Here is a 113,977-nt window from a genome sequence, read left to right as displayed (position 1 = left end):
GCATCAGATAGTCCCGGCTGGCTGCCGGATCGGCCACCGTCTGCTGCAAGGCGCGCAGCATGTCGCGCCGCTTGCCGTGATCGCGCTCCTGCATGCGAGCCCGGTTGCGATCCGCCTGGATGAGAATATCGGCCTCGGCGACCGGCCGGCGCCGCCTGGTGTAGCGGTCGAGCAGCGCGAGCGGCGCGCCGTTCCACACCTGCGCCAAGGTCGCGGTCAGTTCCAGCGCATCGTGGATGCCGCCATTCATCCCCATGCCGCCGGAGGGCGAGTTGAGGTGGGCGGCGTCGCCGGCCAGAAGCACGCGCCCGGCGCGGAAATCGTCGGCGATACGCATATGGATGCGATAGGCGCGGATCTCCAGCACCTCATAGCCGGCGGGATTGGGCACAACGACCTGCAGCTTGCGTTCGATGCTGTCGCGCTCCATTCCCTGCTCGACGGTTTCGCCGGGATCGGGATAGAGGCTGCAGCGCCAGATCGCCGGCAGCCGCAGCAGGCTGAAAGTGCCGGTCTCCTTCCACACATAATTGACGTTGGACAGATGCGGCAGGTGGTCCTGGAATGGGAACGGCGTGGTCGCCAGCACCGTCACCTCGGGATAGGTCTTTCCCTCCAGCGTCATCCCGGCCTGTTCGCGCACCGCGCTGCGCGCGCCGTCGGCGCCGATCAGGAAACGGCCGGTCAGCGTCACCGGCTCTCCCGTGGCGGCGCGGGCGGTGATGCGCACGCCGTCGTCGTCCTGCGCGACGGTTTCGAGCCGCGTGCCCATGCGGATGTCGGCGCCCAGGCCGATCAGGCGATCCATCGCCAGCCGGCACAGTTTCGACTGCTCGCATTGCAGGCGGTAAGGATGGCGTGTCAGATCGGCGATCGCGGCAAGATCGAACTCCGCGCGCTCATGGGTTTCGTGCAGCCGGATCTGCCAGGTCGGCGTCTTCAGGCCCATGGCGATCAGCGGCGCCGCCAGGTCGAAGTCGTCGAGCATGTCGAGCGTCGGCGGATGGAAGGTCGAGGCGCGCAGATCCTCGGCCAGCGCCGTCTCGGCTTCGAGCAGCACGAACGGAATGCCGCGGCGATGCAGCGAAAGCGCCGCCATCAAGCCGACCGGTCCGGCACCGACGATGATGACTTGATTTTCCGGTGCCAAAGATCGCTTCCCTCGTCCGCGCATTTGTATTAGATATAGGTCTATTGGAATGCGCAAACGGATTCTGGCGTGCCATGGCGGCTGACAATGACCGTGGAAATGCAGAGCGCGCGGAGCAGAGGGCGACGCAACGCTTTGTCACATGGAGCGTCGTTCCGAATGCTGGAACGGTTGGAATGCCTTCGCGGCGGGAGTGATCGATGTCGAATGCACTGCGCATGACCATGGGTGGCCGCAACGACGCCATCCCCGATATCGAAAGCCTGGCGCATCCGACGTTTGACGAGTTCGCGCGCCAGCGTTTCTGCAGCGCGCTGCGCCGCCACGCCATTCGCGACATGGCCGATGCGACCGAGACGGACTACGCGGAGAATGTGAAGCCGGCGCTGGAAGCGAAGGACGCTGTGCCCAAGACAGCGCGCGAGATCGATGCGGCGATGACCGGGCGCGATTCCTACCGCTTCTACAGCACGGTCCGCTACAACGCGCAGGAGATGTGCTATCTGTCGGTCCAGGCGCCGATCGAGCGCGCTCTGCCGCAGATGATCGATGTGGCGCGCGCGGCCCAGGCGCGCAATCCGGCCGGCGGGTCGGTGCGCCTCGCGCCCGATCTTGAGATTCCGCGCTATGTCAGCGCGCTGGATGTCCATCTGACCCCGGGCTGCTTCCACACCGAATATGTCGAGGACGATGTCGCCCAGGGTGCGGTCGTCAGCCTGGGCTCGCGCGTCTTCACCGCCAATATGAACCACCGCGCCTGGGGAGGCGTGGCGCGGGTGATCAGCCGCTGGATCAAGGCGACCTATCCCGATTTCAAGCCGCGGCGGATGCTCGATATCGGCACCAGCTCGGGCAAGAATCTGATCCCCTATCTGGAGGCCTTTCCTGGTGTCGAGGCCCATGGCGTCGATGTCGGCGCGCCGCTGCTGCGCTATGGCCACGCGGTCGCCGAACATGAAGGCGTGCCGATCCATTTCAGCCAGCAGAACGCCGAGGCGATGGATTTCCCGGACGGCCATTTCGACCTGATCGTCTCGAGCTTTTTCTTCCACGAGATCTCGGTGAAGGCGACGCGCAAGGTGCTGGCGGAATGCAACCGGCTGCTCGCGCCCGGCGGCCTCATGGTCCACCAGGAACTTCCGGCCACCGGCCTCGTCGATCCGTGGGAGGACTATTTCTGGAATTGGGACACGCAGAACAACAACGAGCCCTATTACGCGGCCTTCCGCGCCGAGGATCCGGTCGCGCTGTGCGCGGCGGCGGGGTTCGATCCGAAGAATTCCTTCGCCATGATCCTGCCCGACATCGGCGCCTATCCCGACCGCGCCCAGGCCTTCGCCTGGGACGAGCCGGGCCGGCCGATGCACGGCAAGGGCGGCTGGTACGTGTTCGGCAGCCGCAAGCCCGCTTGACCGCTCCAGGCATGTGATTTCGCGAAACCGGGTCGGGCCGATCCGGAATGAGGGGTGTGGCTTTGCGTCCGGATTCGAGCAGTTCTCTTTACAAGTGGTACGTCGTCTCTCTGCTGCTGCTTGTCTACATCCTCTCCTATTTCGACCGGTACATCCTCTCGCTCGTCATCGAGCCGATCAAGCACGCGATGCATCTGTCCGACTTCCAGGTCGGATTGCTGCTCGGCCCGGCCTTCTCGCTCTTCAACATGATCGTGGTGATCCCGCTCGGCTGGTACGCCGACCGCGCCAGCCGCAAATGGCTGTTGATCGCGGGCATCGTGTGCTGGTGCGGCATGACGAGCGCGGCGGCCTTCGTGGCGACTTTCGTGCCGCTGCTCCTGCTGCGCCTGGGGTTGGGCCTCGGCGAAGCGGTGGTGACGCCGGGCTCGCTGTCGCTGATCAGCGATTATTTCGACCGCAAGAGCCGCGCGCGTCCGATCAGCATCTACATGGCCGGCACCTATCTCGGCGCGGGCCTGGCGTTTCTCATCGGCGGCCATCTGGTCGGCTGGCTCCAGGGCTTGAGCACGTTCCACCTCTGGGGGATCGGTCCCTTCCAGTCCTGGCAGGCGGCGTTCCTGCTGGTCGGCCTGCCGGGCATCGTGTTCGCCGCGGCGATGTTGACCGTCCGCGAGCCGCCGCGCACCGAAACCTCGAACCGCGGGGCAGGGGGCGCCACGCCGCTCGCCGTCCTGCGCTACATGAAAACGCAATGGCGCGGTTTCGCCGTGCTGTTCCTGGGGTCGAGTTGCAATTTCGCGCTCAGCACGCTGACGCTGTGGAACGTGCCGCTGTTCGAACGGGTCTGGGGCTGGCATATCGCCGCCATCGGCACCGCGACGGGTGTGTTCTATTTCATCGCCGGTCCGATCGGAACGGTCGCGGCGGTGTGGTGCTCGCGCGCCCTCGGCAAGAACGGCCATGACGGCGCGATGCGCACGCTGCTGCTCGGCCTGTTGATCGCGATCCCGACCAGCGCGCTCTATCCCGTCATGTCGAACGCCATGGTGGCGGTCGCGATCATGTTCTTGGCCTTCGTCGGCAAGGCGATCGCCACCGCGGCCGGCCCGGCGGCGCTGACGCTGATCACGCCCGGCGAAATGCGCGGCCAGTCGGTCGCGCTGTTCACCACGGTGATCACCGTCGTCGGCCCCCTGCTGGCGCCGCCGCTGATCGGTCTCGCGATCGACGCGACGGGCGATCCGCGCTCGATCGGCGTCGTGTTGTCCTGCTTCGTGCTGATCGTCGGCATCCCGTCGATCGCTCTCGTGGCGCTCGGACTGCGCCACTACCAGCAGGCGGTCACAGCAATGGACGCGGTGGCCGCCGGGGCGGGTTGAAGCCGGTGTCGGCGCGCACCTATAGTGATTCCATCAGCCGTTTCGCCCATCTCGATTCCTGCCCGCCGTCCCGCCCAGCCGAAGTGAGACACAATGGATCAGACGCTCGCCAGGGGGATGGCGCTCCTCGAAATCCTGTCCGCGGCGGACCGTCCGCTCGGCGTCTCCGATCTGGCGCGCCAGGCGCGCACGACCAAGAGCAGCACGCACCGCTATCTGCAGACCCTCGTGCAGCTCGGCTATGCCGCCAATCGCGAGGGTCAGTACGCTGCCACGCTCAGGGTCTGGCATCTGGGCAGCCGCGTTATCGAGCGTCTTGATTTGCGCCGCGTGGTGCGCCCGATCATGGACCGGCTGGCGCAATCCACGCTGGAGACGGTGCATCTGGCGATCTTCGATGGCCTGGAGATCTGCTACATCGACAAGGCCGAGGGCGTGCATTCGATCCGCGCCTATGCGGAGATCGGCGGGCGCGCCCCGGCCCATTGTGTGTCCGCCGGCAAGATCTTCATGGCCTTCCATCCGCCGGCGCTGGCGGCGGTGCTGGAGGCGCCGCGCCGCCGCTTCACGCAGCGCACGATGACGGACAAGGCGGCGATCCGCCGCGAAGCCACCGCCGTGCGCCAGCGCGGCATCGCCGTCAATCGCGGCGAATGGGAGCCGGATGTCTGCGGCATCTCCGCGCCGATCTGGAATGCCGACGGTCAGCTCGCCGCGGCCATCGGCCTGACCTTGCCGTCGCTCCGCTTCACCGCGGCCAGCCGGCAAAGGCTGAGCGACAGCGTCCGCCACGCGGCGCGGGAGGCCTCCCATGCGCTGGGCGCCCCGTCCGAACAGCAAGCCGACGTCGCCTGACGGCCTATCGTTTGACGCTCGCCATGAAGTCCGCCGCCATGGCGGCCCACAGATCGGGGTGGCCCATCATCATATGCGCCGTGCCGTCCGAGAACTGACGATAGCGGAAAGCCGGATAGAGCTTGGCCGCGCGCAGGTCCATCGCGTGCAGCGAATCCAGCGCATCCGACAGGACGAGCACCGGCACGCGGATCGCCGCGAGGTCGCGCGCCATGTCGTTGCGGAAGACGGCGATGTGGGCGATGTCGTTGACGCCCGCCTGATAACGGTTGAGCACCGACCAATTGGTCGAGACAAACGCATGCGGCTCGCCGCCCGCATAAGGCTTGATGTAGCGGAAGTAATCCGAGAGATGGCTGCCATCGGGTTTAAGCTCGAAGGATTGTTCCGGCGCGGACAGCCGCTGGGCACGCTCGGCGTCGGTGTAAAGCGGCGTGCCATGCAGGATGACGCCCGCCACGCGGTCGGGATGGCGCGCCGCCAGCGCGGCGGCGATCGCCGCGCCGGTGTGATGGCCGGCGACGACGACGCGCTCGAATTTGAGGGCATCGAGCACGGGAATGAGGTTGTCGGCATAGTCCGCGATCGTCGGCGCTCCGGCCGGCGGATCGGACATGCCGTAGCCCGGCGTATCGACCGCCAGCGAGCGGATATTTCGCGCGGCGAGGCATTCCTGCACCCCGGCGAACTCGATCAGCGACCACGGCGTCTGGTGCAGCAGCAGGATGACCGGCGCGCCGGAGGGGCCGATCAGGCGGTAATGCACCTGGCCCATCGGCGTCGCGACATAACCCTTGCCGCCCGCCAGCACGCCATTGCCGATCCAGGCCGTGCTCTGCGCGGCAGCCGGATCGCAGGACGGAACCGCGGCCGCCGGCGCGATGCTCGAGAGCGCGATAAGAAGGGCGGCGATACCGCCCGTGGCCGGCAAATTCCTGGCAAATCCCAGCCGCATCGCAATCCCTTCCGTTCGCTCCCGGCCCTGCGCCGATTCGCGCGGCGGGAATTGATATAATACTAGAACATTTTGCGGCATCATCGCTTGACGGCGCGAATTTCGCAAACCTAGTGTTGTTGTCATGGAACGCTGTTCCGATATTCGGAACGGCAGCGGCTGAGTGGAGTTCATGGCCGGACAGCAACACAATGCCGGCGGCGCGGCGCCCAACGGCGCGCCCTTCGATCTGATCGTCGTCGGCGCCGGCTCGGCCGGCATGCCGACGGCCCTGTTCGCGGCGGAGCGGGGCGCGCGCGTGCTTCTGCTCGACCACGCGCCGGCGATCGGCGGCTCGCTGTGGGTGGCGACCGGACAGATGAGCGCCGCCGGAACGCGCCTGCAAGCCGAGCGCGGGATCGCGGATTCGCCGCAGCTCCATTTCGACGACGTGATGCGGATCAGCCGCGGCACCGCAAATCCCGATCTCGTGCGCCTGGCGGTGACCAACGCGGCGCAGACCTTCGACTGGCTGCTCGATCAGGGCTTCGCGCCGCTGCCGGAGCATCCGGTGAAGGGTTTCGGCCACGAGCCCTACAGCGTGCCGCGCTACTATTGGGGCGAAAAGGGCGCGCTCAGCATCAAGGACGTGCTGGTGCCGCTGGTGGAGCGCGCGGTCGCCGCCGGAAAGATCACGCTGCGGCTCGAACACGAGGCCACCGGACTTCTCACCTCGCCGGATGGCGCCGTGACAGGCGTCCGCGCGCGCGATCGCGACGGCGACGAACACGAATTTTCGGGCCGCTTCGTCGTACTGGCCTGCGGCGGCTACGCGGCCAATCCGGCGCTGTTCGAAGAGCTGAACGGCTATCCGCAATTCAATGCCGGACCTTATCCCTATGGGCGCGGTGCCGGGCTCGGTCTCGGCCAGTCGGTCGGCGGCTATGTCCGCGGCGCGGAAAACATCTTCATCAATTTCGGCACCCTGTTCGATACCGACGAATTTCCCGCCAAGGCCATCGGCCGCGTCGAGCATTTCCCGGAGCGGCGCCAGCCCTGGGAAATCTACGTCAACGTGAACGGCGCACGCTTTATCCGCGAGGATATCGAAAGCGTCGATGCCCGCGAGATGTCGCTGCTGCAGCAGCCGGGCTACCGCTACTGGATCGTCTTCGACCAGGCGATCCTGGACCGCGCGCCGCCGATCGTCGTGGGCTGGACGCGCGAGCAGATGCGCGAGGCCTTCGCGCGCGGCGGCCCGGCATTCCTGAGCGCCGGCTCGCTCGACGCGCTTGCGGTGTGCGCCGGCATCGGCGCGCAAGACCTTGCCGCGGCGGTGGAAGGCTACAATTACGGCGTTCGGACGGGGAACGATTTCCTCGGCCGCGTCCATCGCCCCGCGCCGATTTCGACGCCGCCCTTCTATGCAATCCGCATGCAGGCGAGCTCGATCTCGAGCGCGCTCGGTCTCGCGGTCGATGCGGGCCTGCGGGTGATCCGTCGCGACGGCAGCCCTGTTCCAAATCTTTATGCGGCGGGCGAATTGCTCGGTTCGAGCCAGACCATGGGCAAGGCGGCGTGTGGGGGCATGATGGTGACCCCGGCGCTGACCTTCGGCCGGCTGCTCGGCCAGCATCTCATTCCGCTGGAGACCCGCGCATGACCCTGCCCATCTTCGGCGCCTTGCCCGGCGAAACGCGCGGCTATGTCGCGACGCGCCACGGCCAGATTCACTACCGCAAGCATGGCGAGGGAACGCCGGTGCTTCTCATCCACCAGGCGCCCTGGTCGTCGATCCAGTATCGCCACGCCCTGCCGCTACTGGCCGCGGCGGGCTATTGCGCGATCGCGCCGGACCTGCCGAGCCATGGCATGTCGGACCCGACCGAGGCGCCGAGCATCGAGCTCTATGCCGATGCCATGGCGGCATTCTTGGACGGCCTGGGGATCGGCCAGGCCGCGGTCGTCGGCCATCACGGCGGCGCACTGGTCGCCGGGCGCCTGGCGGCGCGGCATGGCGGCAAGGTCCGCGGCATCGTCCTCGACAACGCGCCGCTCTATACGGCCGAGCAGCGCGCGGAGCGGCTGAAGCGTTTCAGCGATCCGCAGATTCTCGAGCGCGACGGCCATCACTTCACCGACCGCTGGGCGCTGGTCCGCCGCATCGGCGACCCGCAATGGAGCGACGAGACCGTGCATCTGTCCCTTGTCGCCTATTTCGCCAATGGCCCATGGAAGGAACAGTCTCACTGGGCCGCGGCGAACTACGACTTCGCGCCCGACGTGGCGAAAATCGCCTGTCCGGCGCTGGTGATCGCCAGCCGCACCGACCCCGTCTATCCGTCCGGCGTCGCGCTTCTCGCGCTTCAGCCCGCCTGGTCCTACGCCGAGCTGCCGGGCGGCGCCGGCATGGTGTTCGACCGCGTCGGCGAGTGGTGCGTGCCGGTTCTTGAATTTCTGGCGTCCCTGCCGGGGAAGGGCTGAATCGATGACAGTGGAGATATTCGGCAAACCGTCATCGCGCGCGCGCCGTCCGCTCTGGGTGGCCCGCGAACTCGGTATTCCGGTCGAGAACATCGTGCCCGAGCCGGCCGAGCTCAAGGGCCCGGCTTACCGGGCCATCAATCCGAACGGTCGCGTGCCGGCGCTGCGCGACGGCGAATTCAAGCTGTTCGAATCGTTCGCGATCGGTCTTTACCTGGCGAAGAAATACGGCCTCGGCACGCTCTATCCCGAAGGGGCCGAGGACGAAGCGCTGGTCTGGCAATGGACGCTGTGGGCGTTGAACGAGGTCGAGCGGCTTCTCGTGACCTGCCTGATGGAGCGCGTCGTCAAGCCGGCCGACGCGCGGGACGCGGCGGCGGCGGACGCCGCGGAGCAGGCGCTCGCCGCGCCGCTGACGGTTCTGCAAGGCGCGCTCGATAGGGCGGAATGGCTGGTCGGGAGCGGCTTTTCGATCGCCGATCTCAATGTCGCGGCGATCATGGCGCTAGCCCGGCCGGCCCGCGTCGATCTCGCACCCTATCCGTCGGTGGCGCGCTGGCTGGAGCGTTGCCTGTCGCGGCCGACTTACCCCGTGTGAACAGAGTCGCAAAGAAGACACGCTTTACGAAAAACATTCGACGCCGATGACAGATCGATGATGACAGATTTGTTCTTTTGATATATCATTAGTACAAATCGAATGTTGATCCGGCGGATTGAAGGACAGCCAGGCGACAGAGCGCGGTTTTGCTCCCGCGCGCGACGCGGGCCGCGATCGAAGGGCGCGACATTCGACATCGCTGTGGCAGGGCGACCGCCTTGTCCCGGCACAAAGATTGGGCCGTCGGGGGCTCGCAGGGACAACGAAGTTATTTCTTGAGGGAAAAGGGGTTTGCGTATGAGTTCTGCGTATCGGTCAAGGAAGATCGGCCTCGCCGCCGGTCTGGGGTTCTTGCTCTCTTCCACATCGGTCCTGGCCCAGGCGGCGCCGGTCAGTACCGTGGCGCCGTCCGACTCCACGGCCGCCGGCGGCCTTGAGCAGGTCATCGTCACCGCGCAACGCCATGCGGAGGATCTCCAGAAGGTCCCGCTCGCGGTCAGCGCCTTCACCTCGCACGATCTGGCGGATCGCCAGATCACCAACGCGCTGGATTTGGTGCAGTACGTGCCGAACCTGATCGGCCACAACAACACCGCGCTCGGCACCGCGAATACCTATTCGATGCGCGGACTGAACAACACCGAGTCGATCTCGACCTTCGACGTTCCGGTCGGCACCTATATCGACGACATCTATCTGTCCCGCCAGGGCGCGAACAATTTCTCGATGTTCGACGTGGACCAGATCGAGGTCCTGCGCGGTCCGCAGGGCACGCTGTTCGGGCGCAACACCACCGGCGGCGCGATCAATGTCATCCTGAAGAAGCCGGGCGACCAGCTGACCGGCTTCCTCGAGGCTGGCTACGGCGCCTATAATCGTACCCAGGTGCGCGGCTCGGTCGACGTGCCGCTCGCCGATGGCGACATCTTGACCAAGGTATCGGGCTACTACACCAACGCCGACGGCTATGTGCACAATCAGACCACCGGTCAGCTCGAAAACGGCGACCGGGAATGGGGCGGGCGTGTTGCCGTCCGCCTGCCGCTCGACGCCAACTCGACCTGGGACCTGGCGGCGAACTACACCTACGCCAACAATTCCAATCTGGTGAACTTCTACGACCCGAAGAAGGGCGAACGCGTCGACTACACGCCGTTCTTCACCAACAAGGCGATCGGCGCGGCCCTCGTTTCCGCCGGCCTGGCCGACAACACGCTCGGCGACACCACCAAGACCTACACGATCAGCTCGAACTTCGAGACGGTCGTCGCCGGCGCGACGGTGAATTTCATCACCGGCTATCTCAGCACCGATCTGGACTATATGACCGACAGCTTCGACGGCCTGTCGAGCGCCTCGGTCGTGCTCAACGGCGTCGACTTCGTGTCGGGCTCGCGCGGCTATTCGACGCCGCTCGTCAACGACAGCTGGAGCCACCAGTTCACGCAGGAGATCAAGGTCACCGGTAGCGGCTTCCACGACTTCCTCACCTACGTGGCCGGCGTCTATTACCTGAACGAGCGCAACTGGACGAACTTCGCCAACATCACGGTCCCCTTGACCGGCCCATCGCTGGTCAGCGCCGACCGCGTCATGACCAACGGTACGGAGTCGTATGCCGCCTATTTCCAGGGCGACTTCCACATCACCAGCGACCTGACCTTCACCGCCGGCGCCCGCTGGACGCATGAAGCGAAGGATGTCGAGTATCAGCCCAATCCCAACCCGCTCGCGCGCTCCTCGGCGGCCAATCAGCCGTTCTCGACGCAGGACGTGGTCAATCTGGGCATTCCGGTGAAGATGAACGCCGATGTGCTGACGCCGCGCTTCGCGCTCAACTACCAGATCACGCCCGATGTCATGGCGTTCGCCTCGGCGACGCGCGGCTTCAAGTCCGGCGGCTGGAACGCCCGCGCCTACGATGCGGGCAACGTTCTTCCCTTCAACAAGGAGACGATCTGGTCCTATGAAGGCGGCGTCCGTTCGGAATGGTGGGACAATCGCGTCCGCGCCAACCTGACAGGCTTCTACTACGTAGACGCCGACAACCAGTTGCCGGCCGGCTATGTCGATCCCAAGACCGGGCTGATCAGCTATCTGATCCGCAACTACGCCGATCTCGCGGATTACGGCGTGGAAGGCGACTTCACGGTCGAGCCGATCGACGGCTTCAACATCTTCTGGGACGTCGGCACGCAAAGCGCCCGGTTCCAGAACATCGCCGCCTCGGTCGTCACCCAGATCGCCAACTGCAAGAAGGGCATCACGGCCAACAACTGCAACGCCGGCATCGTGACGCCCGCCGGCACGATCGCCGATCCGACGCGCGCCCCGTCGTTCACCTCCACCCTGGGCACGAACTACACCTTCCTGCTCGGGTCGGACTACAGCCTCACGCCGAACGTCGCCTGGAACTATGTCGCGGGAACGTGGGTCTCGACCTCCAACGATCCGAAGGGCTATCAGCCGGGTCACAGCCTCTTCAACGCGGGGCTCACGCTGCGCGACGAGGTGAACCACTGGTCGCTCACCGGCGAATGCAACAATTGCTTCGACGACACCTACAAGACCTCGTTCCTGATCTATCCCTACCTCAACGATCCGGGGACGTGGATGATCCGGGCGCGCTACGACTACTGATAACCGCACTCCAGCATGGGGAAGCCGCTTCGGGCTTCCCCATTCGGGCCGCGATGGCATAGGCTCTGACGATGAAGCGGCTTAATCCTGATGAAGTGAAACTGCCGCGGGTGGCCAAGGGAAAACGGCCACGGTTTTTCGACGATCCTGCGGTCGACCAGATGATGACGTTCGTCCTGGAACTGATGACCGAAGTCTCCGTGCTGCGCGACCGGCTGGATACGGTCGAGAGATTGCTGGCGGAAAAGGGCACGGTCCGGCGCGGCGATGTCGAGGCCTATCGCGCCGACGACGCGGTCGAGGCCGAACGGGCCGCCTGGCGCCAGGCTTTCATCAAGCGTGTCCTGCGCATGCACGCGCCCGACTGAATGTGACGAGCTATCCGCATCTTTTCTCTCCGGTGCGGGTCGGTGCGCATGTGCTGCGCAACCGCATCGTCCATGCCTCGATGTCGACGCATTACGCCGATCGCGGCGCGGTCACCGACAGGTTGGTCTCCTATTACGTGAACCGCGCGAAAGGCGGCGCCGCGCTGCTGGTGACCGAGCCGATGGGCATGCTGCGCTCGCAGCGCCTGCCGACAAGGCCGCAGGTGCTCTCCGGCGAGAATGCCGCCGCATTGGCGCGCTGGGCCGATGCGGTGCGCGAAGCGGGCGGCCTGATGCTGGGCCAGATCCAGGACAATGGCCGCGGCGTGCGGTCCGGCTTCCGCAATCCCGATGCGATCGGCGCGTCGGCCTTGCCCGATGATTTGAGCTGGACGGTGCCCCACGCGCTCGAGACCGACGCCGTGCGCCGGATGATCGACGAGTTCGTCTATTCCGCGGCGCAGCTCAGGACCGCGGGCTTCGCGGGCGTCGAGATCTCGGCCGGCCATGGCCACATCTTCCATCAATTTCTTTCGGCGCGCTCGAACCGGCGCGAGGACCGCTATGGCGGCGACCTCGAAGGCCGCGCGCGGCTCCTGACCGAATTGATCCTCGGCCTTCGCCAGCACTGCGGTCCCGATTTCATGATCGGCGTGAAGCTGCCGGCCGAGGACGGTTTGCGCGACGGCATCGATCTGGAGCAGGCCGCGCGGATCACGGCGCTGATCCATCGTCTGCGGGCGGTGGACTATCTCACCTATTGCTGGGGCGCGCATGCCGACACGCTGTATGAGCATCTGCCCGACCTGCACGGGCCCCGCATGCCCTATGTCGGAAAGATACACGCGCTCGGCCGCCACGCGCCCGGCATTCCGCTGGGCGCGCTGGGGCTGATCACCGATCCCAACGAGGGCGAGCGCATCGTGCGCGACGGCCTCGCCGACCTGGTGATGCTGGGGCGGCCGCTGGTGACCGATCCGGCCTGGGGCGTGAAGGCCTATGAGGGTCGCGAGGCGCAAATCCGCTACTGCGTCTCGTGCAACACCTGCTGGCACATGATCACCGTGGGCCGCGGGCTCCTGTGCGACAACAATCCGCGCGTCGGCGCGCCGGATGAGGCGGACTGGACACCGGCGCCCGCGCCGGTACGGCGCCGCGTCGTAATCGTGGGCGCCGGCATCGCCGGCATGGAGGCGGCGTGGGTCGCCGCCGCGCGCGGTCATGACGTCACCGTGTTCGGCGCCTCGCAAGAGCCCGGCGGCAAGGCGCGGCTGCATGCGCTCCTGCCCGGCGGCGAAGCGCTGAGCAGCATCTACGACTATCAGGCGCTTGCGGCGTGGCGCCATGGCGTGCGCTTTCGCGCCGGCGAATTCGCGGATGCCGACGCCGTGCTGGCGCTCGCGCCCGATGTCGTGGTCCTTGCCACCGGCTCGCATGGCGTCTGGCCTGATTTTCTGCCCGTCGAGTATCGCGGCGAGGGCCTCTTCCCCGATATACGCGAGGTGGCCACGCTGTTCACGCGCACCGCCGCCCGCCAGTCGGGCACGGCGGTGATCTACGATCACGATCAAACCGCTTTCACCTATGCGACCGCCGAATTGTTGGCCGCGCGCTTCGAACGCGCCGTGCTGCTGACGCCGCGCGAGCGACTGGCGGCGGAAGAATCGATCGTGCTGCGCCAGGGCGTCTACGCCCGGCTCTATCGCAAGAACATCGAGATCGTGACTTCGGTCGAGCCGCTCGCCGCGTCGCGCTTCGACGAGGGCGAGGTCGCCTATGCGAATATCTTCAACGGCCGCGAAGCCGTGGTCCAGGACGTATCCCTGTTCACTTATGCGACGGCGCGCATGCCGGACGACGCATTAGCCGCGCCTTTGCGCGCCGCTGGTATCGATGTCCGGCTGATCGGCGATTGCCGCGCGCCGCGCACCGTGCTCAGCGCGACTGCCGAGGGTTACCGCACAGCCATGGAAATCTAAGGAGCCAAGCGATGTATTCCGATCTCGAAGGAAAAGTGGCGGTCGTGACCGGCGCCGGCCGGCACAAGGGCCTTGGCGAGGCGATCGCCCGCCGGCTGGCGGAGGAGGGCGTGCGCGTCGTCATCCACGACATCGGCAAATCGGTGGGCGACATGGCGCCCGCCCATGGCGTAGGCGCGACGGCGGAGATGGAGGAGGTCGCCGCCGAGATAAGGCGCGTCTCGCCGCATGTCTCGACCTTCCAGGCCGACATGCGCGCGGAAAGCGAAGTCGCGGCGCTGATCGGCCATGCCGTCGCGCATTTCGGCCGGCTCGACATCCTCGTGAACAATGCCGGCGTCGGCTATCTGTTCGGGCCGCTGATCGAGGCGACGCAGGAGCGCTGGGACACCGTGCTCAACGTCAATCTGCGCGGCGCCTTCTTCGCGATGAAATACGCGGCGCGGCAGATGATCGCCCAGGGCGTGCAGGATCGCTGGGGCGCGGGGCGCATCGTGTCGGTCGCCAGCCGCGCGGCGAAGTCCGGCTCGGCGCTCACCTCGTCCTATGTCGCATCCAAGCACGGTCTGGTCGGGCTGACGCGCTCGGCGGCGATCGAGCTCGGCGTCCACCAGATCACCGTCAATGCGGTCTGCCCCAACCACGTCACCACCGGCCTGGGCGCCTGGCAGAACGAGTTCATGGCCAAGGCGCGCGGCCTGTCGGTCGACGACTATCTGAAGGCCATGCGCGAGCGCATCCCGCTCGGCCGGGTGGGCGAGGTCGACGACGCCGCCAATGCCTGCGCCTTCCTGTGCTCGGGCCAGGCCCGCTACATCACCGGCGAGGCGATGAATGTATCCGGCGGCGAAGAGATGCATTGATCGGCCAGCGGCCTCAGCCGAGCGCCGCGAGGCCCGCGCGCGCGATCTCCTCGTCCTGTTCCGGCCGGCCGCCCGATATGCCGACGCCGCCGGCGCAATGGCCCTGCACGAGGATCGGCAGCCCGCCGGGCATCGGCAGATATTCGGTCAGGCGCAGGATCTCCGGCTCGTTGCGGACCCGATCGGCCAGGACCTTGCTCGGCGCGCGCATCAGGGCGGCGGTGCGCGCCTTGGCGCTCGCCACGGCGGGCGTCATCAGCCCCGCGCCGTCCATGCGCTCGAGCCGGAGCGCATAGCCGCCGTCATCGACCACCGCGATCGAGACCGACAGTCCGGCGGCGGTCGCCGCGGCCCGGCATGCGTCGAGAATCGCTCCGGCATCGTTCGATTCGAGCATGGGCTTGGTTTTCATCGGCCAATTCTCCTTTCCGCTTGCGGAGGTCGAGGAATAGAGTGCAAAAACCGCCGGTTGGCGGGGAAAGCATGATTCATCGCAAGAAGCGTATCGAGAGGCCGGCGTTGCAGAAGCCGAAGGGGGACAACAACGCCGACGCGGTCGACCGGATGCAGGCGGTCCCGCTCTACCACCAGATTTTCATGCAGCTGCGCGAGGAAATCACCAGCGGGGAGCGCGCCCACGGCTCGCGCATGCCGACGGAGCAGGAACTGGCGGCGAGCTATGGCGTTTCGCGCATCACCGCGCGGCGGGCGCTGGCCGAGCTTGCGGACGCCAACCTCGTCGCCCGCCAGCGCCGCGTCGGCACGACCGTGATCTTCGAGACGCCGGTGCGCCCGTTCCAGGGCAATCTGGACACCGCGCTGGAGTCGCTGCTGAATTTCGGCCGCAGCACCCAGGTCAGGCTGCTGGAGCTGGAAACCGTCCCCGCCAGGCCGCCGATCTCCGACGCCCTGCAGGTGGCACCGGAAACGCCCGTGGTCCGGGTGGTGCGCGTGCGCTGGCTCGAGGACAAGCCGCTCGGCTATTTCATCAGCTTCATTCCGGCGTCCCTGGGCGTGTCGCTGACGCGCACCGCGCTCAAGACCACGCCCATGCTGCAACTGATCGAGGAGGCGGGCGTGCGCATCGGCGCGGCGACGCAGACGATCTCCGCCACGCTGGCCGATTCGGTGCTGTCCGCGGCGCTGGGCGTCGATATCGGCTCGCCGATCCTGCGCGTCAGTCGCACGGTGTTCGACAAGGACGGCCGCCCGGTCCAGCACATCCTCGCGCAGTTCCGCCACGACCGCTACCAGATCAAGCTCGATCTCAATTCGGCGCGCATGGAGCCGCAGATCATCTAGGCGGGCCGGATCGAAAATCGCGCTGTTCCTTGCGTCGCTCCATTTGTTATAATTATAATATCATTCCTTGCCTAGGCCGAATGTTCGCGCCGCGGCGCCCAACTTGCGGCGGAGCCCTCGTGGCCGACTGGACGACGCATACCGATCCGCAGCTTCTGCGCTTCTGCTTCGCGACCGTCGGCGCGCCCGATCTCGCGGCGTTCGAGCGCTGCTATGCGGAATGGATGGGCTATCGCGTGGCGGAGCGCGGCCTTGTCGCGGCGGAGCTGGCGCGGAGCTGGGGCACGCCGGCCGCCGCCGGCCAGCCCTATGTCCTGCTGCATTCGTCCGGCGACAGTCAGGTGTTCATCCGCGCCGTGCGGACGCCGCCGGCGCCGGCCTATCGCGCGCTCACGACCTTCGGGTGGAACGCGATCGAGATCATCGTCGACGATCTCGACGCCCTCAACGCCCGGCTGGCCGTTTCGCCCTTCCGCGTCATCGGCGCGCCGCGCCCGCTGGCCGCGATGCCGTCGATCCATGCCATGCAGGTGATCGGCCCGGCGCAGGAGTGCCTCTATTTCACGACCGAGACCGGCGACCGTGACGCCTCCATCCTGCCGAAGCCATCGGCGCCGGTGGACCGGCCTTTCATCCTGGTGGTCGCCGGCCCCGATTTCGCCGCGATGCACCGCTGGTATGTCGAACGTTTCGACATGAAGCAGCGTCCGATCCGCGCCAGCCGCGCCGGCGTCGTCGTCGCCGCGCAGGGACTTGGTCCCGACGATACGTTTCCGCTCACGACCGTGGGCTTGCGCGAGCATGGCTATCTGATCGAGATCGATGGCTATCTGACGGGCGAAGGACGCATCGCCGGCCCGCGCGCGGTGGCGCCGGGCCATTTGCCGCCGGGCAACGCCATGGCGAGCTTTCTCGTCACCGACCTCGATCGCGTGCGCGACATCGCCATCGCGCCGCCCGCGCGGCGCGATGGGCCGGGCTATGACGGGCGGCTCGCCTGCACCGTGCGCGGCGCCGCCGGCGAGCTCGTCGAGCTCATCCAGGCCTGAGGTTTATTTGTCCTATTAATAAAGCAAAACGATTGCGGCGCCCCGGCCGATCTGCTTTGCTTGATGCGTAAAGCGAGGTGTCTCCATGAAGGTCCGCGATCTCCAGCACGAGCTTCTTCCCGCGACCAGCGCCGACCAGAAGGCGCGGCAGGAGGCGGTGGTGTCGATGCGCCGCTTCCTCAACACGCGTGTGCGGCCCGGCAATGTCGATCTTTTCGCGCGCGAAGGCGCGCCGGCCTTCGCCGAGAAGCATGGCCGCCAGCCGCAATCGCCCGACGATGTCGAGGAGGCGCTGTTCCTGTCGCCCGGCTACCGGCTGTGGAGCGCGGCCAACCGCGCGGCGCAGGAGATGATCTGGGTTTCGGTGGGCGAGCCGCTTTATGCCGACATCGATCGCATCTCGGCGGCCACCCTCCGCCTGATCAACGCGCCGGACAAGAAGGGCTCGCTGGATCTCGATCCGGCCTACCGTCCGTCGCCCGAAGTCGCGGATGTCGATATCCATCTGCAGCCCGGCGGCTACGCGCTGGATCGCGGCGCCGACGATGTCGTGGCCGGCGCGCTCTATGAGACCGGCGGCAACGTCTTCGCCTTCGGCCAGGGCATCGGCCGCAGCGACAGCAAGGCCGCCGTCGTCGTGCGCCTGCTCGACGAAAAATTTCCCGACGTCGCGCCGCCGCGCCGCATCCTCGACATCGGCTGCTCCGCCGGCTCGGCGTCCGCCGCCTATGCCGCGCAATATCCGGACGCGGAGGTTCACGCCGTCGACATCGGCGCGGGCATGTTGCGCTACGCCCATGCGCGCGCCGAGTCGCTGGGCGTCGCCGTGCACTTTCACCAGATGGATGCCTCGGCGCTGAAATTCGAAGACGGCACGTTCGATCTGGTCGTATCGCACAATCTGCTGCACGAGATCGGCGCCGAGAAACGCCAGGCGATGATGAAGGAGGCATTCCGCGTCGTCCGTCCCGGCGGCGTCGTGGTGCACCAGGATGTCGCCATTCGCAAACTGCCGACGCTGGTCCACCAGGTCGAACGCAACTGGGACACCGGGTTCAACGGCGAGGTGCACTGGCACACCTATCAGACGGCGGATCTGACGGCCGACATGCTGGCGGCCGGTTTCACGCCGGCGGACATCGTCGAGCACGATCTCGCCGGCATCCACGGCGCCAATCGCTGGTATGCGATCAGCGCGCGCAAGGAAGGCTGACATGGCGAGCCCCGCTGACGCGATCGTGGCGCTGATCTCCTCGGCCCGGGGCGCGCGGCCCCACAGCCTGGACAACCTCGAAGTGGAGGAAGCGCTCAACATCTCGCTGGCGCTGCTGGTCGAGCTCGCCGTCTCGAACGAGCGGATCGACCGGCTGGAGCGTCTCCTGGCGGAACGGGTCGGCCTGCCGCTCGACGAGCTGCGCCAGCTTCGCTTCGACGGCACGGCGGCGGAGGAGCGTCAGGCGTCGCTCGATGCGCTGATGGCGCGCGTGCTGCGCATCCTCATCGATCCGCGCGAGCCGAAAGACCGCGCCGCCTGATCGTCAGCCGGCCTCGCTTTTCAGCCACGCATCGACGATCGCGCCACCCGGCGCGAACCATGCCCCCGGGCGCGCCGCCAAGGCGCCGAGCAGCGTCTCGAACGCGCCGATGCGATAGGGCAGGGCCATGATATAGGGCGTGACGTTCAGCGGCAGCATCCGCCCGCCATAGGTCTTCGCCTCGCCCGCCAGCCAGTCGAAGGCGTCGAGCATCTGCTCTCCATAGCTGTCGGCCGATTGCTGCTGCACCGTGATGATCTGCCGGTCGGACAGCTCGTGGTTGAGCGGCAGGTTGATGAGCCCGTTGTTGAAGCGATAGGGCAGCTCGTCGTTCACCCAGTCGCAGCAATAGGTGAAGCCGGCTTCCTTCAGCAGGTTCGGCGTGTTCCAGCTCTGGGAACGCGCGATGGACAGCCAGCCGCGCGGACGAACGCCCGTCGCTTTCTCCAGCGTCTGCGCTGTCTTGGCGATCAGCGCGCGCTCGTCGGCTTCGGCGAGGCCGCTGGCGATGGTGCCGTTCATGTCGGTGGAATGGGCGATGATCTCGTGGCCGGCCGCGCCGATATCGGCGATGATCTGCGGATAGCGTTCCGCGATCGCGCCGTTTGCCGCGACGGAGACCGTGACGCCGGCCTTCGCGAAGGCGTCGAGCAGCCGGTAGAAGCCGACCCGCGTGCCGTATTCCCGCGCCGTGTAGTGGCGATAGTCGGGATAGGGCGTCTGCATATGGCCCGGCGCGCGGAACGGCTTGTCCGCCGGATCGAGCGGAAACCATTCCAGGTCGACGCAGACCCAAATCGCGACCGTCTTGCCGTCCGGCCAGCGCACCGGTTTGCGGTCGCGTAGCGCCGACCACGGATAAAGATCGTGGTCGTAGCCGCGGCGGCGCTTGGGATATTCGAGATAGGTGGGATCCAGACTCATCCGGCATCTCCGGTTTGCAAGCGCCAGGCATCGACGATCTCGCCGGCCCGCGCGATCCAGGCGCGTCCGTCGCGCGCGATGTGCTCCAGTACGCGCTCGAACGGCCCGACGCGGTGCGGCTGTCCGATCAGATAGGCATGCAGCGGAATGCACATCACCGTGCCGGAGGCGGCGCCCTCGGCGGCCAGCCGGTCGAACTGGCGCAGCAGCGTATCGGCATAGGCGCGCGGGCTCATATTGTAGATGAAGAAGCCATAGTGATCGTTGACTTCCAGGCTGTAGGGGATCGAGGCGAGCTTGCCGCTCTTCACCTTCACCGCCTGCACCTGGTCGTCGTGATAGAGGTCGCAGGTGTAGTCGAGCCCGTATTCGGCGATCAGGTCGAGCGTGCGCGGCGTGTGGGTGAGGGCGGGCGCCAGCCAGCCGCGGATCTTCTGGCCGGTGGCGGCGGCGACGGTGCGGATCGAATCCTCGATGATGGCGCGCTCCTGCGCCTCGTCCATGCCGTAGGTGTAGCGCGTGTTGTAGATGCCGTGGCTGAAGAACTCCCAGCCGCGCTTGGCGCCGTCCTCGACGACCTCGGGATGATGCTGGCACAGCGCGACCGACAGGCTCACCGAGCCGGGAAAGCCGTGTTTGCTCATCGCCTCGGCCATGCGCCAATGCGACACGCGGTTGGAATGGTCGCGATGCGAATAGCCCACCACGTCGGGATGCGGCTTGGTCCAGCTCTTGCGGAACGGATTGGCCGGCGGATCGATCTCGTAATATTCCAGGTTCGGCGCCACCCACACCGCCACCGTCTTGCCGCCCGGCCACACGATCTTCGGCCGGCCCCGATAGGCCTGGAAGTCGTACAGTTCCGGATCGGCCTTGCGCGCGCCGTCCATCAGCGCGTCTCCAGCCAGTCGATCACGGCCTGCACCGGCTCGACATCGGCGTATTTGAGCTGCAGATCGGTCAGGTTGGCGAAGTGATAGCTCTCGTGCTTGTCGGCGCAGGTCTCGATCGGAACGATCGTGCGATAGCCGCGGCTGAGCGATTCGACGGCGGTGGCGCGCACGCAGCCCGAGGTCGATCCGCCCGTCACCACCACGGTGTCGACCTGATGCCACACGAGATAGCTCGCCAGCTGCGTCTCGAAGAAGGCCGAGGGCATGCGCTTGGTGAACTGCAGGTCGTTCGGATCGATCTCGCAGCGCGAATCGAATTTGTGCCGCTCGCTGTCGTATTTGATGTTCTGCAGCGAATCCGGCGTGTCGGTGCGGGTGCCCCACACGCCGGCGTCGCCGGCATCGTCCTTGTAGGCGACCCGGCTCCAGATCACCGGCATGCCCTTTTGCCGCGCCAGCCGCGAGATCGTGTTCACATATTCGATCTGGCGCGGATCGGTCTCATAGGCGGTCTTGAACAGGTCGATCCGCGTATAGGCCTGCTGGAAATCGACGTTGACGATCGCCAGCTTGCGCCCGAAGCCGAACTTCTTGCGCGCCGAATTGGCCATCACCTCTTCGAACAGCTGCCGCGCCGTCTTGTCTTCGCGGATCATCTTCGTGCCCAACACCATTACGCGGTCTCCTGAATAGCGATTTTCTCGGGCGTGAAGCCCAGCGGCAGGCCGGCGTCCGGCGTGAAGCCGTAAAGCGGCTCGCCCGGCAGGGCCTCGGCCAGGATGGCGCGCACCTTGAGCAGCGCCTCCAGGTCGATGCCGGTGTGCAGGCCCATCGCCTGCAGCATGAACACCAGGTCCTCGGTGACGATATTGCCGCTCGCGCCGGGCGCGAACGGACAGCCGCCGAGGCCGCCGAGCGAACTGTCCACCGTCGTCAAGCCGCACTCCAGCGCGGCGAGGACATTGGCGAGGCCGAGCCCTCTTGTGTTGTGCAGGTGGATGCCCGTCAGCGCCTTGTCGCCCACCACGCCGCGCACCAGTGCGACGAGATGTTTCACCGCGGCAGGGTCGGCATAGCCGGTGGTGTCGGCAAGCCCCACTTCGTCGCAGCCGGCCTGCATTAACCCTTCGGCGAGCCGCGCGATCTGCGCGTCGGGGATCGCCCCTTCGATCGTGCAGCCGAAGACGGTGGACAGGGAGCCCTCGAAATGCGGCCGCCGCATCGGCGGCAGCGCACGGATCAAGGCCGCGATCTCGCGTGCCTCCGCGAGGACCTGCGCATGGGTGCGCCTGAGATTGGCCAGGCTGTGGCTCTGCGATACCGACAGCGGCAGCGTGATCTTGTCGGCGCCCGCCGCGATCGCCGCCTCGGCGCCCTTCGCATTGGGCACCAGGACGGCCACCGTCAGGCCCGGCACGGTCTTGGCGAAGGCGACGACCTCGGCGGTATCGGCGAGCTGCGGCAGGAGTTTCGCCGGCACGAAGCTGCCGACCTCGATCTCGCGCACGCCGGCGGCGGCCTCGGCCGCGATCCACGCCTTCTTTGCCGCGAGCGGCATGACCGGCTTGATGCTTTGAAGGCCGTCCCGGGGACCGACCTCGCTGACCAAAATGTCCATGCCGCGCGCGAACCGTAGCTTGCTTATTGTCATAAGAGTATATCAAATCAGTTCGCGCTGTCGAGGGCAGCCGCGGGAGAAACCGGGAAGCAGATTCAGCATGGATGCGTTGCCGCTTGCAGGGCTCAAAGTCGTCGAATTCACGCACATGGTCATGGGCCCGTCGATCGGCATGATCCTGGGCGACCTCGGCGCCGACGTCGTGAAGGTCGAGCCGGTCGGCGGCGATCACACGCGGCGGCTGCTCGGCTCGGGCGCCGGGTATTTCCTGATGTTCAACCGCAACAAGCGCAGCATCTGCCTCGATCTCAAGACCTCCGAGGGCCTCGCCACGGCGCGCCGCCTGATCGAGAAGGCCGACGTGCTGGTGGAGAATTTCCGCCCCGGCGCGCTCGAAAAGCTCGGCCTCGGCGCCGACAGTTTCGCGCAATCCAACCCGGGCCTCGTCTATTGTTCGGCCAAGGGCTTTCTTACCGGGCCCTACCAGGATCGAACGGCGCTCGACGAGGTGGCCCAGATGATGGGCGGCCTCGCCTATATGACCGGCCCGCCCGGCCGGCCGCTGCGCGCCGGCGCTTCGGTGATCGACATCGCGGGCGGCATGTTCGGCGTGATCGGCATCCTGGCGGCGCTGCGCCAGCGCGAGTGCACCGGCAAGGGCGGCACGGTCAAGTGCTCGCTGTTCGAGACCACGGCGTTCTTCGTGGGTCAGCACATGGCACAGAAGGCCGTCACCGGCGAGGCGGCCCGGCCCATGCCGGTCCGCATTTCGGCGTGGTGCATATACGACGTGTTCGAGACACGGCGCGAGAACGAGCAATTGTTCGTGGGCGTGGTGAGCGACAGCCAGTGGGTTTCGTTCTGCAAGGCGATGGCGCTCGACGATTTCGCCGCCGATCCGAGCCTCGCCACCAACAACCAGCGCGTGCTGGCGCGCGACCGGATCCTGCCGAGCGTGCGCGATGCCTTCGCGCGCATCGCCCGCGCCGACCTGGTGCGGCTGCTGGAGACCATCGGCCTTCCCTTCGCGCCGGTGGCGCGGCCCGAAGAGCTGTTCGACGATCCGCATCTGCGCGCGGATGGCGGGTTGGTGGAGGTGACCGTTCCCGACAACGGCAAGACGCGGCTTCCCGCGCTGCCGATCGAGTTCGACGGCGCCCGCGCGGGTCTTCGACACGACATTCCCCTGGCCGGCGCCGACGGCTCCGCGATCCTGCGTGATTTCGGGCTGGTCTAGCGATGCGCGGGATGGGACATTGCGCTGCGCCGTGCGCGGGGGCCGGGTCGTGAGCGGCACGCTGTTCGAGAAGATCTGGAACGCGCATCTGGTGTCGGAGATCGGCCCGGGCACGGGCCTCATTCTCGTCGACCGCACGCTGCTGCACGAGCGCACCGGCGGCGTCGCGCTGAAAAGCCTGCTGGCGGCCGGCCGCAAGGTCTATGCGCCGCGCCAGGCTTTCGCGGTGATGGACCACATCGTCGATACGCTTCCGGGCCGCGGCGACAAGACGATGATGCCGACCGGCACCGAGTTCATCCGGGCGACACGCGAGGGCGCGCGCGCCGCCGGCATCCGGCTATTCGATCTCAATGACCCCAACCAGGGCATCGTCCATGTGATGTCGCCGGAGCTCGGCATCGTGCTGCCCGGCACGACGCTGGTCTGTCCCGACAGCCACACCTGCACCCAGGGCGCGCTCGGCGCGCTCGCCTGGGGCATTGGCTCGACCGAGGCCGAGCACGCCCTCGCGACCTCCACCCTGCGCGTCAAGCGTCCGCGCACCATGCGCGTGACGATCGACGGCACGCTGGCGCCCGGTGTCACGGCCAAGGATCTGGCGCTCTATCTTCTGGGCAAGTTCGGCGTCGCCGGCGGCAAGGGCCATATCGTCGAATATGCGGGCAGCGCCGTGCGCGCGCTCGATGTCGAAGGCCGGATGACGCTGTGCAACATGGCGACGGAGTTCGCCGCCTTCTCCGCCATCATCGCGCCGGACGACGCGGTCTTCGCCTATCTCGAGGGCCGCCCCTTCGCGCCGACCGGCGCGATGTGGGCCCGCGCGGTCGAAAGCTGGTCGGCGCTGCGCAGCGACGACGACGCGCGCTTCGATACGGAGCTTGCGGCCGACGCGCGCGATGTCGCGCCGATGATCACCTGGGGCACCAGCCCGCAGCAGGTCGTCGCGCTGGACGGCGAGGTCCCCGCCTTCGCCGCCGGCCACTCCGCGCGGGAGGCCTATGACCGCGCCCTTTCCTACATGGCGCTCGAACCGGGCCAGCGCCTGGCCGGGCTGCCGATCGACGCGGCCTTCATCGGCTCCTGCACGAACAGCCGGTTGTCCGATCTGCGCCGCGCGGCGGCGATCCTGCGGGGGCGGACGGTCAAGCCGGGCGTGCGGGCGATCTGCGTGCCGGGATCGACCGAAGTCCGCCGCCAGGCCGAAAGCGAGGGGATCGACAAGGTGTTCCTGTCCGCCGGTTTCGAATGGCGCGAATCGGGCTGCTCGATGTGCTTCTTCGCCGGCGGCGAAAGTTTCGGCCCGCGCCAGCGCGTCGTGTCGTCCACCAACCGCAATTTCGAAAGCCGCCAGGGGCCGCAGACGCGCTCGCACCTCGCCTCGCCCGAGACCGTTGCCGCCTCCGCCATCGCCGGCGCGATCGCCGATCCCAGAAAGCTCGGGCGTTGATGGAACCGTTCACCGTGCTCACCGCCATCGCCATGCCGCTCCTGCGCGACAATATCGACACCGACATCATCATCCCGTCGCGCGAGATGCGTTCGGTATCGAAGAAGGGGCTGGCCGATGGCCTGTTCGCCGGCTGGCGCTACCGCGCGATCGGCGGGCGCGAGCCCGATCCGGACTTCGTCCTGAACGATCCGGCCTATGCCCAGGCCCGCATCCTCTTGACCGGCGCCAATTTCGGCTGCGGTTCGAGCCGCGAGCATGCCGCCTGGGCGCTGGGCGAATACGGCTTCCGCGCGATCGTGGCGCCGTCCTTCAATCCGATCTTCCGCGCCAATTGCGTCGCCAACGGGATCGTGCCGGTGGTGCTGGCGGCGGATGTGGTGTCCGCGATCGCGCAATCGATCCTGCCGCGGCCGGCCGCCGCGCCGGTCACCGTCGACCTGGTGCAGCAGCTCGTGCGCACCGCGCAAGGCGCGCTCTACTCGTTCCAGATCGATGCGGAGGCTCGCCAGATGTTGCTGGAGGGGCTCGATGCCGTCGAGTTGACGCTGAAGCAGGAAGACCGCATCGCCGCCGCGCGCAAGGCCGACGCCGAGGTTAGGCCCTGGGTCTATCTTTAGGCCGGGCGCTCGAAAGCGGGTGCCTGGGGTCGATGCCGCGGCGTGTCTTTCGTGTCTGCCGCGCGATCAGTAGTCGATCACGCCCGGCGTGCCGCCGCCGGCCGCGATCGTTTCGCCGTTGATGGCGACGCTTTTGGGAGAGGCGAGGAATGCCACCAGCCAGGCGATCTCGGTCGCGTCCACGATCCGCCCGATGGTCGCGTTGGCCGCGTATTTCGCCGCCGCTTCGGCGTCGGTGCGTTCGGTCCGCGTCGCGCCCGGATGGATCGCGTTGACGTTGACGCCACGGCCGCCGAACTCGTCGGCGAGGTTCTTGGTGATCGCGCTGACCGCCGAATTGCGCACCGAAGCGACATAGTGGCCCGAACGGCGCGCCGCCAGTCCCCCGATATTGATGATGCGTCCCCAGCCGGCCGCCAGCATGAGCGGCGCCGCCGCGCGCGCGGTTCGCAGATAGCCCGCGACCTTGACGTTCACGTCGCCGAGCAGATCGTCCGCGGTGAACTGGTCGAGACGCGCCGCCGGCGCCGCGCCGCCCGGCTGCGCCGCGTTGTTCACCAGGATGTCGATGCCGCCGAGCGTCCTGGCCGCCGCGTCGATGAAGGCCGCGACCGACGCGTCGCTCGCCGTGTCGACCGCGATCGGAACGAAGCGTGCATCGCCGGCAGCGCCGAGCTCGCGCGCGGTCGCCGCGAGCCGTTCTTCGTTCCGCGCCCCGATGACGACATCGACGCCCTCGCCGGCCAGTTCGCGTGCGATGACCTTGCCGATCCCGCGGCTTCCACCGGTGACGACGGCGCGCCGGCCCCGAAGCTGAAGATCCATGCGATGCTCCCGTGTTCGCGTTCCGGCCGCCCGGTCGCAATGTCGTTCCGCCCAGCCACCCGGCCAATTGAGTTTAACTCGACGCCATGTTGAGAAAAGCTGTCTGGCGGAGCCCCCGGCCATCCCGCACCGTTGCGTTCGGCAATAGCATGGGAGGCCGGCATGGCACTGGAAAAGACGGAATCGGTGCGCGATCTGCTCGCGCAGCTCCACGCGGAACGGGTCGCGACCTGGAAGCCGGAAGATCTCCAGGTGAACATCGATCAGCGGGCGCTGCTGGAACGGACCGCCGACCGGGACGGCTTCGTCAAGCCGGGCGATGCGGTGGCGCCGTTTACCTTGCGCGAGGTTGGCGGCGCCGATCTGTCGCTCGACGCGGTTCTGGCTCGGGGGCCGGCCGTTCTCGTCTTCTTCCGCTTCGCCGGATGTCCCGCCTGCAACATCGCGCTGCCCTATTACCAGCGCAAACTTCATCCGGAACTTGAGCGGCTGGGCGCCACGCTGATCGCCGTCAGCCCACAGCGCGGCGACCGGCTGGTCGAGATCAAGACGCGCCACGATTTCCCGTTCCCCGTCGTGACCGATGCCGACAACGCGCTGGGACGCGCCTTCGGCATCCTCTACAGCTTCGACGAGCCGTCGCGCCGCGCCGCGCTCAAGAAGGGCACGCCGATCGGCGATGTCACCGGGACGGGAACCTGGGAGTTGCCGATGCCGGCGGTGATCGTGATCGGACAGGACCGGGTCGTCGCCTTCGCCGATGTGAGCCCCGACTGGCTGGCGCGGACCGAGGCGGAGCCGGTCGTGGAAGCGGTCCGAAAGCTGGCGGCATCGTCGCAGTCGATCGCCGCCGAATAGCGGGCAATGGAGCGCGATGCCCTCATCTATGAGGCCGATGTCCTGGTGATCGGCGGCGGGCTGGCGGGCACCTGGGCCGCCGTCGCGGCGGCGCGGGCCGGCGCAACCGTGATCCTCGCCGAAAAGGGCTATTGCGGCACGAGCGGCGTGACGGCCTCCGCCGGTCCCGGCCATTGGTGGGTCCCGCCGGGCAAGCGGGCCGAGGCGGTCGCGGCACGCAATGCCCGTGCCTTCGGCCTGGCCGATACGAGCTGGATGGCGCGCATCGTCGAGACGACATGGGAGAGCATCCCACGGCTCGCCGGCTACTACCGCTTCTCGTTGGACGACGGCGGCGCGCCGCGCCATCGCGCTCTGCGCGGGCCGGAATATATGCGCGCCATGCGCCGCTATGCCGAAGACAGCGGCGTTGCCATCCTGGACCAGTCGCCGGCCCTCGAGCTTCTCCGGCACGCCGATGGCTCGGTGGCGGGCGCCGCCGGCTATGCGCGTCAGCGCAGGAGGCCGTGGCAGGTTCGTGCCGCGGCGGTGGTCCTTGCGAGCGGCGGCTGCGCCTTTGCCTCGCATCTCCTCGGATCGCGCACCAACACCGGCGACGGCCTGTTGATGGCGGCGGAGGCGGGCGCGCGCCTCTCCGGCATGGAATTCACCAGCTATTACACGGTGGCGCCGGCCTGGTCGTCGATGACGCGCTCGATGTCCTTCGCCTTCGCGCGCTATTTCGACGCCGCCGGCCGCGAGCTTCCGATTCCGCCGGGACAGGACGCGACCCGCACGCTGGCGCGCGCTTTGCTGGACGGACCGGTGTTCGCGACGCTGGAGCGCATGCCGGCGGAGATCCGCGCCGTCCTGTCCCGGATTTCGCCGAATTTCCTCCTGGCGTTCGATCGCGCCGGCGTCGATCCGTTCACGCAGCGCTTCGAGATCGCCTTGCGGGGCGAAGGCACGGTGCGCGGGATCGGCGGCCTTCGGATCGCCGACCGCGCCTGCCAGACCGACGTGCCGGGCCTCTTCGCGGCGGGCGACGCGGCGACGCGCGAACTGATCGCCGGCGCGACCTCGGGCGGCGGCGCGCAGAATTCGTCCTGGGCGCTGTCGTCCGGCCAATGGGCCGGAGAGGGCGCCGCGCAGAGGGCGCGTATGCTCGGCCGCCGCGCGAACCGGCGGGTCGAGCGCATCGGCGGCGCGGGCCTGCGCTCCGGCGCGGCGCGCGCCGCCAGCGAGCAGGAGACGGCCGCGCTCATCGACCTCATCCGCGACGAGAACCTCGCTTACGACAAGAACCTTTTCCGCAGCGAGGAAAAGCTCACCCGCTCGCTGGCAAAGCTCGACGGCGCCTGGAGCGAGATCCGCTCGCGGAGCGCACCGTCCGGTGCCGCATCGCTGCGCCTGCGCGAGATCGCGGCGATGCTCGCCGCGTCGCGCTGGAGCGGCCGCGCGGCGCTGGCGCGCGGCGAAAGCCGCGGCATGCACCAGCGAACGGACCGGCCGGCGACGGAGCCCGCGCTGGCGCACCGGCTGATCGCGTCCGGCCTCGATCGCGTCGAGATCGCGGCGGACGTCGCGCCTCAGACCAAGGTGGCGTGAGATGATCGAGCTGATCGTGGCGGCGCGGTGCACCGGCTGCAATGTCTGCGTCAAGGTCTGTCCGACCGATGTCTTCGACGTGTCCGACAACGGCCCGCCGCGGATCGCGCGCCCTTCCGCGTGCCAGACCTGCTTCATGTGCGAGCTTTATTGCGACGCCGACGCGCTCTATGTCGGGCCCGATTGCGCGGCGTCGGGCGCCGTCGAAGAACAGGCCCTGTTGGCGCAGGGCGCCCTGGGCCGCTATCGGCGCGATTCCGGCTGGGGCGCGTGGTCTTCCGACCCCGATCACAGCAACGAGCATTGGCGCATGGAACTGGTCTTCGCTCTGGCCCGCGCTCTCGACAGCGCGGATACCCCGCCGCGATGAGGGACTTGCCGCGCCCACCTATTATATAGTAATTCTATAGACTTTGGAGGGTCTATGGCCACGCTTGTCGTTCCTCGCCCCCTGTCGGAGAAGGCGGGGCAGATCGCGCAGATTGCCGCGCGCGGCCTTAGCCCGGCGCTCATTCTCCTCGCCTGGCAGGCGGCCTCGTCGGTCGGGCTGATCCCCGAGCGCACGCTGGCGTCGCCGCTGCATGTGCTGGGCACATTCTGGACGCTCATCGCCGATGGCGAACTGACGGACAATCTTCTGGTCTCGCTGCGCCGCGCGATGGAGGGCCTGGCGATTGGCGTGAGCCTGGGAACGGTTTTCGCGCTGATCTCCGGTCTGTCGCGCCGTGGCGAGACCGCGATCGACGCGCCGCTGCAGATTCTGCGCGCCGTCCCGTTTCTCGCGCTCGTCCCGCTGTTCATCCTGTGGTTCGGCATCGGCGAGACCCCGAAGATCGCCCTTGTGGCGCTCGGCACCGTCTATCCGATCTACCTCAACCTCTATTCCGGCATCCGCGGCATCGACAAAAAGCTCCTGGAGGCCGGCCGGACCTTCGGCCTCAACCAGTGGCAGCTTTTGCGCCACGTCGTCCTGCCCGGCGCCTTGCCGTCCTTCCTCATCGGCCTGCGCTACGCGATGGGCATCTCCTGGCTGAGCCTGGTGGTCGCCGAACAGATCAACGCGTCGAGCGGGATCGGCTATCTCATCATGTCGGCGCGAGATTTCATGCGCACCGACATCATCGTGGTCGGCCTGATGGTCTACGGGCTTCTCGGGCTTCTGACCGACGTCATCATCCGCACGCTGGAGCACCGGGCGCTTGCCTGGCGTCCCTCGATCCTGAAAGGCTGACCATGTCGCTCGACCAAACGCCGCTGGCGGCAAGACAGACGGGCGTGGCGGTCCGCGGCCTGAGCCGCCGCTTCGGCGCCGTGACCGTGCTCGACCATCTCGACTTCGACATCGCGCCGGGCGAGTTCGTGGCGCTCCTGGGCCGTAGCGGCTCCGGCAAGACGACGTTCCTGCGCACGCTGGCGGGCCTGGATCCCGTCACCGAAGGGCAGGTCGCCGTTCCCGCAACGCGGGCGGTCGTGTTCCAGGAACCGCGGCTGATGCCGTGGAAGAAAGTCTGGCAGAACGTCACCCTCGGCTTGAACGGCCGCGACGTGCGGGCGCGGGCGGTGCAGGCGCTGACCGAGGTCGGGCTGGCGCACCGGCTGGACGCCTGGCCGGCCACGCTGTCCGGCGGCGAAGCGCAGCGCGCGGCGCTGGCCCGCGCGCTGGTCCGCGAACCGAAGCTCCTTCTGCTCGACGAGCCCTTCGCGGCGCTGGACGCGCTCACGCGCATCAAGATGCACCAGCTCGTCTCCGCCCTCTGGGCGGCGCACAAGCCGAGCGTTCTTCTGGTCACGCATGACGTGGACGAGGCGCTGCTCCTGGCCGATCGCGTGCTGGTGCTCGGCGAGGGACGCATCCAGAAGGAGATCGCGATTGCCGAGCCGCATCCGCGCGATCGCGCCATGGTCGGCTTCTCGCTGATGCGGGCCGAGCTTCTCGCTGCTTTGGGCGTCGAAGTGCATCCGCCCGCGCCGCAGGACGTTCAGCCCAAGGCGCCGCAGCAGCGCCGCGGCGGCACGCCCGTCCTCGTTTCGGCGACCGGCTGACGCGCCGCCGCTCAGCGGGCCAGGATGCTGTTGAACGACGCGTCGAACGCCGTGGCCACGTCCGGCGCGCTGCTGATCGCTCCCGCCGCGCGATAGACTGCGATGCCGCTGGCGAGCGAGCCGATCACCGCCCGGTCGATCGGCACGGTCACATAGTTCTGCCGGGCGATCACGGCCTGCGCGACGGCGAGCGGCAGGCCCGTTTCCTTCGACCAGACGGCGGCGAATTCGGCCTTGTGCGCCACCACCCATTGCCGCGCCTTCGCCAGCCGCTTCAGGAAATCCGCAAGCTGGGCGCGCTTTGTCGTAATCGCGTTCACGCTCGCGGCCTGGAAGCCATAGCCCGGCAGCAGGCCGTTGCCGTTCGCCACGACATGGGCCTTGTCCTGGTTGATCGCGAGCGCGACATAGGGATCCCAGATCGCCCAGGCTTCGATGGAACCGCTTTCCAGCGCCGCTTTCGCGCTGCCGGGATCGAGGAACACCAGCGTGACGTCCTGCGGCTTCAGCTTGGCCTGCGCCAGGGCCTTCAGGAGCAGGTAATGCCCGATCGAGCCGCGCGTCGTGCCGACGATATGGCCTTTCAGATCGGCGGCGCGGCGGATCGGCGAATTGGGCAGCGCGACGATGGCGACGCTGTCATGCACGTCGGCGTGATAGACGGAGACGACCTTGATCGGCGCGCCGGCCGCGAAGGCGAACAGGAACGGGCCGTCGCCGACGCCGCCGGTGTCGATGGCGCCCGCGTTCAGGGCTTCGAGCAGCGGCTGGGCCGCGGCGAACACGTCCCATTCGATGTGGTAGGGCACGTCCTTCAGGACTCCGGCCGCCACCATAACCGCCTGTGTGCTTCCTTTTTGATCACCGACCTTGAGCACGCTTTCGGCATGGGCCAGCGCGGGCAGGGCAGCCAATAAAGCCCATGCCAGGAACGTTGCGCGACGAAGCGTGTTCATTGTCGATCACCATACACTATCAAACTAGTAGAGATTAAGGTACAAGTCGTTCTCTCGCAAGCGATGCAGGCGCCATGGTCACCAATCTGCCGACAGAACTTCTGCGAAGCTTCGCCGCGATCGTCGACACCGGCTCGATGGCGAAGGCGACGGAGCGCGTCTTCGTCACGCAGTCCGCGCTCAGCCTGCAGATCAAGCGCCTCGAGGAACTCCTGCAGCGTCCGCTGTTTCTGCGCGAAGGCGCGCGCAAGCTCGTCCTGACGCCGGCGGGAACCGAGCTGCTCGCCTATGCCAGGCAGATGCTCGACATCAACGACCAGGCCGTGGTGTCCTTGCGCGGCGAAGCCGTGCACGGGCCGGTCCGCGTCGGCATGGTGCAGGATTTCGCGGAAGTGCTGCTGTCCGGCGTCCTTCGGCAGTTCACGCTGCTTCATCCCGAAGCCCAGCTCGAAGTGCGCGCGGCGGGCACCGCCGAGCTGCAGGAACATCTGCGCGAAGGACGGCTCGACGTCGCGCTGTGTGTTTCGCCAATCGAAGAGCGCGAAGTCATCCGGCGCGCCCAGACGCTGTGGATCGGCGATGCCGCGCTCGCCGAACGGGAGGTTCTGCCGTTGGCCGTGCTCACCGAACCCTGCGCCTTTCGCAACATCGCCCTGAAGGCGCTTGAAAAGGCGGACATCGCCTATCGCGTCGTGGTGCAGACGCCGCATCTGACCGGCCTGCGCGCCGCCGTCGCCGGCGGCCTCGGCGTCACCTGCCGCACGCCGCTCTTCATCGGCGGCGCCGGGCTGGGCGCCATCGAATCCAACCGGCTGCCCTATCTCCCCGAGATCGCCTACGCGCTCTATGCCCGCAACGCGGAGAGCCCGTCGGTGGCGCGGCTCGGCGCGCTGGTGCGCAAGGCGGTCGAAGACCTGCCTTAGCCGGCCTTCTTCAGCGCCTCGCGCTCGCGCACCAGCTTGCGGACCACCGGGACGAGATTGGTGCCGTAGTCGACCGCATCGTCATAGGGATCGAAGCCGCGGATGAGGAAGGTCGTGACGCCCAGCTCGTAATATTCGAGCAGCGCCTCGGCCACCTGCTCGGGCGTGCCGACGAGGGAGGTCGAATTGCCCTGCGCGCCGGTGAGCGCCGCGACGCCGGTCCACAGCCGCTTGTCGAGGCGGCTGCCCTGCGAGGCGGCGGCCAGAAGCCGCTTGGAGCCTTCGTTCGGCGGGCGATGGCCAGAGATCGGCAGGCCGCGCGTCGCGCGGATCTCCTTCACCTGTTCGAGGATGCGGTCCGCGCGCGCCCAGGCCGCCTCTTCCGTGGCGGCGAGGATCGGGCGCAGCGACAGGCTGAACCGCGGATTGCGGCCATGCGGCGCCGCCGCGGCGCGCACCCGCGCGATGGTCTCGCGCACCTGGGCCTGCGTCTCGCCCCACAGCGCATAGACGTCGGCATGCTTGCCGGCGACCGGGATCGCGGCTTCCGACGAGCCGCCGAAATAGACCGGAATGTGCGGCGCCTGCACGCTCTTGACGGAGGAGAAGCCCTGTTCGACCTGGTAGAACTTGCCGCGATAGTCGAACGGCTTCTCGGCCGTCCATTCGAGCTTCACGATATCGAGATATTCCGAGGTCCTGGCATAGCGCTCGTCCTTGGTCGTGTGGTCGCCGTCGCGCGCCATTTCCGCGTCGTCGCCGCCGGTGATGATGTGCACCGCGGCGCGGCCCTTGCTGAGCTGGTCGAGCGTCGCGAACTGCCGCGCGGCGATGGTCGGCGCGGTGAAGCCGGGGCGGTGCGCGATCATCAGGCCGAGGCGCGTCGTGACCGACGCGGCATGGGCGCCGATCAGGATGCTTTCCGGCGACGACGATCCGAACGCGATCAGGACGCGGTCGAAGCCGCCATCCTCGTGCGCCCGCGCCACCTTCTCGATGTAGTCGAGCTGGATCGTCGGGCCGGCCGCCGGCCGGGTCTCGGAGACTTCATGCGTGTTCACGAAACCGATGAATTCGACGCTCACGGGCCACCTATCTCTAGCTATCGAGTAGAGATTAGCCGGCGGGCCGGCCGCTGCAAACCGAGTTCGGGAAATGTCGCCGTTGAGAAAAAGTCAAAGGACGCGGAAACCGTGGGTTCCATCGCGCGCGAGCTGCTCCACGAGGCCGAATTCCCAGTCGAGATAGGCCTGCATGGCGCTTGCCGGGTTGTCGGTTCCCTCGTAGGGGCGGCGGTAGCGGTCGGTCGGCGCCGATGCCGCCCGCGCGATTCCGCCTTCGACCGGCAGGCCGGCGGAGCGCCAAGCGGCATTGCCGCCGTCCAGCACGTGGACCGCGACCCCTTCCGCCGCGAGATCGCCGGCGGCGTAGCGGGCGAGCGCCCCGTCGGGCGAGGTGAGCACGGTGATCGCGCTGCGCGGCGCGGCGTTGAGCGCGTCGCGCAATTCGGCGCGGATCGCGAACCAGGCGCCGGAAATATGCGCCTTGGCGAAGGCGGCGCTGGGCGACAGGTCGAACACCGTCGCATGCGCGCTGCGCACAAGGTCGTCCAGCTCGGCCGGCGCCAGCGTCTCGACCTGCGGCAGCGGCGGGCGCCGCGGCTTCCACGGCCCGGTCTCGGTCGCGGACGTCTTTGCGTCCGCGTCCAGCACGAAGACCTGCCAGTTCATCTGCGCCAGCCACGAACCCGTCATGTCGGCGCGGATTCCGGTGTCGTCGCCGAGCACGATGCGCGCCCCGCGCACCGGCGCGAAGACGTCGGTCTCCTGCACCAATTGCCCGCCCGGTGCGCTGCGAAAGCCCGGCAGATGTCCGGCGGCGTATTCCTCCGGCGTGCGCACGTCGAAGCGATAGGTCGTCCGCGCCTGGTCGTAGAGCAGGGTGGGCAGTTCGTTCAGGGCGATGCGCTTCACGCCGGCGCGGTCGGCCAGCGCCCGCGCCTGGACGGCGGTGTCCGCGTCCTGCGGCGCCTGTGGTGCCCGCCGCGCCGCGCCGTGTTCGAGGGTCTGCCCGGCCAGCGTCCATCCGATCGTGCCGTTGCGCAGCGCGTACACCTTGTTGGCGATCCCGGCGTTGACCAGCGATTGCGTTCCGATCAGGCTGCGCGTCCGCCCGGCGCAGTTGACGATCACCGTCGTGTCGCGGCGAGGCGCGAGGGCGCCGACGCGATAGACGAGTTCGCCGCCCGGCACGCTGATGCTGCCGGGGATGTTCATCGTCTCGTACTCGTCGAAGCGGCGAGCATCCAGGACGACGACATCGGCTCGCGTATCGAGCAGAGACTTCAGCTCTTGCGCCGACAAGGACGGGGTGTGCCGCACGGATTCGACCAGCTCGCCGAAGGCTTTGCTCGGCGTGTTCACGTCGCGGAAGATCTCGCCGCCGGCGGCGCGCCAGCCGTCGAGCCCACCCTCCAAGGCGGACACCTTGCTGTAGCCGAGTGCATCCAGCGCCTTGGTGGCGCGGGCGACGAGGCCCTCGCCATTATCGTAGAGAACGATCGCGACGTCCTTGCGCGGGATGCGGTCGAGGATCTCGAGTTCGAGCGTGCTCAGCGGCAGCGAGGCGGCGAACAGCGGGTGGGCTTCGGCGAAGACGCCTTCCTCGCGCAGATCGACCAGCGCGATCTCGCGACCGGCCGTCAACTGCTCGCGGACCCACGCGGTCGTGCGCACGCTCAACGCAGATCCCTTTCCTTCGACCGGTCCCAGATATTCGGGAGCGAGGCGTTGGAATATCCCGAGATGAACGGCTTTTCCGCGCCGTCGGCCTGGAACGTGGCGCGCCGCACCGCGCCGATATTGGCGCCATAGACATGGATGCTGATCGAGACGCGATCGTCATAGGCGTTCCGCACCCGGTGGATGTCGCCGGTCTGCGGCGAAACGGAATCGATGGCGCCGGGCTTCAGCACCGCTTCGTCGCCCTCGCTATGCAGGCCGGCGCGGTCGCGCATATAGCGTTGCGCCAATTCGGCGCCGCGCAGCACGCCGACCAGGCCCCAGACCGTGTGATTGTGGATCGGCGTGGCCTGTCCGGGTCCCCACACGAAGCTCACCAGCGAGAAGCGCTCCTCGGAATCGCAGTGCAGGAGATATTGCCGGTAGCGTTCTGGATCGGGCTGCGCGAACGCGTCCGGCAGCCAGTCGTCCTTCGCCACCAGATGGGCCAGGATGGCCGATCCCTCGGCGAGCGTCTCCGTCACCGATTTCGACAGGCGGGAAAGCCGCGAGAATTCGCCCGCCGCCTGGCGCAGCCGCGCGGCACCGATGGATTGCGCTGGCACTAGAGTGCTCCGAGCTTGATGCCCACCCTTGTATAATAGAATCCGCCGCTGATGCCGAACGGGGAGAAGTTGCCGTACTCCCCCATGCCGGAATTGGCGTCGACCGGCCCGATCTTGTCCGGATAGATGTCGAACAGATCGTCGGCGCCGACCGTGAGCGAGAACGTATCGGTCAGGTCGTAGGTGAGCGCCAGGTTCGTGATCCATTTGGGACTATAGGTCCTGTCGCTGGCCAAAGCGGGACTGACCGCCGGATCGACCGTGCCGCGCTCGGTATAGGAACCGTAGCGCGTGACCTGCAGATGGACGTCGAACGGTTCGAGCGCCCAGTCGCCGGTCAGGATCAGCTTGCTCTTCGGCGTGGCCACGGTCAGGTCGCCTTCGCGCTGGTATCCGACCAGCGCGATGCCGTGGCCCTGCAGCACCGCCGGCGTGGCATTGACGCGCGTGATGTCGGTCTCGACCCAGGAATAGGCCGCGCTCAGATTGAGCGCTCCGGCTTCGTCCAGGTCCCATCCGTAATCGCCCACGAAGTCGATGCCGTGGGTGCGCGTCGACACCGCATTGGTGAAATACTGCACGATCGTGTTGGTCGGATAGCCCAGCGGCGTCAGCACCGAATTGACGAAGGTCTCCTGCGCGCTGCCGGGCAGGCCGCCGATATTGCCGCTCAGCAGGATGCGGTTGTGGACGTTGATCTGGTAGGCGTCGACGGACAGGTTGAGGTTGTCGACCGGCTGCGCGGTGAAACCGACGCTGTAGTCCTGCGAGGTCTCCGGCGTCAGCGGCTGGGCGCCGAGGGCGAGCGCGCCGGTCTTGAACACCGGCAGGACCTGCACGCGGTAGATGTCGTTGATCTTGGTGATCGGGTTGTACTGGCCGCTGAAGGTCGGCGTCGAGAATATCTCCTGCGCGAGCGACGGCGCGCGGAAGCCGTTGCTGATCGTCCCGCGGACGGCATAGCCGGGAAGAAACTCGTAACGGGTGGTGACCTTGCCGCTGGTCGAATCGCCGACGGTGCCGGTGAAGTGCTCGAAGCGGCCCGCCAGGCCGACATACCAGTTGTCGGTGATGCTGGTGTCGAGATCGACATAGGCCGCGTAATTGTCGCGGTTGATCGAGCCCGCGTCGGCCGGCGTCGCGGCGGCATAGGACGACAGGCCGGGGATCGGGTTCAGCCCGGCATGCGGCTGGCCGGCCGGAATGATGTAGTTCCCGATGGCATAGGAGAGCGGATCGCCGGCGCCGATCGAGAACCATTCGAAGCGGTGCTCCAGCCCGAACGAGACATCGAGCGGCTTGGCGAGCCCGATCTCGAACGGGCGGGTGACGTCGAGCGTGTTGGTCCACTGTTCGAAATCGTGCCGGCTCAGGTGGAAGGATGTCGGGCTCGCCGGGCCGAGCGTCGCGTTGATGGTGTGCCGGCCGTCGAGGTTCGCGTAATCCTGCGCGAAGCTCGAACTCAGATCCCAGAGCCAGTTGTCGACCTCGCCCTTGGCGCCCCAGGTCGTCTGGTAGTCCCACTCGTTGATGATGCGATAGGCCTGGAAGCCGTTCGGAAAGATCTCCGGCAGCGAATTCAGGTTGGACGGCAGGAAGCTGCCGGTGTTCTTTTGCGTATAGCGATGGCTCACCGTCGTATCGGAATAAAGAGTCACATCCGACCCAAGCGGCACGCCGGCATTGTAGGAGAGGCTGTAGAGCTTGTCGTCCGCGCCGCCATAGGGGTGGCCGAACGCCTTGCGATCGATCGTCGCCTCGCGCGGATCGGGAACGCCGCCGGCCAGCAGGTTATAGAGATAGGGCGTCGTCGCCGCCTCGTTGCGATACCACGGCGCGGAGCTGCGGGCATCGGCGGCGAAATGGATGTAGCCGTCGCCGAACAGCGGCAGGCCGTAATCGGCCGCCTCGTGCAGGCTCAGCCCGTCGCCCTGGTAGTTGAGGCCGGCGGTGGTGTCGGAGGCGCCGCCGTCGGTTCCGTCCTTCAGGATGATGTTGATGACGCCGGCGATGGCGTCCGAGCCGTATTGCGCCGCCGCGCCGTCGCGCAGCACCTCGACATGGTCGATGGCCGCGACCGGGATCAGGTCCAGGTCCACCGGCACGCCGCCATTGCCGACGCGGGCGAGGTTGTTGATGAGCGCCGTGGTGTGGCGCCGCTTGCCGTTGATCAGATAAAGCACCTGGTCGCCGTTGAGGCCGCGCAGGGTCGTCGCGCGCACCGCCCAGGACGTCCCGCCGCCATTGACGCCCGGCAGATTGAACGACGGGATCAGGGTCTGGAAGACTTCCTTGAGCGCGCCGCGGCCGTTCTCCTGCAATTGCCTGCCGCCGATGACGTCGATCGGAACCGGGCTGTCCGCCACCGTGCGGTGCTGCGTGCCGCGCACGCCGGTCACCACCACCGTCTCCACGGACGATACGGCGTCGGCGGTCGCGTTGCTCGCGATGACCTGCGCCTGGGCCTGTGCCAGGCCGGCGAGCGATCCGCCGAGAAGCAACGCCGTTCGAAACGCAACGCATTTGGCCGACATGAGGAACCCCGCCCATTCAAGGACGCCGCGTTCGCGGCGATCCTTAATCTCTATCAAATTACTATAGTTTGATACCGGCGGGTTCCGAAGCCGTAAATCGAGAGTTTCTCATATCCAGATTGAGCCGGCCGAAACGGCGCACGGCGCGGCATCTTGGGCGAAACTCACGCCCGCGATGAGAACTTCTGATTGGCGCCGGTTTGGCGTCGCACGCTTAATCGCGCGGCATCGCTGCCCGAAAAAGGAGAACTCCCATGAGCTCGGCCGCCCGCAAGATCGACACGGCGCACAATCCGCTCGCCGTCACCAAACTCAGTCCCGTGATCGGCGCGGAGGTCGGCGGCATCGATCTGCGCGATCCGCTGTCGCCGGAATTGCGCGACGAACTGCATCGCCTGCTTCTCGAACACAAGGTCCTGTTCTTCCGCGACCAGGACATCGACAACGAACAGCATCTCGCCTTCGCGCGGAATTTCGGCAAGCTCTACGACCATCCGTCGGGCGGGCTCGAAAAGCACCGCACCATCCAGCCCATCGACTCGCGCGAATTCGCCAAGCGCGGCTACAGCGTGCGCGAGACGCATTGGCACACCGATACGAGCTGGCGCATCGATCCGTCCTTCGGCGCCGTTCTGCGCGCGGTGAACATCCCCGATGTCGGCGGCGACACGATCTGGGCGAATGGCGGCGCCATCCTGCGCGGCCTGCCGGACGATCTGCGGGAGAAGATCGACAGCCTTTATGTCATCCACGACTTCCAGTCGGCGCTCAAGGCGGCCGGCGTGCGCTATCCTCTGGTGGCCCATCCGATCGTCCGCACCCATCCGGAAACCGCAGAGGACATCTTCTGGGTGAACTGGAGCCTCAAGCCGCGCATCGTCGATCTCGACCGTGCCGAGAGCGATGCGTTGCTGGCGCGGCTCTATGACGAGGTGAAGCGGCCCGAATACCAGGTCCGTTTCCGCTGGCGCAAAGGCTCGATCGCGTTCTGGGACAATCGCGCCACGCTCCACTACGCGGTGCGCGACTATGGCGATTTCCCGCGCGTGATGGAGCGCGTGCTGATCGCCAGCGACGACATCCCCTATCGCGTCCGCAAGGAATAGCCGTCCGGCGCGGGCAGCCCGGCCGGGCCGCCCGCGCCGCCGCCGGCCGAGAGGTGCGGCCGCGATGCCTCCGGTGGACGCCGTGGTTCCGCCGCCGCCTGTCGACCGCGCGTTGTCGCTCTTCGCGCCGCCCCGTCCATCCGCCACGATACCTGCGCGTCCGACGGAGCCCGCTTCCGACGGCTCGCGGAGCGCTCTGAAAAGCTATTGATTTAACTGATAAAACTGGTGCCGGAGGAGAGAATTGAACTCTCGACCTACCCCTTACCAAGGGGTTGCGCTACCACTACGCTACTCCGGCATCCGTGGCCCCGAAGGGCCCAAGGGACGGCTGCTATAGCCAACCCCAAGGCAAAGGGAAAGGCCCGCGCCGCCGCCATGGTCAAGAAGCCCCAGACCCGCGAAGAACGCCTCGCCGCCGCCCTTCGCGAGAACCTGAAGCGGCGCAAGGCGGCGTTGCGCGACCGCCCGCCCAAGGCCGAAGCCCCGCCCGCCGCGGACCCGGCGAAGCGCCCGAATGCGGACATGAAGGCGGATTAACTTCACGTCCCGGCGCGCCTGTTCGACGGCACGGGGCCGCGCTACAAGGATCGCCGCGGGCGGCCACGCCGCTTCAAGAGGGACAATGGACAGGATACGCGTCAGGGGCGGCAACCGCCTCAAGGGTGAAATTCCGATCGGTGGCGCCAAGAATTCGGCGCTCAAGCTCATGGCGGCGGCGATCCTGACCGATCAGCCGGTGACCATCCGCAACGTGCCGCGCCTGGCCGATGTCGACGCCATGGCCGACCTCGTGATGCAGTTCGGCGTGAACCTCAACATCCGGCGCGGCAACGGGCTGGGCACCAGCGACACCATCCGACTGCACGCCGCGAGCATCGAATCGGCGCTCGCGCCCTACGACATCGTGCGCAAGATGCGCGCCAGCTTCCAGGTCACCGGCCCGCTCCTCGCGCGCCACGGCGCGGCGAAGGTCTCGCTGCCCGGCGGCTGCGCCATCGGCGCCCGCCCGGTCGATTTCCATATTCAGGGCTTGAAGGCGCTGGGTGCGCGGATCGATCTGGAAGACGGCTATGTCGTCGCCGATGCCGGAAGCGGCCTCGTCGGCACAACCTTCACCGTGCCGCGCGCCTCGGTCGGCGCCACCGAGACGATGATGATGGCCGCGACCCTGGCCAGGGGCCGCACCGTCCTCAAGAACGCGGCGCGCGAGCCGGAGATCGTCGATCTCGGCCGCTTCCTCCGGGCGATCGGGGCGCAGATCGCCGGGCTGGGTACGCCCGAGATCGTGATCGACGGCGTCGAACGCCTGCACGGCGCCGAATATTCCGTGATGCCGGACCGCATCGAGACCGGCACCTATGCCATCGCCACCGCCATCGCCGGCGGCGAGGTCGAGCTCGTCGGCGCCCGCGCCGACACCAATGTGGTGCTGTTCGATCTGTTGCGCCGGATCGGCACCGAGGTGACGGAGACCAATCGCGGCATAGCCATCCACCGCAACGGCGTGCGCCCCACCGCGACGGACCTCGCGACCGATGTCTATCCCGCCTTCCCGACCGACCTGCAGGCGCAGTTCATGGCGCTGATGGCGGTCGCCGGCGGCGTCAGCCATATCCGCGAGACCGTGTTCGAGAACCGCTTCATGCATGTGCCGGAACTCCTGCGCATGGGCGCCGACATCAGGATCGAGGGCGACACCGCCACCGTCACCGGCGTCGACCGCCTCAAGGGCGCGCCCGTGATGGCGACCGATCTGCGCGCCTCGGTCAGCCTGGTTCTGGCGGGCCTGGTCGCGGAGGGCGACACGATCGTCAACCGCGTCTATCATCTCGACCGTGGTTTCGAGCGCCTGGAGGAAAAGCTCTCCGGCGTCGGCGCGGATATCGAGCGGCAATCGGCATGAATGCGGGTTTGACACTGGCGGCGGAAGATGCCGCCGACTTGGAGGTGATCTCGGCGCGGCTGCAGGATGCGGTGGCGCAGATGCAGGATCTCGTCTATCTGCCCAGGAAGCGGCGCTTCGCGGCGCTGTTCAACCGCTTCCAGTGGGAGGCGGACCAGAAGAAGGGCGATCTGCGCGTCCGTTCCGGCCTGCATTTCGACGGCGTGCTGTCGGTCAAGTCGCAGAACCTCAAGCGCGGCGCGCGCGAGGCGGTGGTCTCGCTGCTGGCCATCCGCTACACGCCCAAGGGCGGCGAGGATCCGGGCGGCACGGTCGAACTCGTCTTCGCCGGCGGCGGCGGGCTGAAGCTCGAAGTGGAGTGCATCGACGCCGGCCTTTCCGACGTCAGCGGCGTGTGGGCGGCGCGCGGCCGGCCCGAGCACGAAGAGACCTGACATGGCTCGCCGTCTCGATTCGAGCGCGCCCGATTTCGTCGGCGCCTTCGACGCGCTGTTGAACGCCAAGCGCGAGGAAGAGGAAGACGTCGCGCTGGCCGTGCGCGGGATCATCGCCGACGTGCGCAAGCGCGGCGACGAAGCGGTCATCGAACTGACGAACAAATTCGATCATGCCGGCGTCACTGCCGCGACCCTGCGCCTGACGCAGGACGAGATCGACGCCGCGGAGGCGAAATGCGCCAGGCCGGCGTTGGATGCGCTCGGCGTCGCCGCACTGCGGATCGAGGACTATCACCGCCGCCAGATCCCCAGGGACGAATGGTTCGAGGACGCGACGGGCGCCCGGCTCGGCTGGCGCTGGACGTCGCTCGACAGCGTCGGGCTCTACGTTCCGGGCGGCACCGCCGCCTATCCGAGTTCGGTCTTGATGAACGCCGTGCCGGCGCGGGTCGCGGGCGTCGCGCGCATCGTCATGGTCACGCCGGCGAGCGGCGGCGCGATCAATCCGCTGGTGCTCGCCGCCGCCAAGCGGGCAGGGGTCAGCGAGATCTACCGCGTCGGCGGCGCCCAGGCCGTCGCCGCGCTGGCCTTCGGCACGAAGACCATCGCGCCGGTCGACAAGATCGTCGGTCCCGGCAACGCCTATGTCGCCGCCGCCAAGCGCGAGGTGTTCGGCAAGGTCGGCATCGATTCCGTCGCCGGCCCGTCGGAAATCCTCGTCGTCGCCGACGGCGCGAACAACCCGGACTGGATCGCCGCCGACCTGCTCAGCCAGGCCGAGCACGACGCCTCGTCGCAGAGCATCCTCATCACCGACGACGCGGCCTTCGCGTCGCAAGTCGAAGCCGCGGTCGAACGCGCTCTGGCCCTTCTTCCCCGAGAGAAAATCGCGCGCGCGAGCTGGAACGACTACGGCGCGGTGATCGTCGTGGCGAGGCTCGACGATGCCGCCGCCCTGGTCGACCGCCTCGCGCCCGAGCATCTGGAGATCGCCACCGCCGATCCCGACCGCCTGCTGCAACGCGTCCGTCATGCCGGCGCGATCTTCCTCGGCCGCCACACGCCCGAGGCGATGGGCGATTACATCGCCGGTCCCAACCATGTGCTGCCGACCTCGCGCACCGCGCGGTTCTCTTCCGGCCTTTCGGTGCTCGATTTCCTCAAGCGCACCACGCTGCTCGCCTGCGAGCCCGGCACCATCGCCGAGATCGGGCCGGCCGCCATCGCGCTGGCCGAGGCCGAGGGCCTCGACGCCCATGCCCGCTCCATCGCGGCGCGCCTGAACGCGGTGCGCTGAGGCATGGCCGACGGCTCCGCGTTCCGCCTCGCCGCCATCACGCTGGACGAGCGCAGCATCCTGCGCCGCACCCGCGAGATCGAGCAGGAACGCGACATCGCGATCTACGATCTTCTGGAGGCCAACCACTTCCGCCCCGAAGGCTCGCATGGCGGGCCCTACAACCTCGTCCTCGGCGTCGAGGAGAACCGGCTGACCTTCGACATCAGCCTGGACGGCGGCGCCACGCCGCACGGCAAGGTGATGCTGTCGCTGACGCCGTTCCGCCGCGTGATCAAGGACTACTTCCTGATCTGCGAGAGCTACTTCAAGGCCATCCGCCACGCGCCGCCCTCGCAGATCGAGGCGCTCGACATGGGCCGCCGCAGCCTGCACGACGAAGGCTCCAAGCTCCTGCAGGAACGGCTCAAGGGCAAGATCGAGATCGACCACGACACGGCGCGCCGCATCTTCACGCTGATCTGCGTCCTGCATCTGAAGGGCTGAAGCGATGCGGGGGCCGCATGGCGAGGAGCTGCCGGGCGCCATCCTGTTCGCCTGCACGATGAATTCGGTGCGCAGCGTGATGGCCTTCGCCATCATGCGGCACCTGTTCGGCAAGTTCGTCTATGTCGACGCCGCCGGCGTGAAGGCCGGCGAGCTCGATCCCATGACCGTGGAGGTGATGGAGGAAATGGGCATCGAGATCGGCCGGTACCATCCCAAGACCTTCGAGGACATGGAGGACTCATCCATGTTCGACCTCTGCGTCACGTTCTCGCCGGAGGCGCAGCACCGCGCCGTCGACCTGGCGCACACCAGCGCCATCGAGATCGAATACTGGCCGACCTTCGATCCGACCATGGTGGAGGGCACCCGCGACCAGCGCCTGGACGCCTACCGCACCGTCCGCGACGGGATCCTGAAGCGGATCAAGGACCGTTTCGCCGAGAAACAGGCGTCCGATACCTGACCTGCCCCATGGAGGGCGTGGAAATCCTTGCTTTTCACAGGTTTCGGTGGCATTTCCCGCACCCAGCCAGCCACCCAGAGGACGAATGGCGAAAGAAGAACTGCTCGAATTCGAAGGTACCGTGTCGGAACGCCTGCCCAACGCGACGTTCCGCGTCATGCTGCAGAACGGCCACGAGATCATCGCCCACACCGCGGGCAAGATGCGCAAGAACCGGATCAGCGTGCTGACCGGCGACAAAGTCATGGTGGAGATGACGCCCTATGATCTCACCAAGGGGCGCATTACCTATCGCTTCAAGTAAGCCGCTCCTCGTCCTCGCCAGCGAAAGCCCGCGCCGCCTGGCGCTGCTCGCCCAGGCGGGACTTGCGCCGGACGCCGTCCGCCCCGCCGCCATCGACGAATCCATCCACAGGCAGGAACTGCCCGCGCCCTATGCCCGCCGGCTGGCCGAGGCGAAAGCCCGCGCGGTCGCCGCCGCCTGGGACGGATCGCCGGCCATCTTCCTCGCCGCCGACACCGCGGTCTCCGTTGGCCGGCGCATCCTGCCCAAGGCCGAGACCGACGACGAGGTGCGGGCCTGCCTCGCTTTGCTGTCCGGCCGGGCCCATCGGGTGACGACCGCCATCGCCGTCCTGCCCACCGTGGGAAAAATCCGCACACGGACTGTCGAAACGCGGCTGCTCTTCGACCGGCTCGACGGCCCGGCGATCGAATCTTATGTGCGCTGCGGCGAAGGGTTGGGCAAGGCCGGCGGCTACGCGGTGCAGGGCCGCGCCGAGATCTTCGTCCGCCGCCTCGGCGGCTCCTACTCCAATGTCGTGGGATTGCCCTTGCGCGAGACAATCTCCCTGCTTCGAAGCGGCGGTTATCCGTGTTAGCGTTCGCGGTCGCTATTGCCTGAGTACAGCATGCAGAAGGACGTCCTGATCAACGCAGGAGCCGGAGAAATACGCGTGGCGGTCGTCGAGGACGGCCGGCTGCAGGATCTCATGCTGGAGCGGACCATCGGCCTCGAAGACGGCCCGCGCCGGAAAAGCGACGGCCGCACCGGCCACAGCCTCATCGGCAACATCATCCTCGGGCGCGTGCAGCGCGTGCTGCCCGGCATGCAGGCCGCCTTCGTCGATGTCGGGCTGGAGCGCGCCGGCTTCCTCGGCGCGCGCGAGGCGCGCTGCCTCGCCGACCTGCCGGGCTTCGATGAGGAGCGCATGCCCAAGATCGGCGAATGCGTCCACGAAGGGCAGGAGATCCTGGTCCAGGTCGTGAAGGACCCGATCGGCGAGAAGGGCGCCCGCCTCTCCGCCAACATCACCATTCCCGGCCGCCTCGCCGTGATGGTGCCCAACACGCCGGGCGTCGCGCTGTCGCGCCGCATCGAGGAAGAAAGCGAGCGCGAACGCATGCTGGCGCTCGGCGAGGCGATGATCGCCGAGGGCGGCGACCGTCTCGTGCCCGGCGCGGGCTATATCCTGCGCACCGCCGCCAGCGAAGCGACGCTGGCCGACCTGAAGGAAGACGCCGAGCGCCTCGCCGAGGCATGGCGGCCGGTGCTCGCCAAGCGGCAATCGGCCCGGGCACCGGCGACACTTTATCATGACCTCGATCCGGTCGAGCGCACCATGCGCGACACGGTCCGCAGCCACACCACGCGCGTGGTGATCGACGATGCCGCCGCGGTCGAAGCCGCGCGCGCTTATTGCCGCCGCGCCATGCCGGAAGCCGAATCCAAGGTCGAGCTGTTCAAGGGGCCGGGCTCCTTGTTCGATGCCATCGAGGACGAGATCGCGCGGCTCACCGTCCCCAAAGTCCCGCTGCCCTCCGGCGGCTGGATCACCATAGAGGGCACCGAGGCGCTGACCGCGGTGGATGTCAATTCCGGAAGCTTCACCGCCTCGACCGGTCTCGAAGAGACCAGCTACCACGTCAACCTCGAAGCCGCCGACGAGATCGGCCGCCAGGTGCGGCTGCGCGGCATCGGCGGGCTCATCGTCGTCGATTTTATTCATCTGAGCGACGCGAAGAACATCGAGAAGGTGCTCGACACCCTGGCCGACAGCCTGTCGAAGGACCACACCCCGACCCAGATCTCGCCGATGTCGGAGTTCGGCCTGGTCGAGATCACCCGCAAGCGCATCCGCGATCCCTTGGTCAAGCTGATGAGCGAATGTTGCCGCTGCTGCTCCGGCTCCGGCCGCAAGCGCACCCGCGACAGCGTCGCGCTCGAAGTCTTGCGCAGCGTCGAGCGCGCCGCCGCCGCGGCGCCCGGCAAGCCGATCGTCGTGCGCGCCTCGACCGAGGTGGTGAAATGGCTCGACGACCACGGCGAGGAGGTGCGCGGCGCGCTCGCCCGCCGCGGCGCCGGCCGCGTCGCCTTCGAGGCCAACGATGCCTTCGCCCGCGAGGGATTCGATGTCTCAACCGCTTGAGGGCGGCCAGTGCCCGATCTGCGGCAGGCCCCGCGACGCCAAGTTCCGTCCGTTCTGTTCCAAGCGCTGCGCCGACATCGACCTCATGCACTGGCTGCAGGGCGAGTATGCGATTCCGGGCGCGCCGGCCGGCGAGGAGAGCGCGGCTGATCCGTATGAAGATGATGACGCTGGTTAATGAATGATGCGGATTCGTTGCTGACACTGGTCAGTTGCAATCCGCACTTGCATCGCCGGCGCGAGCGACTATATCGACCAAGCCGATGCGCGGGGTATGCGCGCATTTTCGAGGGGGGCCATTTTTTCGAGGGCCCAATATGCGTTTCAAGTTTGCCGCACTAGCCGTCACCGCGCCTTTCGTCATCTTCAACACCGCCGCGCATGCGTCGGGCTTCGCGCTGCGCGAAGCGAGCACCGGTGCCATGGGCACCGCCTATGCCGGCGCCGCCGCGACCAACAGCGACCCGAGCTACATGTTCTACAACCCGGCGGCCACCGCCGGCGTGGTCGACCATGACCTCTCGCTCGACGTGATCGGCATCCTGCCGGGCTCGGGCGGAACTTTCGTCGGCCACACCGCGGCGGGAACCCCGACCGGCGGCGCCGGCCGCGCCAGTTCCTTCATCGGCTCCGCCGCCGTTCCGTCCGGCGCCTTGCGCTACCGGCTGAACGACCAATGGGCGGTCGGCCTGTCGCTCACCGTTCCGTGGGGCGAGACCACGCATTATCCGGCGAACTGGACCGGCCGCTACTACGCGCAGACCACGGGCCTTACGGCCTATAATGCGACGGCGACGGTGTCCTACCAGATCACGCCCGATCTCACGCTCGCGGCCGGACCGCAGGTCCAGTACACGCGCGGCAACCTCACTCAGGCGATCGATTTCGGCACCATCGGCGCCGGCTTCGGCATTCCCGGCGCGGTGCCCGGCGCCGATGACGGCCGCGCCCGCCTGCACGGCCACGATTGGGGCGTCGGCTATGTCGCGGGCATCGCCTGGCAGGCGCTTCCCGACCTCAATATCGGCGTCTCCTACCGCTCCGAGATTCCCCATGCGCTCAGCGGGCAGGAGCAGTTCACCTTCGACAGCGCCGGCATCGGCGCCACGCTGCATACGCTGAGCGGCGCCTTCGCCGATTCGGGCGGCAAGGTGGACCTGCCGACCCCGGCGGTCGTGAATGTCGGCGCCCGCTGGGCGGTATCTGACCAGTGGACCGCGCTCGGCACCGTCGAATACACCAATTGGAGTTCGCTCAAGCAGTTGCTCGTGGTCTCCGCCAACCCGCTCAACAGCCCGAGCCTGACGCAGCTTAACTGGAAGGACACCTGGTTCGGTTCGCTCGGCGCCGAATACCGCCCGGACGAGACCTGGACGCTGCGCGGTGGCATCGCCTATGACGAAGCGGCGGCGCCGCCTGCGACGCTGGAGCCGCGCATCCCTGACGCGGACCGCTATTGGGTGTCGGCCGGCGTCGGCTATCGCTGGGACGACAATACGGACATCAACGTCTCGGTCTCGCATCTGTTGTCGCCGCACAGCCATGTCGACCAGTCGGTGGCCGATCCGGGCAACGCGGCCCGCGGCAGCCTGGACGGGACCACCGATTCCCAGGCGACTCTGGTCGGTCTACAGCTCGTCCTGCGGTAGAAATCGCCCGCTGGACAGGGCGGCCGGTCTCTTCTAGAAAGCCGGGCCTTTTCCGGCACGGCCGGTCGCCCGGGTAGCTCAGTCGGTAGAGCAGTGGATTGAAAATCCACGTGTCGGCAGTTCGATTCTGTCCCCGGGCACCATCCATCCCGCCGACGGGCCGGATTGCGGCTAGGGTTCCGCTCTCGGACGAAGGCTCGCCTGCACGTCGAAGTATTTCTGGGCCGCGCTGCGCGTGTCGAACGTTCGACCCTCCGGCTTGCGCAGACTCTGCACGATGTAACTGACGCCGATGCGTATCCGAGGCGTGCCGCCGAACACGGCCACCTCGGTGAGTGTGACGCCGTTTCGCGATTTACGAACGCGCTTGCGTGACATCCGTTTGCTCGTTGCATCGATCCGGCGGATAGATTGCGAAGGGCATTTCGCCAACGCAATGTGTCATATCGGACACTGCCGGGGCGCTCGATCCTTACGGGTTCCTAGAGGTTATATTGAAAGCCGAGGTCGACGCTCTCGGTGCTGAAATTCGCGTCGAACGGCAAGCCGCCGACCGCATGGAGCGGAACGCCGGGAGATGCCAAATACCGCAATTGAGCGGTGAAACTCGACCGTTCCGTCATGGGGACATTCGCGCCCAGCATCGCCTGGTAGCCGAAGCCCCATCCGCCGTCATCGACGAGGGCGACCGAATTGGCGGGCGGACGGACGTCCGCGTAGATGCCGCCGATCCCGATTCCCACGAATGGCTTGACGGGGAAGGCATCGGGGACCGGCACATCGAAGATGGCGTTGACCATCGGCGCGAACACATTGACGCGCCCGGACACCGGAAGGCGGGCGCCGCCGGACACCAGGGCCTTTGTCGAGAAGCCGCGATAGAGGCCTTCGATTTCCAGCCGCACACCCAGCCAGTCGCTCTTGGAGCCGATCACCAGGGAACCGCCGCCGCCGTTCGAAAACGTCGCTTTCACGGGGATGTACACCACCGTCGCCCTTGCGCCGTCCGAGACGGCGAAGCTTCCCCGGATGGCGATGTACTCGTCGCTGGCCTGGGCGTTGCCGACGCAGAAATACGCGGCCGTTGCCGCCAATGCGCCGAGGGATGCCGCTCTTGCTAGGGTTCGCCGGCGCATCGCAATCATCCCGTGTAAATGCATTCACGGACAACTATGTGAACGAATTGGTAAATGAAACGTAAATATTTGCTTGAGATCGGATAAAGGCCGCCGATATCTGTCGAAGACAATTGCGGACTTTCCCGCAATTGCTTCCGGATACTTCTGGATATTCGCGCGGCGCGTCACGCTCTCATGTTGCGTTGTTGGCGCTGTCGCCGCCGGTCACGTCATAGGTCGCGCCGCTGACCATCGCGGCATCGTCCGAGGCGAGAAACACCACCACCGGCGCGACGCTGTCCGGCTCGATCCACGGCACGCCGAGCGGCGTCCGGGCGATGAGCCGCTTGATCGCTTCCTGCTCCAATTCGGCCGTGCTCTCCTTGGACGCGAGATCGTCGACCGCCTGCGCATAGCGCTGCCGGTGGCGCGTCAGCGCCGTGTCGATGAGGCCCGGGATGACGGCGTTGACGGTGATGCGATGCTCGCCGAGCTCCAGCGCCGCCGATTTCATCAGGCCGATGATGCCCCATTTGGACGCGCTATAGGCGGCGCCGTATTTGGTGCCGTGCCGGCCCTGGGTGGACGAGGTGACGATGATGCGCCCGCCGCCATTGCGCACCAGATAGGGCGCCACCGCGCGGAGCGCGTTGCAGGTGCCGGTGAGGTTCACGTCGATCGTGTCGTGCCAGTCCGCGTCGTCCCATTCCAATATCGGCTTGAACGCCTGGATGCCGGCATTGGCGAACAGGATGTCGAGCCGGCCGAACGTGTCGAACGCGCTCTGCGCCGCGGCGCGCAATGCCGCAAGATCGCGCTGGTCGAGCCGCGCCTGGCACCAGCGCCCGCCGGCCGCGACGACAAGGCGGCCGGTCTCGGCCAATTCGTCCTGCGTCGCCGGCGTCACGTCCAGCGTCGCGCTGACCGGGCCGGCGATGTCGATGCCCATGACGTCGGCGCCTTCGCGGGCGAAGGCGATCGCGGCGGCGCGGCCGATGCCGCGCGCGGCGCCGGTGACGATCGCGGCTTTTCCCGTCAATCGTCCAGCGCGTTGTGTGTCGGTGTTCATCGGTTTGCCTCCTGCGTTTGACGGCCCGGCCTGAAAGCTCGGCAACATGTTGAAAACAGGTCCCATTCCGTGACCGTGGCGGAGCGGACGCCGATACATTGCGCCGCGCCCCTTGCCGGCGGAATACTGCTCGGGACAAACCGCTTTTGTCATCCACTCGATCGGGACCGGTCCTGACCGGATGGTCACAGGCCGGAACGGATCGGCGGACTTCACGTTTGACAAAATGGGCGTAGAAGCACATCCCGGCAGCGCGCAGGAGTTCAGCGGATGCAGATCGGCGTAGTCGGCCTTGGCCGCATGGGTGGCAACATCGCGCGGCGCCTGATGAAGGCGGGCCACGCTTGCGTGGTGTTCGACGTCAATCCCAGGGCCGGCGAGGCGCTGGCGAAAGAGGGCGCCACCGCCGTGCCGTCGCTGGCCGCGATGGTCGAGACGCTCGGCGCCGCGCCGCGCGCGGTGTGGCTGATGCTGCCGGCCGGCAAGATCACCGAAGACGCCGTCGACCAATTGGCCGGCCTGCTCGGCAAGGACGACATCCTGATCGACGGCGGCAACGCGTATTACAAAGACGACATCCGCCGCGCCAAGGCGCTCGCGGCCAAAGCCATCCGCTACATCGACTGCGGCACCTCGGGCGGGGTGTGGGGTCTTGAACGCGGCTATTGCATGATGATCGGCGGGCCGAAGGACGCGGTGGACCATCTCGATCCGATCTTCGCCGCGCTGGCCCCGGGCCTCGGCGATATCCCGCGCACGCCGGGCCGCGAAAGCGCCGACACGCGCGCCGAGCGCGGCTATATCCATGCCGGTCCCTCCGGCGCCGGTCATTTCGTGAAGATGGTGCATAACGGCATCGAATACGGACTGATGCAGGCCTATGCCGAAGGCTTCGACATCCTGCGCCACCGCGACGCCGACACCCTGCCGGACGACGAACGCTTCGCCCTGAACCTGCCCGACATCGCCGAGGTCTGGCGGCGCGGCAGCGTCGTCTCCTCCTGGCTCCTCGATCTGACCGCCGGCGCCTTCGCGAAGGACGCCCGGCTCGACAGCTATTCCGGCTTCGTCGACGATTCCGGGGAGGGCCGCTGGACCGTCGAGGCCGCGATCGAGGAAGCGGTGCCGGCCGTCGTCCTGTCCTCCGCCCTCTATGCCCGCTTCCGCTCGCGCCAGGAGCACAGCTTCGCCGACAAGATGCTGTCCGCCATGCGCTTCGGCTTCGGCGGCCATATCGAGGGCGCGCTCGAAGGCGGCAAGCCGAAATAGCCATGCCCCAGGAAGAACCCACCCGCATCGCGAGCACCGCCGAGACCGCGCCCGCCGTCGCGCCGCATTGCGCCGATCCGGTGGAGCCCTGCGCCATGGTGATCTTCGGCGCGAGCGGCGATCTGACCAAGCGGCTGCTGGTGCCGGCGCTCTACAATCTGTGCCGCACGAACTGCCTGCCGGAGAAATTCGTCCTGATCGGCGTGGCGCGCGGCGATCTGGCGACCGAAGGCTGGCGGCGCGAGCTGCACGATTTCCTCCAGAAGTCGCTTGGACAGATCGACGAGGCCGTGTGGTCCCGGCTGGCGCGGGCGATGTGCTATGTGCGCGGCGACGCCAACGATCCGGCGCTCTACGACAGGCTGCGCGACGTTTTGGACGAGGCCGAGCGCGAGCGCGGCACGCAAGGCAACGCGATCTTCTATCTCGCCGTCGCCGACAAGTTCTTCGGCCCGATCGTCGATCATCTCGGCCATGCCAAGCTGACGGAGCAGGGCGTCGGCGCCGGTGGCCGGCATTTCTGGCGCCGCATCGTGGTCGAAAAGCCGTTCGGCCACAGCTACGACTCGGCCCGCGAGCTCGACAAGCGCATCCTGCGCACGGTGCGCGAGAACCAGGTCTTCCGCATCGACCATTTCCTCGGCAAGGACGCGGTGCAGAGCATCACGGCGTTCCGCTTCGCCAACGGGTTGTTCGAGCCGGTCTGGGGCCGCGACCGCATCGATCACGTCCAGATCACGGTGGCCGAAACCGTCGGCGTGGAGACGCGCGGCGACTTCTACGAACAGACCGGCGCCCTGCGCGACATGGTGCCCAACCACGTCTTCGCGCTGCTCTCGATGGTGGCGATGGAGCCGCCGCTCGGCTTCGACGAGGCCTCGATCCGCTCCAAGAAGGCCGACGTGTTCGCCGCCATGCCGCCGGTCGATCCGAAGAACGTGGTGCGCGGCCAGTACGCCGCCGGCGCCGTCGCCGGCACGCCGGTGAAGGCCTATCGCGACGAGGCCAATGTCGCGCCCGACTCCCGCACCGAGACCTATATCGCGATGAAACTGGAGATCGACAATTGGCGCTGGGCCGGCGTGCCGTTCTTCGTGCGCACCGGCAAGCACCTGGCGGCGCGCAACACCGAGATCGCGATCTGCTTCAAGCCCGCGCCGCACACCGCCTTCCAGCACACCCCGGTCGAGCGCCTGCGCCCCAACTGGCTGGTGCTGCGCATCCAGCCCAATGAGGGCATCTCGCTGCAATTCGAGGTCAAGCGCCGCGGCCCGGCGGTCGATCTCGCCTCGGTGAAGATGGATTTCCGCTACGACGACTGGTTCCCCAAGGAGCCGAATGTCGGCTACGAGACGCTGATCCACGACGTCATCCTGGGCGATCCGACGCTGTTCATGCGCGCCGACATGGTCGAGCAGGCCTGGCGCATCGTCCAGCCGGTGCTCGACGCCGCGTCGGCGGAGGCGCCGGCGCTTTACGAATCCGGCGGCGACGGCCCCAAGGCGGCGGACGACCTTATCGGCCCGGGCCCCTATCGCGCCTGGCGGCCGGTCTCGCCGCCCGAGAGCAAGGCGCCGTGAGCGTCGAGACATTGCCCGATCCGCCGGCGCTGGCGCGCCGCGTCGCCGATTGGCTGTTCGACCTGGCGCGCGCCAAGGAGGGCACGTTCGCGCTCTGCCTTTCGGGCGGCGCGACGCCGCGCCGTCTCTACGAGCTTCTGGGCGAACCGCCGTTCCGCGCGAGCTTTCCCTGGGCTCGCACGCATCTGTTCTGGGGCGACGAGCGGTTCGTCGCGCCCGACGATCCGCGCAGCAATTTGCGCATGGTGCGCGAGGCCCTGCTGTCGCGCATCGACATCCCGCCCGCGAACATAAGGCCGATCCCGACGGTGGGCCTGACGCCGGCCGACGCGGCCGACCGCTACGAGCGCATCCTGCGCGGCTTCCACCGCGCTGATCCGGATTCGCCCTTGTTCGACGCGACGCTGCTGGGCCTGGGACCGGACGGGCATACCGCCTCGCTGTTTCCCGGCACCGCCGTGCTCGAAGAGCGCGAGCGCTGGGTCGCGCCGGTCGAAGGCGCCGAAACCCGCGTCACGCTCACCTATCCCGCGCTGGAGAACAGCCGCCATATCGCCTTCCTGGTGGACGGCGCCGCCAAGCGCGACATCCTGGCCCGCGCCCTCGGCGGCGACACCGCGCTGCCGGCCGCCCGGCTCAAGCCGCGGGGCGAATTGCGCTGGTTCGTCGATCGCGCCGCCAATCCCTGAACCGGCCTTGTGGGCAAAGCGCCGGGCGCGGTTTTCTTCTCGCCAAATCGCGGCGATAGTCGCTCCAACGGAGGATGTCATGCGGCTGGAAAACAAGCGGCGCCTGTATGTGCGCGTGAGCTGGAACGAGATTCACCGCCAGATGCGCGAGATGGCCGGCTGGGTCCACGACCTCATGCAGAACGGCCGGCGGATCGACATCGTGGTCGGCGTGTCGCGCGGCGGCCTGCCTTTCGCGGCGGTGCTGGCGCGGGAGCTCAACATCCGCGAGAACATCGAGGTCATCGGCGTCACCTCCTATCGCGGCGAGCGCCAGGTCGCGGGCGCCAAGATCATCAAGCCGCTGCATCCCGAGGTCGCCGCCCGGATCGTGAACGGCGGCGAGAACATGATCATCCTCGACGATCTGGTGGACACCGGCGGCACGTTCCGCGAATTGCGCAAGATCTGGCCCAACGCGCTTTACGCGACGATCTATTCCAAGCCGGAGGGCGAGGACGTGGTGGACATGCGCCTGTTGCAGGCGCCGCAGAATTCCTGGGTGGTGTTCCCCTGGGACGCCAAGGACGGCGACCCCGAACTGGTCGACCCGATCAGCGGCGCCGAGACGGAGTGATTTACCTCTCCCGCGAAGCGGGAGAGGTATTTTCTTCGCAACAAAATATCGTCCGCCGCATCGCAACGAAAAGCTTATCCCCGCGGCAAACTCAAAACCTCCGCGTTCTGCGCGGCTCCGCGCGCCTCGGCTGTTGGATAACTCCGTCTACGGATTTATTTCCGCCCGCCCCTTGAACCGAGTCGGTCTACGCACCAAATCACCCATATCCCGACAGTTGCATCTAAACGGAAAACGGCGGGCGCTACCGCGCCGCCGCCCCTTCAATCGATGGATGCGATGACCTTGCCCAGCGTCTCCACAAGGAAATCGATATGCTTGTGCTCCGCGATCAGCGGCGGCGCGAAGGCGATGGTGTCGCCCGTGGTGCGGCAGAGCAGCCCGGCCTCGTAGAGCTTGAGGAACGCCTCGAAGCCGCGCTTGGCCGGCTCGCCGGGCGCGGCGGAAAGCTCCACCGCGCCGACGAAACCGAGATTGCGGATATCGATCACGTTGCGCGCGCCTTTGAGCGAATGCAGCGCCGTCTCCCAATAGGGCGCCAGCGCCGCCGCCCGCGTCAGCAGGCCTTCTTCTTCGTAGGTGTCGAGCGTGCCCAGCGCCGCGGCGCAGGCCATCGGATTTCCCGAATAGGTGTAGCCATGGAAGAACTCGATCGCGTTCGGCGGCCCGTGCATGAAGGCCTCGTGGATCTTCGCCTGCGCGAACACCGCGCCCATCGGGATCACGCCGTTGGTCAGGCCCTTGGCGGTCGTCACCAGGTCCGGCTCGACGCCGAAGAAATCGACCGCGAACGGCGTGCCCAGCCGTCCATAGCCGGTGATGACCTCGTCGAAGATCAGAAGGATGCCGTGGCGGTCGCAGATCTCGCGCAGCCGCTTGAGATAGCCCTTGGGCGGCACGATCACGCCGGCCGAGCCCTGCACCGGCTCCACGATCACCGCCGCGATGGTCGAGGCGTCGTGCAACTGCACCAGCCGCTCGAGGTCGTCGGCGAAGTCGGCGCCGTATTCCGGCTCGCCCTTGGCGAACGCGTTGCGCGGATCGCCAAGGGTGTGGCGCAGATGATCGACGCCCACGACCAGCGTGCCGAACATCTTGCGGTTGGCGACCATGCCGCCGACGCTCATGCCGCCGAAATTGACGCCGTGATAGCCCTTCTCGCGCCCGATCAGCCGCACGCGGCTACCTTCGCCGCGCACGCGATGATAGGCGATTGCCATCTTGAGCGCGGTCTCCACCGACTCCGAGCCGGAATTGGTGAAAAACACATGGTTCAGCGTGCCCGGCATCAACGCGACCAGCCGGTTCGCCAGCTCGAATGCCTTGTGATGGCCGATCTGGAACGCCGGCGAATAGTCGAGCTCGCCCGCCTGCTTGCGGATCGCCTCCACGATGCGCGGCCGGTTGTGCCCGGCATTGCAGCACCACATGGCCGACACGCCGTCGAGCACCTCGCGCCCATCGGTCGTCTTGAAATACATCCCGTCGGCGGAGGCGAAGAGGCGCGGATTGCTCTTGAACTGCCGGTTCGCGGTGAACGGCATCCAATAGGCTTCGAGGTCGTTGGGCTTGTCGGCTTGCTTGTCCATCGTCGTTGCCACAATAGAGCGCCCCAGGTTAGCTTGGCTACCAGTTTTGCAGCACCGGCGCGATGCGCCGAAGGGGAGAACGGACATGCAGGGCGTGACCGTGGTCGATCATCCGCTGATCCAGCACAAGCTGACGCTGATGCGCGACAAGCACCGCAGCACCAAGAACTTCCGCGAGCTGCTCAACGAGATCGGCATGCTGATCTGCTACGAGGTCACGCGCGATCTGCCGCTCGAACTGGTGGACATCGAAACGCCCATCGCGCCGATGAAAGCCCCGGCGATCGCCGGCAAGAAATTGGTCTTCGCGCCCATTCTTCGGGCGGGCACCGGCTTTCTGGAGGGCATGCTGAACCTCGTGCCCTCGGCCCGCGTCGCCCATATCGGTCTCTACCGCGATCCCAAGACGCTGCAATCGGTCGAGTATTACTTCAAGGCGCCGCACGACATCGCCGACCGCCTGGTGATCGTGATGGATCCGATGCTGGCGACTGGGAACTCGGTGTCGGCGGCGGTGACGCGGCTGAAGGCGCATGGCGCGAAGAACATCCGCCTGATGACGCTGCTATCGGCCCCGGAGGGCATCAAGACCTTCCTCGCGGCGCATCCGGATGTGCACATCTGGACGGCGGCGATCGATAGCCACCTGAACGACCACGGCTACATCATCCCCGGCCTCGGCGACGCGGGCGACCGGATGTTCGGCACGAAGTAGGCGGCGTTGCGGGCGAGGGGTTCGGCGGAGTACCTTCGGGCATGTCCAACGTTCAGCCGATCACGCCGCGCGCCCGCGAGACGGAACCCGCGGGCCACGCCCGCAATCCCGGCATTGCTTACGACGCCGACATCGTCGACTCCATCCGCGTCAACCGCAGCGCGGCGGAGCGGCGGATCGCGTCGCTGCCCGGCCGGCGCAGCGTCAAGAAGGAATGGCAGGCCGCCTGGCTGCTCAAGGCCGTGACCTGCATCGATCTCACCACGCTCTCGGGCGACGACACGCCCGGCCGCGTGCGGCGGCTCTGCGCCAAGGCGCGCCGGCCGGTGCGCCAGGATCTGCTCGACGCCATGGGCATGGGCGAGGCGAACATCGCCACCGGTGCGGTCTGCGTCTATCACGCCATGGTCGAGACCGCGGTGAGGGCGCTCGAAGGCACGAATATCCCGGTCGCCGCAGTTTCGACGGGTTTCCCCGCTGGCCTGTCGCCGCTGGCGCTGCGCGTCAAGGAGATCGAAGCCTCCGTCGCCGCCGGCGCGCGCGAGATCGACATCGTGATCGACCGCGGCCATGTGCTGACCGGCAATCATCGCGCGGTCTATGACGAGATGAAGCTGTTCCGCGAAGCCTGCGGCCCGGCGCATGTGAAGGCGATCGTTGGCGCCGGCGATCTGGGCACATTGACCAATGTCGCGCGCGCCTCGATGGCCTGCATGATGGCGGGCGCCGACTTCATCAAGACCTCGACCGGCAAGGAGCCGGTCAACGCGACGCTGCCCTTCGCTTTGATCATGACCCGCATGATCCGCGCCTATCGTGAGATGACCGGCGAGCGCATCGGCTTCAAGCCGGCCGGCGGCATCTCGACGGCGAAGGACGTGCTGAACTATCAGATCGTGATGAAGGAGGAGCTTGGTCTACCGTGGCTCCAGCCCGACCTGTTCCGCATCGGTGCGTCGAGCCTGCTCACCGATATCGAGCGCCAACTCGAACATTTCGTTACCGGCCGCTACTCGGCCGCGCACCGCCATCCGATGGGTTGACCCGTGAACGTCCGGACCGCGTTTCAGACGATGGACTACGGCGTGGCGCCGGAAACGGCCGGTCCGGCGGACGCCTGGCTCAAGCGTCATGACGGCAAATTCGGCCTGTTCATCGGCGGCGCGTGGCGGCCCGCCGCCGCGCATTTCGCCAGCGTCAATCCGGCGACCGGCAAGACACTCGCCGAGGTCGGCGAAGGCAGCGCCGCCGACGTCGATGCCGCCGTGAAGGCCGCCCGCGCCGCGCAACCCGCCTGGGCGAAGCTTGGCGGCCATGGCCGCGCGCGGTTTCTCTACGCACTGGCGCGCCTGGTCCAGAAACATGCGCGGCTGTTCACCGTGCTCGAGACGATGGACAATGGCAAGCCGATCCGCGAGAGCCGCGACATCGATATCCCGCTGGTGGCGCGGCACTTCTATCACCACGCCGGCTGGGCCCAGCTCATCGACAGCGAGTTCGCCGATCACGAGCCGCTCGGCGTCGTCGGCCAGGTGATCCCGTGGAATTTTCCGCTGCTGATGCTGGCCTGGAAGATCGCGCCCGCGCTGGCCGCCGGAAATACGGTGGTGCTCAAGCCCGCCGAAGACACCTCGCTCACCGCGTTGCTGTTCGCCGAAATCTGCGAGGAAGCCGGCCTGCCGAAGGGCGTGGTCAACATCGTCACCGGCGCTGGCGAGACCGGCAAGGCGGTGGTCGAGCATCCCGGCATCGACAAGATCGCCTTCACCGGCTCGACCGAAGTCGGGCGCCTCATCCGCATCGCCACCGCCGGCACGGGCAAGAAGCTGACCCTCGAACTCGGCGGCAAATCGCCCTTCATCGTATTCGAGGACGCAGATCTCGATGCCGCGGTCGAAGGCACGGTCGACGCCATCTGGTTCAACCAGGGCGAGGTCTGCTGCGCCGGCTCGCGCCTGCTGGTTCAGGAAAGTGTCGCCGAGACGCTTTACGCCAAGCTGCGGGCGCGGATGGAAACGCTGCGGGTCGGCGATCCGCTGGACAAGAACACCGACATCGGCGCCATCGTCTCGCCCAAGCAGCGCGCGCAGATCGATGGCCTGGTGAAAAAAGGCGTCGCCGAGGGCGCGATGCTGTTCCAGACGAAAACCTGCCCCGAGGGCTGCTTCTATCCGCCGACGCTGCTGATCGGCGTCGAACCCGCTTCGACCGTGGCGCAGGTCGAGATCTTCGGTCCCGTCCTCGTCGCGATGACCTTCCGCACCCCGGCCGAAGCCGTCCAGCTCGCCAACAACACCCGCTATGGCCTCGCCGCCAGCATCTGGAGCGAGAACATCAACGTCGCGCTCGACCTCGCGCCGAAAATCAGGTGCGGCGTCGTGTGGGTGAACTGCACCAACCAGTTCGACGCCTCGTCCGGCTTCGGCGGCTATCGCGAATCCGGCTTCGGTCGGGAGGGCGGCCGCGAAGGCCTGTACGAATACCTCAAGCGCAAGCACACCGGGAAGACCGGCAAGCTCGCACCGGCCGCTCCGTCCACGGACGTTCCGCCCGCCGTCGACATCATCGACCGCACCGCCAAGCTGTTCATCGGCGGCAGGCAGGCCCGGCCCGACAGCGGCTATAGCCGCGCGGTCCTGTCGCCTTCCGGTGCACAGATCGGGCTTGTCGGCGACGGCAACCGCAAGGACATCCGCAACGCCGTCGAGGCGGCGGCCAAGGCCGAAAGCTGGGCCACCACCAGCGGCCATGCCCGCGCGCAGATCCTCTATTACTGCGCCGAAAACCTTTCGGCCCGCGCCGACGAATTCGCACGCCGCTTGCGCGGGATGACCGGCGCATCGTCCGCCGCCGCCGCGCGCGAAGTCGAAGCCTCGATCCGCCGCCTCTTCACCTATGCCGCCTGGGCCGACAAGTTCGACGGCGCGATCCACGATCCGCCCTTGCGCGGCGTGGTGCTGGCGATGAACGAGCCCTTGGGCGTGATCGGCATCGCCTGTCCGGACGAAGCGCCGCTGCTGGGCTTCATCTCGCTGATGGCGCCGGCCGTCGCGATGGGCAATCGCGTGGTGATGATCCCGTCGGAGCGCCACCCGCTGGCCGCCACCGATTTCTACCAGGTGCTTGAAACCTCCGATGTGCCGGACGGCATCGTGAACATCGTCACCGGCGCGCGCGATCCGCTCGCCCTTGTCCTGGCCGAGCACGGCAATGTCGATGCGGTGTGGTATTTCGGCGGCGATGCCGTGCGGAAGATCGAAGCCGCCTCGGCCGGCGACCTCAAACGCACCTGGTGTGAGGGGCCGCTTGCCTGGTTCGACAATCGCGATGGCGAAGGCCGCCATTTCCTGCATCAGGCGACTCAGGTCAAGAACGTCTGGATTCCATACGGGGCATGACGGCGATGGACATGACACGCAGAACGACAGTCTTGCTGGCAGGCGGCGCGCTCGTCGCCGGTGCGGCTTCGGCGGATTCCGCCAAAGGAGGATCGATGTCGCTGACCGAGAAACAGCAGGCGCTCGTCGCCGCGGCGCGGCAGGTGCGCGACAGGGCCTATGCCCCTTACTCCAAATTCCACGTGGGCGCGGCGCTCGAGACCGAGGATGGGACGGTCTTCAAGGGCTGCAATGTCGAGAACATCTCCTACGGCGCCACCATCTGCGCCGAGCGCAATGCGGTGCTCCAGGCGGTCGCGGCCGGTCATACGAAGTTCAAGGCGATCGCCGTCATCGCCGACCTCCCCAAGCCGATCACGCCCTGCGGCATGTGCCGCCAGGTGCTGGGCGAGTTCGGCGGCGAGACTGAGGTGATCTGCGCGAACCTCGCCGGGGACTCGATGGTCAAGACCGTCGGCCAGATGCTGCCCGACGCTTTCGACTTCGATCCGAGCAAGGTCTAGCACGCGCCGTGCTTCCCCAGGAGATCATCCGCAAGAAGCGCGACGGCGCCGCGCTCAACGAGGACGAGATCGCCTTCGCGGTGAAGGGCATCGCCGATGGCGGCTTTTCCGAAGCCCAGGTCTCCGCCTTCGCGATGGCGGTGTTCTTCCAGGGCATGACCGCCGCCGAACGCGTCGCCTTCACCCGCGCCATGACGCATTCGGGGCGCGTACTCGCTTGGGACGATCACGCGTTGGGCGGTCCGGTGCTCGACAAGCACTCGACCGGCGGCGTCGGCGACAAGGTCTCGATCATGCTCGCGCCCATCGTCGCGGCCTGCGGCGGCGTGGTGCCGATGATCTCCGGCCGCGGCCTCGGCCACACCGGCGGCACACTGGACAAGATGGGATGCATTCCCGGCTATAAGTGCGATCCCGACATCGAGACGTTCCAGCGCGTGACGCGGGAAGTCGGCTGCGCGATCATCGGTCAGACCGCCGACCTCGCGCCGGCCGACCGTCGCCTCTACGCCGTGCGCGACGTGACCGCGACGGTCGAATCCATCCCGTTGATCTCCGCCTCGATCCTGTCCAAGAAACTGGCCGCCGGCCTCCAGGGTCTCGCCATGGACGTGAAGACGGGTTCGGGCGCTTTCATGGCGGAGCCGGCGCAGGCGCGCGAGCTTGCGCAAACGCTGGTCTCGATCGGGCAGGGCGCCGGCCTTCCGATCACCGCGCTGATCACCGATATGGATTCCGTCCTGGGCACCACCGCCGGCCACACGCTGGAGATGATCGAGGCGCTCGATTATCTGACCGGCAGGGGCACGCGCGATGCACGCCTGCACGAAGTGACCATCGCGCTGGCGGCGGAGATGCTGCTGCTCGGCAAGTTGGTTCCCGATCTGGAAGAAGGCCGCGATGAGGCGCAGCAGGCCCTAGACTCCGGCCGTGCCGTCGAAGTGTTCTCGCGCATGGTCTCGGCCCTCGGCGGCCCCGCCGACTTCGTCGAGAAGTCTGAGACATATCTACAAAAGGCGCCGGTCGTGAAGCCGGTGATCGCCAGGCGCACCGGCTATGTGCAGCCCATGAACACGCGCCAGATCGGCGTCGAGCTGATCGACCTCGGCGGCGGCCGCCGCAAGACGAGCGATGTGCTGAACCTCGCGGTCGGCTTCTCCGAATTCGTCCAGGCCGGCATGAAAGTTTCCAGGGGCGACACGCTAGCGCTAGTCCACGCCGCCGACGAAGCCTCCGCCGCTTCCGCCGTCGCGGTCCTCGGCCGCATCCTCCATATCGACGACCCTGAGCCGGCGGCGCGAGCGATGGTGATGGAGCGGATAGTCGCTTAGACGGTTCCCCACATTCTAAGCCGCGCGACGCCGCCATCCGGGATGATGTTCAGCCGCACGAACTGGATCGGCTCATGCTTCGCGATCTCCACCGCGAACCGGTGCTCGCGGTCCGCCGACAGTTTCTGCTCGGGCAGCAGCACCGGCCAGTATATCGACTGCGTGATCAGCGATTCCTTCGGCAGCGTGCTCGGCGCGGCCGCCTGGATGAAACAACGGTCCGGAAAGTTGCCCTTGAAATGCGCCGTATCGACGATGATCTCCTCGATCCGCCCTGGCTTTGCGAGCTTGACGATCGACCAGTCATGCCCCGGTTCGCGGCGGCGCCGGGTCTCCCAGCCATCGCCCATATCGCGCGCCTTGCCCGGCGCCAGCATGTTGGAGACCTTGCCGAAATGCTCGTCATTCGCCGCCACCGGCAGCGCGCCGTTCTCCATAGCCGCGAGATCGGCGCGCTCGCCCGCCGTCCAGTCGCGCGCGACCTGGCCATAGACGCGCAGCCGCGCCACGCCGCCATCGGGAAAGATGTTCAGCCGCAAATGCGTCACCACGCCGGGCATCGCAACGCCGAGGAACAGCCGGTCATTGCCTTTGAGGGCCGTTGCCGGAACAAGCGGCTTCCATCCGCTTTGCGGATGCCGCTCGTCCGAATGGCACCACTCGATCGACGCCGCCGGTGGGTAATTGCCCGTGAAGTTCCGCGTGTCGATCTCGATCCCGTGGACGATGCCCGGTCTGCCCAGCCGCACGATGCAGGCATCATGTCCGGCATCGCGGCGGCGCCGGCTTTCCCAGCCGTCCATCCACTTGCCGTTCGCGTCGTACTTTCCCGGGATGAACACCGGCTCGGCGGGATCGATCAGCCGCTCCTTGGCGGCGAAGAAATCGTCGGTCGCGAACACGACCTCGCCGCCCAGCCGCGGCTGGGCCAAGTCCACCCAATTCTTTGCGAAGTCTTCCATGCCGTCTCTCTAGGTCAGGTCGCCGAGCCGCAGCCGTGCGATCTTGTGTATCTCGTCGAGCGCGGTGCGGAACTCGGTCTTCAGGTCGTTGTTCAGCCGCACGCGGAATTCGGCGAGGATCTCCTGCCGCGTGAAGCCCCGCACCGCCTTGATGAAGGGAAAGTCGAAGCGCGCCGCATAGTCCTCGTTCAGCCTGCGGAATTCGGTCAGCTCCTCGCGCGAGCAATTGTCGAGCCCAGCGCTCGCCTGCTCCGAGGTCGACTCGGTCGACATCTTCACGCGCCCGGCAAGGCTGGGATGCACGCTGATCAGCGCCAGTTTGGCCTTGTCATCGGCACTCTCGACGGCGCGCTGCAGCGCGGCCGCCAGGCCGTCCACGGTGTCGAACGTGTCGTGCGGCTCGCGCCGCCAAGCCTCCACGGCGAACCAGGGCGAATGCTCGTAAACGCCGCCGTAAATCCGCACGAACTCATGTTCGCTCAGTGTACTTGGTGGTCTGCGAAAACGGTCAGCCGGCATGAGGATGGAACTTAAGCCAGTGCCGCGCGATGTCGACGCGCCGGCAGAACCATACGTCCTTATGTTCGCTCACATAGCGCAGGAAGCGCTCCAGCGCCGCGAAGCGTCCCGGCCGCCCAGCGATGCGGCAATGCAGGCCGACCGACATCATCTTGGGTGCCGCCTCGCCCTCGGCATAGAGCACGTCGAACGTGTCCTTGAGGTATGTGAAGAATTGGTCGCCCGAATTAAATCCCTGCGCCGCGGCGAAGCGCATGTCGTTGGCATCCAGCGTGTAGGGCACGACGAGATGCGGCTTGCCGGCTTCCGTCACCCAGAACGGCAAATCGTCATTGTAGTCGTCGGCGTCGTAGAGGAACCCGCCATGCTCGACCACCAGCCGGCGCGTGTTCGGGCTGGTGCGCCCCGTGTACCAGCCGAGCGGCGCCTCGCCCGTCAGCCCCCGAAGCACCTCCACCGCCTTGGCGACATGCGCCCGCTCTGTCGCCTCGTCGACACATTGATAGTTGATCCAGCGATAACCGTGGCTGCAGATCTCGTGGCCGTCCTTCAGGAACGCATCGGCCATCGCCGGATAGCGCTCCAGCGCGGACGCCACGGCGAAGATCGTCACCGGCAGATCGTATTCGCGGAATAGCCGCAGCAGCCGCCACACGCCGGCGCGCGAGCCGTATTCGTAGATCGACTCCATGCTCATATGCCGGGCGCCCGGCACCGGCGCGGCATTGATGATCTCGGAGAGGAACGTCTCGGCGCCCTTATCGCCGTGCAGCACGGAGTTCTCGCCGCCCTCTTCGTAGTTGAGCACCACCTGCACCGCGATCCGCGCGCCGCCGGGCCAGCGCGGATGGGGCGGAGTTGCGCCGTAACCGATCAGATCGCGCGGATATTGGGCAGACACGTGCGGCACTCTCGTCTTGGCAACCCCACTATACACAAGGCGCTTTACAGCCCAAGCAGCGCGGCATCATCATGCGAATGAAGAAAGGTTGCTTCGTGGGACGCTTGACGACGCATGTCTTGGATACGGCGCATGGCTGCCCCGGCGCGGGGATCGCCGTGCGTCTGTATACGGACGATGGTTTCGGCCCCATCGCTGAGGCGACCATGAACGCCGACGGCCGCTGCGACGCGCCGCTGCTGGAGGGTCCGACGATGGCGCCTGGGCGCTACGTTCTGGCGTTCGAGACCGGCGCCTATTTCCGCAAGAAAGGCTTGGTGCTGCCGGAGCCGGCCTTCCTCGACACCGTGCGCATCGCATTCGGCATCGCCGACGCGTCGGCGCATTATCATGTGCCGCTGCTGCTCTCGCCCTACGGCTATTCCACCTATCGCGGCAGCTAGCGATGCGCGACACGGTCCGCTTCCGGCTCGACGGCACGCTGCACGAGATCCGCAATCCTGATCCGACCGAGACGGTGCTGCGCTGGCTGCGGACTCGCGCGGGCCGCCCCGGCACCAAGGAGGGTTGCGCCGAAGGCGATTGCGGCGCCTGCACCGTCGTGGTGGGCGAGGGCAAGGCGTGGCGCGCGGTCAACGCCTGCATCTTTTTCCTGCCGATGCTCGACGGCAAGACGCTGTTCACGGTCGAGAGCCTGAGCCCGCCCGATGGTCCGCTCCATCCCGTGCAGCAGGCGATGGTCGACACCAACGCCTCGCAATGCGGCTTCTGCACGCCGGGCTTCGTGATGTCGCTCTATGCGCACTATCTCAACGAGGGCGCGTGCGATCCCGCCACGATCCGCGACGTCCTCGCCGGCAATCTCTGCCGCTGCACTGGTTATGGCCCTATCGTCGAGGCGGCGAAGCGGATGAATGAATTCCCGCGCGCCGAAGGGCCGCAATCCGCTCCTCTCCATGACGAGGAAACCCTTGGCGCAGCGCGTCCGGATGGGGGTGCCAAAAGGTTCTTCTTCGCGCCGCGCACGATCTTGGATCTCGCGGTCCTTTATTACCAACATCCGGAGGCCACTCTTTTGGCCGGCGGGACTGATGTCGGGCTTTGGGTCACGAAGAAACTGCAAACGCTGCCGACCTTGATCTCCGTGAACGCGGTGGAAGAGCTTCGCCGGATTGTAGAGACGGAGGACGCTCTCGAAATCGGCGCCGCCGTTACTTACAGCGAAGCCCACGCGCCGCTTGCGCGGCTGCATCCCGACCTTGGCGAGTTGGTCCGCCGCCTCGGCTCCGTCCAGGTCCGCAATGCGGGAACCATCGGCGGCAATATCGCCAATGGCTCGCCTATCGGCGATTCCATGCCGCCGTTGATATCGCTCGGCGCGACGCTGGTCCTGCGGCGGGGCGAGACGCAAAGGCGGATAGCGCTCGAGGATTATTTCCTCGCTTATGGCAAGCAGGATCGCCAGCCGGCGGAATTCATCGAGAAGGTCGTCGTCCCGAAACTTGCGCCGGATGCGGCCTTTCGCGTCTACAAGCTTTCCAAGCGCTTCGACCAGGACATCTCCGCGGTCTGCGGCGCGTTCCTGTTCCGCCGCGACGGCGATGCGATCCGCGAGGCGCGCGTCGCGTTCGGCGGCATGGCGGTGACGCCCAGACGCGCCCGCGTTGCGGAAGCCGAACTTACCGGCAAGCCGTGGAACGAGGCCACGATCCGCGACGCGATGGCCGTTCTCGCCGACGACTTCACGCCGATCGGCGACATGCGCGCCTCGGCCGAATACCGCCAGATCGCCGCACGAAACCTTCTGCTCAGGGCATTCCACGAGATCGACGGCGCGCCGGCGACGCGCGTCCTCGACCTGGAGGCCCTCGATGGGTGAGCGCGCCCGGGCCGGCGCCGCGCGCCATCACGACAGCGCCGAGAAGCATGTCGCCGGCCGCGCCGTCTATATCGACGACATGCCGGAGCCTCCGGGCCTCGTCCACCTCGCCATCGGCCAAAGCACGCGGGCGCATGCCGGGATCGCGTCATTCGATCTTTCCGCGGTGCGCGCGGCGCCCGGCGTGGTCGCGGTGTTCACCGCACGCGATATTCCGGGCAGGAACGATGTCGGGCCCGTGATCCACGACGATCCGATCTTCGCCGAAGGCGAAGCGATGTATGCCGGCCAGTCGCTGTTCGCCGTTGCCGCCGAGACGGTCGAGCTCGCGCGCCGGGCGGCGCGGCTGGCCGGGATCGAATACGAAGACCTGCCGGCGATCCTCGATATCGATGCGGCCCGCGACGCCGGCTCCGAACTGGAACGGCCCCAGCGCATGGCGCTCGGCGACAGCGCGGCGGCGCTTGGCAGGGCGCGCAACCGCCTCTCGGGCCGCATCGTCATCGGCGGACAGGATCACTTCTATCTCGAAGGCCAGGTCGCGCTCGCCGTGCCGCAGGAGGATGGTGACGTCCTCGTCTATTCCTCGACGCAGCATCCTTCCGAGGTGCAGCACCTGATCGCGAACATGCTCGGCGTGCCGAGCAACGCGGTGACGGTCGAGGTCCGTCGCATGGGCGGCGCGTTCGGCGGCAAGGAAACGCAGGCCGCGCTTCCCGCCGCCATCGCCGCGCTCGCCGCGGCGAAATTGCGCCGGCCGGCAAAGCTGTGCCTGGACCGCGACGACGACATGACGCTGACCGGCAAGCGCCACGACTTCCAGATCGCCTACGACGTCGGCTTCGACGACGAGGGCCGCATCCAGGGCATCGAATTCGTGCAGGAGTCGCGCTGCGGCTATTCCACCGACCTGTCGCTCGCCATCGGCGACCGCGCCATGTTCCACGCCGACAACGCCTATTTCCTGAATAACGTCACGATCGAATCGCACCGTTATCGAACCCACACCGTGTCCAACACAGCTTTCCGGGGCTTCGGCGGGCCGCAGGGCATGATGGGCATCGAGCGCGTGATGGACGCCATCGCCTGGAACCTCGGCAAGGATCCGCTCGACGTGCGCAAGGCGAATTTTTACGGCGCCGCCCCGCGCAACGTCACGCCCTATCACCAAACGGTCGAAGACAATATCGCGCCGGACATCGTGGCGGCGCTCGAAGCGAAGGCGAACTACCGCGCGCGTCGCAAGGCGGTGGAGGCGTTCAACGCGGCGAACCGCATCCTGAAGCGCGGGCTGGCGCTGACACCGGTGAAATTCGGTATTTCCTTCACCACCACCCATCTGAACCAGGCGGGCGCGCTGGTGCATGTCTATGCCGACGGCAGCGTTCATCTGAATCACGGCGGCACCGAGATGGGGCAGGGCCTGATGACCAAGGTGGCGCAGATCGTCGCCGGCGAGTTCCGGATCGACGTGGAGCAGGTGAAGATCACCGCGACCACCACCGGCAAGGTGCCCAACACCTCGGCCACCGCGGCGTCCGCCGGCGCCGACCTGAACGGCATGGCGGCGCAGGCCGCCGCGCGCACGATCAAGGATCGGCTGGCCGCCTTCGCCGCCGCCGAATTCGGCTGCAAGCCGGACGAGGTCGTCTTTCGCGACAACCACGTCAGCGCGGGCCCGCGCCGCATGCGCTTCGCCGAGCTGGCCCGCGCGGCGCAGATCGGACGGGTGTCGCTGTCCTCGACCGGCTTTTACAAGACGCCGAAGATTCACTACGACCGCTCGCGCCACCAGGGCCATCCGTTCTACTATTTCGCCTATGGCGCGGCGCTGTCGGAGGTCGCGATCGACACGCTGACGGGTGAGAACCGCGTGCTGCGGGTCGACGTCATCCACGATGTCGGCCGCTCGCTCAATCCCGCCATCGACATCGGCCAGATCGAAGGCGGCTTCGTGCAGGGCATGGGCTGGCTCACCACCGAGGAACTGGTGTTCGACAATAAGGGCCATCTGCGCACACACGCGCCCTCGACTTATAAGATACCGGCCTGCAGCGATCACCCGCCGGTGTTCAACATGGAGCTTTGGCCGCACGATAACCGCGAGGAGACCGTGCACCGCTCCAAGGCCGTTGGCGAGCCGCCGTTGATGCTGGCGCTCTCGGTGTTCTCGGCGCTGACCGACGCGGTCGCGAGCGTCGCCGATCACCGCAAGTTGCCCGATCTCGACGCGCCGGCGACGCCGGAGCGCATCCTGGCCGCCGTCGAGAAGCTGCGCGCATGACGGCATGGTGGCGCCGGGCATCCGAACTGGTCGCACGGGGCGAGGCGGGTGTGCTTGTCACCGTCTGCTGCGTTGCGGGCTCGGCGCCGCGCGAGGCGGGGACCAAGATGCTCGTCTGGGCGGACGGCCAGTCCGGCACGGTCGGCGGCGGCAATCTCGAATTCGTCGTCGTGGACCAGGCGCGCAAGATGCTGGCGGCCGGTGCCGCGCACCGTTTCCAGAGCTATCCGCTCGGTCCGCTGCTTGGACAATGTTGCGGCGGCCGCGTCGGCATGCTGCTCGAACGCGTCGATATCGCCGCGACCGGTTGGCTGGAGGCTATCCGGGCGGCGGAAGACAGTGGCGACGCCTACGCGATCCATTCGGTGCTCGAACCCGGCCGCGTCGAAAAGCGTATCTTCGGCCGCAACGAAGTGAAGGCCTTGCCGGCAGATGCGGTCGTCCTGACGGCCCGCACCGGCGCGCGCATCGATCCCGCCGCGGCGAAGATCGATACCGAAGGACTTTCCATCGTCGAGCACGTCGATCCACGCCCATTGCTCCTGATGTTCGGCGCCGGCCATGTCGGCCGCGCCCTGGCGCCCATCGCCGCCAGCCTGCCGCTGCGCGCGCGCTGGTACGACACGCGGCTGGAATTCGGCGCGGTCGACGGCCCGCTCCAGCCCATCATCGCCGACGATCCCGTGGCGCTGGTGGCCGCCGCGCCCACCGGCGCGCTGCACCTGATCTTCACCCAAAGTCATTCGCTCGATTATGACCTGGCCCGCGCGGTCCTGGCGCGGGGCGATTTCCTCTATTGCGGCCTGATCGGTTCGGCGACCAAGCGGGCGCGGTTCGAGAAGCGGCTGCTCGCCGACGGCATCGCGCGCGCGATGCTGCCGCGCCTTGTCTGCCCCATTGGCAGCATCGGCCTGGTCTCGAAAGATCCCGCCGTGCTCGCCGTGGCGGTTGCCGCCGAGTTGATGCTCACGATAGAAGCCCGCGCCGCCGCGCGCGCATCCAAGGCCGTCCATGTTCGCTGATTTCGTTCCCTGGCTTGAACTGGCGGTGCGCTGGCTGCACATCGTCACCGGCATCGCCTGGATCGGCGCCTCGTTCTATTTCGTCTGGCTCGACGGCAACATCCGCAAGGCGGAGGGCGGCAATCCGCTGGTCGCGGGCGAACTCTGGGCCGTCCATGGCGGCGGCTTCTATCACAATCAGAAATACCTCGTGGCGCCCGAGCATCTGCCGCCCCATCTGCACTGGTTCAAATACGAGGCCTATTTCACCTGGATCAGCGGCTTCCTGCTGCTCGCGGTGATCTATTACATCGGCGCCGACCTCTACCTGATCGATCGCGCCAAGCTGGCGCTCAGCGCGCCCGAGGCGATCGGCATCTCGCTCGCCTTCCTGGCCGGCGGCTGGCTCGTCTATGACGGACTGTGCCGCTCGCCGCTCGGCAGGAGCGGTCTGCTGTTCGGCGCGGTGTGGTTTCTCATTCTCACCGTGGCCGGCTGGGGTCTGACCCGCGTTTTCAGCGACCGCGCCGCCTTCCTGCATGTCGGCGCCATCGTGGGCACCGCGATGGTCGCCAACGTCTTCTTCGTCATCATCCCCAACCAGAAGAAGGTCGTCGCCTCCATGCTGACGGGCGAGACGCCGGATGCGCGGCTCGGCCTTCAGGCAAAACAGCGCTCGCTGCATAACAACTACATGACCCTGCCGGTCCTGCTGGCGATGATCAGCGTCCACTTCCCGATGCTCACCGGCAGCCCGATCAACTGGCTGCTGCTCGCCGCGCTCAGCATCTGCGGCATCATGATCCGCCATTTCTTCAACCTGCGGCACAAGGGCCAGATCAATTACGGCCTCGCCGTCGCCAGCGCCGCCATGTTCGTGTTTACCGCGCTGATCGCCGTCGATGTGCAGCACGGCGCCGGGCAAGCCCCGCCGGCGCAACTGCCCTTCGCGACGGTGCGCGCCATCTTGGACAAGCATTGCATCATGTGCCACGCGGCGCATCCGACCCATGCGGGGATTGCCCTCCCGCCGGCCGGGCTCGACTTCACCCGCGACACGGTTCTGCGTAGCAATGCCTCCCGCGTATTGCTGCAGGCTGTGACGACCAAGACCATGCCGCTCGGCAACGAGACCGGCATGACAGATGCCGAGCGCGCCGCGCTCGGCGCCTGGATCCGCCAGGGGGCGCATATAAGATGACCCGCCTGCTGCATCCTGTGCCGCTGACAACCGAAGCCTTCGCGCCCTTCGGCGACGTGGTGGAAGCCGCGGGTCTATCCCTTTCCATCAACCATGGCGCGACGCAGAAATTCGCCGACCTCGCGCGCATCGCACTGGGCGAGGACGGCCGCGCCGCGGTGCACCTCTATCGCTCGACGCCGCCGGCCTTTCCCTTCGCGCTGGGCGTGATGGAGAACCATCCTTTGGGCAGCCAGATGTTCATGCCGCTGTCGGGTCGGCCCTATCTCGTGGTGGTGGCGCTGGCGGGGCCGTTCGATCCGCTCGCGGTCCGCGCCTTCGTCGCGGGCGCGGGGCAGGGCGTGAACCTCGCGCCGGGCGTCTGGCATCATTTCAATCTCGCGCTCGGCGGCGTCAGCGATTTCCTCGTCATCGACCGGGAAGGCCCGGGCGAGAACTGCGAAGAGATCGCGCTCGACGGTTCGCTCCTGCTCGCCGCGCCGGAGACGACCTGATGGCGCGGCAAGCCTATCGCGCGAGCGTCTTTCATCTGCGGGACGACCCCGGCATCGTGCCGCCGGCCGAAACCTATTTCTCCCGATGGCGCGCTGGTGGTGGAGGACGGTCACGTCGTCCAGGCCGGCCCCTGGGACGCGATCGTTCCGACGCTCGGCGCCGATGTCGTCGTCACGCATTTCGAAAACGCCCTGATCGTTCCAGGCTTCGTCGACGCGCATGTTCATTATCCACAGCTCGACATGATCGCCTCGCCCGGCGGCCAGCTTCTGGACTGGCTCGCGAATTATACCTTTCCGGCCGAGACACGCTTCGCCGACAAGGCGGTGGCCGCCGAAGCGGCCGCGTTCTTCCTCGACCAGCTTCTTGCCAACGGCACGACGACGGCGCTTGTGTTCGCGACGGTGCACAAGGCGTCGGTCGAGGCGCTGTTCGACGCGGCGCTCGTCCGCAACATGCGCCTCGCCGCCGGCAAGGTGCTGATGGACCACAACGTGCCGGCCGATCTCTGCGATACGGCGGAGTCGGGCTATGCCGAAAGCGCCGCGCTGATCCACGCCTATCACGGCAAAGGCCGGCTGAGCTATGCGGTGACGCCGCGCTTCGCGGCGTCGTCGAGCGGGCGCCAGCTCGAACTGTCGGCGCGACTCCTGCGCGAGCACCCGGGCATCCTGTTGCAGACCCATCTGTCCGAGAACGCCGACGAGATCGGGCTGGTCCTGCGTACCTATCCCCGACTGCTCCGACTATCTCGGCGTCTACGAGAAATTCGGCCTGGCGACCGACCGTTCGGTCTTTGCCCATTGCATCCATCTTTCGCCGGACGAGTGGCGGCGGATGGGCGCGCGCCGCTCGACCGTGGCGTTCTGTCCGACCTCGAATCTCTTCCTCGGCAGCGGGTTGTTCGACCTCGCGGCGGCCGAGCGCGAAGATGTCCCTGTCGGGCTCGGCACCGATATCGGCGCCGGCACGTCGCTCTCCCTGCTCCAGACCATGAACGAAGCCTACAAGGTCGGCCAGCTGCGCCGGCAATCGATCGACGCGTTCAAGCTGTTCTATCTGGCGACGCTCGGCGGCGCCAAGGCGTTGAAGATGGACGACAAGATCGGCAATTTCGCGCCCGGCAAGGAGGCGGATTTCGTGGTCGTCGACACCGCCGCGACGCCGCTGCTCAGGCGGCGGATGGGCTACGCAAATTCGCCGGACGAAGCGCTGTTCGTCCTCGCGATGCTGGGCGACGACCGCGCGGTGCGCGAGACATACGTGATGGGGACGCGGGCATACCGCCGCTAGCTCCGCTTCACATCCAGCCCACCGCGCTCGCGAATGAACGTCACCACCGTGTCGAGCCCCTGGCCGGTTTTCAGGTTCGTGAACACGAAAGGCCGCTCGCCGCGCATCTTCTTCGCGTCGCGATCCATCACGGACAGATCGGCGCCGACGTAAGGCGCCAGATCGATCTTGTTGATGATCAAACAGATCCGACCGCGTGATGCCGGGACCGCCTTTGCGCGGGATCTTGTCGCCCGCCGCGACGTCGATGACGTAGAGCGTGATGTCCGCCAGTTCCGGCGAGAAGGTCGCCGCGAGATTGTCGCCGCCGCTCTCGATGAAGATCGCATCGAGGCCGGGGAATTTCGCGCTCATATCGGCGACGGCGGCGAGGTTGATCGAGGCGTCCTCGCGGATCGCGGTATGCGGGCAGCCGCCGGTCTCGACGCCCAGGATGCGCTCGGGCACCAGCGCGCCGGAGCGCGTGAGGAACTCGGCGTCCTCGCGCGTGTAGATGTCGTTGGTGATCGCGGCGATGTTGTAGCGCTCGCGCATCGCCTTGCAGAGCCTGTCCATCAACGCGGTCTTGCCCGAGCCGACCGGCCCGCCGACTCCGATGCGCAATGCGGTGGTCCATGAGCGGAACAGCCTCGTGTACTGGGTTTCGTGGGCGATGGAGGTCCATTCGACGACCGGCGCGGCGGCGCCGACATCGGCGGGGTCGCGGCGCGGCACGGCGCGCGCCGCGGCGATCACTGCCGGCTGCAGCGGCCGCCAGGATGCGCTGGCCCGCCGTCTGGCCGAGCGGCACGAGCCGGATGCCGGCGGAAACGAGGTTGCTCACAACCGAATGGAAGAATGCAACAAGCGTCTGTTCGAGCGCGATGGCCCCGTACGCCGCCGCGATGCCGACGGCGGAGGGATTAGGGCACCCAATCGTCGTCGAGCAGGCGCGCCAGATGGCCGTTCGCCTCGGCGTCGTGCCACGCCGCGCGGAACGCCGCGACGAAAGCCTGGCCCTGCGCGCGATGCTCGCGTTCGAATTCGAGGGGTCGGCACGAAGGCGCGGGCCTCTTCCAAGGCCGACGCCAACCCGGCGCGGTCCGCCCGCCGCACCGCCTCATAGGCCGCCCGCAGCATGGCGCCGTTGACGGGGCCAAACTCATGCGCGAGGCCGGCGTCGATCCAGTCGCGCAAGCTCTCCTCGTCGCGGACGAGGCCCGCTTCCACCGCGTATTCGATGCCGTGCGAATAGCTGAAGGCGCCGACCGGGAAGGACGGCGACAGCCAGCTCATCAGCCGATAGAGCGCGTCCGCCTCAGTGGTCATGGTCGTGGCCATGGTGATGGTGCCCGGTGTTCTCCGCGCTATAGGCGCCGCTCTCTGGCGCGAAGGGCGCGCTGTGGCGATGGACGTGGGCACCGAGGCCCTCGATCATCTCGACCAGCACGTGGTCGTCGCGGATGCGCAACGATCCGTCCTTCAGAACCTGCACCGGAATGTGCCGGTTGCCGATATGCCAGGCGATGCGCGCGGTCTCGGCGACCGAATGGGTATGCACGTCGGCGACCGGCTCATCCGCCGCCACCACCTGGATCACGCCGCCGTCTTCCAGCGCCAGACCTTCGCCATGCTGCAAGGTGCGCGGCTTGTCGAGATCGAGCAGGAAAGCTTCGCCCGCCGTGTCGGTCAACGTGATGCGGCGGCGGTAGCGGTCGTCGAAAGCGAGTTTCACCACGCCCACGCTGTCGTGCCAGGTACCGATGGGAAGAACTTTGATCGCGCGCCGCATGGTCAGAACAGGAAATAGCGCTGCGCCAGCGGCAACACGCTCGCCGGTTCGCAGGTGAGGAGCACGCCATCGGCGCGCACCTCATAGGTTTCGGGATCGACCTCGATATGCGGCGTGGCGCCGTTCAGCACCATGTCGGTCTTCTTCACCATGCGGGTGCCGGAAACGGTCAGCGCCTGGCGTTGCAGCTTCAGCTTCTCCGGCACGCCGGCTTCCAGCGCGGCCTTGGAGACGAAGGTGAAGCTGCTCGCCGCCATCGCGCCGCCGTAACCGGCGAACATCGGGCGGTAATGCACCGGCTGCGGCGTCGGGATCGAGGCGTTGGGATCGCCCATCGCGGCCATGGCGATGGTGCCGGCCTTGAGCACGAGATCCGGCTTCACGCCGAAGAACATCGGTTTCCACAGCACGAGGTCGGCGATCTTGCCCGTGGCGATGGAGCCGACATGCGCCGCGATGCCATGGGTGAGCGCCGGATTGATGGTGTATTTCGCGATGTAGCGCTTCACGCGCAGATTGTCGTTGTCGCCGACCTCTTCGGGCAGGCGGCCGCGCTGTTTCTTCATCTTGTCGGCGGTCTGCCAGGTTCGGATCAGCACCTCGCCGACGCGGCCCATCGCCTGGCTGTCCGACGAGATCATCGAGAACGCGCCGATGTCGTGCAGGATGTCCTCCGCCGCGATGGTCTCCTTGCGGATACGGCTTTCGGCGAAGGCGACGTCCTCCGGGATGCGCTTGTCGAGATGATGGCAGACCATCAGCATGTCGAGATGCTCGTCGATCGTGTTCACCGTGTAGGGCCGGGTCGGATTGGTGCTCGACGGCAGCACGTTCATTTCGCCCGCGAGCTTGATGACGTCCGGCGCATGGCCGCCGCCGGCGCCCTCGGTGTGGAAAGCATGGATCGTCCGGCCCTTGAACGCCGCGATGGTGTCGGCGACGAAGCCGCTCTCGTTCAGTGTGTCGGTGTGGATCGCCACGGCAATGTCGAAACGGTCCGCCACGCTCAGGCAATTGTCGATGGCCGCCGGCGTGGTGCCCCAATCCTCGTGAAGTTTCAGCCCGCAGGCGCCGGCCGCGATCTGTTCCTCGAGCCCTTCCGGCAGCGCCGCATTGCCCCTTGCCGAAGAAGCCGATATTCACCGGCAAGCCGTCGGCCGCCTGCAGCATGCGCGCGAGATGCCATGGCCCCGGCGTGCAGGTCGTGGGTTGGTGCCCTCGGCCGGCCCGGTGCCGCCGCCGAGCATGGTGGTGACGCCGGAGGCGATGGCGTCTTCGGTCTGCTGCGGACTGATCCAGTGGATATGGCTGTCGATGCCGCCGGCGGTGAGGATGCGCCCCTCGCCGGCGATGATCTCGGTGCCCGGGCCGATGATGATGTCCACGCCCGGCTGAACGTCGGGATTGCCGGCCTTGCCGATGCCGAAGATGCGGCCGTCGCGCAGGCCGACATCGGCCTTCACGATGCCCCAGTGGTCGACGATCAGCGCGTTGGTGATCACGGTATCGACGGCGCCGCCGGCGCGGCTCACCTGGCTCTGGCCCATGCCGTCGCGGATCACCTTGCCGCCGCCGAATTTCACTTCCTCGCCATGGATCGTCCTGTCGTCCTCGACCTCGATGATGAGATCCGTGTCGGCGAGCCTTACACGGTCGCCCTTGGTCGGCCCGTAGATGCGGGCATAGGCCGCGCGGTCGATGGTGAAGGCCATCAGAGCTTTCCTCCGACGCGACCCTTGAAGCCGTGCACGATGCGCGCACCGGCATAGGGAACGAGCGTGACCTCGCGCTCCTGGCCCGGCTCGAAGCGCACCGCGGTTCCGGCCGGCACGTCGAGCCGCCAGCCGCGCGTCTTCTCGCGCTCGAACACCAGCGCATCGTTCACTTCGAAGAAGTGATAGTGCGAGCCGACCTGCACCGGCCGGTCGCCGCTGTTCGCCACCGTGATCGTCAGCGTCGGGCGGCCCTCGTTGAGGACGATGCTGCCGGAAGCGGGAAAGACTTCGCCGGGGATCATGGCGTCACCGGATCGGATTGTGGACGGTGACGAGCTTGACGCCGTCGGGGAAGGTCGCCTCGACCTGCACCTCGTCGATCATCTCGGCGACGCCGTCCATGACATCGGCGCGCGTCAGCACGGTCGCGCCCTCCTGCATCAGCGCCGCCACGCTCTTGCCGTCGCGCGCGCCCTCCACGACGTGGTCGGTGATCAGCGCGATCGCCTCGGGATAGTTGAGCTTGACCTTCCGCTCCCGCCGGCGGCGCGCCACCATCGCGGCCATCGCGATCAACAGCTTGTCCTTCTCGCGCGGCGTCAGATGCATCAGATGCTCCAGAGGCGCGGCAGGGTGGGCGGCAATCCGCCGGCTTGCGCGCGCAGCGTTTTCCAGATTTTCGCGAAGGCGTCGCGCAGGGCAAGCGCATTGGCGCCGAGAAGCCTGACGATCAGCAGGCGCGGAACGAGGTGGCGCCGATGCGCAAGCCATTGCCGGCCGCCGCCAGGTCGCGCACCGTCTGCAAATGTCCGGCCGCGTCGTCGCCCGCATAGATCAGCGAACCATAGGCCGCCGCGCCGCCGAAGGTCGCCTTGCGGCTCAGCAGCGTTTCGATGTCGCCGTCGAGATGCAGGGCATCCTTCCATCTGAGGCGTCCGTCACGCCCGCGAAACTCCCACACATCGTGCACCAGGCCGCGCGTCAGCGTCTCGCCCCGCGCGGCGCGGCCGAAGACGAGGATGCCGCCGGTCAGGCAGCGTGCCCCGTCGTCCAGATGGAGCTGCGTACGGCGGCGCAGTCGCGCGCCGTCGAACAGGATCGTTTCCTGCGGCAGATATTCGAGCCAGGCGCCGCGCCCCGCGTGAAGCTCCGTCTCGACGATGCAGTCGGCGCCGAGCGAGCGATAGACCTTCTCCGCCGCCTGGCCGATCACCAGGGCGCGCGCGGCGTCGCCGAGCCGTATCGCCATGTCCAGCCGGTCGCCGCCGACGAGGCCGCCGGAGACGCAGGCGATGGCCGCCAGAAAGATGTCGCCACGCTCGGCCAGCGGGAACAGGACCCGCAGCGGCTGCGCCTGGTAGAGATCGGCGAGCGCCGTGGCGCCGTCCGGCATGCGCTTCAGTTCGAGACGGACCTCGCCGCCGCGTCGCGGCGCCGGCGCCTTCGTCCACGGGCCGTAGGCGACGTTGGTTGTTTCGCTCGCGCGCATCGTCGCGACGGTAGTGGAGGGCGCCCGGCCTTACAACGCCGCGGCGTGCCGAAGAATCGGCCAGACTGGCGGAAGTTTGCGCACCTCTCGACAAGAGCGTTTCCGCGCCTTAACAGACCCGATGACAGACCCGAGCCGCTTCATCGCCGGCCTGCCGAAGGCCGAGCTCCACCTGCATCTCGAAGGCAGCCTGGAACCGGAACTGATGTTCGCAGCGGCCGGCCGCAACCATGTCGCCATTCCGTTCAAGAGCGTCGAGGAGGTGCGGGCCGCCTACAGCTTCTCGAACCTGCAGGACTTCCTCGACATCTATTACCAGGGCGCCGCTGTGCTGCGCACCGAGGAGGATTTCTTCGACCTCACCGCCGCCTATCTCGCCCGGGTCGCGGCCGACGGGGCGCGGCATGTGGAAGTGTTCTTCGATCCGCAAACGCACACCGCGCGCGGGATTCCCTTCGGCCGTCGTCGCCGACGGCATGCTGCGCGCGCTGAAGCAGGCGAAACCGAACGCGGCATCACCTCCAAGCTCATCCTGTGCTTCCTGCGTCATCTCGACGAGGACGACGCTCTGGCGACGCTGAAGAGCGCCGAACCTTATCTCGACCGCATCGCAGGCGTGGGTCTCGACTCGTCCGAACTCGGCCATCCGCCGTCGAAATTCGTCCATGTTTTCGATGCGGCGCGCGAGCGCGGCCTGAAACGCGTCGCGCATGCGGGCGAGGAGGGTCCGCCCGAATATGTCTACGAAGCGCTGGACATCCTGCATGTCGACCGGCTCGACCACGGCAACCGTTCGCTCGAGGACCCGGCGCTGGTGACGCGGCTGGCGCGCGAGCACATGACGCTGACGGTGTGTCCGCTGTCGAATCTCAAGCTCTGCGTCGTGAAGGACATGAAGCAGCATCCTTTGAAGAGATGTTGAACGCCGGCCTGCGCGCGACGGTGAACTCCGACGATCCGGCCTATTTCGGCGGCTATCTCAACGACAACTACAACGCGGTGGCCGAGGCATTGGCGCTGACGCGCGACGATCTCGTCACGCTGGCGAAGAACAGCTTCCTGGGCTCGTTCCTGAACGCGGGCGAAAAAGCCAAGCACATCGCCGCGATCGACGCCTATGCGGCGACGCAGCCTTCGGCTTGAATGCAGTTGTCGGGATATGTGGGATTTGGTGCGTGGACCGACTCGGTTCAAGGGGTGCGCGGAAATAAATCCGTAGACGGAGTTATCCGACAGCCGGTTCACGCGGAGGCGCGGAGAACGCGGAGATTTTGAGATTGCCGCGAGGATAAGTTTTGCGCCGCGCCGCAGCGAACGATATTTTGTTTCGCGAAAATATTTCTGCTGGGAGCTTACCCTCCCTCAAGGGGAGGGTAGGTCTATCGAAACGCCGGTTCGGTGAAGCTGCGCAGCTTGCGCGAGTGCAGCGTGCCGGCGCGGGCTTCCTCGCGCATGTATTCCAGTGCCTTGATGCCGATCTGCAGATGTTGGCCGACGCGCTCTTCGTAGAAGGCGTCCGCCATGCCGGGCAGCTTGATCTCGCCGTGCAGCGGCCGGTCCGAAACGCACAGCAGCGTCCCGTACGGCACGCGGAAGCGGTAGCCGTTGGCGGCGATGGTCGCCGATTCCATGTCGATGGCGATGGCGCGGCTCTGGTTGAAGCGCATGGCGAGCTCGGCGAAGCGCAGCTCCCAATTGCGGTCGTCGGTCGTCACCACGGTGCCGGTGCGCAGGCGTTCCTTCAGCACCTTGCCGGCCAGTCCCGTCACCGCCGTCACCGCGCGGGCGAGCGCCAGTTGCACCTCCGCGATGGTCGGCACCGGAATGGCGAGCGGCAGCGCGCCGTCGAGCACATGATCGTCGCGCAGATAGGCGTTGGCGAGCACATAGTCGCCGAGGCGCTGGCTGGCGCGCAGCCCGCCGCAATGGCCGACCATCAGCCACACATGCGGCCGCAGCACCGCGAGGTGATCGGTCACCGTCTTGGCGTTCGACGGGCCGACGCCGATATTGATCAGCGTGATGCCTTCGCCGTTCGGCTGCACCAGGTGATAGGCGGGCATTTGCGGCATCTTGGCGAGCGGCGGCGCGGTCGGCTCCTTGCCCTTCTCGGTGACGCGCATGCCCGGCTCGATGAAGCGCAACGCGCGGCCCGCCTCGATCTCGGCCAGCCCATAGCCGACGAACTCGTCGATATAGCGCTGGTAGTTGGTGAACAGCACGAAGCTCTGGAAGCTTTCCGGGCTCGTGCCGGTGTAGTGGCGCAGCCGGTGCAGCGAATAGTCGACGCGCTCGGCCGGGAACAGCGACAGCGGCCCGTCCTCGACCCCGTCCCAGCGGCCGCCGTCGACGATGGTGTCGTGCGCCGCGTCGAGCCGGGGCAGGGGGAAGTGCTGCGCCAGCTCGGCGCGCTCATCGGCCGACATCGCGGCCGCGGCGCGCTCCACCGCGAAGGTCAGCGGGATCCTGGTGCGGCTCTTGCCGACGAACATCTCCGCCTTGCAGTTCTGCGTCAGCAGCGTGATCTGCTCGGTGAGATAGCCCTTGAACAGGCGCGGCGCGGTGATCGTGGTACCGTAGAAGCCGGGCTTGGGCACCTTGCCGAAGGCCAGCGGCGTGGAGCGCGGCACCTGCTCCACCTCGATCCCGAGATAGGGATAGACCGGATGTTTGAGCGGCTTGCGGTCGCCCTTGGCGAAGGCCTCGAAATTCTTCTCGATCTGCGCGATGGCCGCGTCGTAGAGCTCGATCAGCCGCTCGACCACTTCCTCGACGCTGCGGCAGCGCCGGGGCTCGGTGCCGGGAAAATTTCCGAATTTCGGTCCGTCGGCCGCCATCAGAGGAACGAGGTCCCCACGTTGAGCGGCGCGATGCCGAGATGGGCGGCGCAGGACTGGCCGATATCGGCGAAGGTGCTGCGTTCGCCGATCGGTCCCGGCGTCACGCCCGGTCCGAAGGCGATGACGGGCACGAATTCGCGGGTGTGGTCGGTCCCCGGCCAGGTCGGGTCGCAGCCGTGATCGGCGGAGAACACCACGAGATCGTCCTGGCGCAGCGCCGCCGTCAGTTCGGGAATGCGCGCGTCGAACGCCTCGAGCGCGCCGGCATAGCCCGCGACGTCGCGGCGGTGGCCGAACAGCGTGTCGAAGTCGACGAAATTGGCGAAGATGATCGCGTCCTTGGGGCCGGTTCTCACCTCGTCCATCATCCGGTCGAACACTTCGTCATTGCCGAACGCCTTGACATATTTGGTGATGCCCTTCGCGGCGAAGATGTCGGAGATCTTGCCGATGCCGACGACTTGCCGTCCCGTCGCCGCGTAGCGGTCGAGCAGGGTCGGCGCGGTGGGCGGCATGGCATAGTCGTGGCGGTTGCCGGTGCGCTTGAACGCGCCGGGCTTCTCGCCGACGAAGGGCCGCGCGATGACGCGGCCGATATTGTAGGCGTCGACCAGCTTGCGCGCGATGTGGCAGCATTCGTAGAGCCGCTCGAGCCCGAAATGCGTTTCGTGCGCCGCGATCTGATAGACCGAATCGGCGCTGGTATAGACGATCGGCTTGCCGGTCGCGATGTGCTCCTCGCCGAGCCGGTCGATGATCTCGGTGCCCGAGGCGTGACAATCGCCGAGGATCCCGGGCACGCCGGTCCGCGCGATGAAGTCCTTCGTCAGCTTGGCGGGAAAGGTCGGGACGGTGCGGGGGAAGAAGCCCCAATCGTATTCGACCGGCAGGCCCATCATCTCCCAATGGCCGCTCGGCGTGTCCTTGCCGCGGCCGAGTTCGGCGGCATAGCCATAGCGGCCGACGATCCGGCCCGGCGCCGGCATCGTCACGTCCGGATCGGCACCCTTCGCCGCCTCGCCGAGGCCGAGGCCGAGGAAATTCGGGATGTCGAGCGGACCGCTCTTGCCCGACGGCCGCTTCAGGCCCTCGACGCAGGCCTTGGCGATATGCCCGAAGGTGTTGGCGCCCGCGTCGCCGAAGCGCGCCGCGTCGGGCGCGGAACCGAGGCCGAAGGAATCCAGAACGCCGACGATCGCGCGCAAATCGAATGGTCCGTCTCTTTGCGCCAGCGTACAGATTGTTGCCGCGCACGGAAATATATAGTTGGTCCGGGCGGCATAGCCGATGGAGAGAAGCATGGCAAAGGCGGACGAGATCGAGCGCGGCACCGCCGCCATCCGGGCCGCCCTGACCGGCTCGTTCCCGAAGACGGCGCTGATCCTGGGCAGCGGCCTCGGACCGCTGGCGGAAAAGATCGCGGACGCGACCGACATTCCCTATGGCGACATTCCGGGTTTTCCGGTGCCGACCGTCGCCGGCCACCAGGGCCGCTTGCGGGTCGGAACGCTGGCCGGTCATCCCGTCGCCTGCATGCAGGGCAGGCTGCACGCTTACGAAGGCCATCCGGCGCAGGCCATCGCGGTGCCGATCCGCATCCTGCGGCGCCTGGGCGTGGAGCGGCTGATTCTCACCAATGCTTCGGGCGGCCTCAAGCCGCATCTGCCCGCCGGCACGCTGATGCTGGTGGAGGACCACATCAACTTCTCCGGCCAGAACCCGCTGATCGGGCCGAACGACGAGAGCTTCGGCCCGAGGTTTCCGGATCTGTCGCATGCTTACGATCCGGGCCTGCGCGCGCGGTTCGAAGCGGCGGCGCGCAAGACCGGCGTGGAACTCGCGCGCGGCGTCTATGTCTATGTCCTTGGACCCAGTTTCGAAACGCCGGCGGAAATCCGCATGTTCGCGGCGCTGGGCGCCGACGCGGTCGGCATGTCGACGGTTCCTGAATGCATCGCGGCGGTTCATTGCGGCATGCGGGTCGCCGCGCTTTCGGTGATCACGAATCTCGCCGCCGGTCTCAGCGCCGCGCCGCTGACACATCAAGAAACCTTGAGCGAAGCCGCCAAGGCCTATGACCGGGTGGAGAAACTTTTCCTGTGCTTTTTCGCCGCGCCATCGGAATAGGCAACCGGCCTGATTTTTTTTGACGAGATTTAGAAAAATTTCTCAAACGCGCTCTCGATTGCATTTCAATTGCGCAACGCGGGCAAATCAGTTGCACAACGCGTGCAAAATTTCGGCAGGCATCACGATTGATAGCGGCGTGGTAAAATACACACGCAAGTAGTCGCAAATCTGCCAACGACGACACTTAGATTGACGATGCCGATTGGCGAAGACAAATTGCTGCAAGCGCGAGCGCTCGGTTGGGTCAATTAAAACCGGCGTGAAACGCATTCTGAGGGTTCAAGACGCCTGGGATCGAAGAGTGCCAGCGGTAGCGCGTCGATGGCGGCGCATACCGTTTCGAGATTCCATTTTTATGAGGGGAAGTCCATGACGAAGCCTAACAAGAAGTCGCTCCTTCTGGGAGCGACGGCCCTGACGTTTGCTGTTCCGCTGTTGACGGGGGCCGCTTTCGCGCAATCGACAGGCACGCAAGAAGTGGAAACCGTTGTGGTTACCGCCGAGCGGACGCAATCCGATGGCCTGATGAACGCCGCGCCGATCTCCAAGGAGCGCTCGACGATCACCAGCGAATTCCTCCGGACTCAGACCGCCGGCCAAACGGTGTTCCAGTCGCTCAACTTCATGCCGGGCGTGAATTTCACCAACAACGATCCCTATGGTTCGAGCGGCGGCAACATCCGCATGCACGGCCAGGACGGCAATCACATCTCCCTGACGCTCGACGGCATGCCGCTCAACGACACGGGCAACTACGCGATCTACACCAACCAGCAGCTCGACCCCGAAGTCGTCGACCGCGTCAGCGCCAACCAGGGATCGACCGACGTCGACAGCCCGACCGCGGCGGCAACCGGCGGCGTCATCGCCATCATCTCCGACCATCCGCATGACGATTTCGGCGCCGAGGCCGTCCTCACCGGTGGCTCGTACAGCGACCAGCGCTATTTCGGCCGCGTCGATTCCGGCGCGTTCGGTCCGTGGGACACCAAGGCGTTCGCCTCGCTCTCCTGGCAGGACTACGACAAGTACAAAGGCCCGGGCGACCTGAAGAAGTGGCAGGCTAACGTCAAGTTCCAGCAGGACTTCGGCGATCTGGGCTGGATCACGCTCGCGGGCCACTGGAACAGCAATCGCAACAATTCCTACTACGCCGAAGACTATGTGCCGAACACGACCAACTTCTCCGGAACGCTTGCCGGCACCATCGACCTGATCAAGGGGCCCGATGGCTATATCGCCAACCCCGCAAACACCACTGGCGCCAGTTTCGGCGGCACGGGCTGGGACCGCGACTATCAGGCCACCTGCGCCTACACGACGCCGGTCGCCGGTCACGCCGACAGCACGATGACCACCTGCGGCAACTTCTACAAGGTGAAGATCAACCCGTCCGACACGGGCAATATCCGCATGCAGTCGCTGTGGCACCTAACCAGCGCGCTCACCGTCACGGCCGACGCAAACGTCCAATATGTCCTGGCCAATGGCGGCGGCGCGTTCTCGTTCAAGGAGAACAGCCCCCAGCTGATCGGCGCCACCACCGGCGTCGGCGCCTCCACCACGCCGTTCCACTGCATCCCGGGTCAGGGCTGCGACCTGAACGGCGACGGTGACGTGATGGACAGCGTCGAGCTTTACCAGCCCAGCACGACCAACACGCGCCGCTGGGGCTTCAACACCTCGGTGATCTATCAGTTCGACGAGGACAACACGATCCAGGCCGCCTATACGCTGGACTACGGCCTGCACCGCCAGACCGGCACCACGACCTTCTTCGATCCGGTCAACGGCCCGGCCGATCCGTTCGCCGGATTGAAGGACAAGGAGCACGAAGTGTTCGACGCCAACGGCGTGCCGCTGCGCTATCGCGATCGCAAGTCCAAGGCGATCATGAACCAGGCCTCGTTCGACTATGAGGGCAAGTATTTCGAGGATGCCGTGCGCGTCTCGCTCGGCTTCCGCATGCCGTTCTTCGAGCGCGACCTCAACCAGTATTGCTACGAGGCGCTCGGCAGCAGCAATGCGTACTGCACCTCGCAGGTGCCGAACGCGACCTTCGCCAACAACACCGTGACCTTCGCGGGCAGCTCGACGCACTACGTGCCGGGCGGCCACACGGTGAAGCGCTACAGCCGTTTCCTGCCGCACCTCGGACTGAGCTATCTGCCGTTCGGCGATACGCACCAGTTCTTCGGTTCCTACACCCAGGAAATCGCGGCGCCGCGCACCGACAACCTCTACACCAGCGCGCTGTCGAACCCGAGCAATCCGGCCTCCGCCTGGCTGACCTTCGCAAACACCAAGCCGGAGACCTCGACGACCTATCAGGTCGGCTACCGTTATCTCACGGACGTCCTGCAGGGCTCGCTGGTCTACTGGAACTCGCAGGTCAAGAACCGCATCGTCAGTTCGTTCGACCTGAACACCAACACCTATTTCGACCACAACGTGCCGGGCGTGAACTTCTGGGGCTTCGATGCGGAAGCCAACTGGTTCCCGACCGACCAGCTCAGCCTCTATGCCAATGCCGGCTTCGACCGCGCCCGCATCACCTCCAACATCCCGGTCGGCGGCGGCTTCGCGCAGACGCTCAACAAGCAGCTGTCCGAGACTCCGAAATGGACCTTCTCGGGCCGCGCGCAGTATGCGGTGCTGCCGGACCTGCGGCTGGGCCTCGAAGGCAAATACGTCAGCAGCCGAAACCAGACCGAAGACAACAATGCCTTCGTTCCGGACTACTTCACGATCAACGCCGACATCTCCTACGACCTCGACGCGCTGGGGATGGACAATTCCTCCGTCCGCTTCAACGTCGACAATCTGCTCGACAAGCACTACTTCACCAGCCTCGGCACCCAGACTTGCTGGACGCCGGTCGCGCCGACGACCAGCGGCTGCACCAGCTTCCCTTATGCCTATCTGGGTTCGCCGCGCATCTACCAGGTCTCGCTGACGGCGCGTTACTAGCCGCGGCGATCATCCTGAATCGGGCCGGCCGGGCGAAAGCCCGGCCGGCCTTTTCGTCGGCCTGGCCTCCGCGGCCCGTCCCCGAGAGCTTTGCCTGACCGCAATTGTCTGGTAGGGGGGGCGACCCGCCTCAACCGGAGAGATGAGTTGGCCCAGAAGAGTGGCCGGCGCGGCAACAATGTCGTGACGATTCATGAAGTGGCGCGCCATGCCGGCGTCTCGCCGATGACGGTGAGCCGGGTGGTCAACGGCGAAAGCAATGTGCGCGAATCGACGCGCGCCAAGGTCGCCGCCTCGATCAAGACGCTGCATTACTCGCCGAATCTGGCGGCGCGCAGCCTTGCCAGCGCCAGCGCGGTGCGCATCGGCCTGCTCTATTCGAACCCGTCCTCGGCCTATCTGAGCGAGTTCCTGGTCGGCAGCCTGGAGCAGTCGAGCCTCTCCGGCTGCCAGCTCGTGATCGAGAAATGCGACGGCCCCAACACCGAGCGGGCGGCGATCGAGAAGCTGGCGCGCACCGGCGCCGATGGCGTAATCCTGCCGCCGCCGCTCTGCGATTCGGAGGAAGCGCTGCGCGCCGTCGCGGACCTCGAAATTCCGGCGGTCGTGGTCGCCACCGGCCGTCCGGCGCCGGGCCTGTCGGCCGTCAGCATCGACGATTTCGAGGCGGCGCATTCCATGACGCGGCGACTGGTTTCGCTCGGCCATAGCCGCATCGGCTTCATCATGGGCCATCCCAACCAGACCGCCAGCGAACAGCGCTACAAGGGTTTCGTCGCGGGCATGGAGGAGGCGGGCCTCAAGCCCGATCCGCGCCTGGTGACGCAAGGCTATTTCACCTACCGCTCCGGCCTGGAAGCGGCGGAAAAGCTGCTCCGCGCGGCCAAGCGGCCGACCGCGATCTTCGCCAGCAATGACGACATGGCGGCGGCCACCGTCGCGGTTGCCCACCGGATGGGACTGGACGTGCCGCGCGACCTGACCATCGCCGGCTTCGACGACACCCCGCTCGCCACCACGGTCTGGCCGGCGCTCACCACCGTCCGCCAGCCGATCGCCGACATGGCGCGCGAAGCGGTCAAGCTCCTCTTGGAGCAGATTCGCCGCAAGCGCGCCGGGGCGGAGCCCGAGCCGGTCCAGAAACTCCTGGAATTCACCCTCATCCCACGCGAATCCACCGGCCGGGTTAACGCAACTTCCACCTGACGGAGGAGGTGATCGCCCTTGACAGGCCGCCTTGTCCCCGTGTTGGTAGCGCAACCAATTTTGAGAGCGCCGCGCGGGTGCCGCTTGGGAAGCTGTGATGGACGGGATGTTTCAGGGCCCAGGAAATGACTGATTTTCTGCCGCGCGACGGACGGGAAGCGACGCTGGCCGGCCGCCTGGATCTCGGGCAGGGCCCGATCCCGGTGCTGGTCCGCGAAGGCCGCGTCCTCGACGTGTCGCGCGCGGCGCCGACGATGTCGGCCCTGCTGGACGGCTGGACCGGCGCGGCCGATGGCCGCGACCTCGGCGACATCGCCGATCTCGGCCTGACCCAGGCCTGGAACGGCGCCGGCAAAGCCAAGCTGCTCGCCCCGATCGACCTGCAATGCGTCAAGGCGGCCGGCGTGACCTTCGCGGTCTCCGCCGTCGAGCGGGTGATCGAGGAACGCGCCCGCGGCGACGCCGGCAAGGCGCTCGCCATCCGTGAGGCGCTGAAGGAGCGGGTCGGCTCCGATCTGCGCGCGGTCAAGCCGGGCTCGCCCGAAGCGGTCAAGCTCAAGGCGGCGCTCATCGCCGATGGTCTGTGGTCGCAATATCTCGAAGTCGCGATCGGCCCGGACGCCGAGATATTCACCAAGGGCCCGCTGCTCGCCTCGGTCGGCTGGGGCGATTACATCGGCATCCGCTCCGACTCCGATTGGAACAATCCCGAGCCGGAGATCGTCATCGTCTGCGACCGCGCCGGCAAACCGGTCGGCGCCAGCCTCGGCAACGACGTCAATCTGCGCGATTTCGAGGGGCGCAGCGCGCTGCTTCTCGGCAAGGCCAAGGACAACAACGCGTCGTGTGCCATCGGCCCGTTCCTGCGCCTGTTCGACGACGGCTTCACGATGGACGATGTGCGGGGCGCCGTCCTGGAGCTCGAAATCCAGGGCCCGGACAATTACCGCCTGGAAGGCCGGAGCACGATGGCCGAGATCAGCCGCGACCCGCTCGACCTCTGCCGCCAGGCGATGAGCGAGCATCAATATCCCGACGGCTTCGCGCTGTTCCTCGGCACGCTGTTCGCGCCGACCCAGGACCGCGACACGCCCGGCCGCGGCTTCACGCACAAGATCGGCGACGTCGTGCGCGTCTCCACGCCCAAGCTCGGCGTGCTCGAGAACAAGGTGACGACCTCGAAAGCGGCGCCGCCATGGACTTTCGGCGTGGGGGATCTGATGCGCAACCTGGCGCGGCGAGGACTTCTATGAGCCTGACCCTGACCCACTACATCGCCGGCGAGCGCGTCAAGGCGGACACGCCGCATGAGAGCCTGAACCCCTCCGACACGCGCGAGGTCGTGGCGCGCTTCCCCGACGGCGGCAAGGCCGAGGTAGACGCCGCGGTCGATGCCGCGCGCAAGGCGTTTCCGGGCTGGTCCGGCGCCTCGCCGGAAGTGCGCGCCGACATTCTCGACAAGGTCGGCGAACTGATCCTCCAGCGCCGCGCCGATCTGGGCAAGCTGCTGTCGCGCGAAGAGGGCAAGACCTTGCCCGAAGGCATCGGCGAGGTGACGCGCGCCGGGCGCATCTTCAAATATTTCGCCGGCGAGGCGGTGCGCCGCCACGGCCAGAACCTCGACTCGGTCCGCCCGGGCGTGGAGATCAACACGTTCCGTGAAGCCGTGGGTGTATTCGGCCTGATCACGCCGTGGAATTTTCCCATCGCGATTCCCGCGTGGAAAACCGCGCCGGCGCTCGCCTTCGGCAACACCGTCGTGATCAAGCCCGCCGGACCGACGCCCGCGACGGCGGCGGCGCTGGCCGACATCATCTTCGAGGCCGGCGCGCCGGCCGGCGTGTTCAACATGGTGATCGGCCGCGGCGTCGTCGGCGACGCCCTCGCCAAGCATCCGGACGTAGACGGCGTGTCGTTCACCGGCTCGCAGGCGGTCGGCACCCAGGTGGCGCAGTCGGCGCTGTCGCATCAGGCGCGCGTGCAGCTCGAAATGGGCGGCAAGAACCCGCTGGTCGTGCTCGACGATGCCGATTTCGACCGCGCCGTGCTGTGCGCCCTGGACGGCGCCTTCTTCGCCACCGGCCAGCGCTGCACCGCGTCGAGCCGCATCATCGTGACCGACGGCATCTACCAGAAATTCGTCGCGGCCCTGACCGAGAAAACGCTGGCGCTCACCGTCGGCGATGCGCTCGATCCGGCTTCCAAGATGGGCCCGGCGGTCAGCCAGCAGCAGCTTGAGCAGAACCTTTCCTATGTCGACATCGCGGTGAAGGAGGGCGGCCGTCTCACGGGCGGCGGCCAGCGCCTGACGCTCGCCAAGCCCGGCTACTACATGAGCCCGGCGGTGATCGCCGACACAAAGCAGGGCATGCGCATCAACGGCGAAGAGGTGTTCGGACCCGTCGCCTCGATCCTGCGCGTGAGGGATTATGACGAGGCGCTCGCGGTCGCCAATGCCGGCGAGTTCGGCCTGTCGGCCGGCATCTGCACGTCCTCGCTCAAATACGCCCGCCACTTCCAGCGCGCGGTGCGCGCAGGGATGGTGATGGTCAATCTGCCGACCGCCGGCGTCGATTATCACGTGCCGTTCGGCGGCAGCCGCAAATCGAGCTACGGCGCGCGCGAGCAGGGCTTCGCGGCGGTGGAATTCTACACACAGACCAAAACGGCCTATTCCTGGGCCTGAGGGGAGCCATGTCGTCAGCCGTCTATCCGAGCCTTAAGGGCAAGCGCGTCGTCGTGACCGGGGGCGGCTCCGGCATCGGGGCCGGCATCGTCGCGGCTTTCGCGCGGCAGGGCGCCAAGGTGATCTTCATCGACATCCTCGAGAACGAAAGCGCGGCGCTCATCAAGTCGCTCTCCGATTGCGAGCATGCCCCCGTCTTCCGGCGCTGCGACCTGAAGGACCTGGCCGCGGTCGCCGCCTTCTTCAGCGATGTCGGCCCGATCGACGTGCTGGTGAACAACGCCGGCAACGACGACCGTCACAAGCTCGCCGACATCACGCCGGCCTATTGGGACGAGCGTATCGCGGTGAACCTGCGCCACATGCTGTTCTGCGCCAAGGAGGCGGCGCCCGGCATGAAGAAGCGCGGCGGCGGCGCGATCATCAATTTCGGCTCGATCTCCTGGCATCTCGGCCTGCCCGATCTGGTGATCTACGAGACCGCGAAGGCCGGCATCGAGGGCATGACGCGGGCGCTCGCCCGCGAACTCGGGCCGGACAACATCCGCGTCACCGCCGTGGTGCCGGGCAACGTCAAGACGCCGCGCCAGATGAAATGGTACACGCCGGAAGGCGAGGCGGAGATCGTCGGCCAGCAATCGCTGAAGGCGCGCGTCGAACCGGAGCATGTCGCGTCGCTGGTGTTGTTCCTAGCCTCGGACGACGGCAGGATGTGCACCGGACACGAATACTGGATAGACGCCGGCTGGCGATGAAACCCGAATGCGTTTGGCCCGTCGCGGCGATGCTGGGCGAGGGACCCTTGTGGTCGCCCGCCGAGCAGGCGCTGTGGTTCGTGGACATCAAGAAAAACCACATCCACCGCTACGAGCCGGCGACGGGCGCCAAGCGGACCTATGACGCGCCGTCGAGCCCCGGCTTCCTGTCGCCGGACGGTGACGGGTTCATCGTCGGCCTGAAAGATGGCCTCTACCGCTTCGATCCCAGGGACGGCGGTTTCGCGCTGCTGCACCGCGTCGATGCGGACAAGCCCGGCAACCGGATCAATGACGGCGCCCGCGATGCGGCCGGCAGGCTGTGGTTCGGCACCATGGACAATGGCGAGGAAGCGTTGACCGGCCGCCTCTATCGGTTGGATGCCGACGGCCCCACGGTGGTGGAGAGCGACATCTGCATCACCAACGGCCCATGCTCCAGCCCCGACGGCAAGATTTTCTACCACACCGACACGCTCAAGAGGACGATCTACGCTTACGACCTCGGCGCCGACGGCGATCTGTCGAACAAGCGCGTCTTCACGGTGATCGAGGAGGGCGCCGGCTATCCCGACGGCTCGATCGTCGATGCCGAGGGCTGCCTGTGGGTCGGGCTGTTCGCCGGCTGGGCGGCGCGGCGCTATTCGCCGCAAGGAAAGCTGCTCTCCACCGTGCGCTTTCCCTGTGCCAATATCACCAAGCTCGCCTTCGCCGGCCCCGCGACCGTCTACGCCATCACGGCGTGGAAGGGGCTCGACGACAAAGCGCGCGCCGAACAGCCGCTCGCCGGCGGGCTGTTCCGTTTCGAAGCGGCCGGCATTTAATCCTCCCTGTCATGGCCCGCGAATGCGGGCCACCCAGGTGACACGAGCCGAGTCGGTGCGGAATTGAGCAAACAGGAAATGTCCACGGCCGCGGACGTTGCAACTGGGTGGCCCGCATTCGCGGGCCATGACAGTGTTTGTCTTGAAAAGACATTCGCGACACGGACAGGGAGTTCGCCATGACAGAGCGCAAACCCGTGAAGCGGTTTCGCTCCCGGGACTGGTTCGCGGCGCCCGGCCGGGAGGACATGGCGGCGCTCTATATCGAGCGGTTCATGAACTACGGCATGACGCCGGAGGAATTGCTGTCCGGCCGGCCGATCATCGGCATCGCGCAATCGGGCAGCGACCTCAATCCCTGCAACCGGCATCATCTGGAATTGGCCAAGCGCGTGCGCGAGGGCATCCGCGACGCCGGCGGCATCCCCATCGAATTCCCCACCCATCCGGTCTTCGAAAATTGCCGCCGCCCGACCGCCGCCATCGACCGCAATCTCGCCTACATGACGCTGGTGGAGCTGCTCTACGGCTATCCCATCGACGCGGTGGTGCTGACCACCGGCTGCGACAAGACCACGCCGTCCGCGATCATGGCCGCGTCGGCGGTCGATATCCCGGCCATCGTGCTCTCCGGCGGGCCGATGCTCGACGGCTGGCACGACGGCGAGCTGGTGGGCTCGGGAACCGTGATCTGGCGCAGCCGGCGCAAGCTCGCCGCCGGCGAGATCACCGAAGAGCAGTTCATGCAGGCGGCGTGCGACAGCGCGCCGTCGGCCGGACACTGCAACACGATGGGCACGGCTTCGACGATGAACGCGGTGGCCGAGGCGCTCGGCCTGTCGCTGCCGGGCTGCTCGGCGATCCCGGCGCCCTATCGCGAGCGCGGCCAGATGGCTTACGAGACCGGCAAGCGCATCGTCGACATGGCCTATGAGGACCTCAAGCCGTCGAACATCCTGACGCGCGCTTCCTTCCTGAACGCCATCGCAACCGTGGCCGCCATCGGCGGATCGACCAACGCGCAGCCGCACATCGTGGCGATGGCGCGCCATGCCGGCGTCGAGCTGGAGGTCGCGGACTGGAGCCATGCGCATGACATCCCGCTGCTGCTCAACATGCAGCCCTCGGGCAAATATCTCGGCGAGCGCTTCCATCGCGCCGGCGGCGTGCCGGCGATCCTCTGCGAACTCCTGAAGGCCGGCCGCATCGACGGCGGTGCGCTGACCTGCACCGGCGCTTCGCTGGCGAAGAACATCGAGGGCCGCGAGACGCAGGACCGCGAGATGATCCATCCCTACGAAGCCCCGCTGATGGAGCATGCCGGTTTCCTGGTGCTGAAGGGCAATCTGTTCGATTTCGCCATCCTGAAGACGAGTGTGATCTCCGACGATTTCCGCAAGCGCTATCTCGCGCGCCCCGGCGCCGAGAACGTGTTCGAAGGCCGCGCGGTGGTGTTCGACGGCTCGGACGATTACCACGCCCGCATCAACGATCCCGCGCTCGGCATCGACGCGAACACGATTCTCGTCATCCGCGGCGCCGGGCCGCTCGGCTGGCCCGGCTCGGCCGAGGTGGTGAACATGCAGCCGCCGGACGCGCTCCTGAAGCAGGGCATCAGCAGCCTGCCGACGCTCGGCGACGGGCGGCAGTCCGGCACCTCCGACAGCCCCTCGATCCTCAACGCCTCGCCGGAAAGCGCGGCGGGCGGCGGGCTCGCATTCCTGCGCACCGGCGACCGCATCCGCGTCGACCTCAATGCGTGCACTTGCAACATGCTGGTGCCGGACGAGGAGATCGCGCGGCGCAGGAAAGACGGCCTGCCGCCGGTACCGGAATCGGCGACGGTGTGGCAGGAGATCTTCCGCGCCACCGTCACGCAGATGGACACGGGCGCGGTGATGGAGCCGGCGCTGAAGTATCGTCAGATCGCCAGGAAGACGCCGAGGCACAATCATTAGAAAGGGGAGGGTGGATTTTCGTGCGACGCTTGCGGACTGGTATCGCTATCAATACGCTATAGTCGCGTCATCGCCATAAGAGCGGCACGCAATTCGGAAACGCGGGCTGAAGGCCCAGGGAAGGGGAGTTCATGATCACGAAGCCCAACTATACGCTTGTCGTCATGCTGACGGTCGCCGCGACGCTCGGCGGTCTGTTGTTCGGCTACGACACGGCGGTGATCTCCGGCGCGACCGATGCCATCACCTACAATTTCGTCACGCCCCGCCACCTGCCGGAGGCGACGGCGAATTTCCTGTCGGGCTTCGCCATCGGCTGCGCGCTCTTGGGCTGCGTCGTCGGCGCCGCCATCGCCGGGCCGATCTCCACCGCCTGGGGGCGCCGCACCGGCCTTCTGATCGCGGGCGTGTTGTTCTTCGTGTCGTCGATCGGCGCGGGCTTCCCCGAATTCGGCTTCAGCCTGTTCGGCCTGACCGGTCCCGACGCTCTGCCGGTCTTCATCCTCTATCGCCTGATGGGCGGCACCGCGATCGGCATGGCCTCGGTGCTGGCGCCGATGTACATTGCCGAGATCGCGCCGCCCTCGCATCGCGGGCTTCTCGTCACCTTCCAGCAGATCGCCATCGTCGTCGGCATCAACCTCGTGTACTTCGTCAACTATTTCGTCCAGTCGATGGGCGACCGCGATTTCCTTCTGCATCTCGGCTGGCGCTACATGCTGGCCTCGGCCGCCATCCCGGCGACCCTGCTGATCGTCTTCATGGCGCTGGTGCCCGAGACGCCGCGCTATCTGGTGCTGAAGGACCGCGCCGCCGAGGCGCTGGCGCTGCTCAAGCGGCTGGGCGGCGGCGATCCCGACACCACGCTCGAGGAGATCGAGGCGACGCTGGAGCAGCACACGCGGCCGCTGCTCAGCTTCGGCTGGCTGGTGCTGATCGTCGGCATCATGCTGTCGGTGTTCCAGCAGGTGGTCGGCATCAACGCGGTGCTCTATTTCGCGCCGCACATGTTCCAGAACATGGGCGCCTCGCAGAACGACGCCTATCTGGAATCGGCCTGGTTCGTCGGCGTGACGATGACGCTGTTCACCCTGGTGGCGACGGTCACCGTCGACCGCGTCGGGCGCAAGCCGCTTCTGGTCTGGGGCGCCTTCATCATGGCGGCGGCGATGCTAACGCTCGGCACGCTGTTCAACATCCACGCGGTCAGCGCCACGGTCGGTGAGGGCGCCGCGACCTCGACGGGATCGTCCTATGTCGCGATCGCGGCGGTGGTGGTCTACATCATCGGTTTCTCTTTCTCCTGGGGCCCGGTGACTTGGGTGATGCTGTCGGAAATCTTCCCCAACTCCATCAAGGGCACGGCGATGGCGATCGCCGTCGCGGCGCAGTGGATCGCGAATTTCGTCGTGTCGCAGACCTTCCCGATGCTGGACGGCAGTTCCGCGCTCAACGCGGCGTTCAACCACGGCTTCGCCTATTGGCTCTACGGCGTCGGCGCCATCCTCGCGGGATTTTTCGTCCTGCGTTTCGTGCCGGAGACCAAGCAGCGCAGCCTCGAAGCGATCGAAGGCATGTGGGGCAAAAAGCCGGCCTGACGCATGATGAGGCTGACCAGCGGCGGCGCCGTTCTCGACCTCCTGCCGGAGGTCGGCGGCGCTGTCGGCCGTTTCACGGTCGATGGCGTCGATGTGCTGCGCCCGGCGGCGCCGGGAACGCGCGAACCGCCCGGGACGGCGTGCTTCCCGCTGCTCCCCTTTGCCAATCGCATTGCCGGCGGCGTCTTCCGCTTCCGCGGCAAGACGATACGGCTGCCGCGCAATTTCGGCGATCATCCGCACGCGCTGCACGGCCAGGGCTGGCAGAATCCGTGGGCGGTGGTTTCGCAGGCCCAGGACCGCGCGGTCCTCGCGTACGAACACAAGGCCGACGCGTGGCCCTGGCATTACCGCGCCGAGCAAAGGATCATGCTGGCGCCGCGCGCGCTGCGGATCGAGTTGATTCTTTCCAATTGTGGCGCGCATGCCATGCCGGCCAGTGTCGGCTTTCACCCCTACTTCCCGCGCCGGCCGGGCACGACGCTGCGGACCGACGTCGCCGGCGTCTGGCTGAGCGATGAGACCTGCATCCCCACCGTGCCGGCCGGGCCCGATCACTTCCTCAATCTGGCGCGCGGCGCCGTGATGGCCGATGCTCCCTTCGTCGATCACTGTCATTTCGGTTGGTCGGGCAGGGCGACTATTTTCCAGCCGGACGGCGGCGATTTCATCGAGCTGACCGCAAGCCCCGCGCTGCATCACCTGCACATCTTCAATCCGCGCGACGGGGCCGTGTTCTGCGCCGAACCGGTGAGCGCGATGCCGGATGCTTTCAACCGGGAGTCCGCCGCCGACGACGTGCACGTCATCGCGCCCGGCGAGTCGCTGTCGGTGTGGATGCGAATCGCGGTCCGCGCGCGGTAACGATCGCGAGTGTTGCATTTGGGAATAACATTTCAACGAGTGCAGTGCAGCGCGATGCATTCCTCTTGACGGGACTGTCACAGAGGAATAAACAGGCGATGTTATGGGACCGCTACCATAACGAGGGGATTAACCGGAAACGTCAGTTCGCTACCGCTAACAAACGGACGCGCCGCAGCAAGCGGGGCGATCCCGCGGGAAGACGAACACTAGGGGAGGTTTGCATGCGTTCGCATTTTCGCATCCTGAACAACCATGCCAGATTGATGCTGAGGGGCACGACAGTGCTGGCCGGCATCGGCGCGGCATTCATCGTCATGGCGCCGGCCTTCGCCGCCGACGATGACTCGACGGTGGAGACCGTCGTCGTTACCGGCTATCGCGCGAGCCTGACCGCCGCGACCGACGCCAAGCGCGCATCGACCAACTTCACCGACTCGATCTTCGCCGAGGACATCGGCAAGTTTCCCGACACCAACATCGCGGAATCGCTGAACCGCATTCCGGGCGTCACCATCGGCCGCGACAACGACGGCGAGGGCGTGAACGTCTCGATCCGGGGCCTCGGCACGAATTTCACCAAGATCCTGCTGAACGGCGCGCCCATCGCGATCGCCTCCACCGGCGCGGTCGACCAGTCGAACAACAACCGCGAAGTCGATTTGAACATGTTCCCCACCGAACTGTTCACGCAGTTGACGGTCGCCAAGACCTCGACGGCGGACCTCGTCGAAGGCGGCGCGGCCGGCACGGTCACGCTGCGCAGCGCGCGGCCGTTCGACAAGGAAGGCTTCCGCGTCACCTATAGCGCGCAGGGCAGCGACTATTCCAAGGCCGACGGCCTGGGCGAACGCGGCTCTCTCATCATCAGCGACACATGGGGCGACGAGTTCGGCGCCCTGGTCGGTCTCGCGGGCGTCCACAACAACGTCATGACGACGGGCTTCGAGGACGGCAACAGCGGCTGGCAGACCCTCGGGCCGCTCAGCGCGGCGCAATGCGGCGCCGGCAACACCTGCGACGCGATCGACAACGGCAGCAACGTCAACACCATTCCCGGCGTGGTGCCGGCCGGCATCTCGCGCCCCGCCAGCGGCGGCATTCCGGCGGTGAATCCCGGCGACGTCGTCGATGCCGCCTGGCTGACGGCGCACAATCCCGGACTGACGACCGCGCAGATCAGTACCGCGCTCATCCCGCGCCTGCCGCGCGAGATGTACGAGCAGGGAACGCGCGACCGCTACAACGGCATCGCCAGCTTCGAGTGGCGTCCGAGCGACAACTTCCACGCTTATCTCGACATGATCGGCGGACGCACCGACAACAATCTGGATCGTTCCGACCTGGATTTCGGATTCCGCTCGGGCAACGGCTCGCAGCCGGTGCTTCCGGTCGGGCTGACGGTCGACTCCAACGGCGTGACGACCGGCGGCTCGTTCCTGGACTCGCAGTTCTTCCTCGAAGCGCGGCCCTACAAGGAACACGGCGACTTCTACAGCTTCAATCCGGGCTTCACCTGGCACGCGATGGACATGCTGGACGTCGACGTGCAGGCGAATTATTCGCGCAGCGTGTTCCATCGCGATTCGCCGTCCTTCTTCCTGGTCACCACGCCGAGCACGGCGGTGCCGGCCGGCGTTCCGACCGGCGCCCCGCCGCCCGCCGGTGGCGTCGTCGCGACCTTCACCAATCCGCTCGGCCAGGCCGTGCCGACGATTTCGTCGAACTTCGATCTCGACAATCCGGCCAATTACCAGTGGGACAATGGCCGCGTGAACCTTCAGGACGAACGTCGCGTGACGTTCACGAAGGGCGTGCGCGCCAATGTGAAGTACGGCAGCGACGCGTTCAGCGTCAAAGTCGGCGCCGCCTATGACGACATCTACCGGCAGATCAAGGCGGTCGATGCGAGCGCGGTCTGGCAGGACGCGATATGCGGCGGCAATCCGAGCGTGTTCCTGCCGCCGACCAATTCGGCGCCGGCTTGCTACGGCCTCAGCGCCACGGGAAGCGCGGCCGCGGTCAACGCCACGACGCCGGGCCTGCCGATCTCGAACGGGGCGGCTTCGCCTTATCCGGGACACCCGCTTCCCGCGCCGCTCTATCCCGGCTACGGCACCGGTTACAGCACCGGCTTCGCGCCCATCACCTATGGCGGTTCGCTGGTTCCGCAATCGGCGGTCGCGAGCTACCTGCGCCCGGGCCCGACGGGCTTCGTCGCGATCAACTACGACGCCATCAAGAAAGCGTCGATGTACAATCAGATCGACCAGATGGCGCAGGCGGCCTTCAACAACTCCAATACCTATCCGTTCTCGACCTCGTCCAATTCCGGCGGCAATTCCGGCCAGATCGAGGAAAAGGACACCGGCGTCTACGCCCAGGTCGACGGCGTTCTGCATGTCGAGCACGATTTGCGCTACGATTTCGGGTTGCGCTGGGTGCAGACGGAAGAGGCCATCACCTCGCCGATCACGCATGTCGATCCGCGCAACGCGACGCTGTCCGACGGCGGCCTCTATCCGAACACCTATACGTTCGCGACCGCCACGCACACCTATGGCGCGTTCCTGCCGTCGTTGAACCTGGCCTACAATTTCGCCGACGACCTGGTCCTGCGCGCCTCGCTGTCGCGCACGATGACGCGGCCCAATCCCAACTCCATGGTGTCGGGCATCAACTTCAGCTCGCCGGACGCGTCGACGGCAAGCCTGGGCAATCCGAACCTGAAGCCGTACTACTCCAACAACATCGATCTGGGCGCGGAATATTATACGGGTGGCGAGGGCTATTTCGGCGTCGCGATCTTCCGCAAGGGCGTGTCCGGCTTCACGCAATCGAAGACCGTGGCGCAGCCCTTCTCCTACCTGTCGCAGTTCGGCATCACCTACAACACGCTGACCGCGTCGCAGCAGACCGCGCTCGCCACCAAGGGCTGCGTTTCGGATGCGGTGTGTCCGGTGCTGGTGCAGGTGAGCAGCCAGGTGAACATCCAGGGCCTGCTGACGATCAACGGCATGGAGTTCGACTACGTCCAGCCGCTGGACTTCCTGCTCGAGCCCTATGGCCTGAAGGGCTTCGGCTTCAACGGCAATGTGACGATCCTCGATCAGAAGAGCTCCGGCGCCGTGCCGGCCTTCGCCACCGGTGTCGCGCCGCTGTCCTACAACGTCACCGGCTACTACGAGAACGAAGGCGCCATGCTCCGTTTGTCCTACGTGTGGAACGACAAGTCCTACGCGTCCGGCTCGGGAACCGCCGGCGTCTGTCTTCCGTCGGCGGCCGCGGCGGCGTCGGGTTGCCCGGGCGGTGCCTATCTGTTCAGCGCGCCTTATGGAGAGCTCGACCTGTCGTCCAGCCTGAAGCTGGCGCGGCTGTTCGGCGATCTGCCGAGCGATCCGGAACTGACCTTCGACATCCAGAACGTGACGAAGGCCAAGCTGAAGGTCTACGACCAGTATCCCAATGCGCTGCACTCTTACTACGACCAGGGCCAGATCATCCTGTTCGGTCTTCGCGGAACCTTCTAAGTCCGTGACGTGCGTGCCGCCGCCGCTCCTTCGGGTGCGGCGGCGGATTTGTGTTGGATTCCCCGGTAACATTTGGGCGGCCGTCCCCAAGGGGACAGGCCGCTCATTTTTTCATTGATGGCGGCGGCCAAGTCGTACGAGCATCCGTCCATGCCGCAAATTCCCCGCCTGTCGCAAGCGACCCTTTCCCTCCGCCACGCCGGCGTCGCGGCGCCCGCTTACGACCGGTCGCGCGTGCTTCCCGGCATCGTCCATTTCGGGCCCGGCGCCTTTCATCGCGCCCATCAGGCGTCCTACATCGAGAAAGTGCTGCGGAGCGATCCGCGCTGGGGCATCGTCGGGATCGCGCTGCGCCATGGCGCTCTCGCCGCCGCTCTCGCCGCGCAGGACCACCTCTACACCCTGGCCGAGCTGGACGTGGAGCCGCGCTATCGCATCGTCGGCGCGCTGAAGGACTACTGCGCCGCGCCGGCCGATCCGGCGCGGGCCTTCGTGCATCTCGGACATCCGGCGGTGCGGCTGATCACGATCACGGTGACGGAGAAGGGCTACTGCCTGGACGCGCGGGGCGAACTCGACGTCGATCATCCCGATATCGCGCACGACCTCGCCGGCGCGGCGGTGCCGGCAAGCCTCATCGGATGGATCGCCGCCGCGCTGGAACGGCGGCGGGGAAAATCCCTGCCGGCGCCGGCCGTGATGAGCTGCGACAACGTCGCGTCGAACGGACCGAAACTGCGCAAGGCCATGATGGCGTTCGCCGGGGCCGCCGGCAAATCCGACCTGGCGCGCTGGATCGGCGACGCAGTGCGCTTTCCGGCCACCATGGTGGACAGCATCACGCCGGCGAGCGACGACGCGCTGCGGGCGCTGGTGGCGCGGGCGACCGGACTGGACGACGCCGCGCCGGTGCAGCGCGAGAGCTTCGTGCAATGGGTGATCGAGGATTGCCTGGGCCCGGACATGCCCGACCTCGCCGCCGCCGGCGCGCAATTGACCGGCGACGTGCATGCTTACGAACAGGCGAAGCTGCGCCTGTTGAACGGCGCGCATTCCACGCTCGCCTATCTCGGGCTGCTGCGCGGCCGCGCCACGGTGGGCGAGGCCATGGCGGATGCGCCGCTCGCCGCCTTCGTCGAGCGGACGATGCGCGAGGATGTCGCCGCCACGCTGTCGCCCGCGAAGGGCCTTCAGATCCAGCCCTATATCGATGCGCTGCTGAAGCGGCTGCGCAATCGCGCGATCGCCCATCGGCTGATCCAGATCGCCTCCGACGGCTCGCTGAAGCTGCCTTACCGCCTGCTGGAGCCGATCGCGGATTTGCTGGCGAAAGGCCGTTCGGCCGCGCGGCCCGCCACGGCGGTCGCGGCGTGGATGCGCTTCGTCGTCGATACCGTGCGCCGGGGCGAGGCGCTCGGCGATCCGCTTGCGCCGGTGCTGGCGCGGACCGCCGCCGGCTGCAACGGATCGGCCGCCAACGACGTGCCGCTATTCCTCACACTCGGCGAGGTCTTCCCGCGCGATCTCGCCGCGAATGTCACGTTCAACACCGCGCTGGTGCGCGCCTATAGCGATCTGGACGCGGCGCTGGCGGTCTAATTCTGCGTCGTCGCGGGCGCCGGGACGTAAGGCTCGACATGGCTGATCCGGCAGATCTGGCTGCGGCCGCCGAGTCGGTTCGCGATGACCTGGTCGCCCATGCCGATGCAGTCGAAATCCGAGGCCAGCCGGAAATAGTCATATTCCCGAAGGGCGATACAGGTGGTCGAGAGCTTCAGCTCGCGATGATCGTGTCCGAACGTCTGCTTCGCCACGATGTCGTGGCCGGAAAGCCAGCGCGCCTGATAGTCCCAATGCGGATCGATGCAGATCGGTCTGGGCGGCGGCGCGGCGATCGCCGGCGCCGCGGCGAGCAGGCAGGCGAATACGGCGTAAGCGGGCTTCATCGGAACGGCCTCCATCCGGGAACCTCCGGCGCTGGCGATAACGCATGGCTCCCTTACTTTAATATAGATGCGCGCAAGCCGCACCCGCGATGAACGCCCCTCAATGCCCCGGCACGAAGGGGAAGTTGATCGCCTTGTAATAGGCCACATCGTGCGGCGGCGTCGCGTGTCCCGCCGGGAATGGCTTCTTCGAGAAGGTCTCGAAATAGGCGAGGCAGGCATCGCGCCACCACCGCGCCTCCTTGTGCTCGATGGCGAGATAGGCGGCTTCCTCGTCATAGCGCTCGGCATCGACATAGGGCTTCATCGCCGCCCAGGTCGCCTCGGCCCGCGCCGTCGCCGCGACGCCTTCGTCGTAACGCACGACCAGCTCGTCCCACAGCGTGCGGCCCGACGGCATCTTGTGGTCCCACGGCACATGGTGGAACCAGAGCAGGAATTTCTCCGGCGTCGTGTCGATGTTCTCGAATTCCTTGGCGACGGGCGGCGCGTATTGCGCCACCGCGTTGGTTCCCGTCGAGGTGCGGTCGAAGCCGAGGCCCACCGCGTCGGCCTTGTGATAATAGACCGGATTCCAATCGGGACGCTCCAGGTCGTCCACCCAGGGCCCGGGGCCATAGTGATGGCCGGTCGCCATCAGATGATGCAGCCCCAGCGGCGTCATGTAGTCGACCACCGCCTCGCGCGAAGCCATCAGCATGTCGACCACCGGCGCGACGAAGCGCGGATCGTTCGTGAAGGTCATCTTCGTCCATTCCTCGGCGATGGCGCGCGAGGACAGCGACGGGTCCCAGGCCTGCCGCCCGAAGGCATACCAGTTCGCCTGGTTGAACTCCGAGCCGGTCCAGTTGCGGTCGTCGCCGACATTCGAGACGCCGGCCATGCCGGTGAGCGTGTTGCCGAACAAGGAACCGTCGATGACCTTCGCCACCGTCGAGCCCGGCCCCTTCGCATAGGTGTCGCTGTTCAGCGTTTCCTCATAGAGCGGCGCCAGATAGGCGAGGCTGGTGGCGAGCCCGAGATATTCCTTGGTGAGCTGCACTTCGAGGAACAAATTGGTGTGGGGCAGGGCGCCGAACAGCGGATGGAACGGCTCGCGCGGCTGGAAATCGATCGCGCCGTTCTTGGCCTGCACCACGACATTGGCGCGGAACTTGCCGTCCAGCGGCACGAACTCGCCATAGGCCTGCTTGGCGCGGTCGTCGGGGTTCTCCGCCGCGTAAACGAAAGCGCGCCACATCACGATGCCGCCATGCGGCGCCAGCGCATCGGCCAGCACATTGGCGCCGTCCGCGTGCGTGCGGTGATAATCGCCGGGGCCCGGCTGTCCTTCGGAATTGGCCTTCACCAGGAATCCGCCGAAATCGGGCACGTATTTGTAGATCTCGTCGACCTTGGCCTTCCACCACGCACGGACTTGCGGATCGAGCGGATCGGCGGTCTTCAAATGGTCGAGTTCGATCGGCGCGCTCCACCGCGCGGAGAGGTAGACTTTGATGTGATAGGGCCGCAACACGTTCGCCAGCGCCGCGACCTTGGTCAGATAGAGCGGCGTCAGAATGTTCGCGTTCGCCGCGACATTGTTCAGCACCGCGCCGTTGATCCCGACCGAGGCGTCGGCGCGCGCATAGTCGGTGTAGCGCGGGCTCATATAGTCCGGCATCTTGTGCCAGTCCCAGATCGAGAACCCGGCATAGCCGCGCTCCTGGGTGCGGTCGAGATTGTCCCAGTGATCGAGGATGCGAACCTTCAGCCTGGGCGCCGACGCGATATCCAGCTTGTCGATGGCTTGGCGCGTTTGGAGCAGGCGCAGATAGGCGAAAGCGCCGTAGAGCACGCCGGCATCGCTGTTGCCCGCGATGACCGTGACCTTGTGGCCGCCGCTGACGAGGCTCTTGATCCGATAGCCCTCGTCGCCGAGCGTGGCGAGCGACGGCGCCAACGCCTTTATCAACGGCGAATTCGCCGGCGTGCCGTAGACAATGGTGCCGTCCGCCGTGAGGTCGACGGCGAGCGGAACCGGCTTGCCGAGCAGGCCGGCGAGCCCCCGCGACAATTCCTCCGTCGCCGCCTTGATGGTCGGCGACGACCCGCGCGGCAGCAGCGCCGCGGCGCTCGCGCGATACGGCGCCTGCCAGGACGTCTCCACCGGGCGGTAGCGCAGCCACAAATCATAGCCGTCCTCCGCCTGCGCGAATTGCGGAACGAGGAGCGCGAGGGCGAGGAACAGCAAGCGCGACAGCGATTTCATGGCGGGATCCTCAATGCGAATGGGCGTAGACGGCGCCGCGGAATGCCGGATGCAGCGGCACCTTGCCGAACGGCATGTATTGCGTGAACAGCACCGCCGCGATGCGGTTGACCGGATCGATCCAGAACAGCGTGTCGGCGGCACCGTCCCAGAAGAACTCGCCGACCGTGCCCGCGGCTTCGTCGCCCTGGGGCTGCGCCGTGCGCACCGCGACATCGAGACCGAAACCGACGCGGCCCTTGCCCGGTAGCCAGGAGCGGTCGGTGATCGCGTCCGGAAGCTGGTTGGTCGACATCAGCCGCACCGTCTCGCGCTTGAGGATACGCACGCCGTCGAGCTCGCCGTCGCGCTCCAGCATCCGGGCGAAACGCATGTAGTCGTCGAGGGTCGAGACCAGGCCGTAGGTGCCCGGCGTCAGCGGCCAGTGGCCGGTGTTGAACGCGAAAGCGCGGTCGTCGGGCGCGCGGGTCATCGACCCGTCCGGCCGCCAGTCGTAAAGCGCCGCCAGCCGCGCGCGCCGCTCCGGCCCGACGTAATAGCCGGTGTCCGTCATCTTCAGCGGGCCGAAGATGTGCGCCTGCAGATATTTGTCGAACGGCTCGCCCGACAGCCGCTCCACCAGCAGCGCCTGCATGTCGACCGACGGTCCGTAAAGCCAATGCTCGCCGGGATGGAAGACGAGCGGAATGGTCCCGAGGATGCGGGCCTCTTCGGCCAGCGTGTGCGTCTTGTCGCCCGGTTCGAGCCGCGCGACCTCGCGGTTGATGTATTCGACCGTCGAATAGCTCGACGCCAGGCCGGAGGTGTGGCGCATCAGATCCAGCACCGTCATCGCACGGTGCGGCGCCTCCAGGATCGGCTTGCCGTCCTTGTCGAGGCCCGCGAGCATCTTCACATCGGCGAGCTCGGGAATGTATTTCGCCACCGGATCGTCCAGCTTGAACAAGCCGCGCTCATAGAGTTGCAGCAGCGCCACGCCGGTCACCGGCTTGGTCATGGAATAGATCTGCACCAGCGTGTCGCGCGCCATCGGCACATTCGCCTCGCGGTCGGCCTGGCCGAAGGCGCCGAAATAGACCTCGCGGTCGTCCTGAAAGACGAGGGCCGACACGCCGACCAGCGCATGGCTGTCGACGAAGCCTTCCAGCACCGCGTCGATCTTCGCCGGGTCGATGCCGTCCACGATGCCGGCGCCCGGCGGCGCGACGGCGACCGGTGCGGGCGACGGTTCGGTCGCGAAAGCTGCGCACGCGGACAACGCGAGGGCGGCGGCGAGGACGAGGAGCGGGCGTCTCATACCGGATGCACCCAAGGCGCGCGACAGGGCCGGGCGAGCATGCTCCGTGCCTCCGCGTCGCGCCAGTTCGGGCTCATGTCATGATCCGTGTCTCGGGAACGGGGTGCGCGGTGCGCAGCGAAATTGCCGGGATATTTTGCTTTCGATTCTCGAAGGTAGCGTTACCACCATGCTTGCTTTCGCTCAACCGTGTGGGCGTTCGCGACAGGGGGAAGGGTGAGAATTTCGCTGCCGCTCCTCGCCGGCACGCCGAAGCCGCGATCTCAAAGCCGCGAACGCCGCAAACCATGAGCGAATCTATCGCCGGCTCGGCCCGACCTGACCGGCTCGCCAAAAAGTCGGCGCGGCTTTACAAAAACGCCAGCCATACCTAATATGATAGCGTTACCAATAACAGCTTGCGGCGGGTGACCGGCAAGCGCGAGGAGAGGGGACCAAGATGACGCTCCAACGGGCGGTTTCCAGCACGCTTGCGGCCGTTGCCGCTGTCGTGACCGCGGTCGCAGTGTCGGGCGCCGCTGCGGTGCACCACGCCAAGCCGGCCGCCGCACCGGCGAGCACGGCACCGCTTTATAAGAACGCCGCCGCGCCGATCCCCGCGCGCGTCGAGGATCTGCTCAAGCGCATGACGCTGGAAGAGAAGGTCGCCCAGATCGGCACGATCTGGAACAACAAGGACACGATCCTGAAGCCGGACGGCACCTTCGATCCCGCCAAGGCGAGCGCCCGGCTACCCTATGGCATCGGCCAGATCGCGCGCCCCGGCGACCTTCAGGGCACCACGCGCACCGGCACGGCGCGCAATACGCGCGAGGCAACCGCGCTGGTCAACGACATCCAGCATTGGGCGGTCGAGAAGACGCGGCTCGGCATTCCCGTCTTCTTCCACGAGGAGGGCCTGCACGGCGCCGTGGTCGTGGACGGCACGAGCTTCCCCCAGGCCATCGCGCTTGCCTCGACCTGGGACCCCGATCTGGTGCGCCGCGTCAACGCGGTGACGGGGCGCGAGCTCGCCGCGCGCGGCATCAGCGAAGTGCTGTCGCCGGTCGTCGACGTGGCGCGCGATCCGCGCTGGGGCCGCATCGAGGAGACGTTCGGCGAGGACCCCTATCTCGTCGGCGAGATGGGCGTCGCCGCCATCCAGGGCCTGCAGGGCGACGCGCTGCCGCTGGCCTCCGACAAGGTGTTCGCCACGCTCAAGCACATGACCGGCCACGGCCAGCCCGAAAGCGGCACCAATGTCGGCCCGGCGCCCTATGGCGAACGGACGCTGCGCGAATTCTTCTTCCCGCCCTTCGAGGAAGCGGTGCATCGCACCAGGATCGGCGCGGTGATGGCATCCTACAACGAGATTGACGGGGTGCCGAGCCACGTCAACACCTGGCTGCTGCACGACGTGCTGCGCGGCGAATGGGGCTACAAGGGCGCGGTGGTGAGCGACTATTTCGCCATCGAGCAGCTCGCCGACATCCATCACGTTGTGCCCGATCACGCGGCGGGCGCGGTGCGGTCGCTGCGCGCCGGCGTCGATGTCGACAATCCGAACAGCGCCTCTTTCGGCACGCTGGTGGCGTCGGTGAGGGCGGGCAAGATCGCCGAAAATGAGATCGACGTCGCCGTCCGCCGCTTCCTGACCCTGAAATTCGAGGCCGGCCTGTTCGACCATCCTTATCGCGATGTCGCGGCGGCCGACGCGCTGGTCGGCAATGCCGACGCCGACGCGCTGGCGACCGAGGCGGCGCGCCGCGCCGTCGTGCTGCTCAAGAACGACGGCACCCTGCCGCTGTCGAAGTCGATCAAGACGCTGGCGGTGATCGGCCCCAATGCCGCCGCGATCCATCTCGGCGGCTATTCCGGCGTGCCGCGCCACACGGTCGATGTCCTGGACGGCATCAAGGCGAAGCTCGGTTCGGCGGTGAACGTGGTCACTTCCGAAGGCGTGCGCATCACCGAGTCCAACGAGTGGAACGCCGACGATGTGAAGCTCGCCGACCCGGCGGAGAACCGCCAGCGCATCGCCGACGCCGTGGACGTGGCCAGGAAGGCCGACACCATCGTGCTGGTGATCGGCGACACCGAGCAGACCAGCCGCGAAGCCTGGGCCGACAACCATCTGGGCGACCGCGACAGCCTCGACCTCGTCGGCCAGCAGGACGAGCTGATCGACGCGATGGCCGCGCTGGGCAAGCCGCTGGTGATCGTTCTGATCAACGGCCGCCCGCTCTCCGTCGTCAACGCGAACGCCAAGGCGAACGCGCTGGTCGAAGGCTGGTATCTCGGCCAGAACACCGGCATCGCTATGGCCGACATCCTGTTCGGCGACGCCAATCCCGGCGGCCACCTGCCGGTGACGATCCCGCGTTCGGTCGGCCAGCTTCCGATGTTCTACAATTACAAGCCGTCGGCGCATCGCGGCTATCTGTTCGACACGACCGCGCCGCTGTTCCCGTTCGGCTGGGGCCTCAGCTATACGAGCTTCGACATCTCCGCGCCGCGGCTCTCGGTGGGTACGATCGGGCCGGACGGATCGGTGACCGTCTCGGTCGATGTGAAAAACACCGGCGCCGTCGCCGGCGACGCGGTGGTGCAGCTTTATCTCCATCAGCAGGTCGCCTCGGTCACGCGGCCGGTGAAGGAGCTCAAGGGCTTTCAGCGCGTCACGCTGGCGCCCGGCGAGAGCAAGACGCTGACCTTCACCGTCGGCCCGCACGAACTGCGCATGTACAACCAGGCCATGCGGCGCGTGGTAGAGCCGGGCGCCTTCGACGTGATGGTCGGCGGCAATTCGCAGGACCTGAAGACGGTGGTCCTCACGGTCGCGGGCTAAGGCGATGAGCGCCGTGCCGCGGAAAGAGGCCGCAACGCCTTTCGTCGGCGGCACGCGCTGGATCGTCTGCGCGCTGCTCTTCGCGGCGATCGCGCTCAGCTATATCGACCGCCAGGTCTTGAGCGTGCTGGAGCCGACCCTGGCGCGAAAATACGCCTGGACGCCGGTCGGTTACGGCAACGTCGTGTTCTATTTCCAGCTTGCCTATGCCGTCGGCTATCTCGCCTTCGGCCGCATCGTGGACAGGATCGGCGCGCGCGCCGGCTATGCCATCGCGGTGACGCTGTGGACCGTCGGCCATATGGCGCATGCCTTCGTCACGTCGTCCGCCGGCTTCGCTCTCGTGCGCATTCCGCTGGGCCTGGGCGAGGCAGGCGCGTTTCCGGCCTCGCTTGCGGCCATTGCCGAGTGGTTTCCGACCAAGGAGCGCACGCTCGCGATCGGCCTGTTCAACGCCGGAACCAATATCGGCGCGATTCTGGCGCCCTTGCTCGTGCCGGTCGTCACGCTGGCCTTCGGCTGGCAGATGGCGTTCATCCTGACCGGATTGCTGACCGTGATCTGGCTGATCGTCTGGCTGTGGTTCTATCGCAGCCCGCGCGAGCATCGCGGCGTTTCCGCCCAGGAACTCGCCCATATCGAATCCGACCGCGTGGTGGAAACGCACGCGCCGACGCCGTGGATCCAGCTCCTTCGCCGCCGCCAGACCTGGGCCTATATGGCCGGCCGCTTCCTGATCGATCCGATCTGGTGGACCTTCCTGTTCTGGCTGCCCGACTTCTTCGATTCCCGCTATCACCTCAACCTCAAGGCCTATGGGCCGCCGCTGGTGGTGATCTATGTGCTGGCCGATCTGGGCTCGATCGCCGGCGGCTGGGGCTCCTCCGCGCTGCTCGGCCGCGGCTGGAACCTGAACCTGTCGCGCAAGACCGCGATGCTGCTCTGCGCGCTGGTCGTCGTTCCGGTGGCCTTCGCGGCGAATGCGGGCAGCATCTGGCTGGCGGTCGCGCTGCTCGGCCTGGCCTGCGCCGGCCATCAGGGCTTCTCGGCCAACCTTTATGCGCTGCCGTCGGATCTGTTTCCGCGCTGGGCGGCGGGCTCGGTGGTTGGCCTGGGCGGCGCGGCGGGCGCCGCCGGCGGCATGCTGATCGCCAAGTTCAACGGCTATATCCTGCAGGCGACGAACAAGGACTATGCGCCGATCTTCATCGTGGCGGCCTGCGCCTATCTGGTGGCGCTCGGCGTGGTGCATCTGCTGGTGCCGCGCTACGAAACGACGGAACCCGAGGGCTGATCTCTCCTCGCCCGCGGATCGCGCCGCCGATCATCGGTGTCGATGCGTTGCCTTTTTGCCCCGGCAAGTCATGATGCGGCGCTTGGGCTTGGCGATGCCGGAAAAATTGGGATGCGTCCATGATCGTGACACGGCAGGGGGACTGGCTCTTCGCCAAGGTGGGAGACGAGCTCGTCATGATGAGCGCAGAGAACGGCAGCTATATCGGCCTCAGCGAGGTCGGCACGAGGATTTGGGAGCTGATCGAGACCCCGCGGGATCTCGCCGGGCTCTGCGTGCAATTGGAACAGGAGTTCGAGGTCGCGCCCGAAACTTGCCTTGCGGAGGTGCAGAGCTTTCTCGATGAGCTGGCAAAGCATGGCGCGATTGTCCTCGATCCGCCGCGCGCTTCGTAGATTCGCGCAAGTCGACGGCCGCCGGCGCCTTCTCGTCGTGGAGGCCGTCGCGTGCTTGCTCGGGGCGCGGCTGGCGCTGAACCTCGTTCCCTTCCCGCGCTTGGCGGGCTGGCTGGGTACATTCGTGCCGCCAACCGATCCCCGCGCGTTACGCGAAACGGCGGAGGCGCCGGCACGCGCGGCCCTGATCGCCCGGGAAACGGGCTGGGCCGTCACGCGCGCCGCGCGGCACGTGCCGTTCCGCGCGGTGTGCCTGCCGCAGGCGATGGCGGCGCAGTTCATGCTCCGGCGGCGCGGAGTATCCAGCATCATGCGGTTCGGCGCCGGCAGGGGCGCGGAGAAGCCGCTCGACGCCCATGCGTGGCTTGACGCGGCGGGTGTGGAAGTCACCGGTTATCCGGTGCCGCAGAATCTCGCCGAGATAGCTTGCTTTGTGTAGCGGTCATCGCATGCGCGACGCGCGGCTTCGCCCCGCCGCGGCCCATCGGGCTCGGTCCGGAATGTGCCCAATTTGCGTTACACAAAGTGCGGCCGGGCGGCTACTATGATCGGCGATTTTTACCGTAGGGGGAGGCGCGACGGCATTGAAGTTCTACGCGATTGCGGGCCTCCGCCTCGGCAGCGAAATTGAACTGCCCGGGGTGATCGGCTCGGAGCCCCAGGCCGATGCGCCCGATATCCAGATCCGGATCGGTGAGGTCCCCGAGAGGCTGTCGGATGCGGCCCTATCCGGCCCGACATGGCAGATCGACCGGCAGCGCTTTCTTCTTCGCGTTCCCAATGTCGCCCGCTTCCTGGTCTCCGACGGCCGGGAAATCCGCGTCGCTCCGGACGGCGACACGCCGTTCGCCGAGATCGCGATCTTCCTGTCCGGCACCGTGCTCGGCATTCTGCTGCATCAGCGCACGCATGTCGTGCTGCATGCCAGCGCCGTGGAGGTCGGCGGCAAGGCGATCCTTTTTTGCGGTCCCTCGGGGGCCGGAAAATCGACCTTGGCGGCCGCTCTCAACAAGCGCGGCTATCCCCTCATATCCGACGATTTCTGCGCCATACGCTTCGCCACTGACGGCCAGCCTCATGCTTTGCCCGACGGCCGCAGCCTGAAGCTCTGGGCCGAGGCGACGAAATGGCTGGACATGCGGCCGGGCGCTTCGGTCCGCGCGCAACTCAAGAAATACTATGTCGATCCCGGAGCGACCGCGAGCAAACCCGTCGTTATCGGCGCGATCTACGAGCTATCCGAGGCGCGCGCGCCGCGAAAGCCCGGAATCGTCACGCCGAACGTCGCCGACGCGGCGCTGTTGATCCGGCGCAACGCCTACCGCCCGTTGCTGGTAAAGAGGATGGGTCAGCAGGCGCGCTACTTCGAAGCGGCGTCGCGCCTGGCCAATGCCGCGGGCATCTACATGCTGGCGCGCCCGCTCGACTTCGCGCAGATGGACACGGTCTTCGGCTGGCTGGAAACGCATTGGATGGCGCAGAGGCTGCTGCCCGAGGCGGCATGATGCGCAAGGTCTGGCTGGCGTCCTATCCCAAATCCGGCAACACCTGGATGCGCATGCTCATCGCGGCGTTGTCGCTCAAGGATGGCGAGCCGCTCGACATCAATGCGCTGTTCGAGCGCAGCGGCATCGCCAGCGCGCGCGGCCCTTTCGATCACCTTACGCTGATCGATTCCGGGCTGCTCACCCATGAGGAGATCGACGCCCTGCGCCCCGCGATACACGCGGCATGGCGGCACGACGAGGCGGACGAGGGCGAGAACCCGGCCGACGACGTTCTCTTCGCGAAGACCCACGATGCCTACACTTACTTGGCCGACGGAACGCCGCTCCTGGCCGGCGCAAAAGGCGCCGACGGCGCGGTATTGATCGTGCGCGATCCGCGCGACGTGGCGCCGTCCTTCGCCAATCACAACGGCACGGACATCGACAAGGCCATCGCCCGGATGGCCAATCCCGATTTCAGCCTCTGCGGGCGCACCGAAAGGCTCGACACCCAATTGCGGCAACGCCTGCTCGGCTGGAGCGCGTTCAACGCCAGCTGGCTGGATCAGCGCGACCTTCCGGTCCTGCTCTTGCGCTATGAGGATGTGCAGGCCGATACGGCGGCGGCCCTGTCGCGCGTCATGGCCTTCGCCGGCTGTCCGGCCAGGTCCGACGCCATCGCCCGCGCCGTGGCGATGACGGACTTCGCGGAGTTGACGGCCCAGGAAGCGAAGGCGGGCTTTCGCGAAGCGCCGGGCAGGACCTCTTCAGGCCGCTTCTTTCGCCGCGGCAAAGCGGGCGGTTGGCGTGACGAACTGACCGTGGAGCAGGTCGCGCGGATCGAGGACGCGCACCGGGCGATGATGCGCCGGCTCGGCTATCCGCCCGGCGCCGACGCGGAACAATTGGAAGGGGCGGGGGCCGCGGAAGGCGATCTTGCCGCGTCGGGCGTTTGATGTGAATCTTGCTGGATCTGGCGGGACGCACCCATGACCGAGGAAGAACTGCTTGCGCTGAAATTCGGCAACGGCACGGTGGCGGACAATATCCAGCGCGCGGTGGATGCGGGACATCTGGTGCGGGAGCAGGATGGGCGCCTGCGCCTGACCAGCGTGCCGTCGTCACGCACCAACTGGGTCATAATCAGTCACGGGCCCAGCCTGGACTGCCAGTTCAAGGCCAGATTTCTTTTTCCGCATGTTTACGCCGAAGCGGCCGTGCCGTTCGGTTGCAGCGGCTGTTACAAGGTGAAGGTGGCGCCGCGCACCTTGCGCGAACTCGTCGCCGTCTGGGGCGTCGGAAAGCGCATCGAATGCTACTCCAAATGGGGCGTGGACCTGGACAATCCCTATTCGGGGGATATCTACGCCGGATATTTCTACACCGTCGGCCTCGAGGGCGCGCGCGCCACCTACCGCGTGGTGCGGGAGATCATCGACGCGCATCCCTTGCTCGGACCGGGTGTGGCGATGTCGATCAAGCGCGGCTGTTCGGAATACGAGGCGGCGCTGGGGCCGTCGGACCGGTACAGTTTCGCGCCGGAACTCGAAGAACTCGAAGCTTATCTCCGCACGCGGTTTCACAAGGCTACGCTGGAGGGCGTGCCGCCATTGCCGATGGCGCATTGGATCGACGTCGCCTTCCGCATCGGCGACGAGACCTATCTGGACTTCACGCACGGAAAGCGTCTGCGGCCGAAAACCGTCGCTTACGAGCCTTGAGCCAGATTGATCACCTTGTGCTCCGCCATGAGCGCCAGGAGCCTGGCAACGTCCGCAGCGATCACGTTTCGCTCGGCATCGTATTCCGCCGCCAGGCCGTCGATCAGGGCGGCGAATGTCTGTGGCGCCTCCAGCCGCTGCCAGATCGCGCTGCCGATATCGTCGAGCCCGTAATATTTGCCGCCCTCGATGTCCATCATCATGGTCTCGTCATGGACGGCGGCCGTCATGAGGCCGGGATTGCGGGAGACGACAGCCTCTTCGCTGATCGGTAAGGCGGTGGCGGCGGTCTCGGGCATCGGCGTTTTCCGGAATATATTGTGTACGGAAGGATATTCGCAGTCCGCCCGGCTTCCAAGTGCCGCTCAGGCGTTTCCGCCCTCGACCCAGCGGATGAACTGACCGACATGGACCCCACGTTCAAAAGCGAAGCGGACTTCGGACTGGCGGGCCTGCGCGGCCTGGGCGTCCTTCGGCCAGTCGTCCAGGATGCGCTTCATGCGTGGCACATCGAGCAGCCGGCTTGCCAGGGGCGAGGCTTCAAGCCGTTCCACCTCTTCGCCAAGCTCGGCGCGACGCGCGTCCAGACGCCGGAACCAGGTCACGCCCTGCGCGCCAAATCGCGTTTCCCCGAGAATCTCCGGCGGCAGCCGATCGGCCAGGACCTTGCGCGCGAAGGCGCGGGGAACACCATCTTTCCGATAAAAGGCTTCCGGCACACGCAGGAGAAATTCGATCAGCGGCCGATAGGCGAGGGGAGAGCGGATCTCGTAGCCCAGCGATTTGACCGAAGCGGCATTTCCGTCGCGCGAAAACTGATTGTGATCGAACAGGTAGCGCGCGCGGAATCGCGCCGGCTCCCAGCCGGAAAAATTAAACCGCGGATCGAAGGCGGCGCGCTCCCAGGCGCCGGATTGCGCCAGTTCGCGGCCAACGGACGGGTTCAGGCAACTGAAGTTCGAAACATCGTAAGGATCTCTGCCATAGAGCCGGTAGAGACGCCGCCGCAACCGCAGCGGAGCCGCGGATGCGATGACATCGCCCTTCAGGATGTTGAACATGCCGCGACGGGTTCGCCGGGATGTCGCGACGAATTCGCGTGAAAAGGCCACAAACCGTCCCTTGCGAAGCAGCGACAGCAGGGAAAAATTGCCTTTCCAGCTCAAACCCAGATTGCCTTTGCTGCCGTCGAAGCAAGCCTGGTATCGGCCCGCCGCGATAAGATCCTGCGCCGGGGCGAACGCCCCGACATTTGAAGGGCAGAAGGTCGGAGTGGATAATTTCAGGAATCGATTGATCGGATTGCGCTCGCGCGAATGCAATTCGCCTTCTTCGCAGAATTGCACGTCGAGATCGGGATGCATGCTCGCCAGCGCTTCGATCTTGTCGCGCTCGCTGAGATACCAGTTGGGCGCGAGCTCGAGCGCGAAATCCCGCGGCGGCACGACGCTGAAACATGCGATGGATCGGGCGCGGCCGAGGCGGGCCGCGGTGGCGGCAACGGCGCTCGAGTCGAGTCCGCCGCTGGTCATGATCGCCATGCGTGGTGTGTCTTCGGTTGCCCGTGCCACGGCCTCATCCAGCAGCTCCCGCGCCCGCTCGATATAATCCGCCTCCGTCTTGAAGGGCGGTGGCGCGTCGAAATCCGGCGACCAGTAATGCTCGCGTCTCACGGCATCGTGCGTAATCGTCACCAGCATTCGGCTGGGAACGCGCTCGATGTCGCGATAGAAAGTCCTGCTCGGGGATGCCAGATTCACCGCGAGGTAATTTGCCACCACGTCTTCGTCGAGCGCGCGCGGCACGAAGGGCAGGGACAGCAAAAGACTCAGATCGGAGGAAAAGGCGACAAATCCATCGCCGCGGT

General features: G+C 66.8%; 105 protein-coding genes, 2 tRNA genes and 2 pseudogenes (2 of these 109 cut by a window edge). 74 read left to right on the top strand and 35 right to left on the bottom strand.

Annotated elements, in window-relative coordinates; all coding sequences use genetic code 11:
- Positions 1 to 1,150, bottom strand: partial view of an FAD-dependent monooxygenase gene (locus tag WDM86_21215; GenBank protein MEI9992539.1) — the 5' portion only. The gene continues 47 nt to the left of window position 1, outside the view; only the first 1,150 of its 1,197 coding nucleotides appear in the window; the start codon lies at positions 1,148 to 1,150; its stop codon lies off the left edge, out of view.
- 200 nt (positions 1,151 to 1,350) lie between these two features.
- Between WDM86_21215 and WDM86_21210 the strand changes: the two genes are divergently transcribed.
- The 3 genes from WDM86_21210 to WDM86_21200 all read left to right on the top strand — a co-directional run bounded on the left by WDM86_21210 (position 1,351) and on the right by WDM86_21200 (position 4,799).
- The gene (locus WDM86_21210; GenBank protein MEI9992538.1) at positions 1,351 to 2,562 is read left to right on the top strand and encodes a class I SAM-dependent methyltransferase; all 1,212 of its coding nucleotides are present in this window, start codon (positions 1,351 to 1,353) and stop codon (positions 2,560 to 2,562) included.
- Positions 2,563 to 2,618: 56 nt separating this feature from the next.
- Positions 2,619 to 3,944 carry an MFS transporter gene (locus WDM86_21205; protein MEI9992537.1) on the top strand — a complete coding sequence of 442 codons (1,326 nt, stop codon included), beginning with the start codon at positions 2,619 to 2,621 and terminating at the stop codon, positions 3,942 to 3,944.
- A 93-nt stretch (positions 3,945 to 4,037) separates the two neighbouring features.
- Entirely contained in the window at positions 4,038 to 4,799 is a 762-nt protein-coding gene (locus WDM86_21200; GenBank protein MEI9992536.1) for an IclR family transcriptional regulator, read from the top strand.
- A gap of 4 nt (positions 4,800 to 4,803) precedes the next feature.
- On the opposite strand, the gene WDM86_21195 is transcribed toward WDM86_21200, so the two are convergent.
- Positions 4,804 to 5,754 (bottom strand): alpha/beta hydrolase, encoded by a 951-nt coding sequence (locus WDM86_21195; protein ID MEI9992535.1) that lies wholly within the window; start codon positions 5,752 to 5,754, stop codon positions 4,804 to 4,806.
- A 172-nt stretch (positions 5,755 to 5,926) separates the two neighbouring features.
- Between WDM86_21195 and WDM86_21190 the strand changes: the two genes are divergently transcribed.
- From WDM86_21190 to WDM86_21160, 7 genes are all read left to right on the top strand, one after another.
- On the top strand, positions 5,927 to 7,396 hold the full coding sequence (locus tag WDM86_21190) for an FAD-dependent oxidoreductase (protein MEI9992534.1): 1,470 nt from the start codon (positions 5,927 to 5,929) through the stop codon (positions 7,394 to 7,396).
- The gene (locus WDM86_21185) at positions 7,393 to 8,217 is read left to right on the top strand and encodes an alpha/beta hydrolase (GenBank protein ID MEI9992533.1); all 825 of its coding nucleotides are present in this window, start codon (positions 7,393 to 7,395) and stop codon (positions 8,215 to 8,217) included. Before WDM86_21190 ends, WDM86_21185 begins: the two co-directional genes overlap by 4 nt.
- A gap of 4 nt (positions 8,218 to 8,221) precedes the next feature.
- Positions 8,222 to 8,815 carry a glutathione S-transferase family protein gene (locus tag WDM86_21180; GenBank protein MEI9992532.1) on the top strand — a complete coding sequence of 198 codons (594 nt, stop codon included), beginning with the start codon at positions 8,222 to 8,224 and terminating at the stop codon, positions 8,813 to 8,815.
- Between the two features lie 300 nt (positions 8,816 to 9,115).
- Positions 9,116 to 11,458, top strand: coding sequence for a TonB-dependent receptor (locus tag WDM86_21175; protein ID MEI9992531.1), 2,343 nt, complete (start codon positions 9,116 to 9,118; stop codon positions 11,456 to 11,458).
- 71 nt (positions 11,459 to 11,529) lie between these two features.
- Positions 11,530 to 11,826 carry a hypothetical protein gene (locus WDM86_21170; protein MEI9992530.1) on the top strand — a complete coding sequence of 99 codons (297 nt, stop codon included), beginning with the start codon at positions 11,530 to 11,532 and terminating at the stop codon, positions 11,824 to 11,826.
- A gap of 2 nt (positions 11,827 to 11,828) precedes the next feature.
- The gene (locus tag WDM86_21165) at positions 11,829 to 13,805 is read left to right on the top strand and encodes an NAD(P)-binding protein (GenBank protein ID MEI9992529.1); all 1,977 of its coding nucleotides are present in this window, start codon (positions 11,829 to 11,831) and stop codon (positions 13,803 to 13,805) included.
- Between the two features lie 11 nt (positions 13,806 to 13,816).
- Positions 13,817 to 14,668 carry an SDR family NAD(P)-dependent oxidoreductase gene (locus WDM86_21160; GenBank protein MEI9992528.1) on the top strand — a complete coding sequence of 284 codons (852 nt, stop codon included), beginning with the start codon at positions 13,817 to 13,819 and terminating at the stop codon, positions 14,666 to 14,668.
- Between the two features lie 13 nt (positions 14,669 to 14,681).
- Here WDM86_21160 and WDM86_21155 read toward each other — a convergent pair whose 3' ends face one another.
- Positions 14,682 to 15,080, bottom strand: coding sequence for a heme-binding protein (locus tag WDM86_21155; protein MEI9992527.1), 399 nt, complete (start codon positions 15,078 to 15,080; stop codon positions 14,682 to 14,684).
- 71 nt (positions 15,081 to 15,151) lie between these two features.
- On the opposite strand from WDM86_21155, the gene WDM86_21150 reads away from it, so the two are divergent.
- The 4 genes from WDM86_21150 to WDM86_21135 all read left to right on the top strand — a co-directional run bounded on the left by WDM86_21150 (position 15,152) and on the right by WDM86_21135 (position 18,554).
- Positions 15,152 to 15,970 carry a GntR family transcriptional regulator gene (locus WDM86_21150; GenBank protein ID MEI9992526.1) on the top strand — a complete coding sequence of 273 codons (819 nt, stop codon included), beginning with the start codon at positions 15,152 to 15,154 and terminating at the stop codon, positions 15,968 to 15,970.
- 119 nt (positions 15,971 to 16,089) lie between these two features.
- Complete coding sequence (locus tag WDM86_21145) at positions 16,090 to 17,019, top strand: hypothetical protein (protein MEI9992525.1); 930 nt, start codon at positions 16,090 to 16,092, stop codon at positions 17,017 to 17,019.
- Positions 17,020 to 17,104: 85 nt separating this feature from the next.
- Positions 17,105 to 18,232, top strand: coding sequence for a class I SAM-dependent methyltransferase (locus tag WDM86_21140; GenBank protein MEI9992524.1), 1,128 nt, complete (start codon positions 17,105 to 17,107; stop codon positions 18,230 to 18,232).
- A 1-nt stretch (position 18,233) separates the two neighbouring features.
- Positions 18,234 to 18,554 carry a hypothetical protein gene (locus WDM86_21135; protein ID MEI9992523.1) on the top strand — a complete coding sequence of 107 codons (321 nt, stop codon included), beginning with the start codon at positions 18,234 to 18,236 and terminating at the stop codon, positions 18,552 to 18,554.
- 3 nt (positions 18,555 to 18,557) lie between these two features.
- On the opposite strand, the gene WDM86_21130 is transcribed toward WDM86_21135, so the two are convergent.
- The 4 genes from WDM86_21130 to WDM86_21115 are packed head-to-tail and all read right to left on the bottom strand — an operon-like array spanning position 18,558 to position 21,989.
- The gene (locus WDM86_21130; GenBank protein MEI9992522.1) at positions 18,558 to 19,478 is read right to left on the bottom strand and encodes a polysaccharide deacetylase family protein; all 921 of its coding nucleotides are present in this window, start codon (positions 19,476 to 19,478) and stop codon (positions 18,558 to 18,560) included.
- Positions 19,475 to 20,368: a polysaccharide deacetylase family protein gene (locus tag WDM86_21125; protein ID MEI9992521.1), complete on the bottom strand. Its 894-nt coding sequence runs from the start codon at positions 20,366 to 20,368 to the stop codon at positions 19,475 to 19,477. The genes WDM86_21130 and WDM86_21125 overlap by 4 nt, the downstream gene beginning before the upstream one ends.
- Positions 20,368 to 21,045, bottom strand: coding sequence for an isochorismatase family protein (locus WDM86_21120; GenBank protein ID MEI9992520.1), 678 nt, complete (start codon positions 21,043 to 21,045; stop codon positions 20,368 to 20,370). The genes WDM86_21125 and WDM86_21120 overlap by 1 nt, the downstream gene beginning before the upstream one ends.
- Positions 21,045 to 21,989, bottom strand: a complete 945-nt coding sequence (locus WDM86_21115) for a hydroxymethylglutaryl-CoA lyase (GenBank protein MEI9992519.1) — start codon at positions 21,987 to 21,989, stop codon at positions 21,045 to 21,047. The genes WDM86_21120 and WDM86_21115 overlap by 1 nt, the downstream gene beginning before the upstream one ends.
- Positions 21,990 to 22,089: 100 nt before the next feature.
- Between WDM86_21115 and WDM86_21110 the strand changes: the two genes are divergently transcribed.
- Genes WDM86_21110 through leuD form a run of 3 tightly spaced genes read left to right on the top strand, consistent with a single transcriptional unit; the run spans position 22,090 to position 25,296 of the window.
- Entirely contained in the window at positions 22,090 to 23,226 is a 1,137-nt protein-coding gene (locus WDM86_21110) for a CoA transferase (protein ID MEI9992518.1), read from the top strand.
- Positions 23,227 to 23,275: 49 nt separating this feature from the next.
- Positions 23,276 to 24,676, top strand: coding sequence for a 3-isopropylmalate dehydratase large subunit (locus WDM86_21105; GenBank protein ID MEI9992517.1), 1,401 nt, complete (start codon positions 23,276 to 23,278; stop codon positions 24,674 to 24,676).
- Positions 24,676 to 25,296, top strand: a complete 621-nt coding sequence (gene leuD, locus WDM86_21100) for a 3-isopropylmalate dehydratase small subunit (GenBank protein ID MEI9992516.1) — start codon at positions 24,676 to 24,678, stop codon at positions 25,294 to 25,296. Before WDM86_21105 ends, leuD begins: the two co-directional genes overlap by 1 nt.
- Positions 25,297 to 25,362: 66 nt before the next feature.
- Here leuD and WDM86_21095 read toward each other — a convergent pair whose 3' ends face one another.
- On the bottom strand, positions 25,363 to 26,121 hold the full coding sequence (locus WDM86_21095) for an SDR family oxidoreductase (protein MEI9992515.1): 759 nt from the start codon (positions 26,119 to 26,121) through the stop codon (positions 25,363 to 25,365).
- 162 nt (positions 26,122 to 26,283) lie between these two features.
- Here WDM86_21095 and WDM86_21090 point away from each other — a divergent pair, with 162 nt between their 5' ends.
- From WDM86_21090 to WDM86_21070, 5 genes are read left to right on the top strand one after another with little or no spacing between them, the layout of a single operon-like run.
- A complete protein-coding gene (locus WDM86_21090) occupies positions 26,284 to 26,979 on the top strand; it encodes a peroxiredoxin-like family protein (GenBank protein MEI9992514.1) in 696 nt (231 codons plus the stop codon).
- Positions 26,980 to 26,985: 6 nt separating this feature from the next.
- Complete coding sequence (locus tag WDM86_21085) at positions 26,986 to 28,566, top strand: FAD-binding protein (protein MEI9992513.1); 1,581 nt, start codon at positions 26,986 to 26,988, stop codon at positions 28,564 to 28,566.
- A 1-nt stretch (position 28,567) separates the two neighbouring features.
- Positions 28,568 to 28,936, top strand: coding sequence for a ferredoxin family protein (locus WDM86_21080; GenBank protein MEI9992512.1), 369 nt, complete (start codon positions 28,568 to 28,570; stop codon positions 28,934 to 28,936).
- A 54-nt stretch (positions 28,937 to 28,990) separates the two neighbouring features.
- Positions 28,991 to 29,797, top strand: a complete 807-nt coding sequence (locus WDM86_21075) for an ABC transporter permease subunit (protein MEI9992511.1) — start codon at positions 28,991 to 28,993, stop codon at positions 29,795 to 29,797.
- Between the two features lie 2 nt (positions 29,798 to 29,799).
- A complete protein-coding gene (locus tag WDM86_21070; protein ID MEI9992510.1) occupies positions 29,800 to 30,609 on the top strand; it encodes an ABC transporter ATP-binding protein in 810 nt (269 codons plus the stop codon).
- Positions 30,610 to 30,620: 11 nt separating this feature from the next.
- Here WDM86_21070 and WDM86_21065 read toward each other — a convergent pair whose 3' ends face one another.
- On the bottom strand, positions 30,621 to 31,565 hold the full coding sequence (locus tag WDM86_21065; GenBank protein ID MEI9992509.1) for an ABC transporter substrate-binding protein: 945 nt from the start codon (positions 31,563 to 31,565) through the stop codon (positions 30,621 to 30,623).
- Positions 31,566 to 31,639: 74 nt separating this feature from the next.
- Here WDM86_21065 and WDM86_21060 point away from each other — a divergent pair, with 74 nt between their 5' ends.
- Positions 31,640 to 32,488 carry a LysR substrate-binding domain-containing protein gene (locus tag WDM86_21060; GenBank protein MEI9992508.1) on the top strand — a complete coding sequence of 283 codons (849 nt, stop codon included), beginning with the start codon at positions 31,640 to 31,642 and terminating at the stop codon, positions 32,486 to 32,488.
- Here the strand turns inward: WDM86_21060 and WDM86_21055 are convergent.
- From WDM86_21055 to WDM86_21040, 4 genes are all read right to left on the bottom strand, one after another.
- Positions 32,485 to 33,573: an LLM class flavin-dependent oxidoreductase gene (locus WDM86_21055; protein MEI9992507.1), complete on the bottom strand. Its 1,089-nt coding sequence runs from the start codon at positions 33,571 to 33,573 to the stop codon at positions 32,485 to 32,487. The two genes, WDM86_21060 and WDM86_21055, sit on opposite strands and share 4 nt — an antisense overlap.
- Before the next feature lie 90 nt (positions 33,574 to 33,663).
- Positions 33,664 to 35,223, bottom strand: coding sequence for a rhodanese-like domain-containing protein (locus WDM86_21050; protein ID MEI9992506.1), 1,560 nt, complete (start codon positions 35,221 to 35,223; stop codon positions 33,664 to 33,666).
- A 2-nt stretch (positions 35,224 to 35,225) separates the two neighbouring features.
- Complete coding sequence (locus WDM86_21045; protein ID MEI9992505.1) at positions 35,226 to 35,834, bottom strand: hypothetical protein; 609 nt, start codon at positions 35,832 to 35,834, stop codon at positions 35,226 to 35,228.
- Positions 35,834 to 38,368, bottom strand: coding sequence for a TonB-dependent receptor (locus tag WDM86_21040; protein MEI9992504.1), 2,535 nt, complete (start codon positions 38,366 to 38,368; stop codon positions 35,834 to 35,836). The genes WDM86_21045 and WDM86_21040 overlap by 1 nt, the downstream gene beginning before the upstream one ends.
- Positions 38,369 to 38,622: 254 nt before the next feature.
- On the opposite strand from WDM86_21040, the gene WDM86_21035 reads away from it, so the two are divergent.
- A complete protein-coding gene (locus tag WDM86_21035; GenBank protein ID MEI9992503.1) occupies positions 38,623 to 39,474 on the top strand; it encodes a TauD/TfdA family dioxygenase in 852 nt (283 codons plus the stop codon).
- Between the two features lie 226 nt (positions 39,475 to 39,700).
- Here the strand turns inward: WDM86_21035 and WDM86_21030 are convergent.
- A tRNA-Thr gene (locus WDM86_21030) sits at positions 39,701 to 39,775 on the bottom strand.
- Between the two features lie 77 nt (positions 39,776 to 39,852).
- Between WDM86_21030 and WDM86_21025 the strand changes: the two genes are divergently transcribed.
- The 12 genes from WDM86_21025 to WDM86_20970 all read left to right on the top strand — a co-directional run bounded on the left by WDM86_21025 (position 39,853) and on the right by WDM86_20970 (position 48,287).
- Positions 39,853 to 40,014 (top strand): hypothetical protein, encoded by a 162-nt coding sequence (locus WDM86_21025; GenBank protein MEI9992502.1) that lies wholly within the window; start codon positions 39,853 to 39,855, stop codon positions 40,012 to 40,014.
- A gap of 85 nt (positions 40,015 to 40,099) precedes the next feature.
- Positions 40,100 to 41,380 carry a UDP-N-acetylglucosamine 1-carboxyvinyltransferase gene (gene murA / locus WDM86_21020; GenBank protein ID MEI9992501.1) on the top strand — a complete coding sequence of 427 codons (1,281 nt, stop codon included), beginning with the start codon at positions 40,100 to 40,102 and terminating at the stop codon, positions 41,378 to 41,380.
- Entirely contained in the window at positions 41,377 to 41,814 is a 438-nt protein-coding gene (locus WDM86_21015; protein ID MEI9992500.1) for a DUF2948 family protein, read from the top strand. The genes murA and WDM86_21015 overlap by 4 nt, the downstream gene beginning before the upstream one ends.
- 1 nt (position 41,815) lies before the next feature.
- Positions 41,816 to 43,114, top strand: a complete 1,299-nt coding sequence (hisD, locus tag WDM86_21010) for a histidinol dehydrogenase (protein MEI9992499.1) — start codon at positions 41,816 to 41,818, stop codon at positions 43,112 to 43,114.
- Between the two features lie 3 nt (positions 43,115 to 43,117).
- Positions 43,118 to 43,600 carry a UPF0262 family protein gene (locus WDM86_21005; GenBank protein ID MEI9992498.1) on the top strand — a complete coding sequence of 161 codons (483 nt, stop codon included), beginning with the start codon at positions 43,118 to 43,120 and terminating at the stop codon, positions 43,598 to 43,600.
- 4 nt (positions 43,601 to 43,604) lie between these two features.
- Entirely contained in the window at positions 43,605 to 44,066 is a 462-nt protein-coding gene (locus WDM86_21000; GenBank protein ID MEI9992497.1) for a hypothetical protein, read from the top strand.
- Between the two features lie 85 nt (positions 44,067 to 44,151).
- Positions 44,152 to 44,370 carry a translation initiation factor IF-1 gene (infA, locus tag WDM86_20995; GenBank protein ID MEI9992496.1) on the top strand — a complete coding sequence of 73 codons (219 nt, stop codon included), beginning with the start codon at positions 44,152 to 44,154 and terminating at the stop codon, positions 44,368 to 44,370.
- Positions 44,330 to 44,947, top strand: a complete 618-nt coding sequence (locus tag WDM86_20990; protein MEI9992495.1) for a Maf family nucleotide pyrophosphatase — start codon at positions 44,330 to 44,332, stop codon at positions 44,945 to 44,947. Before infA ends, WDM86_20990 begins: the two co-directional genes overlap by 41 nt.
- 30 nt (positions 44,948 to 44,977) lie before the next feature.
- The gene (locus tag WDM86_20985; GenBank protein ID MEI9992494.1) at positions 44,978 to 46,495 is read left to right on the top strand and encodes an Rne/Rng family ribonuclease; all 1,518 of its coding nucleotides are present in this window, start codon (positions 44,978 to 44,980) and stop codon (positions 46,493 to 46,495) included.
- On the top strand, positions 46,479 to 46,673 hold the full coding sequence (yacG, locus tag WDM86_20980; protein MEI9992493.1) for a DNA gyrase inhibitor YacG: 195 nt from the start codon (positions 46,479 to 46,481) through the stop codon (positions 46,671 to 46,673). Before WDM86_20985 ends, yacG begins: the two co-directional genes overlap by 17 nt.
- Before the next feature lie 139 nt (positions 46,674 to 46,812).
- A complete protein-coding gene (locus WDM86_20975; GenBank protein ID MEI9992492.1) occupies positions 46,813 to 48,144 on the top strand; it encodes an OmpP1/FadL family transporter in 1,332 nt (443 codons plus the stop codon).
- A gap of 67 nt (positions 48,145 to 48,211) precedes the next feature.
- A tRNA-Phe gene (locus tag WDM86_20970) sits at positions 48,212 to 48,287 on the top strand.
- Between the two features lie 28 nt (positions 48,288 to 48,315).
- Here the strand turns inward: WDM86_20970 and WDM86_20965 are convergent.
- From WDM86_20965 to WDM86_20955, 3 genes are all read right to left on the bottom strand, one after another.
- Positions 48,316 to 48,522, bottom strand: a complete 207-nt coding sequence (locus tag WDM86_20965; protein MEI9992491.1) for a hypothetical protein — start codon at positions 48,520 to 48,522, stop codon at positions 48,316 to 48,318.
- Positions 48,523 to 48,626: 104 nt separating this feature from the next.
- Positions 48,627 to 49,280 carry a hypothetical protein gene (locus WDM86_20960; GenBank protein MEI9992490.1) on the bottom strand — a complete coding sequence of 218 codons (654 nt, stop codon included), beginning with the start codon at positions 49,278 to 49,280 and terminating at the stop codon, positions 48,627 to 48,629.
- A gap of 175 nt (positions 49,281 to 49,455) precedes the next feature.
- Positions 49,456 to 50,331 (bottom strand): SDR family NAD(P)-dependent oxidoreductase, encoded by an 876-nt coding sequence (locus WDM86_20955; GenBank protein ID MEI9992489.1) that lies wholly within the window; start codon positions 50,329 to 50,331, stop codon positions 49,456 to 49,458.
- 255 nt (positions 50,332 to 50,586) lie between these two features.
- Here WDM86_20955 and gnd point away from each other — a divergent pair.
- From gnd to WDM86_20935, 4 genes and pseudogenes are all read left to right on the top strand, one after another.
- Positions 50,587 to 51,600: pseudogene (gnd, locus tag WDM86_20950) on the top strand (decarboxylating 6-phosphogluconate dehydrogenase).
- Positions 51,601 to 51,602: 2 nt separating this feature from the next.
- Positions 51,603 to 53,180 (top strand): glucose-6-phosphate dehydrogenase, encoded by a 1,578-nt coding sequence (gene zwf / locus WDM86_20945; protein ID MEI9992488.1) that lies wholly within the window; start codon positions 51,603 to 51,605, stop codon positions 53,178 to 53,180.
- Positions 53,177 to 53,869 (top strand): 6-phosphogluconolactonase, encoded by a 693-nt coding sequence (gene pgl, locus WDM86_20940; protein ID MEI9992487.1) that lies wholly within the window; start codon positions 53,177 to 53,179, stop codon positions 53,867 to 53,869. The genes zwf and pgl overlap by 4 nt, the downstream gene beginning before the upstream one ends.
- Positions 53,870 to 53,948: 79 nt before the next feature.
- Complete coding sequence (locus WDM86_20935; protein MEI9992486.1) at positions 53,949 to 54,485, top strand: phosphoribosyltransferase family protein; 537 nt, start codon at positions 53,949 to 53,951, stop codon at positions 54,483 to 54,485.
- 263 nt (positions 54,486 to 54,748) lie between these two features.
- On the opposite strand, the gene WDM86_20930 is transcribed toward WDM86_20935, so the two are convergent.
- Positions 54,749 to 56,074 (bottom strand): aspartate aminotransferase family protein, encoded by a 1,326-nt coding sequence (locus tag WDM86_20930; GenBank protein MEI9992485.1) that lies wholly within the window; start codon positions 56,072 to 56,074, stop codon positions 54,749 to 54,751.
- An 85-nt stretch (positions 56,075 to 56,159) separates the two neighbouring features.
- On the opposite strand from WDM86_20930, the gene upp reads away from it, so the two are divergent.
- The 5 genes from upp to deoA are packed head-to-tail and all read left to right on the top strand — an operon-like array spanning position 56,160 to position 62,021.
- On the top strand, positions 56,160 to 56,789 hold the full coding sequence (gene upp, locus WDM86_20925; GenBank protein MEI9992484.1) for a uracil phosphoribosyltransferase: 630 nt from the start codon (positions 56,160 to 56,162) through the stop codon (positions 56,787 to 56,789).
- Positions 56,790 to 56,830: 41 nt separating this feature from the next.
- Positions 56,831 to 57,832 carry a deoxyribose-phosphate aldolase gene (deoC, locus tag WDM86_20920; protein MEI9992483.1) on the top strand — a complete coding sequence of 334 codons (1,002 nt, stop codon included), beginning with the start codon at positions 56,831 to 56,833 and terminating at the stop codon, positions 57,830 to 57,832.
- A 3-nt stretch (positions 57,833 to 57,835) separates the two neighbouring features.
- Positions 57,836 to 60,187, top strand: coding sequence for an aldehyde dehydrogenase family protein (locus WDM86_20915; GenBank protein MEI9992482.1), 2,352 nt, complete (start codon positions 57,836 to 57,838; stop codon positions 60,185 to 60,187).
- An 11-nt stretch (positions 60,188 to 60,198) separates the two neighbouring features.
- Entirely contained in the window at positions 60,199 to 60,690 is a 492-nt protein-coding gene (locus tag WDM86_20910; protein ID MEI9992481.1) for a cytidine deaminase, read from the top strand.
- Between the two features lie 8 nt (positions 60,691 to 60,698).
- Complete coding sequence (gene deoA / locus WDM86_20905; protein MEI9992480.1) at positions 60,699 to 62,021, top strand: thymidine phosphorylase; 1,323 nt, start codon at positions 60,699 to 60,701, stop codon at positions 62,019 to 62,021.
- On the opposite strand, the gene alc is transcribed toward deoA, so the two are convergent.
- From alc to puuE, 3 genes are read right to left on the bottom strand one after another with little or no spacing between them, the layout of a single operon-like run.
- Positions 62,018 to 62,983: an allantoicase gene (gene alc, locus WDM86_20900; protein MEI9992479.1), complete on the bottom strand. Its 966-nt coding sequence runs from the start codon at positions 62,981 to 62,983 to the stop codon at positions 62,018 to 62,020. The genes deoA and alc overlap by 4 nt on opposite strands.
- A gap of 9 nt (positions 62,984 to 62,992) precedes the next feature.
- Positions 62,993 to 63,502: a 2-oxo-4-hydroxy-4-carboxy-5-ureidoimidazoline decarboxylase gene (uraD, locus tag WDM86_20895; protein ID MEI9992478.1), complete on the bottom strand. Its 510-nt coding sequence runs from the start codon at positions 63,500 to 63,502 to the stop codon at positions 62,993 to 62,995.
- Complete coding sequence (gene puuE, locus WDM86_20890; protein MEI9992477.1) at positions 63,492 to 64,403, bottom strand: allantoinase PuuE; 912 nt, start codon at positions 64,401 to 64,403, stop codon at positions 63,492 to 63,494. Before puuE ends, uraD begins: the two co-directional genes overlap by 11 nt.
- Before the next feature lie 95 nt (positions 64,404 to 64,498).
- Here puuE and uraH point away from each other — a divergent pair, with 95 nt between their 5' ends.
- The 7 genes from uraH to WDM86_20855 all read left to right on the top strand — a co-directional run bounded on the left by uraH (position 64,499) and on the right by WDM86_20855 (position 72,556).
- Positions 64,499 to 64,846: a hydroxyisourate hydrolase gene (uraH, locus tag WDM86_20885; protein ID MEI9992476.1), complete on the top strand. Its 348-nt coding sequence runs from the start codon at positions 64,499 to 64,501 to the stop codon at positions 64,844 to 64,846.
- 2 nt (positions 64,847 to 64,848) lie between these two features.
- Positions 64,849 to 66,282, top strand: a complete 1,434-nt coding sequence (gene xdhA / locus WDM86_20880; protein ID MEI9992475.1) for a xanthine dehydrogenase small subunit — start codon at positions 64,849 to 64,851, stop codon at positions 66,280 to 66,282.
- On the top strand, positions 66,275 to 68,566 hold the full coding sequence (gene xdhB, locus WDM86_20875) for a xanthine dehydrogenase molybdopterin binding subunit (protein MEI9992474.1): 2,292 nt from the start codon (positions 66,275 to 66,277) through the stop codon (positions 68,564 to 68,566). Before xdhA ends, xdhB begins: the two co-directional genes overlap by 8 nt.
- Positions 68,563 to 69,588, top strand: coding sequence for a xanthine dehydrogenase accessory protein XdhC (gene xdhC, locus WDM86_20870; GenBank protein MEI9992473.1), 1,026 nt, complete (start codon positions 68,563 to 68,565; stop codon positions 69,586 to 69,588). The genes xdhB and xdhC overlap by 4 nt, the downstream gene beginning before the upstream one ends.
- The gene (locus tag WDM86_20865; protein MEI9992472.1) at positions 69,578 to 70,768 is read left to right on the top strand and encodes a urate hydroxylase PuuD; all 1,191 of its coding nucleotides are present in this window, start codon (positions 69,578 to 69,580) and stop codon (positions 70,766 to 70,768) included. The genes xdhC and WDM86_20865 overlap by 11 nt, the downstream gene beginning before the upstream one ends.
- Positions 70,765 to 71,262 carry an ureidoglycolate lyase gene (locus WDM86_20860; GenBank protein ID MEI9992471.1) on the top strand — a complete coding sequence of 166 codons (498 nt, stop codon included), beginning with the start codon at positions 70,765 to 70,767 and terminating at the stop codon, positions 71,260 to 71,262. Before WDM86_20865 ends, WDM86_20860 begins: the two co-directional genes overlap by 4 nt.
- 685 nt (positions 71,263 to 71,947) lie before the next feature.
- Positions 71,948 to 72,556 (top strand): amidohydrolase family protein, encoded by a 609-nt coding sequence (locus WDM86_20855; protein ID MEI9992470.1) that lies wholly within the window; start codon positions 71,948 to 71,950, stop codon positions 72,554 to 72,556.
- Here the strand turns inward: WDM86_20855 and WDM86_20850 are convergent.
- Positions 72,553 to 72,738 (bottom strand): hypothetical protein, encoded by a 186-nt coding sequence (locus WDM86_20850; protein MEI9992469.1) that lies wholly within the window; start codon positions 72,736 to 72,738, stop codon positions 72,553 to 72,555. The two genes, WDM86_20855 and WDM86_20850, sit on opposite strands and share 4 nt — an antisense overlap.
- On the opposite strand from WDM86_20850, the gene WDM86_20845 reads away from it, so the two are divergent.
- A complete protein-coding gene (locus WDM86_20845) occupies positions 72,731 to 73,174 on the top strand; it encodes a hypothetical protein (protein MEI9992468.1) in 444 nt (147 codons plus the stop codon). The two genes, WDM86_20850 and WDM86_20845, sit on opposite strands and share 8 nt — an antisense overlap.
- 201 nt (positions 73,175 to 73,375) lie before the next feature.
- Here WDM86_20845 and WDM86_20840 read toward each other — a convergent pair whose 3' ends face one another.
- The 6 genes and pseudogenes from WDM86_20840 to WDM86_20815 all read right to left on the bottom strand — a co-directional run bounded on the left by WDM86_20840 (position 73,376) and on the right by WDM86_20815 (position 77,531).
- On the bottom strand, positions 73,376 to 73,876 hold the full coding sequence (locus tag WDM86_20840; GenBank protein MEI9992467.1) for an urease accessory UreF family protein: 501 nt from the start codon (positions 73,874 to 73,876) through the stop codon (positions 73,376 to 73,378).
- Positions 73,854 to 74,327, bottom strand: coding sequence for an urease accessory protein UreE (locus WDM86_20835; GenBank protein MEI9992466.1), 474 nt, complete (start codon positions 74,325 to 74,327; stop codon positions 73,854 to 73,856). Before WDM86_20835 ends, WDM86_20840 begins: the two co-directional genes overlap by 23 nt.
- A 2-nt stretch (positions 74,328 to 74,329) precedes the next feature.
- A pseudogene (gene ureC, locus WDM86_20830) lies at positions 74,330 to 76,039 on the bottom strand (urease subunit alpha).
- Positions 76,039 to 76,344 carry an urease subunit beta gene (locus WDM86_20825; protein ID MEI9992465.1) on the bottom strand — a complete coding sequence of 102 codons (306 nt, stop codon included), beginning with the start codon at positions 76,342 to 76,344 and terminating at the stop codon, positions 76,039 to 76,041. The pseudogene ureC and the gene WDM86_20825 overlap by 1 nt, the downstream one beginning before the upstream one ends.
- Before the next feature lie 4 nt (positions 76,345 to 76,348).
- On the bottom strand, positions 76,349 to 76,651 hold the full coding sequence (locus WDM86_20820) for an urease subunit gamma (protein ID MEI9992464.1): 303 nt from the start codon (positions 76,649 to 76,651) through the stop codon (positions 76,349 to 76,351).
- A gap of 121 nt (positions 76,652 to 76,772) precedes the next feature.
- Positions 76,773 to 77,531, bottom strand: coding sequence for an urease accessory protein UreD (locus WDM86_20815; GenBank protein MEI9992463.1), 759 nt, complete (start codon positions 77,529 to 77,531; stop codon positions 76,773 to 76,775).
- Between the two features lie 121 nt (positions 77,532 to 77,652).
- Between WDM86_20815 and add the strand changes: the two genes are divergently transcribed.
- Both add and WDM86_20805 read left to right on the top strand, forming a co-directional pair.
- Complete coding sequence (gene add, locus WDM86_20810) at positions 77,653 to 78,453, top strand: adenosine deaminase (protein MEI9992462.1); 801 nt, start codon at positions 77,653 to 77,655, stop codon at positions 78,451 to 78,453.
- The gene (locus WDM86_20805) at positions 78,450 to 78,674 is read left to right on the top strand and encodes a hypothetical protein (GenBank protein ID MEI9992461.1); all 225 of its coding nucleotides are present in this window, start codon (positions 78,450 to 78,452) and stop codon (positions 78,672 to 78,674) included. Before add ends, WDM86_20805 begins: the two co-directional genes overlap by 4 nt.
- Positions 78,675 to 78,910: 236 nt before the next feature.
- Here WDM86_20805 and WDM86_20800 read toward each other — a convergent pair whose 3' ends face one another.
- Both WDM86_20800 and WDM86_20795 read right to left on the bottom strand, forming a co-directional pair.
- Positions 78,911 to 80,368, bottom strand: coding sequence for an AMP nucleosidase (locus WDM86_20800; protein MEI9992460.1), 1,458 nt, complete (start codon positions 80,366 to 80,368; stop codon positions 78,911 to 78,913).
- A complete protein-coding gene (locus WDM86_20795) occupies positions 80,368 to 81,576 on the bottom strand; it encodes a phosphopentomutase (GenBank protein ID MEI9992459.1) in 1,209 nt (402 codons plus the stop codon). The genes WDM86_20800 and WDM86_20795 overlap by 1 nt, the downstream gene beginning before the upstream one ends.
- A 94-nt stretch (positions 81,577 to 81,670) precedes the next feature.
- Between WDM86_20795 and WDM86_20790 the strand changes: the two genes are divergently transcribed.
- From WDM86_20790 to WDM86_20735, 12 genes are all read left to right on the top strand, one after another.
- Positions 81,671 to 82,498, top strand: a complete 828-nt coding sequence (locus WDM86_20790) for a purine-nucleoside phosphorylase (GenBank protein MEI9992458.1) — start codon at positions 81,671 to 81,673, stop codon at positions 82,496 to 82,498.
- 372 nt (positions 82,499 to 82,870) lie between these two features.
- A complete protein-coding gene (locus tag WDM86_20785; protein MEI9992457.1) occupies positions 82,871 to 85,471 on the top strand; it encodes a TonB-dependent receptor in 2,601 nt (866 codons plus the stop codon).
- Between the two features lie 147 nt (positions 85,472 to 85,618).
- The gene (locus WDM86_20780; protein MEI9992456.1) at positions 85,619 to 86,677 is read left to right on the top strand and encodes a LacI family DNA-binding transcriptional regulator; all 1,059 of its coding nucleotides are present in this window, start codon (positions 85,619 to 85,621) and stop codon (positions 86,675 to 86,677) included.
- A gap of 125 nt (positions 86,678 to 86,802) precedes the next feature.
- Positions 86,803 to 87,930 (top strand): fumarylacetoacetate hydrolase family protein, encoded by a 1,128-nt coding sequence (locus WDM86_20775; protein ID MEI9992455.1) that lies wholly within the window; start codon positions 86,803 to 86,805, stop codon positions 87,928 to 87,930.
- Complete coding sequence (locus WDM86_20770) at positions 87,927 to 89,363, top strand: aldehyde dehydrogenase family protein (protein MEI9992454.1); 1,437 nt, start codon at positions 87,927 to 87,929, stop codon at positions 89,361 to 89,363. The genes WDM86_20775 and WDM86_20770 overlap by 4 nt, the downstream gene beginning before the upstream one ends.
- Before the next feature lie 8 nt (positions 89,364 to 89,371).
- Entirely contained in the window at positions 89,372 to 90,118 is a 747-nt protein-coding gene (locus WDM86_20765; GenBank protein MEI9992453.1) for an SDR family oxidoreductase, read from the top strand.
- A complete protein-coding gene (locus WDM86_20760; protein ID MEI9992452.1) occupies positions 90,115 to 90,942 on the top strand; it encodes an SMP-30/gluconolactonase/LRE family protein in 828 nt (275 codons plus the stop codon). Before WDM86_20765 ends, WDM86_20760 begins: the two co-directional genes overlap by 4 nt.
- A gap of 179 nt (positions 90,943 to 91,121) precedes the next feature.
- Positions 91,122 to 92,900 carry an IlvD/Edd family dehydratase gene (locus WDM86_20755; protein ID MEI9992451.1) on the top strand — a complete coding sequence of 593 codons (1,779 nt, stop codon included), beginning with the start codon at positions 91,122 to 91,124 and terminating at the stop codon, positions 92,898 to 92,900.
- Positions 92,901 to 93,031: 131 nt separating this feature from the next.
- Positions 93,032 to 94,498 carry a sugar porter family MFS transporter gene (locus tag WDM86_20750; GenBank protein MEI9992450.1) on the top strand — a complete coding sequence of 489 codons (1,467 nt, stop codon included), beginning with the start codon at positions 93,032 to 93,034 and terminating at the stop codon, positions 94,496 to 94,498.
- Between the two features lie 3 nt (positions 94,499 to 94,501).
- Positions 94,502 to 95,362: an aldose 1-epimerase gene (locus WDM86_20745; GenBank protein MEI9992449.1), complete on the top strand. Its 861-nt coding sequence runs from the start codon at positions 94,502 to 94,504 to the stop codon at positions 95,360 to 95,362.
- A 224-nt stretch (positions 95,363 to 95,586) separates the two neighbouring features.
- Positions 95,587 to 98,892 (top strand): TonB-dependent receptor, encoded by a 3,306-nt coding sequence (locus tag WDM86_20740; protein ID MEI9992448.1) that lies wholly within the window; start codon positions 95,587 to 95,589, stop codon positions 98,890 to 98,892.
- 150 nt (positions 98,893 to 99,042) lie between these two features.
- A complete protein-coding gene (locus WDM86_20735; protein ID MEI9992447.1) occupies positions 99,043 to 100,491 on the top strand; it encodes a mannitol dehydrogenase family protein in 1,449 nt (482 codons plus the stop codon).
- Here WDM86_20735 and WDM86_20730 read toward each other — a convergent pair.
- From WDM86_20730 to WDM86_20720, 3 genes are all read right to left on the bottom strand, one after another.
- On the bottom strand, positions 100,488 to 100,838 hold the full coding sequence (locus tag WDM86_20730; protein ID MEI9992446.1) for a hypothetical protein: 351 nt from the start codon (positions 100,836 to 100,838) through the stop codon (positions 100,488 to 100,490). The genes WDM86_20735 and WDM86_20730 overlap by 4 nt on opposite strands.
- A 100-nt stretch (positions 100,839 to 100,938) precedes the next feature.
- Positions 100,939 to 103,089, bottom strand: coding sequence for an alpha-glucuronidase family glycosyl hydrolase (locus tag WDM86_20725; protein ID MEI9992445.1), 2,151 nt, complete (start codon positions 103,087 to 103,089; stop codon positions 100,939 to 100,941).
- Between the two features lie 10 nt (positions 103,090 to 103,099).
- On the bottom strand, positions 103,100 to 104,386 hold the full coding sequence (locus WDM86_20720) for a serine hydrolase domain-containing protein (GenBank protein MEI9992444.1): 1,287 nt from the start codon (positions 104,384 to 104,386) through the stop codon (positions 103,100 to 103,102).
- A 439-nt stretch (positions 104,387 to 104,825) separates the two neighbouring features.
- Here WDM86_20720 and WDM86_20715 point away from each other — a divergent pair, with 439 nt between their 5' ends.
- The 7 genes from WDM86_20715 to WDM86_20685 all read left to right on the top strand — a co-directional run bounded on the left by WDM86_20715 (position 104,826) and on the right by WDM86_20685 (position 112,110).
- The gene (locus WDM86_20715) at positions 104,826 to 107,213 is read left to right on the top strand and encodes a glycoside hydrolase family 3 N-terminal domain-containing protein (protein ID MEI9992443.1); all 2,388 of its coding nucleotides are present in this window, start codon (positions 104,826 to 104,828) and stop codon (positions 107,211 to 107,213) included.
- Positions 107,214 to 107,217: 4 nt separating this feature from the next.
- Complete coding sequence (locus tag WDM86_20710; GenBank protein ID MEI9992442.1) at positions 107,218 to 108,507, top strand: MFS transporter; 1,290 nt, start codon at positions 107,218 to 107,220, stop codon at positions 108,505 to 108,507.
- Between the two features lie 119 nt (positions 108,508 to 108,626).
- The gene (locus WDM86_20705) at positions 108,627 to 108,902 is read left to right on the top strand and encodes a PqqD family peptide modification chaperone (GenBank protein ID MEI9992441.1); all 276 of its coding nucleotides are present in this window, start codon (positions 108,627 to 108,629) and stop codon (positions 108,900 to 108,902) included.
- Complete coding sequence (locus WDM86_20700; protein MEI9992440.1) at positions 108,850 to 109,341, top strand: lasso peptide biosynthesis B2 protein; 492 nt, start codon at positions 108,850 to 108,852, stop codon at positions 109,339 to 109,341. The genes WDM86_20705 and WDM86_20700 overlap by 53 nt, the downstream gene beginning before the upstream one ends.
- A gap of 145 nt (positions 109,342 to 109,486) precedes the next feature.
- Complete coding sequence (locus WDM86_20695; protein MEI9992439.1) at positions 109,487 to 110,407, top strand: hypothetical protein; 921 nt, start codon at positions 109,487 to 109,489, stop codon at positions 110,405 to 110,407.
- Entirely contained in the window at positions 110,407 to 111,345 is a 939-nt protein-coding gene (locus tag WDM86_20690) for a sulfotransferase domain-containing protein (GenBank protein ID MEI9992438.1), read from the top strand. Before WDM86_20695 ends, WDM86_20690 begins: the two co-directional genes overlap by 1 nt.
- A gap of 33 nt (positions 111,346 to 111,378) precedes the next feature.
- Complete coding sequence (locus WDM86_20685; protein ID MEI9992437.1) at positions 111,379 to 112,110, top strand: hypothetical protein; 732 nt, start codon at positions 111,379 to 111,381, stop codon at positions 112,108 to 112,110.
- Here WDM86_20685 and WDM86_20680 read toward each other — a convergent pair.
- Entirely contained in the window at positions 112,098 to 112,409 is a 312-nt protein-coding gene (locus WDM86_20680; protein MEI9992436.1) for a PqqD family protein, read from the bottom strand. The genes WDM86_20685 and WDM86_20680 overlap by 13 nt on opposite strands.
- 66 nt (positions 112,410 to 112,475) lie before the next feature.
- On the bottom strand, positions 112,476 to 113,977 hold the 3' portion of the coding sequence (locus tag WDM86_20675; protein ID MEI9992435.1) for an asparagine synthase-related protein. Its footprint extends 445 nt past the window's final position; the window shows 1,502 of its 1,947 coding nt (coding positions 446-1,947); its start codon lies beyond the right edge, outside the window; its stop codon occupies positions 112,476 to 112,478.

The sequence above is a fragment of the Rhizomicrobium sp. genome (assembly GCA_037200045.1).
Taxonomy (GTDB): Bacteria; Pseudomonadota; Alphaproteobacteria; order Micropepsales; family Micropepsaceae; genus Rhizomicrobium.
The sequence above is the reverse complement of the archived record's forward strand: the minus strand, read 5'-3'. Positions and strand labels throughout refer to the sequence as shown.

Excerpts from the sequence above, each read along its gene's own strand:
- WDM86_21210 (MEI9992538.1), top strand. The coding sequence starts at position 1,351 with ATGTCGAATGCACTGCGCATGACCATGGGTGGCCGCAACGACGCCATC.
- WDM86_21200 (MEI9992536.1), top strand. The coding sequence starts at position 4,038 with ATGGATCAGACGCTCGCCAGGGGGATGGCGCTCCTCGAAATCCTGTCC.
- WDM86_21195 (MEI9992535.1), bottom strand. The coding sequence starts at position 5,754 with ATGCGGCTGGGATTTGCCAGGAATTTGCCGGCCACGGGCGGTATCGCC.
- WDM86_21190 (MEI9992534.1), top strand. The coding sequence starts at position 5,927 with ATGGCCGGACAGCAACACAATGCCGGCGGCGCGGCGCCCAACGGCGCG.
- WDM86_21185 (MEI9992533.1), top strand. The coding sequence starts at position 7,393 with ATGACCCTGCCCATCTTCGGCGCCTTGCCCGGCGAAACGCGCGGCTAT.
- WDM86_21180 (MEI9992532.1), top strand. The coding sequence starts at position 8,222 with ATGACAGTGGAGATATTCGGCAAACCGTCATCGCGCGCGCGCCGTCCG.
- WDM86_21175 (MEI9992531.1), top strand. The coding sequence starts at position 9,116 with ATGAGTTCTGCGTATCGGTCAAGGAAGATCGGCCTCGCCGCCGGTCTG.
- WDM86_21170 (MEI9992530.1), top strand. The coding sequence starts at position 11,530 with ATGAAGCGGCTTAATCCTGATGAAGTGAAACTGCCGCGGGTGGCCAAG.
- WDM86_21160 (MEI9992528.1), top strand. The coding sequence starts at position 13,817 with ATGTATTCCGATCTCGAAGGAAAAGTGGCGGTCGTGACCGGCGCCGGC.
- WDM86_21155 (MEI9992527.1), bottom strand. The coding sequence starts at position 15,080 with ATGAAAACCAAGCCCATGCTCGAATCGAACGATGCCGGAGCGATTCTC.
- WDM86_21150 (MEI9992526.1), top strand. The coding sequence starts at position 15,152 with ATGATTCATCGCAAGAAGCGTATCGAGAGGCCGGCGTTGCAGAAGCCG.
- WDM86_21140 (MEI9992524.1), top strand. The coding sequence starts at position 17,105 with ATGAAGGTCCGCGATCTCCAGCACGAGCTTCTTCCCGCGACCAGCGCC.
- WDM86_21135 (MEI9992523.1), top strand. The coding sequence starts at position 18,234 with ATGGCGAGCCCCGCTGACGCGATCGTGGCGCTGATCTCCTCGGCCCGG.
- WDM86_21130 (MEI9992522.1), bottom strand. The coding sequence starts at position 19,478 with ATGAGTCTGGATCCCACCTATCTCGAATATCCCAAGCGCCGCCGCGGC.
- WDM86_21125 (MEI9992521.1), bottom strand. The coding sequence starts at position 20,368 with ATGGACGGCGCGCGCAAGGCCGATCCGGAACTGTACGACTTCCAGGCC.
- WDM86_21120 (MEI9992520.1), bottom strand. The coding sequence starts at position 21,045 with ATGGTGTTGGGCACGAAGATGATCCGCGAAGACAAGACGGCGCGGCAG.
- WDM86_21115 (MEI9992519.1), bottom strand. The coding sequence starts at position 21,989 with ATGGACATTTTGGTCAGCGAGGTCGGTCCCCGGGACGGCCTTCAAAGC.
- WDM86_21110 (MEI9992518.1), top strand. The coding sequence starts at position 22,090 with ATGGATGCGTTGCCGCTTGCAGGGCTCAAAGTCGTCGAATTCACGCAC.
- leuD (MEI9992516.1), top strand. The coding sequence starts at position 24,676 with ATGGAACCGTTCACCGTGCTCACCGCCATCGCCATGCCGCTCCTGCGC.
- WDM86_21095 (MEI9992515.1), bottom strand. The coding sequence starts at position 26,121 with ATGGATCTTCAGCTTCGGGGCCGGCGCGCCGTCGTCACCGGTGGAAGC.
- WDM86_21090 (MEI9992514.1), top strand. The coding sequence starts at position 26,284 with ATGGCACTGGAAAAGACGGAATCGGTGCGCGATCTGCTCGCGCAGCTC.
- WDM86_21085 (MEI9992513.1), top strand. The coding sequence starts at position 26,986 with ATGGAGCGCGATGCCCTCATCTATGAGGCCGATGTCCTGGTGATCGGC.
- WDM86_21080 (MEI9992512.1), top strand. The coding sequence starts at position 28,568 with ATGATCGAGCTGATCGTGGCGGCGCGGTGCACCGGCTGCAATGTCTGC.
- WDM86_21075 (MEI9992511.1), top strand. The coding sequence starts at position 28,991 with ATGGCCACGCTTGTCGTTCCTCGCCCCCTGTCGGAGAAGGCGGGGCAG.
- WDM86_21070 (MEI9992510.1), top strand. The coding sequence starts at position 29,800 with ATGTCGCTCGACCAAACGCCGCTGGCGGCAAGACAGACGGGCGTGGCG.
- WDM86_21065 (MEI9992509.1), bottom strand. The coding sequence starts at position 31,565 with ATGAACACGCTTCGTCGCGCAACGTTCCTGGCATGGGCTTTATTGGCT.
- WDM86_21060 (MEI9992508.1), top strand. The coding sequence starts at position 31,640 with ATGGTCACCAATCTGCCGACAGAACTTCTGCGAAGCTTCGCCGCGATC.
- WDM86_21040 (MEI9992504.1), bottom strand. The coding sequence starts at position 38,368 with ATGTCGGCCAAATGCGTTGCGTTTCGAACGGCGTTGCTTCTCGGCGGA.
- WDM86_21035 (MEI9992503.1), top strand. The coding sequence starts at position 38,623 with ATGAGCTCGGCCGCCCGCAAGATCGACACGGCGCACAATCCGCTCGCC.
- WDM86_21025 (MEI9992502.1), top strand. The coding sequence starts at position 39,853 with ATGGTCAAGAAGCCCCAGACCCGCGAAGAACGCCTCGCCGCCGCCCTT.
- murA (MEI9992501.1), top strand. The coding sequence starts at position 40,100 with ATGGACAGGATACGCGTCAGGGGCGGCAACCGCCTCAAGGGTGAAATT.
- WDM86_21015 (MEI9992500.1), top strand. The coding sequence starts at position 41,377 with ATGAATGCGGGTTTGACACTGGCGGCGGAAGATGCCGCCGACTTGGAG.
- hisD (MEI9992499.1), top strand. The coding sequence starts at position 41,816 with ATGGCTCGCCGTCTCGATTCGAGCGCGCCCGATTTCGTCGGCGCCTTC.
- WDM86_21005 (MEI9992498.1), top strand. The coding sequence starts at position 43,118 with ATGGCCGACGGCTCCGCGTTCCGCCTCGCCGCCATCACGCTGGACGAG.
- WDM86_21000 (MEI9992497.1), top strand. The coding sequence starts at position 43,605 with ATGCGGGGGCCGCATGGCGAGGAGCTGCCGGGCGCCATCCTGTTCGCC.
- infA (MEI9992496.1), top strand. The coding sequence starts at position 44,152 with ATGGCGAAAGAAGAACTGCTCGAATTCGAAGGTACCGTGTCGGAACGC.
- WDM86_20990 (MEI9992495.1), top strand. The coding sequence starts at position 44,330 with ATGATCTCACCAAGGGGCGCATTACCTATCGCTTCAAGTAAGCCGCTC.
- WDM86_20985 (MEI9992494.1), top strand. The coding sequence starts at position 44,978 with ATGCAGAAGGACGTCCTGATCAACGCAGGAGCCGGAGAAATACGCGTG.
- yacG (MEI9992493.1), top strand. The coding sequence starts at position 46,479 with ATGTCTCAACCGCTTGAGGGCGGCCAGTGCCCGATCTGCGGCAGGCCC.
- WDM86_20975 (MEI9992492.1), top strand. The coding sequence starts at position 46,813 with ATGCGTTTCAAGTTTGCCGCACTAGCCGTCACCGCGCCTTTCGTCATC.
- WDM86_20965 (MEI9992491.1), bottom strand. The coding sequence starts at position 48,522 with ATGTCACGCAAGCGCGTTCGTAAATCGCGAAACGGCGTCACACTCACC.
- WDM86_20960 (MEI9992490.1), bottom strand. The coding sequence starts at position 49,280 with ATGCGCCGGCGAACCCTAGCAAGAGCGGCATCCCTCGGCGCATTGGCG.
- WDM86_20955 (MEI9992489.1), bottom strand. The coding sequence starts at position 50,331 with ATGAACACCGACACACAACGCGCTGGACGATTGACGGGAAAAGCCGCG.
- zwf (MEI9992488.1), top strand. The coding sequence starts at position 51,603 with ATGCCCCAGGAAGAACCCACCCGCATCGCGAGCACCGCCGAGACCGCG.
- WDM86_20935 (MEI9992486.1), top strand. The coding sequence starts at position 53,949 with ATGCGGCTGGAAAACAAGCGGCGCCTGTATGTGCGCGTGAGCTGGAAC.
- WDM86_20930 (MEI9992485.1), bottom strand. The coding sequence starts at position 56,074 with ATGGACAAGCAAGCCGACAAGCCCAACGACCTCGAAGCCTATTGGATG.
- upp (MEI9992484.1), top strand. The coding sequence starts at position 56,160 with ATGCAGGGCGTGACCGTGGTCGATCATCCGCTGATCCAGCACAAGCTG.
- deoC (MEI9992483.1), top strand. The coding sequence starts at position 56,831 with ATGTCCAACGTTCAGCCGATCACGCCGCGCGCCCGCGAGACGGAACCC.
- WDM86_20910 (MEI9992481.1), top strand. The coding sequence starts at position 60,199 with ATGACACGCAGAACGACAGTCTTGCTGGCAGGCGGCGCGCTCGTCGCC.
- alc (MEI9992479.1), bottom strand. The coding sequence starts at position 62,983 with ATGGAAGACTTCGCAAAGAATTGGGTGGACTTGGCCCAGCCGCGGCTG.
- uraD (MEI9992478.1), bottom strand. The coding sequence starts at position 63,502 with ATGCCGGCTGACCGTTTTCGCAGACCACCAAGTACACTGAGCGAACAT.
- xdhA (MEI9992475.1), top strand. The coding sequence starts at position 64,849 with ATGCGCGACACGGTCCGCTTCCGGCTCGACGGCACGCTGCACGAGATC.
- xdhB (MEI9992474.1), top strand. The coding sequence starts at position 66,275 with ATGGGTGAGCGCGCCCGGGCCGGCGCCGCGCGCCATCACGACAGCGCC.
- xdhC (MEI9992473.1), top strand. The coding sequence starts at position 68,563 with ATGACGGCATGGTGGCGCCGGGCATCCGAACTGGTCGCACGGGGCGAG.
- WDM86_20865 (MEI9992472.1), top strand. The coding sequence starts at position 69,578 with ATGTTCGCTGATTTCGTTCCCTGGCTTGAACTGGCGGTGCGCTGGCTG.
- WDM86_20860 (MEI9992471.1), top strand. The coding sequence starts at position 70,765 with ATGACCCGCCTGCTGCATCCTGTGCCGCTGACAACCGAAGCCTTCGCG.
- WDM86_20845 (MEI9992468.1), top strand. The coding sequence starts at position 72,731 with ATGATCAAACAGATCCGACCGCGTGATGCCGGGACCGCCTTTGCGCGG.
- WDM86_20840 (MEI9992467.1), bottom strand. The coding sequence starts at position 73,876 with ATGGCCACGACCATGACCACTGAGGCGGACGCGCTCTATCGGCTGATG.
- WDM86_20835 (MEI9992466.1), bottom strand. The coding sequence starts at position 74,327 with ATGCGGCGCGCGATCAAAGTTCTTCCCATCGGTACCTGGCACGACAGC.
- WDM86_20825 (MEI9992465.1), bottom strand. The coding sequence starts at position 76,344 with ATGATCCCCGGCGAAGTCTTTCCCGCTTCCGGCAGCATCGTCCTCAAC.
- WDM86_20820 (MEI9992464.1), bottom strand. The coding sequence starts at position 76,651 with ATGCATCTGACGCCGCGCGAGAAGGACAAGCTGTTGATCGCGATGGCC.
- WDM86_20815 (MEI9992463.1), bottom strand. The coding sequence starts at position 77,531 with ATGCGCGCGAGCGAAACAACCAACGTCGCCTACGGCCCGTGGACGAAG.
- add (MEI9992462.1), top strand. The coding sequence starts at position 77,653 with ATGACAGACCCGAGCCGCTTCATCGCCGGCCTGCCGAAGGCCGAGCTC.
- WDM86_20800 (MEI9992460.1), bottom strand. The coding sequence starts at position 80,368 with ATGGCGGCCGACGGACCGAAATTCGGAAATTTTCCCGGCACCGAGCCC.
- WDM86_20790 (MEI9992458.1), top strand. The coding sequence starts at position 81,671 with ATGGCAAAGGCGGACGAGATCGAGCGCGGCACCGCCGCCATCCGGGCC.
- WDM86_20785 (MEI9992457.1), top strand. The coding sequence starts at position 82,871 with ATGACGAAGCCTAACAAGAAGTCGCTCCTTCTGGGAGCGACGGCCCTG.
- WDM86_20775 (MEI9992455.1), top strand. The coding sequence starts at position 86,803 with ATGACTGATTTTCTGCCGCGCGACGGACGGGAAGCGACGCTGGCCGGC.
- WDM86_20770 (MEI9992454.1), top strand. The coding sequence starts at position 87,927 with ATGAGCCTGACCCTGACCCACTACATCGCCGGCGAGCGCGTCAAGGCG.
- WDM86_20765 (MEI9992453.1), top strand. The coding sequence starts at position 89,372 with ATGTCGTCAGCCGTCTATCCGAGCCTTAAGGGCAAGCGCGTCGTCGTG.
- WDM86_20760 (MEI9992452.1), top strand. The coding sequence starts at position 90,115 with ATGAAACCCGAATGCGTTTGGCCCGTCGCGGCGATGCTGGGCGAGGGA.
- WDM86_20755 (MEI9992451.1), top strand. The coding sequence starts at position 91,122 with ATGACAGAGCGCAAACCCGTGAAGCGGTTTCGCTCCCGGGACTGGTTC.
- WDM86_20750 (MEI9992450.1), top strand. The coding sequence starts at position 93,032 with ATGATCACGAAGCCCAACTATACGCTTGTCGTCATGCTGACGGTCGCC.
- WDM86_20745 (MEI9992449.1), top strand. The coding sequence starts at position 94,502 with ATGATGAGGCTGACCAGCGGCGGCGCCGTTCTCGACCTCCTGCCGGAG.
- WDM86_20740 (MEI9992448.1), top strand. The coding sequence starts at position 95,587 with ATGCGTTCGCATTTTCGCATCCTGAACAACCATGCCAGATTGATGCTG.
- WDM86_20735 (MEI9992447.1), top strand. The coding sequence starts at position 99,043 with ATGCCGCAAATTCCCCGCCTGTCGCAAGCGACCCTTTCCCTCCGCCAC.
- WDM86_20730 (MEI9992446.1), bottom strand. The coding sequence starts at position 100,838 with ATGAAGCCCGCTTACGCCGTATTCGCCTGCCTGCTCGCCGCGGCGCCG.
- WDM86_20725 (MEI9992445.1), bottom strand. The coding sequence starts at position 103,089 with ATGAAATCGCTGTCGCGCTTGCTGTTCCTCGCCCTCGCGCTCCTCGTT.
- WDM86_20720 (MEI9992444.1), bottom strand. The coding sequence starts at position 104,386 with ATGAGACGCCCGCTCCTCGTCCTCGCCGCCGCCCTCGCGTTGTCCGCG.
- WDM86_20715 (MEI9992443.1), top strand. The coding sequence starts at position 104,826 with ATGACGCTCCAACGGGCGGTTTCCAGCACGCTTGCGGCCGTTGCCGCT.
- WDM86_20710 (MEI9992442.1), top strand. The coding sequence starts at position 107,218 with ATGAGCGCCGTGCCGCGGAAAGAGGCCGCAACGCCTTTCGTCGGCGGC.
- WDM86_20705 (MEI9992441.1), top strand. The coding sequence starts at position 108,627 with ATGATCGTGACACGGCAGGGGGACTGGCTCTTCGCCAAGGTGGGAGAC.
- WDM86_20700 (MEI9992440.1), top strand. The coding sequence starts at position 108,850 with ATGAGCTGGCAAAGCATGGCGCGATTGTCCTCGATCCGCCGCGCGCTT.
- WDM86_20690 (MEI9992438.1), top strand. The coding sequence starts at position 110,407 with ATGCGCAAGGTCTGGCTGGCGTCCTATCCCAAATCCGGCAACACCTGG.
- WDM86_20685 (MEI9992437.1), top strand. The coding sequence starts at position 111,379 with ATGACCGAGGAAGAACTGCTTGCGCTGAAATTCGGCAACGGCACGGTG.
- WDM86_20680 (MEI9992436.1), bottom strand. The coding sequence starts at position 112,409 with ATGCCCGAGACCGCCGCCACCGCCTTACCGATCAGCGAAGAGGCTGTC.